Source organism: Enterobacter sp. PL_is511, assembly GCF_055816065.1.
The window spans coordinates 1-83,407 of the sequence record NZ_JBVPGP010000015.1; the positions used below are offsets into that span (position 1 = coordinate 1).

An 83,407-nucleotide genomic window follows, 5' to 3' on the forward strand; every position below is an offset into this window, starting at 1 on the left:
ATCAAATTAAGTAGTAAGCCGGTGCATAAATCCGGTGGTTACAAGCAGTCTTCGGTGGAGCGGTAGTTCAGTCGGTTAGAATACCTGCCTGTCACGCAGGGGGTCGCGGGTTCGAGTCCCGTCCGTTCCGCCACTTATTAAGACATTAAGCCTGCCTTATCGGCAGGCTTAATGGCAAAAACTTTAGGGGCGTAGCTCAGTTGGTAGAGCACCGGTCTCCAAAACCGGGTGTCGCGAGTTCGAGTCTCTCCGCCCCTGCCATATAGAATCCTTTGCTTCGGCAAAGGATTTTTTTTGCCTGAAACGCTGCAGAAAACGCTCTTCTTAATTTTTCAGCCAGCATTCCTGCTGGCTGATGTATCAATCCATTACATTGATTTTTAACAGATCTTTTATCTGTGATTGCTTATCACTGTTTTGCAGCCAAATCGCATACAGCGGCCTGGTAAGCGTGGTGGAATCCAGCACCGTATGCAGCCCCGCTTTAGTATCTGCCCAGCGCACAGGTAACCAGGTACAACCTCTCAGCAAGGGCAGCTGCTGACAGGCGATCTCTGCAGAGCTGGTCGTTAACTGCGGAACATCATCAGGTGCGATCAATCCCGTCTCATGCTGCTGGAAATCTGGCCCCCATTCCAGGCGCAAATAGGTCAGGTCTGCCTTCATCATTGAAGGTTCAGAGGCATAAAGCGCCAGTCCAAACTGACCCACAATCTGGCTGCTAAATTCGTCCATCTTGGGGGCTTCGGTTGTGATCAGAAGATCAAGCTGGCGCTCATGAAGTTGCTTAACCAGCGACTGCCGTTGCGCAATCCTGGCTTCGAATTGCAGGTGACTGTGTGAATGATAAAGCCGGGTAAGCCACTGACTTAGCATACATTCCCACAGGGAAGCGCTGGCCCCTATCGAGAACTCATTATGCCTCGACGTATGTGCCACCTCTTTGCGTGCCGCCTGCCAGGTATTCATGAGTGTTTCAGCGTACGGCAGCAGTTTCTCGCCGGCAGGCGTTAAGCGAATATTGTTACGATGGCGGGTAAAAAGATTCACACCCAGTTGATTTTCCAGCTGTCGAATACGAAAACTGACTGCTGACTGCGTCAGGTAAAGGGCTTCAGCTGCTCGCCCAAAGTGGCGTGTTCTGCTCACTTCAAGGAAAGTTTTAAGCAATTCCGTATCCACATCTTTCTCCGCAAAATTATTTGTCGTTATGATTTAAATGTTTTGTTTTACACTCTGTCAAGCGTAACTAATACTCCGCGCCATAAATAGCTCGGCCAAAGAATTAGGAGCGTGTAGGATGGCGGAAAGCTTTACGACGACTAATCGTTTTTTCGACAATAAACATTATCCGCGCGGGTTCTCTCGTCACGGCGATTTCACCATCAAAGAAGCTCAACTGCTTGAGCGCCATGGTTATGCCTTTAACGAGCTGGATCTGGGTAAGCGTGAACCTGCAACCGAAGACGAAAAACAGTTTGTTTCTGTTTGCCGTGGTGAGCGTGAGCCGCAGTCTGAAGCGGAACGTGTGTGGATCAAGTACATGGCGCGCATTAAGCGTCCAAAGCGCTTCCATACGCTGTCTGGCGGTAAGCCGCAGATGGAAGGTGCAGAAGACTACACCGAGTCTGATGACTAAGATGATAAGAAGGGGCTACGGCCCCTTTTTTATGCCAGCAACTTCTGCAGATGCAGCAGCAAACGATCGATAGCGCGATAGCTCAGCGCCTCCTGCAAATGTTTCCTCTCAATGTCAGTGCACCCCTCCACGTCAGCAATGGTTCTGGCGACTTTCAACAAACGCTGCCACGCACGTATGGATAGCCCGAACCGCGTCAACGTCTCCTCCAGCCATCCCGCATCCTCAATGTTAAGAGAACAAAACTGCCGGATCCCGGCATTATCCAGCCGCGCATTTAGCCTGTTCTGACGGGCGTACTGCCGCTTCTGGGCTGCAATCACCCGCTCGCGTACCTCTGCTGAGCTTTCACCCGTGATGCCCGTTTGCCTGAGCAGGCCCGGTGGAGGAAGCGGGATTTCGAGAGATAAATCGAAACGGTCGAGGAACGGGCCGGATAACTTACCGAGATAGCGCAATGTCTGCTCTGGCGTACAGCGGTTATGGTTGCCCTGGTAGTGGCCCGTCGGGCTGGGGTTCATCGCGGCGACCAGCTGAAACTGCGCGGGATAGCTTATTTTGGCCCGCGTGCGTGAGATATGTATCTCGCCGGATTCAATGGGCTCCCGCAGTGCATCCAGCACGCGGCGCTCAAACTCCGGCAATTCATCAAGAAACAGAATGCCATTGTGTGCCAGCGAGATCTCACCCGGCCCGGGGATAGACCCACCGCCGACCATTGCCGTCAGTGAGGCGCTATGATGCGGGGATCGAAAAGGGCGACGGCGCCACTGTTTTTGCAACGATGCAGAACTGATGAGGCTGTATATGGCGGCACTTTCCAGCGCTTCATGATTATTGAGCGGTGGAAGCAACCCACTCAATCTGCTCGCCAACATGGTTTTACCCGTACCCGGCGGACCAATTAACAGAAGATTGTGTCCCCCTGCAGCCGTAATCTCCAGCGCCCGTTTCCCTTGCTCCTGCCCCATAATCTCGCTGAGATCCTCTGGAGCATCCGCTATAACATCATTACACTCCTCCGGCTCGGACAGTTCATGCCGCCCTTCCAGCCATGCACAAACTTCCTGTAAATGCCCCGCGATGAGGCATCCTTTTTCCGCGATAAGACTCACTTCTGATGCGTTTTCATTGGCGACAATGATTTGCCGCCCTGCACGTATGGCTTCCAGCGCTCCCGATATCGCCCCGGGAACGCCTCTTAACGCGCCTGTAAGCGCGAGTTCGCCAACGAACTCATACGAGCCTAGCCGTGTCGTATTAAGCTGCTCAGAAGCCGCGAGAAGGGCAATTGCGATAGGTAAATCGTATCGTCCCCCCTCTTTAGGCAGATCGGCAGGAGCAAGGTTGATGGTGATCTTCTTCGCGGGGAAGGCATAACCGCTATTTATTATTGCGCTGCGGACGCGATCCCTGGCCTCTTTAACCGTCGTTTCAGGTAACCCGACAAGCGTGAGTCCGGGTAGCCCATTACTCAAATGAACCTCGACGGAAACAAGCGGTGCCTTTACCCCGAGAGCCGCACGCGTATAAACAACTGACAGTGACATTTGCACTACCTCCTGGTGTGACTATGTCAGTGCTCGTTATATTTGTTTAGCGCCATTTCGTGAATTTACGCCGCTTGTTCAGGGATTTTAATGGTGCATTACAACAATCTCATAATCGTGGAAACCTCCTCGCAGAACGTAAAAAATCCTGTTTTGACGGTTAGCGCCACAGTAAAAAAATGAAAAATATTCATTTTCTAATTTCCGTATATAAAACAACGCTTTTAAGAAATATGATTCGCGGACTAACCAAATCCGTCATAAATAAATCTTGTGTTTGATTTAAAAACTGTGATAACTCTTTAGGTATTCCTTCGAACAAGATGCAAAAAGAACTGAAAATGACAGCCCTTCTACGAGTGATTAGCCTGGTCGTGATTAGCGTGGTGGTGATTATTATCCCACCGTGCGGGGCTGCACTTGGACGAGGAAAGGCTTAGAAATCAAGCCTTAACGAACTAAGACCCCCGCACCGAAAGGTCCGGGGGTTTTTTTATGACTAAAAAACGCAAATGAGGAGCAGAGCATGACGACTAGCACAAAATTCTGTTTCTCCCGATTTATGACGGGGAACTAACTATGAATGGGGCACAGTGGGTAGTACATGCGTTGCGCGCGCAGGGAGTCGAGACAGTATTCGGTTATCCGGGTGGCGCAATTATGCCGATTTACGATGCACTGTATGACGGCGGCGTGGAACATCTCTTGTGCCGACACGAGCAGGGCGCAGCGATGGCAGCCATCGGCTATGCCCGCGCGACAGGTAAAACGGGCGTGTGTATGGCGACGTCAGGCCCGGGCGCAACTAACCTGATCACCGGCCTGGCTGACGCGCTGTTGGATTCCGTTCCCGTTGTCGCCATCACCGGGCAGGTGGCGTCTCCGTTCATCGGTACCGACGCTTTCCAGGAAGTCGACGTCCTCGGTTTATCGCTGGCCTGCACCAAACACAGCTTCCTCGTCCAGTCTCTGGAAGAGCTGCCGCGCGTAATGGCAGAAGCGTTCGAAGTGGCAAACTCAGGCCGTCCTGGTCCGGTTCTGGTCGATATCCCGAAAGATATCCAGGTGGCATTCGGCGATTTGGAACCGCACTTCTCAACCGTTGAAAGCGACAATGCGTTTCCGGATGCGGAAGTTGAAGAGGCTCGCCAGATGCTGGCGCAGGCGAAACAGCCGATGCTGTACGTCGGCGGTGGCGTCGGCATGGCGCAGGCCGTTCCAGCCCTGCGCGAATTTATCGCAACAACGCAGATGCCAGCGACCTGCACGCTGAAAGGTCTCGGTGCTGTCGACGCGGATTACCCATACTATCTGGGCATGCTGGGGATGCACGGCACCAAAGCGGCAAACCTGGCGGTGCAGGCGTGCGATCTGCTCATCGCCGTAGGTGCCCGTTTTGACGACCGCGTCACCGGCAAGCTGAATACCTTTGCGCCGAACGCCAAAGTGATCCATATGGATATCGACCCGGCGGAGATGAACAAGCTGCGTCAGGCGCACGTTGCCCTCCAGGGCGATCTCAACGCACTGTTACCGGCATTGCAGCAGCCGCTGGATATCAATGCATGGCGTCAGCACACCGCAGACATGCGCGCCGAGCACGCCTGGCGTTACGACCACCCCGGCGAGGCCATCTACGCGCCGCTGCTGTTGAAGCAGTTGTCCGACCGTAAACCGGCTGACAGCGTCGTCACCACCGACGTAGGCCAGCACCAGATGTGGTCCGCGCAGCACATGACCTACACCCGCCCGGAAAACTTCATCACCTCCAGCGGGTTAGGGACGATGGGCTTCGGTCTGCCAGCCGCCGTTGGCGCACAGGTTGCCCGCCCGAACGATACCGTTATCTGTATCTCCGGTGACGGCTCCTTCATGATGAACGTTCAGGAGCTCGGCACCGTTAAGCGCAAGCAGTTGCCGCTGAAAATCGTCTTGCTCGACAACCAGCGTTTAGGAATGGTTCGCCAGTGGCAACAGCTGTTCTTCCAGGAGCGCTACAGCGAAACGACGCTCACCGATAACCCCGATTTCCTCACCCTGGCCAGCGCCTTTGGCATCCCTGGTCAGCACATCACCCGTAAAGATCAGGTTGAAGCGGCGCTCGACACCATGCTGAACAGCGATGGGCCTTACCTGCTTCATGTCTCAATCGATGAACTCGAGAATGTCTGGCCGCTGGTACCGCCTGGTGCCAGTAACTCACAAATGATGGAGAAATTATCATGATGCAGCATCAGGTCGCCGTACAGGCTCGCTTCAACCCGGAAACCTTAGAACGCGTTTTGCGCGTGGTGCGTCATCGTGGTTTTCAGATTTGCTCTATGAATATGGAGACGGCCACTGATGCCCGGAATATCAGTATCGAATTAACCGTTGCCAGCCCGCGGTCGGTCGACTTACTGTTTAGTCAGTTATCAAAGCTGGTAGACGTTGCCCATGTTGCCATCTGCCAGAGCACAACCACATCACAACAAATCCGCGCTTAAGCGTGACAGGACGAAAAAATGACGACAAAAAAAGCTGATTACATTTGGTTCAACGGTGAGATGGTTCGCTGGGAGGACGCGAAGGTCCATGTGATGTCCCACGCGCTGCATTACGGTACCTCCGTGTTTGAAGGCATCCGCTGCTACGATTCTCACAAAGGGCCAGTGGTGTTCCGCCATCGCGAACACATGCAGCGTCTGCATGACTCAGCCAAAATTTATCGTTTCCCGGTTTCCCAGAGCGTTGATGAGCTGATGGAAGCCTGCCGCGACGTGATCCGTAAGAACAACCTGACCAGCGCCTATATTCGTCCGCTGGTCTTCGTGGGCGACGTCGGTATGGGCGTGAACCCCCCAGCTGGCTATACAACGGATGTGATCATTGCCGCGTTCCCATGGGGTGCCTACCTGGGGGCAGAAGCCCTGGAGCAGGGGATCGACGCAATGGTCTCTTCCTGGAACCGCGTTGCGCCAAACACCATCCCGACCGCCGCGAAAGCTGGCGGTAACTACCTCTCTTCACTGCTGGTCGGTAGCGAAGCGCGCCGTCACGGCTATCAGGAAGGTATCGCCCTGGACGTAAACGGCTACATCTCAGAAGGTGCGGGTGAAAACCTGTTTGAAGTGAAAGACGGCATCCTGTTCACGCCGCCGTTCACCTCGTCCGCGCTGCCGGGCATCACCCGTGATGCCATCATCAAGCTGGCGAAAGATCTGGGTATCGAAGTGCGCGAGCAGGTGCTGTCCCGCGAATCCCTGTATCTGGCCGATGAAGTCTTTATGTCCGGTACCGCGGCTGAAATCACGCCGGTGCGCAGCGTAGACGGTATCCAGGTGGGCGAAGGCCGCTGTGGCCCGGTCACCAAACGCATTCAGCAAGCGTTCTTTGGCCTCTTCACCGGCGAAACAGAAGATAAATACGGCTGGTTGGATCAGGTTAATCACTAAGTATAAATTTGGGACGGCACGCACCGTCCCATTACATAGTCAGACGGGAGTAAATAAAGCATGCCTAAGTATCGTTCAGCCACCACCACCCATGGCCGTAACATGGCGGGTGCCCGCGCACTGTGGCGCGCCACCGGAATGACCGACGCCGATTTCGGTAAGCCGATTATCGCCGTGGTGAACTCCTTCACCCAGTTCGTTCCGGGCCACGTGCACCTGCGCGATCTGGGTAAGCTGGTTGCCGAGCAAATCGAGGCCTCCGGCGGCGTGGCGAAAGAGTTCAACACCATTGCGGTGGATGACGGTATCGCGATGGGGCACGGGGGCATGCTCTATTCACTGCCGTCGCGCGAGCTGATCGCCGACTCGGTGGAGTACATGGTTAACGCCCACTGCGCCGATGCAATGGTCTGTATCTCCAACTGCGACAAAATCACCCCGGGGATGCTGATGGCCTCCCTGCGCCTGAATATTCCGGTGATCTTCGTCTCCGGTGGCCCAATGGAAGCGGGGAAAACCAAGCTCTCCGACAAAATCATCAAGCTCGACCTGGTTGATGCGATGATCCAGGGCGCGGACCCGAAAGTCTCTGACGAGCAGAGCGATCAGGTTGAGCGCTCCGCGTGCCCGACCTGCGGCTCCTGTTCCGGGATGTTCACGGCGAACTCCATGAACTGCCTGACCGAAGCGCTGGGTCTTTCTCAGCCGGGCAACGGCTCGCTGCTGGCGACCCACGCCGACCGTAAGCAGCTGTTCCTCAATGCCGGTAAACGTATCGTTGAGCTGACCAAACGCTACTACGAGCAGGACGACGCCAGCGCGCTGCCGCGCAGCATCGCCAGCAAAGCGGCGTTCGAGAACGCCATGACCCTGGATATCGCCATGGGCGGTTCCACCAACACCGTTCTGCACCTGCTGGCCGCCGCGCAGGAAGCTGAAATCGACTTCACCATGAGCGACATCGACAAGCTGTCCCGTAAAGTGCCGCAGCTGTGTAAGGTCGCGCCGAGTACGCAGAAGTACCACATGGAAGACGTGCACCGTGCCGGTGGCGTCATCGGTATCCTCGGCGAGCTGGATCGCGCCGGGCTGCTGAACCGAGACGTGAAAAACGTCCTCGGCCTGACGTTGCCGGAATCGCTGGACCAGTACGACGTGATGCTGACCAAAGACGACGCGGTGAAAAAAATGTTCCGCGCGGGTCCTGCCGGTATTCGCACCACCCAGGCATTCTCGCAGGACTGTCGCTGGGATACCCTGGACGATGACCGCGCCGAAGGCTGTATCCGCTCGCTGGAACACGCCTACAGCAAGGACGGCGGCCTGGCCGTGCTGTACGGTAACTTTGCGGAAAACGGCTGCATCGTGAAGACCGCTGGCGTGGACGACAGCATCCTGAAATTCACCGGCCCGGCGAAAGTGTACGAAAGCCAGGATGAAGCGGTAGACGCCATCCTCGGCGGCAAAGTGGTGGAAGGCGACGTGGTTGTCATCCGTTATGAAGGGCCGAAAGGCGGCCCGGGCATGCAGGAGATGCTCTACCCAACCACCTTCCTGAAATCGATGGGCCTCGGTAAAGCCTGCGCGCTGATCACCGACGGACGTTTCTCCGGCGGCACCTCCGGCCTCTCTATCGGTCACGTTTCGCCGGAAGCGGCAAGCGGCGGCAACATCGCCATCATCGAAGACGGCGACCTGATCGAAATCGACATTCCGAATCGCGGCATTCAGCTCAAGCTGAGCGACCAGGAAATTGCGGCCCGTCGTGAAGCGCAGGAAGCCCGCGGCGACAAAGCCTGGACGCCGAAAGACCGCCAGCGCGAAGTCTCCTTCGCCCTGCGCGCCTACGCGAGCCTTGCCACCAGTGCAGATAAAGGCGCGGTGCGCGATAAATCTAAACTTGGGGGCTAATGATGGCCGAGTCGCAACCCTTATCCGCCGCCCCCGAGGGGGCGGAATACCTCAGAGCGGTGCTGCGCGCGCCGGTCTATGAAGCCGTGCAGGTCACACCCCTGCAGAAAATGGAAAAACTCTCTTCGCGCCTCGACAACGTGATCCTGGTCAAGCGCGAAGACCGTCAGCCGGTGCACAGCTTCAAGCTGCGCGGCGCCTACGCGATGATGGCCGGGCTGACCGACGAGCAGAAAGCGCGCGGCGTGATTACCGCCTCAGCGGGCAACCACGCGCAGGGTGTAGCTTTCTCTTCGGCCCGTTTAGGTCTGAAAGCGCTGATCGTGATGCCGGTCGCTACCGCCGACATCAAAGTCGATGCGGTACGCGGTTTCGGCGGCGAAGTGCTGCTCCACGGCGCCAACTTTGACGAAGCGAAAGCCAAAGCGATCGAGCTGGCGCAGCAGCAGGGGTTCACCTGGGTGCCGCCGTTCGACCATCCGATGGTTATTGCCGGGCAGGGGACGCTGGCGCTTGAACTGCTGCAGCAGGATGCCCATCTCGATCGCGTGTTTGTGCCGGTCGGCGGCGGCGGCCTGGCCGCGGGCGTGGCGGTGCTGATCAAACAGCTGATGCCGCAGATCAAAGTCATCGCCGTTGAAGCGGAAGACTCTGCCTGCCTGAAAGCGGCGCTGGATGCGGGTCACCCGGTAGATCTGCCGCGCGTCGGGCTGTTTGCCGAGGGCGTGGCGGTGAAGCGCATTGGGGATGAAACCTTCCGCCTGTGCCAGGAATATCTCGACGATATCGTCACGGTGGATAGCGATGCCATCTGCGCGGCGATGAAAGATCTGTTCGAGGATGTGCGCGCGGTGGCGGAACCTTCCGGCGCGCTGGCGCTGGCGGGGATGAAAAAATACATCGCGCAGCACAACATTCGCGGCGAGCGGCTGGCGCACGTGCTGTCTGGTGCCAACGTGAACTTCCACGGTCTGCGCTACGTTTCCGAGCGCTGCGAGCTGGGCGAACAGCGTGAAGCGCTGCTGGCGGTGACCATCCCGGAAGAGAAGGGCAGCTTCCTGAAGTTCTGTCAGCTGCTGGGTGGTCGTTCGGTGACGGAGTTTAACTACCGTTTTGCCGATGCCAAAGACGCCTGTATTTTTGTCGGCGTGCGTCTGAGCCGTGGCGTGGAGGAGCGCAAAGAGATCCTCAACCTGCTGCATGAGGGCGGCTATAGCGTGGTCGATCTCTCTGACGACGAGATGGCGAAGCTGCACGTGCGCTACATGGTCGGCGGGCGTCCATCGAAGCCGCTCAGGGAACGTCTGTTCAGCTTCGAGTTCCCGGAATCGCCGGGCGCGCTGCTCAAGTTCCTTCACACGCTGGGCACGCACTGGAACATCTCTCTGTTCCACTACCGCAGCCACGGCACCGACTACGGGCGCGTGCTGGCGGCGTTTGAACTGGGCGAGCACGAGCCGGATTTCGAAACGCGGCTGAACGAGCTGGGCTATGAGTGTCACGACGAAACCCATAACCCGGCCTTCCGCTTCTTCCTCGCGGGCTAAGGGCTGGCCGGGCAAGCGCAGCGCCACCCGGCTTTAGTGGTTCGGCAATATCGTCCAGAACGCATCAATAAGCGGCTCATGCAGCCGCTTTTTTTGTGCGCACACGCCAAGCTCAAACGGCGTCTTCTCGTCGCTGCGCTCCAGAATCATTACGCGATTGCGCACCGGTTCCGGGCTATTTTCCAGCACCACTTCCGGCAGCAGCGCCACGCCGCAGCCCAGCGCCACCATCGACACCATCGCTTCATGGCCGCTGACCGTGGCGTAAATCGACGGGTTGCTGATTTTCTGACGGCGGAACCACAGCTCAATGCGGCGGCGCACAGGCCCCTGATCGGCCATGATAAACGGCACCGTGGACCAGTCCGGTTTTTCCACCGACACCTGATTACGCACCGGGCAGGGCAGCGCGGGGGCAATCAGCACCACCGCCAGATTCTCCAGCATTGAGAACGCTACCGCGCCCGGCAGGGTTTCCGGCTTCCCGGCAATGGCGAGATCCGCTTCGCCCGTCACCACTTTCTCCATTGCGTCGGAGGCGTCGCCGGTGGTGAGTTTAATTTCAACCGACGGATGCGCCGCGCGGAAGCGGTCGAGAATGGGCGGCAGATGGCTATAGGCGGCGGTCACGGAGCAGAAAATATGCAGCTCACCGGAAAGTGACGGCCCCTGCTGGTCAATCGAGTGACGCAGCTGCTGGTACTGCAACAGCGTCTGCTGGGCAAAAATGCGCAACTCTTCGCCCGCTTCCGTGAGGGTGACGGTGCGGTTGTCGCGCACGAACAGCGGCTGGCCGAGGTCTTCCTCAAGGCGCTGGATCTGGCGCGAAAGCGTGGAGGGGCTAACGTGCATCGCCCGGGCGCTGCGGCCAAAGTGACGGCTTTCCGCCAGGTGCAGGAACATTTTCAGATCGCGTAAATCCACTGATTCCACTCCCTCTTTTTATATTGCAAAAATTGCAACGTGACGTTGTGAATATATCAATTTCCGCAATAAATTTCCTGTTGTAATGTGGGTACATTCTCGCTGAAACGCGAACCGAACAATAAGACACACAACATCACGAGGTATCACCCATGGCTAACTACTTTAATACACTGAACTTGCGCCAGCAGCTGGCGCAGCTGGGCAAATGCCGCTTCATGGCGCGCGACGAATTTGCCGATGGCGCGAGCTACCTTCAGGGTAAAAAAGTGGTCATCGTCGGCTGTGGCGCACAGGGTCTGAACCAGGGCCTGAACATGCGTGACTCCGGTCTGGATATCTCCTACGCCCTGCGTAAAGAAGCGATTGCCGAGAAGCGTGCTTCCTGGCGTAAAGCGACCGAAAACGGCTTCAAAGTGGGTACCTACGAAGAGCTGATCCCGCAGGCGGATCTGGTGGTTAACCTGACCCCGGACAAACAGCACTCAGACGTTGTGCGTTCCGTACAGCCGCTGATGAAAGACGGTGCCGCGCTGGGTTACTCCCACGGCTTCAACATCGTTGAAGTGGGCGAGCAGATCCGTAAAGACATCACCGTAGTGATGGTGGCACCGAAGTGTCCGGGTACGGAAGTACGCGAAGAGTACAAACGTGGCTTCGGCGTGCCGACGCTTATCGCAGTTCACCCGGAAAACGATCCGAAAGGCGAAGGCATGGCGATTGCCAAAGCATGGGCAGCGGCGACCGGCGGCCACCGTGCGGGCGTTCTGGAATCGTCCTTCGTTGCCGAAGTGAAATCTGACTTGATGGGCGAGCAGACCATTCTGTGCGGCATGCTGCAGGCCGGTTCTCTGCTGTGCTTCGACAAGCTGGTGGAAGAAGGTACTGACCCGGCCTACGCTGAAAAACTGATTCAGTTCGGCTGGGAAACCATCACCGAAGCGCTGAAGCAGGGTGGTATTACGCTGATGATGGACCGTCTGTCCAACCCGGCAAAACTGCGTGCTTACGCGCTGTCTGAACAGCTGAAAACCATCATGGCGCCGTTGTTCCAGAAACACATGGACGACATCATCTCCGGTGAGTTCTCTTCCGGTATGATGGCGGACTGGGCGAACGACGATAAGAAACTGCTGACCTGGCGTGAAGAGACCGGTAAGACCGCGTTCGAAACCGCGCCGCAGTATGAAGGTAAAATCGGCGAGCAGGAGTACTTCGATAAAGGCGTCCTGATGATCGCGATGGTGAAAGCAGGCGTTGAGCTGGCGTTCGAAACCATGGTCGATTCCGGCATCATCGAAGAGTCTGCGTACTACGAATCACTGCACGAACTGCCGCTGATTGCGAACACCATCGCCCGTAAGCGTCTGTACGAAATGAACGTGGTGATCTCTGATACCGCAGAATACGGTAACTACCTGTTCTCTTACGCCTGCGTACCGCTGCTGAAAGAGTTTATGACCACTCTGCAGACGGGCGATCTGGGCAAAGCGATTGCGGAAGGTGCCGTGGATAACGCGCAACTGCGCGATGTGAACGAAGCGATTCGCAGCCATCAGATCGAGAAAGTGGGTCACAAACTGCGTGGCTACATGACCGATATGAAGCGTATCGCGGTAGCGGGCTAACAATCTTGTCGGGTGGCGCTTCGCTTACCCGACCTACAAAACCGTAAGATGTAGGCCGGGTAAGGCGCAGCCGCCACCCGGCTTTTTTATTTGCGATACAGCACTTTAATCACGTGGTAGCCGAACTGAGTGTGCAGCGGGCCGGTTGGCTCCAGCACCGGGCAGGAGAAGACCACTTTATCGAACGCCGGTACCATCTGACCCTGGCGGAATTCACCCAGATCGCCGCCGCGTTTGCCTGACGGACAGATAGAGTGCTTCTTCGCCAGTTTGCCGAAGTCGGCGCCGTTTTTGATCTGCTCCAGAAGATCCAGAGCCAGTTTCTCTTCTTTAACAAGAATATGCAGTGCTGCTGCTGTTTTTGCCATGATCGTGCCTTGAATGGGTTGAGATAAATCGGGGCGCAATATACCACGCGTCAGCGGCGATAAAGCACCTTAATGATATGGTAGCCAAATTTGGTTTTTACCGGGCCGTAGGGCTTCAGAAGCGGGCAGCTAAAGACCGCCTGATCGAACGGGCCGACCATTGCACCTTGTTGAAACTCCCCAAGATCACCGCCATTGCGCCCGGACGGGCATTTAGAGTAACGCTTCGCCAGATGATCAAAGCTGATGCCGCGCTCCAGCCTGGCCAGGATCTCCTGAGCCAGTTTCTCTTCTTTTACCAGAATATGCAGGGCTGCTGCGGTCTTTTTCATGGTTCTGCTCTATGGGTTAAACGCGATTTCTCCACTTTATCATTAGCCGGTAAATCTGCGCCCGGCTTTCTGCTACAATCCACACCCCGTTCGAAGATTGAGCAATACTCCCATGCGTTTAAACCCTGGACAACAACAAGCGGTCGAATTCGTTACTGGACCATGCCTGGTGCTGGCAGGGGCCGGTTCGGGTAAAACCCGCGTGATCACCAACAAAATCGCCCATCTGATCCACAACTGTGGGTATCAGGCGCGACACATTGCGGCGGTCACCTTTACCAATAAAGCGGCGCGCGAGATGAAAGAGCGTGTCGGTCAGACGCTGGGCCGTAAAGAGGCGCGCGGCCTGATGATCTCCACCTTCCACACGCTGGGGCTGGATATCATCAAACGCGAGTATGCGGCGCTGGGCATGAAGTCCAACTTCTCCCTCTTTGATGACACCGATCAGGTGGCGCTGCTCAAAGAGCTCACCGAGGGGCTGATCGAAGATGATAAAGTGCTGTTGCAGCAGCTGATCTCGACGATCTCGAACTGGAAAAACGATCTGATGACGCCGGCCCAGGCCGCGGCGATCGCCAAAGGCGAACGGGATCGCATCTTCGCCCACTGCTACGGTCTGTACGATGCACATATGAAAGCGTGCAACGTGCTGGACTTCGACGACCTGATCCTGCTGCCGACGCTGCTGCTGCAGCGTAATGAAGAGGTGCGCGAGCGCTGGCAGAACAAAATCCGTTACCTGCTGGTGGATGAGTATCAGGACACCAACACCAGCCAGTACGAGCTGGTGAAGCTGCTGGTGGGGCAGCGCGCGCGTTTTACCGTGGTAGGCGACGACGACCAGTCAATTTACTCCTGGCGCGGCGCGCGCCCGCAAAACCTGGTGCTGCTGAGCAAAGATTTCCCGGCGCTGCAGGTGATTAAGCTGGAACAGAACTATCGCTCCTCCGGGCGTATCCTGAAAGCAGCTAACATCCTGATTGCCAATAACCCGCACGTGTTTGAGAAGCGTCTCTTCTCCGAACTGGGTTACGGTACGGAGCTGAAAGTGCTCAGCGCCAACAATGAGGATCATGAAGCGGAGCGCGTGACGGGTGAACTCATCGCCCACCACTTCGTCAACAAAACCGAATATAAGGATTACGCGATCCTCTATCGCGGCAATCACCAGTCGCGCGTCTTTGAAAAGATGCTGATGCAGAACCGCATTCCGTACAAAATCTCGGGCGGCACGTCGTTCTTCTCACGACCAGAAATCAAAGATCTGCTGGCCTATCTACGCGTGCTCACTAACCCGGATGACGACAGCGCGTTTCTGCGCATCGTGAATACGCCAAAACGCGAGATTGGCCCGGCGACGCTGCAAAAGCTCGGCGAGTGGGCGATGACCCGCAACAAAAGTATGTTTACCGCCAGCTTCGACATGGGGCTGAGCCAGACGTTAACCGGACGCGGGTATGACTCGTTAACCCGCTTCACCCACTGGCTCGGCGAAGTGCAGCGTCTCGCGGAGCGCGAGCCGGTGGCGGCAGTGCGCGATCTCATTCACGGCATCGACTATGAGTCCTGGCTGTATGAAACCTCAGCCAGCCCGAAAGCGGCTGAGATGCGCATGAAAAACGTTAACCAGCTCTTCAGCTGGATGACCGAAATGCTGGAAGGCTCTGAAATCGACGAGCCGATGACGCTGACGCAGGTGGTCACTCGCTTTACCCTGCGCGACATGATGGAGCGCGGCGAGAGCGAAGAAGAGGCCGATCAGGTTCAGCTGATGACGCTGCATGCGTCAAAAGGTCTGGAGTTCCCGTATGTCTATCTGGTCGGTATGGAAGAGGGGTTGTTACCGCATCAGAGCAGCATTGATGAAGACAACGTCGACGAGGAACGCCGTCTGGCCTACGTGGGGATCACCCGCGCGCAGAAAGAGCTGACGTTCACGCTGTGTAAAGAGCGCCGTCAGTATGGCGAACTCGTCCGCCCTGAGCCGAGTCGTTTCCTTCTGGAGCTGCCGCAGGATGACGTGATCTGGGAACAGGAGCGCAAAGTGATTACCGCAGAAGAGCGGATGCACAAGGGGCAGGCTAACGTGGCAAACATCCGCGCCATGCTGGCAAAAGCCAAAGAGAAAGGATAATGATGAGTAGGCCGGGTAAGGCGAAGCCGCCACCCGGCAATGTTCAGCGTATTACTTCACTTCCAGCACCCAGTGCACATAGCTCTGCCACTGGCACTCCTGCTCGATCATCTCTGCCCCAAGCGGGTGACGATCAATCCAGTTCTCCGGTAACGTCAGCGAAAGCTTCTCGTCATCGGCCACCAGACTAATGGCTGGCAGCAAATCATCGCGGCGGCGGCAGGCAAACAGGATCGCCAGACGCAGCAGGCGGCACAGATGCTCGGCCACGCGCGGCGGTACGGCGTTTTGCTGATGCAAAGACGAGAGATCAACGGCATTGGTCTGGTTCAGCAGCAGCGTTGCCAGCAATTTTTTCTGCGCAGGTGTATAGCCCGGTAAATCCAGGTTGCGCACCAGATACGCTGCATGAGCCGGTGCCTGCTTAAAATCAATGCTCAGCCCCACTTCATGTAGCGCACAGGCGCTTAGCAATAAATCTCGGCTCAGAGGATCAAGATCCCAGACGTTAGCGACCTGATCGGCGAAGCGTGACGCCAGCTGCGATACGCGTCCTGCCTGATCGATATCAACCAGAAAACGACGCTGCACGTTGCGCAGGGTACGGCTGCGGATATCCTGATCGACCGACAGATGCAGCATCCCGTAGACCAGACCTTCGCGCAGCGCGCCGCCGGCCAGGGTCATACACTGGATGTTCAGCTCGGTGAAAATAGCGATAAGAATGGCCAGTCCGCTCGGGAAGACCAGCGCGCGCTCCAGCGTCAGGCCTTCAATTTCCAGCTCTTCCAGGCGTCCGCACTGAATGGCGCGTTGTTTCAGCTGCTGAAGTTTGGCAAGCGTAATCCGTTCGTCCATTCCCTGCGCCATCATGATTTCCTGCAGAGCCTGCACGGTACCCGAGGCACCCACGCAGACTTTCCAGCCGTGATAGCGCAGCTCGTCCATCACCGGGCGTAACACTTCGCGCGCGGCGTTCTCTGCCTCGTCGAAGTTCTCTTTCCCGAGATTACGATCGGTAAAGTAGCGCTCAAGCCAGGTCACGCAGCCCATCGACAGGCTGAACAGCGACGTTGCCTGCGCGCCGGTGCCGGTCACAAGCTCGGTACTGGCACCGCCGATATCCACTACCAGGCGACGATCGTCACCCCCCGTGGTGTGTGCAACACCCTGATAAATCAGGCGAGCTTCTTCTTCACCGCTGATAACCTGAACCGGACAACCGAGAATTTCCTGCGCTCTGGCAATAAAATCCACGGCGTTAACCGCCAGTCGGAGTGTCGCAGTGGCGACCACGGTGATTTGGGCATGCGGGATATCCTGCAGACGCTCGGCAAAGAGCCGCAGACACTGCCAGCCACGTTCCATGGCTTCAGGTGAGAGGTGATTGTCGCTGCTCAGGCCCGCCGCGAGGCGGACCTTGCGCTTAATGCGCGTCAGCGTTTGTATGCTTCCCGCCACCTCGCGCACAACCAGCATATGAAAACTATTCGAACCGAGATCAATTGCCGCATAAAGCGAGGTGGAGCTGAGCATATTTTTTAACCTGAACGACGACGATTACGCGGTGCGCCGCCTGAACGACGCGGACCATTGCCGGAGCGTGGGCGGGTTAGACGCTTAGGCGGCGGCAGTTCGCTTAACAGCGCTTCCGGATTGTATTTGCTCTGCGGAATAGAGTGACCGATATAAGTCTCAATGGCTGGAAGATTCAGCGCATACTCTTCACACGCAAGGCTAATCGAGTGACCGCTTGCGCCCGCACGACCGGTTCGACCGATACGGTGTACGTAGTCTTCGCAGTCGTCTGGCAGATCGTAGTTAAAGACGTGCGTCACGGCCGGAATGTGTAAACCACGTGCCGCCACGTCGGTTGCGACCAGAATATCGAGATCGCCACGGGTAAATTCTTCAAGAATGCGCAGGCGTTTTTTCTGCGCCACGTCGCCGGTCAGCAGGCCAACACGGTGACCGTCTGCAGCCAGATGGCCCCAGATGTCTTCACAACGGTGTTTGGTGTTCGCGAAGATAATGGCGCGATCGGGCCATTCTTCTTCGATCAGAGTTTGCAGCAGACGCATTTTCTCTTCATTGGAAGGATAGAAGAGCTCTTCTTTAATGCGGTGACCCGTTTTCTGCTCCGGTTCCACTTCCACGTATTCGGCGTTGTTCATCTGTTCGAACGCCAGTTCGCGCACACGGTAGGAGAGGGTTGCAGAGAACAGCATATTCAGGCGCTGATTGGCCGGAGGCATACGGCGGAACAGCCAGCGGATGTCTTTAATGAAGCCCAGATCGTACATGCGGTCAGCTTCATCGAGCACCACAACCTGGATTGCACCGAGGTTAATGTGGTTCTGTTTAGCGTAGTCGATAAGACGGCCGGTGGTACCGATCAGGATATCCACACCGCTTTCCAGCACTTTCAGCTGTTTATCGTAGCCGTCGCCGCCATAGGCCAGTCCAAGCTTAAGGCCGGTAGCCTGCGCCAGGGGTTCAGCGTCTGCATGGATCTGTACCGCCAGTTCTCGCGTCGGGGCCATAATTAGCGCGCGCGGCTGGTTAACTTTGCGGTCTGCAATCGCTGGGTGAGAAAGTAAATAATGAAACGTTGACGTTAAAAACGCCATCGTTTTGCCGGTACCGGTTTGCGCCTGCCCGGCAACATCGCGACCGGCCAGCGTCAGCGGCAGCGCGAGGGCCTGAATGGGCGTGCAGTTATGAAACCCTTTATTTTCAAGGGCTTCAATCACCTTCGGGTGCAGCGCGAAGTCGGAAAACTTCTGTTCTGTTAAATGTGTTTTGCTCATAGTGTGGTAGAATATCAGCTTACTATTGCTTTACGAAAGCGTATCCGGTGAAATAAAGTCAACCTTTAGTTGGTTAATGCGACATCAACACGTCGTTGGTGGAGACAAAACCAACGTACCAGGCTTATTCCTGTGGAGTTATATATGAGCGATAAAATTATTCACCTGACTGACGACAGTTTTGACACGGACGTACTTAAGGCTGACGGGCTGATCCTCGTCGATTTCTGGGCTGAATGGTGTGGTCCTTGCAAAATGATCGCCCCGATTCTGGATGAGATCGCCGACGAATATCAGGGCAAACTGACCGTTGCCAAGCTGAACATCGACCAGAACCCGGGCACCGCACCAAAATACGGTATCCGTGGCATTCCGACCCTGCTGCTGTTCAAAAACGGCGAAGTGGCGGCGACCAAAGTGGGCGCGCTGTCCAAAGGTCAACTGAAAGAGTTCCTGGACGCTAACCTGGCGTAAGGTTTCTCCGCTGTGCGTTCAGAGCTCCCGGCTAAATGATGTGGAACTCTGGACGCCCGGCTGAAGTCGTGCTAAGTTAGCTATGACTTCGTTTTAAACATATCTTGTTGTTTGAATCTTGTTTTACCCGATACTTCCCGTTGTTGACATGAACAGTGCGTGAAGTGGCTAAATTCCGGGCTTGTCACTCAATCCGTCTTGTCGTTTCAGTTCTGCGTTCTTTCCCTGTGACCAGACAGCGAACAGACATGAGTTGATGGCCGCTAAACAGGCATGGATGACCCTGCCATACCATTCACAACATTAAGTTCGAGAATCACCCCGAGTTTAAGAACCCACACCATTATGAATCTTACCGAATTAAAGAATACGCCGGTTTCTGAGCTGATCACTCTCGGCGAAAATATGGGGCTGGAAAACCAGGCTCGTATGCGCAAGCAGGACATCATTTTCGCCATCCTGAAGCAGCACGCTAAGAGTGGCGAAGATATCTTTGGCGACGGTGTGCTGGAGATATTGCAAGACGGATTTGGTTTCCTCCGCTCTGCAGACAGCTCCTACCTCGCCGGCCCTGACGACATCTACGTATCCCCCAGCCAAATCCGCCGTTTCAACCTCCGCACTGGTGACACCATTTCAGGTAAGATTCGTCCTCCTAAAGAGGGTGAACGCTACTTTGCGCTGTTGAAAGTCAATGAAGTTAACTTCGACAAACCAGAAAACTCGCGTAATAAGATCCTCTTTGAGAACTTAACGCCGCTGCACGCGAACTCTCGCCTGCGCATGGAGCGTGGTAACGGTTCTACCGAAGACTTAACCGCGCGTGTTCTGGATCTGGCATCACCAATTGGTCGTGGCCAGCGTGGTCTGATTGTGGCACCGCCGAAAGCGGGTAAAACCATGCTGCTGCAGAACATCGCGCAGAGCATCGCCTATAACCACCCAGACTGCGTGCTGATGGTGCTGCTGATTGACGAACGTCCGGAAGAAGTGACCGAGATGCAGCGTCTGGTTAAAGGTGAAGTGGTTGCTTCTACCTTCGACGAGCCAGCCTCTCGCCACGTTCAGGTTGCGGAAATGGTTATCGAGAAGGCGAAACGCCTGGTTGAGCACAAGAAAGACGTGATCATCCTGCTCGACTCCATCACCCGTCTGGCGCGTGCGTACAACACCGTCGTGCCAGCTTCCGGTAAAGTATTGACCGGTGGTGTGGATGCTAACGCCCTGCATCGTCCGAAACGCTTCTTCGGTGCCGCACGTAACGTGGAAGAGGGCGGCAGCCTGACCATCATCGCGACGGCGTTGATCGATACCGGTTCAAAAATGGACGAAGTGATTTACGAAGAATTTAAAGGTACAGGTAACATGGAACTGCACCTTTCTCGTAAAATCGCTGAAAAACGCGTCTTCCCGGCTATCGACTACAACCGTTCCGGTACCCGTAAAGAAGAGCTCCTCACCACGCAGGAAGAGCTGCAGAAAATGTGGATCCTGCGCAAAATCATCCATCCAATGGGTGAAATTGACGCGATGGAATTCCTCATTAACAAACTGGCGATGACCAAAACCAACGACGATTTCTTCGACATGATGAAACGCTCGTAACGCAAATAAAGCCAGCGAACGCCACGTTTTTACGTGGCGTTTTTCTTTTATGGCCTATACGCTAGTACCACCTACTCCCAATTTTGACCGGTCAGTGCGACAATAAGATAATTCGCACAGTAAAAACATTAATAGCTTGAATAATAAACAAATGGAACTGTAAGAGGTTTGCTTTATAACTTCAGGCTCAGCGCCTTGATGGTTATACTTGCTTGACTAACATTTGTTGAGAACATCCATTGTGAACCTACTTGATACGTTTACTGAACTAACCAGTATTTTCTTGTTTACCACCTGCTTTTTGTTTCTGGCACGTAAGGTGGCGAAATATCTGGGGTTAGTGGATAAACCCAACTTCCGTAAGCGTCATCAAGGTATGATCCCTTTGGTCGGGGGTATCTCTGTTTTCGCGGGGATCTGCTTCACATTCGCCATAGCGGATTACTATATTCCACATGCCAAGCTGTACCTGACCTGTGCGACTGTGCTTGTGGTGGTTGGCGCTCTTGACGACCGTTATGATATTAGCGTCAAAATCCGCGCCTTCGTTCAGGCTGCTGTGGCTATTGCTATGATGGTGTTCGCTAAGTTGCACTTGAGTAGCCTGGGCTATATTTTTGGCTCCTGGGAGATGGAACTCGGTCCGTTCGGTTATTTCCTGACACTTTTTGCCGTGTGGGTGGCGATTAACGCGTTCAACATGGTTGACGGTATTGATGGTTTGCTTGGAGGCCTGTCCTGCGTCTCATTTGCCGCAATTGGTTTCATTTTATGGTTCGATGGGCAATATAGCCTTGCTATGTGGTGTTTTGCCATGATTGCGGCCATCCTGCCTTATATCCTTTTAAATCTCGGCGCATTGGGCCGGCGCTATAAAGTATTCATGGGTGATGCGGGTAGTACGCTTATCGGCTTTACTATCATTTGGATCTTGCTGGAAACCACTCAGGGTGATGTACACCCCATTAGCCCGGTAACGGCATTATGGATTATCGCTATCCCGTTAATGGATATGGTTGCGATTATGTATCGCCGCCTGCGTAAAGGGATGAGTCCTTTCTCTGCTGATCGTCAGCACATTCATCATTTGATCATGCGAGCCGGATTCACTTCCCGGCAGGCATTTGTGCTTATTACGCTGGCGGCTGCTATTCTAGCGGGGATTGGCGTGACGGCGGAATATACACATTTTGTTCCTGAATGGGCTATGTTGGTATTGTTCTTGCTAGCTTTTTCTCTCTATGGCTACTGCATCAAGCGCGCATGGAAGGTAGCACGCTTCATTAAACGTATTAAGCGCAGGATGCGTCGTAGCAGTGGCAAACATACAACATTAACTAAGTAAAACCGGGACTATGATGACTCAACCGTTGGCGGGAGCGAAATCAGTGGTAACTGAGAATGAGCTGGATATTCGGGGTTTGTTTCGCGTGTTATGGGCAGGCAAACTTTGGATTGCGGGGATCGCGCTGGGGTTTGCACTGTTAGCGCTGGCCTATACATTCTTTGCAAAACAGGAGTGGAGCGCCACGGCAATCACGGACAAACCAACGGTTAACATGCTCGGGGGATACTATTCCCAGCAGCAATTCCTGCGAAATCTGGATATCAAAGCCAGTCTTGCAACGCCAGACCAGGCCTCCGTTATGGATGAAGCCTATAAAGAGTTTGTGATGCAGCTGGCTTCGTGGGATACCCGCCGCGATTTCTGGTCCCAGACGGATTACTACAAGCAGCGTCGGGTTGATAACACCAAAGCCGATGCCGCCCTGCTGGACGATCTGATTAACAATATCCAGTTTATGCCGGGCGATGCGCTGCGTAACGTGAATGACAGCGTCAAGCTGATTGCAGAAACTGCGCCGGATGCCAACAACCTGTTGCGTCAGTATGTTGCGTTTGCCAGCCAGCGTGCCGCAAGCCATCTTAACGAAGAGCTTAAAGGCGCCTGGGCGGCTCGTACCATCCAGATGAAAGCGCAGGTGAAACGTCAGGAAGAGGTGGCTAAAGCCATTTTCGCTCGTCGTGTACACAATATTGAGCAGGCGCTGAAAATTGCGGAGCAGCACAATATTTCCCGTACTGAGACGGACGTGCCGGCTGATGAGCTGCCTGATTCAGAGATGTTCCTCCTTGGCCGCCCTATGCTGCAGGCGCGTCTGGAAAACCTGAAGGCCGTTGGGCCTGATTTTGACCTCGATTACGATCAAAATCGCGCGATGCTTAACACGCTTAATGTCGGTCCATCCCTGGATCCGCGTTTTCAGACCTATCGTTATTTGCGAACGCCTGAAGAACCTGTAAAACGCGACAGTCCGCGCCGCGCATTCCTGATGATCATGTGGGGAATTGTGGGGGCACTCGTTGGTGCTGGCGTGGCGTTAACGCGTCGTCGTACAAACTAAGAACGCCGTCTACGATGAAGGCTGCGGCCTTCATCGTCTAATCGAAGAGAATCGATGTGAAAGTACTTACCGTATTTGGCACCAGGCCGGAGGCCATTAAGATGGCGCCTCTGGTTCATGCGCTGGCCAGCGATCCTGATATTGAAGCAAAAGTGTGCGTCACGGCCCAGCACCGGGAGATGCTCGACCAGGTCTTAACGCTCTTTTCCATCGTCCCGGATTACGACCTCAATATTATGAAACCGGGGCAAGGTTTGACGGAAATAACCTGCCGCATACTGCAAGATCTCAAGCCGATCCTGGAGTCATTTAAGCCTGACGTGGTGCTGGTACACGGTGATACCACCACTACCGTGGCGACAAGCCTGGCCGCGTTCTACCAGCGAATTCCCGTGGGACATGTTGAGGCGGGGCTGCGTACCGGCAATCTTTATTCACCGTGGCCGGAAGAGGCCAACCGCACGTTAACGGGCCATCTGGCGATGTACCACTTTGCGCCAACGGAAAATTCTCGTCAAAACCTGCTGCGTGAAAATATCGTCGATAATAAAATCTTTGTGACCGGCAATACGGTCATTGACGCGTTAATTTGGGTACGTGACCGCGTCCTGGCAAATAGCGATCTTCAGAAAGAGCTCGCAGCCCGCTATCCGTTCCTCCACAACGGCAAAAAAACCATTCTGGTCACTGGTCATCGACGCGAAAGCTTTGGCCGGGGTTTTGAGCAAATCTGCCATGCGCTGGCTGAAATCGCCGCGCAAAACGACGATGTGCAAATTGTTTATCCGGTCCATCTCAATCCTAACGTCAGCGAGCCGGTTAACCGGATCCTGGGCCATGTCGAAAATGTCCTTCTGATTGAACCTCAGGACTACATGCCGTTTGTCTGGCTGATGAACCATGCCTGGCTGATCCTCACCGATTCCGGCGGCATCCAGGAGGAAGCGCCATCCCTCGGCAAACCGGTACTGGTGATGCGTGAAACGACCGAACGTCCGGAAGCCGTCAAAGCCGGTACGGTGCGTCTGGTCGGCACCAACGCACAGCTGATCGTCGAAGAGGTCACGCGCCTGCTGCACGACGATGAAGCGTATCAGGCGATGAGCCGGGCCCATAATCCGTATGGCGACGGGCAGGCTTGTGGTCGTATTTTGCATGCACTTAAACACAATCGGGTATCGCTATGAGTTTTACTACCATCTCTGTCATTGGTCTTGGCTACATTGGCTTGCCCACCGCGGCGGCGTTTGCCTCTCGTCAAAAACAGGTTGTCGGTGTGGATATCAACGCACGCGCGGTGGAAACCATTAACCGTGGCGAAATTCATATTGTCGAGCCCGATCTTGACCGCGTGGTGAAAGAGGCTGTGGACGGAGGCTTCCTGCGTGCCAGCACGACCCCTGTGGAAGCAGATGCCTACCTGATTGCCGTTCCAACACCCTTTAAAGGTGACCACGAGCCCGACATGGCTTTTGTCGAGGCGGCGGCAAAATCCATCGCACCTGTGCTGAAGAAAGGGGCACTGGTGATCCTGGAATCGACCTCTCCGGTTGGTGCTACCGAGCAGATGGCACAGTGGCTGGCCGACGCGCGCCCTGATTTAAGCTTCCCGCAGCAGGTGGGGGAGCAGGCGGATATCAACATCGCCTACTGTCCGGAGCGCGTGCTGCCGGGCCAGGTCATGGTCGAACTGATTAAAAACGACCGCGTCATTGGCGGTATGACGCCCGTCTGTTCCGAACGTGCCAGCGCGCTGTACAAGATTTTCCTGGAAGGTGAGTGTGTGGTGACCAACTCCCGCACCGCCGAGATGTGCAAGCTGACGGAAAACAGCTTCCGCGACGTCAATATCGCTTTTGCGAACGAACTGTCGCTGATCTGCGCCGATCAGGGGATTAACGTCTGGGAGCTGATTAGCCTGGCGAATCGCCATCCGCGCGTCAACATTCTCCAGCCAGGCCCGGGAGTAGGCGGACACTGTATCGCCGTCGATCCGTGGTTTATCGTGGCGCAGAATCCGGCGCAGGCGCGTCTGATTCGCACCGCGCGTGAAGTGAACGACAGCAAGCCTCACTGGGTGCTCAATCAGGTTAAAGCGACGGTAGCGGATTGTCTGGCAGAGAGCGGCAAGCGCGCCAGCGAGCTGAAAATTGCCTGTTTTGGTCTGGCATTTAAACCCAATATTGACGATCTGCGTGAAAGCCCGGCGATGGAAATTGCCGAGATGATTGCCGAATGGCACAAGGGCGAAACGCTGGTGGTTGAGCCGAATATCCATGAATTACCGGCAAAACTGGCGGGACACTGCGCGCTGACGGCGCTGGACGACGCGCTGGCGGCGGCGGACGTGCTGGTGCTGCTGGTGGATCATAAAGAGTTTAAAGCGACGTCCGGCGATGCCGTTCGTCAGCAGTATATTGTGGATACCAAAGGTGTCTGGCGTTGAATAGCCTGAATGGGGTACTCGAGTCCCTGCAGTGGGAGAGTGCTTTTTTCGGCCTGCCGTCGGCCATCGTGCGTCTGCGCGATGACGCGCCGGTACTGGCTGAATCGGATTTTATCGCCTGGCAACGAGTGCAGGCGAAGATCCCGGCGGAGCGCGTCGATCTGCTTGACGCGCTCCAGCAGCACGGCTTTCAGCTGGTTGAAGGTGAGGTCGATCTTTCCATTACCCTCACCCGGCACGATGCGTCCGGCGCGGAAATTGCAACGGAACAGGATATCCCCGTGCTGCGTCGGATGGCGGCCCGGGCGTTTGCGCAGAGCCGCTTTCGTGCGCCCTGGTATGCACCTGACGATAGCGGGCGTTTCTATGCCCAGTGGATAGAGAATGCCGTCAAAGGCACCTTTGACCACGTCTGCCTGGTTTTCCGTGCAGGGGACGGTCAAATCCAGGGGTTCGTCTCGCTGCGTAAGCTCAACGAGCGCGAGGCGCGTATCGGCTTATTAGCCGGGCGCGGCATGGGTGAGAAACTCATGCAGGCGGCGCTGCACTGGGCGCAGCAGCAACAGCTTGTGACGCTGCGGGTCGCGACCCAACTGGGCAACACCGCCGCGCTTAAACGTTATATTGCGAGTGGTGCCAACATCGACGCCACCGCCTACTGGTTATACAGGTGACAAGATGATTCCATTTAACGCACCACCCGTCGTCGGAACTGAACTCGACTATATGCAGTCTGCCATGGGCAGCGGCAAACTCTGCGGTGACGGTGGTTTTACCCGTCGCTGTCAGCAGTGGATGGAACAGCGTTTTCGCAGCGCCAAAGTGCTGCTGACCCCGTCCTGTACGGCATCGCTGGAAATGGCGGCGCTGCTGCTGGATATCCAGCCCGGCGATGAAGTGATCATGCCGAGCTATACCTTCGTTTCCACCGCGAACGCGTTTGTTCTGCGCGGGGCGAAAATCGTCTTTGTGGATATCCGCCCGGATACCATGAACATTGATGAGACGCTGATTGAAGCGGCGATCACTGACAAAACGCGCGCGATCGTGCCGGTTCACTACGCGGGCGTGGCCTGTGAAATGGACACCATCATGGCCATCGCCAAAAAACATGATCTGTTTGTGGTGGAAGATGCCGCGCAGGGCGTGATGTCTACCTACAAGGGACGCGCGCTGGGTACCATCGGCCACATCGGCTGCTTTAGCTTCCACGAAACCAAAAACTACACGGCAGGCGGAGAAGGTGGCGCGACGCTGATTAACGACCGGGCGCTCGTGGAGCGTGCGGAAGTGATCCGCGAAAAAGGCACCAACCGCAGCCAGTTCTTCCGCGGGCAGGTGGACAAATACACCTGGCGCGATATTGGTTCAAGCTATCTGATGGCGGATCTGCAGGCGGCGTACCTGTGGGCGCAGCTGGAAGCGGCGGAACGTATCAACCTGCAGCGTCTCTCCCTGTGGCAAACCTATTACGATGCCCTTGAGCCTCTGGCCAAAGCCGGGCGTATTGAGCTGCCAACCATTCCGGCTGATTGCGTCCACAACGCGCACATGTTCTACATCAAGCTGCGCGATAACGACGACCGCAGCCAGCTCATTGCCTGGCTAAAAGAGGCCGAAATTATGGCGGTATTCCACTATATCCCGCTGCACTCCAGCCCGGCGGGCGAAACGTTTGGGGTGTTCGCGGGTGAAGACCGTTACACCACCAAAGAAAGTGAGCGTTTGCTTCGTCTGCCACTGTTCTACAACCTCGCGCCAGTTAACCAGCGTACGGTGATTAATACCCTTCTGAGTTATTTCGGCTGATATGTCTCTGGCAAAAGCATCGGTGTGGACCGCCGCGTCCACGCTTGTAAAAATTGGCGCCGGGCTGCTGGTCGTCAAGCTGCTGGCCGTCTCATTTGGCCCCTCTGGTGTGGGACTAGCGGGTAATTTCCGCCAGCTAGTCACCGTCCTTGGGGTGCTGGCCGGTGCCGGTATTTTTAACGGCGTGACCAAATACGTTGCGCAGTACCATGATGATGCGGCTCAGCTTCGCAGAGTCGTGGGCACCTCTTCGGCGATGGTCACGGGTTTTTCGACCCTGATGGCAATTATCTTTCTGCTGGCGGCGGCCCCTATCAGCCAGGGCTTGTTCGGGCACACCCATTACCAGGGGCTGGTGCGTCTGGTGGCGTTGGTTCAGATGGGCATTGCCTGGGCTAACCTGCTGCTGGCGCTGATGAAAGGGTTTCGTGATGCTGCTGGGAACGCGCTTGCCTTAATCCTGGGCAGCGTCATCGGCGTGATTGCCTACTATTTCTGCTATCGCCTGGGAGGCTATGAAGGCGCGCTGCTTGGGCTGGCGCTGGTCCCGGCTCTGGTTGTTGTGCCTGCGGCGCTTATGCTGATGCGTCGGGGCGTCATCCCGCTGAGCTACCTGAAACCGCAATGGGATAAAGTGCTTGCCAGTCAGCTGGGTAAATTTACCCTGATGGCGCTCATCACCTCCGTCACTCTGCCGGTGGCCTACGTGATGATGCGAAACCTGCTGGCGGCGCATTATAGCTGGGATGAAGTGGGGATCTGGCAGGGCGTAAGCAGCATTTCCGACGCCTACCTCCAGTTTATTACGGCTTCCTTTAGCGTTTATTTGTTGCCAACATTATCGCGTCTGACGTCCAGGCAGGATATTACCCGCGAGATTTTCCGATCGCTGCGCTTTGTGTTGCCGGCGGTTGCAGCTGCCAGCTTGACCGTCTGGTTATTGCGTGATGTCGCCATCTGGCTGCTGTTCTCGGCAAAGTTCACCGCCATGCGCGATCTGTTTGCCTGGCAACTGGTCGGCGATGTGCTGAAAGTGGGTGCTTACGTTTTCGGCTATCTGGTGATTGCAAAAGCGTCCCTGCGGCTGTATATCCTGGCGGAAATTAGCCAGTTTGCATTGCTGACAGCATTTTCACACTGGCTGATACCCGCGCACGGTGCGCTGGGGGCGGCTCAGGCCTACATGGCAACCTATATCGTTTATTTCGCCGCCTGTTGCGGCGTATTTTTATTGTGGCGTAAACGCGCATGACTGCACTGATTCACATCCTGGGATCGGATATCCCACACCATAACCAGACCGTTTTGCGGTTCTTCAACGACGAGCTGGCATCAGGTAATCCTGATGCGCGTGAGTTTATGGTTGCAGGTCAGGATAAGGGCCTGAGCGCAGCATTTCCGGCGCTCGCTATTCGCTTCTGGCCGGATAAGGCCTCGCTGGCGAAGGCGGTTGTTGCCAGAGCGAAAGCGGACCGCGAGCAACGTTTCTTTTTCCACGGGCAGTTTAATACAGGCCTGTGGCTGGCGCTTCTCAGCGGGGGGATTAAACCCTCCCAGTGCAGCTGGCATATCTGGGGAGCCGATCTCTACGAAGTCTCCCGCGGCTGGAAATTCCGTCTTTTCTATCCGCTGCGCCGCATGGCGCAGGGGCGCGTGGGCTGTGTGTTTGCCACCCGTGGCGATCTCAACTATTTTGCTAAACAGCACCCGAGCGTGCGCGGAGAACTCCTCTATTTCCCCACCCGCATGGATCCGGCGCTGAACGCCATGGCGAATGACACGGTGCGTGAAGGCAAGCTAACGATCCTGGTGGGGAATTCCGGCGATCGCAGTAACGAACACACCGCGGCGCTCAGGGCGGTGCATCAGCAGTTTGGCGACACGGTGAACGTGGTGGTGCCGATGGGCTATCCCGCCAACAACGACGCCTATATTGATGAGGTTCGTCAACAGGGACTTGCGCTGTTTAGCGCAGAAAATCTGCACATCCTTAGCGATAAGCTGGAATTTGATGAATATCTTGCGCTGCTGAGAAAATGCGATCTTGGCTATTTCATCTTTGCCCGACAGCAGGGAATCGGCACGCTGTGTCTGCTGATTCAGGCGGGGGTACCGTGCGTGCTCAACCGCGACAACCCGTTCTGGCAGGACATGGCCGAGCAGCATATTCCGGTGCTGTTTACCTCAGACACGCTGAATGTCGAGGTGGTACGGGAAGCTCAACGCCAGCTCACGCTGGTGGATAAAAATAGCATCGATTTTTTCAGCCCGAATTACCTCACGCCGTGGCACCGTGCGCTGCGTATCGCGTCAGGAGACAAAGCATGAGTCAGTTGCAATTCAGCGGGTTACTGGTTGTCTGGCTTCTGAGCACCCTGTTTATCGCCACGCTTACCTGGTTTGAATTCCGCCGGGTACGCTTCAACTTTAACGTATTCTTCTCGTTACTGTTTCTGCTGACCTTCTTTTTCGGCTTCCCGCTCACCAGCATTCTGGTCTTCCGTTTTGACGTGAGCGTCGCGCCGCCGGAAATCCTGCTCCAGGCGCTTCTGGCGGCGACCTGTTTCTATGCGGTCTACTACGTTACCTATAAAACGCGTCTGCGTTCAGCGCAGGCTACAGCCCCGCGTCGGGCGCTTTTTACCATGAATCGGGTGGAGACCCACCTGACGTGGGTGATGCTGATGACCATCGCCCTGGTCAGCGTCGGTATCTTCTTCATGCATAACGGCTTCCTGCTGTTTAAGCTCCACTCCTACAGCCAGATTTTTTCGGCCGAAGTCTCGGGCGTGGCGCTTAAGCGTTTCTTCTACTTCTTCATTCCGGCGATGCTGGTGATCTTTTTCCTGCGTCAGGACAGCAAAGCGTGGCTGTTCTTCCTGGTCAGCACCGTCGCGTTTGGCATCCTGACCTACATGATTGTGGGCGGTACGCGCGCGAACATTATTATCGCCTTCGCCATCTTCCTGTTTATCGGCATCATTCGCGGCTGGATCTCGCTGTGGATGCTGGTTGCGGCAGGGGTGTTTGGCATAGTGGGGATGTTCTGGCTCGCGCTGAAGCGTTACGGGATGAACGTGGCGGGAGATGAGGCGTTTTACACGTTCCTCTACCTGACGCGCGATACGTTCTCGCCGTGGGAAAACCTGGCATTGCTGCTGCAAAACTACGACAAGATTGATTTCCAGGGGCTGGCGCCAATTGTTCGCGACTTCTACGTCTTTATCCCTTCCTGGCTTTGGCCGGACCGGCCTGGTGTGGTGCTCAATACCGCGAACTATTTTACCTGGGAAGTGCTGAACAACCATTCCGGTCTGGCAATCTCGCCAACGCTGATTGGTTCCCTGGTGGTGATGGGCGGGGCGTGGTTCATTCTGCCCGGGGCGGTTGCCGTGGGGCTGATTATTAAGTGGTTCGACTGGCTTTACGTGCGGGGCAACGAAGAGACCAACCGCTATAAAGCCGCCATTTTGCACAGTTTCTGCTTTGGTGCCATTTTCAATATGATCGTGCTGGCGCGCGAAGGGTTGGATTCATTCGTGTCGCGCGTGGTGTTCTTCATGGTCGTTTTTGGCGTCTGCCTGTTACTGGCCAAACTGCTGTACTGGCTGTTTGACAGCGCAGGGCTTGTGCACAAGCGCGAGCGGCAGGGCAGCACAACGCTGTCGCAAGTCTGAGTAAGGATAGTAATGACTGATAAAATTTCTGCACCGCGCTATGCGCTACGTGGCCTGCAGCTTATTGGCTGGCGCGACATGCAGCACGCGCTGGACTTTCTGTTTGCCGACGGCCAGATGAAATCCGGTACGCTGGTGGCTATCAACGCGGAAAAAATGCTGGCGGTTGAGGATAACGCGGAAGTCAAAAGCCTGATTGAAGCGGCTGAATTTAAATATGCGGACGGGATCAGCGTGGTCCGCTCTATCCGTAAAAAGTATCCTGACGCTAATGTTTCCCGCGTGGCGGGGGCCGATCTCTGGGAGCAGCTTATGGCCCGCGCAGGTGCGCAGAACACGCCCGTGTTCCTGATTGGCGGTAAGCCGGAGATACTGGCCCAGACGGAGGAGAAACTGCGTCGTCAATGGAATGTTAATATCGTCGGCAGCCAGGATGGTTACTTCAAACCGGAAGATCGGCAGGCGCTGTTTGAGCGGGTTCGTGACAGCGGGGCGAAAATTGTCACCGTGGCGATGGGGTCCCCACGCCAGGAGATCCTGATGCGTGACTGCCGTCTGGTCTGTCCGGATGCCCTCTACATGGGCGTTGGCGGTACGTACGATGTCTTTACCGGCCACGTTAAGCGTGCGCCCAGGGTCTGGCAAAATCTGGGGCTGGAGTGGCTGTACCGTCTGCTATCGCAACCGACGCGCATTAAACGACAGATCCGTCTGCTTCGCTACCTCGCCTGGCATTACACCGGGAAAATGTAATCAAAATGTAGCGCGATATGCTATTCGCGCTGCAACTCGCCTGCAAAACTGCTGACAATCTGTGCAATGCATTCATTTTTTTAATGCATCGTTTGCCATTTGGCCGATTTTAAGAAACCATTCGCTCCGTATTTTAGTACCCCTAAAAAACAATACCCGGTCTTAAGCCGGGAAACAGCAAACACAATCGAGGATCTATGGCAGAGAAAAAACCGGAGCTACAGCGTGGGCTGGAAGCTCGTCATATTGAACTGATAGCGCTGGGCGGCACTATCGGCGTGGGCCTGTTTATGGGCTCCGCAAGTACGCTCAAATGGGCAGGCCCTTCCGTATTACTGGCGTATATTATCGCCGGGCTGTTTGTTTTCTTCATTATGCGTTCCATGGGCGAAATGCTCTTCCTGGAACCGGTAACCGGCTCGTTCGCCGTTTACGCGCATCGTTATATGAGCCCGTTCTTTGGCTACCTGACGGCCTGGTCATACTGGTTTATGTGGATGGCGGTTGGCATCTCAGAGATTACCGCGATAGGGGTCTACGTCCAGTTCTGGTTCCCGGACATGGTCCAGTGGATACCCGCGCTCATTGCCGTGGGGCTGGTGGCGCTGGCAAACCTGGCCGCCGTGCGCCTTTACGGTGAAATTGAGTTCTGGTTCGCAATGATCAAAGTCACCACGATTATCGTGATGATTGTCGTCGGCCTGGGCGTGATTTTCTTCGGCTTTGGCAACGGTGGACATGCTATCGGCTTTGGCAACCTGACCGAAAACGGCGGCTTCTTCGCTGGCGGCTGGAAGGGCTTCCTGACGGCGCTGTGTATCGTTGTGGCCTCGTATCAGGGCGTGGAGCTGATCGGCATTACCGCCGGTGAAGCGAAAAACCCGCAGGTCACGCTGCGTAGCGCGGTAGGCAAAGTGCTGTGGCGCATCCTGATTTTCTATGTGGGTGCAATCTTCGTTATCGTAACCATCTTCCCGTGGAACGAAATTGGCACGACCGGCAGCCCGTTTGTTTTAACCTTCGCCAAAATTGGTATCACGGCGGCGGCGGGTATCATCAACTTTGTGGTCCTGACGGCAGCGTTGTCAGGCTGTAACAGTGGGATGTACAGCTGCGGACGTATGCTCTATGCGCTCTCGAAGAACAACCAGTTGCCTGCGGCGATGAGTAAAGTCTCACGTGCCGGGGTGCCGGTGGCGGGGGTGGCGGTCTCCATTGCGATCCTGCTGATTGGCTCTTGCCTGAATTACATCATACCTAACCCGCAGCGCGTGTTCGTTTACGTCTACAGCGCCAGCGTACTGCCGGGCATGGTGCCGTGGTTTGTTATCCTCATCAGCCAGCTGCGCTTCCGTCATGCGCACAAAAAGGCGATTGAAAGCCATCCGTTCCGCTCAATTCTGTTCCCGTATGCGAACTATTTGACGATGGCGTTCCTGATTTGCGTATTAATCGGGATGTACTTTAATGAAGATACCCGCATGTCGCTGTTTGTCGGGGTGATCTTCCTGGCGGCTGTGACGGCCGCATATAAGCTTTTTGGCCTGGGTCGCCGTGCCACCACGCAGAAAGTGGAGGAATAAGCGGCAAAATGTGCAAACCATAACCAAACGCGCATTTTTTTCAAAAAAGCACTAGACAGCGGGGACGGAGGTACGTAATATCCAGCCCCGCAACGGCGCTAAGCGCCCGTAGCTCAGCTGGATAGAGCGCTGCCCTCCGGAGGCAGAGGTCTCAGGTTCGAATCCTGTCGGGCGCACCATTAACCCGGTGCTGGAGCTGCGGTGGTCTGAGAAGTAGTCAGTACCGCGTGAAAGAATACAGTGGTGGCTATAGCTCAGTTGGTAGAGCCCTGGATTGTGATTCCAGTTGTCGTGGGTTCGAATCCCATTAGCCACCCCATTATTTGAAAGAGTTGTGAATTGCGAAGGTGGCGGAATTGGTAGACGCGCTAGCTTCAGGTGTTAGTGTCCTTTGGATGTGGGGGTTCGAGTCCCCCCCCTCGCACCACGACTTTTTAAATGAATTGAACTAAAAATTCAAAAAGCAGTACATCGGCGAGTAGCGCAGCTTGGTAGCGCAACTGGTTTGGGACCAGTGGGTCGGAGGTTCGAATCCTCTCTCGCCGACCAATTTTGAACCCCGCTTCGGCGGGGTTTTTTGTTTTCTGCAATTCTTCATCCCTGTCGTCATTCCCCCACAACGTCCTTTTTCATTGTCGCAATCCAGCGACATATAACTCATTGAAAGTTAGGTAAATAACTGTTTATGGGTTTTGCTGTCTCCTCCTGGCGACATCTTCCCGCCTTTTCCCGATACGTTGTGGAGCTTAAGACGGCACTTAACAGCATAATTTCCTTTTATCTTAAAATGTTGCGTCATGTAAAAGTTCTGGGTGTCATGTTGGCACGTTACGTGCAATAATATGCGTGTAGATGCTCATTCCATCTCTTATGTTCGCCTTAGTGCCTCATAAACTCAGGAATGACGCAGAGCCATTTACGGTGCTTATCGTCCACTGACAGATGTCGCTTCGGCCTCATCAGACACCATGGACATAACGTTGAGTGAAGCACCAAATATGTTGTCTTACAGACCTGTTTTAACGCCTGCTTTTATAGCAGGCGTTTTTTTATGCCTTATTCCCGATACCTGCGCATGATCAGGGCGACCAACAGCAGGGCAACTGACGAGACCGTATAGAGCGCCAGCACTGAGCCAAGCCCAACAGCCACCATCGCTGCAATACCGGTGAAAAGAGAGGCGCTGAGCGTTTGCCAGCGCCAGGCTTTCCCACTGGCTGAAGCGGTTTGCGTGAGATGAAAACTACTGAGTACGCCAAACGTGCCCGCTGCGAAGAGAATATTCGAGGCCAGATGCGCGATAAAGATCATGCTCAGCGCACATGCCGTCCACCCGGACAAAAACGGCAGCACACCATAACCGGTCAGAAAGATACCGAGACAAACGATGATGCGCGGCGTGTGAGCGGCAAAGCGCGTCAGGCTCTCTTTTTTTATCAGCATGGGGCCGCAAAGTTGTCCCATGCTCCTTGCGAAAAGCAGCGGCAGAGCAAGCCCCGCCGCATCCTGAGGATGGATTTGCTGTGCCAGCGCCGGAAGCAGCGCCATGGCCGGTGAGCCGACGGCCGCCAGCGACGGCAGGATGAGCAGGCTGCGTTTCTGCCGAACGGTCAACGTCCGCCAGCGTAATGCCGCAGGGGCCTCCTCTTCCTCGGGGGGCGTGAGTGATGGCGCAGAAAACCGGCGTCCAGCCAGCCATAGCATGAGCAGTGACCCGAGAAAGCTGGCGGCATCAATGGCCAGCAGGGTAAACACGGAAGTCTTCTGGAACAGCACCACGCCCAGGCCGGTCCCTAACAATACCTGCGAGGCAAAAATCACATTTTCCAGACAGGTCGCAGCAGGCAGCTCTGCTTCACTGAGGCCGCGCTTGAAGAGCAACGTCAGCGCGGGCCAGCTCATCCCGCTGAGCAGCGCCTCGGTGGATTGTACGGCGAGTAATGCGGCAACGCTGTGATAACCCACACCAAGCAGGGGAAAGAGCAGGGCGAGCAGGCCCAGCCCTTCGGTCAGTATCAGCAGGGATATTGGAGAACAGCGTGAGCACAGCTTTTCGCCGATCGTACTGCCGATAAATCCCGGTACCGTAGCGAAAAGAAAAGCAAGGGTTAGCAGAGCAGGCGAGGCCGACCACGCTAACAGCAAGCCGAAGACCACAACCTGGGTTAAGCCATTCCCCAACGAAGAAAAGATAAAAGCACAGGCAAGCAGGCGCAGCCAGCGGTGGCCGCGCAGCGCTTCAATAAGCGTATATAAAAGCGAGTTCATGACGATTTCCTTTCAAAAACGATTTAATCCACGCTGCAGAATGTGCGCGTGTGTGAAAAAAAGTTAATGAAAAGACATCGTTACATTGGCGGGTTCGTTTGCGGATGCGGGTGTAAAGAATGTAGCAGGAGAAAGGCGATAAAAAAAGGAGGCCATCTGGCCTCCTGATTAATTACTGCTGCGTACCGTTATTTTGCAGCGTCAACAGCAACCCATCACGGCGCATGGCGGCCGCTTCTTCCGGCTTATGCTGCTTGTCCAGCGTATCGGCAAGCCATGCGTAGTCAAACGCGTCCGGACGCTGCTTGAGCGCTGCACGGAAGGCGAGGCTTGCCTCCTGCCATTCGCCGTGCTTCATCAACGACTGGCCGAGCGTGCTCCACAGCAGTGGACGATCGCCAACAGTTTTAATCTGCTGACGCAGCACTTTTTCGATTTGCTCAGGATTGTTGGTTTTCAGGCGCGGGATCACCATCACCAGACGATCGTCGTACTGGCGCTTCAGACCGTCGAGGAGGATCTCCTGAGCCGTGTCGTGATCGTCACATTCAATAAGATGTTCCGCCATCGCCACCTGCAGAGGAACCTGCTGACGCGTTTTCCGGCTCTGATTCTTCCACCACGTTTTCAGACCGTCGCTGCCCAGGTCAGCGCGCGCCTGATCCATCAGGCCTATCCACGCCAGACGCTGAAGCTCATCACGATGTTCATCGTCGCCCACCTCGGCCTTCGCCATGGAAGGAATGATGTCCAGCAGTGAGCCCCAGGCGCCGGTACGGATGTAGGCCTGCTCGGCAAGGCGCAGCACTTCCGGATGACGTGGTGCGACTTCCAGCAGGCGGTCGATGCCGTGGCGAGCCGCGTGATTCTCATTACGTGCCAGCTGCAGACGAACGCGCGTGATTTCCACCGGAATCGGGTCGCCGTGAGCCAGCTCAGCCGCCCGTTCCAGGTGCTGATTGGCGCGTGCTTCATCACCGCGCTGCTGCGCTGCTTCGGCCGCCAGCAGATAGTTCACCACCGGCTGTTCGGCGTGGTCGGCGTTTTTCGACATCAGCTTTTCAACCTGCTGATAATCACCCTCTGCGAGCTTAAGCAGCGCCTGCTCGGTCTGTTTACGGGCGCGGCGGCGCTTGCGGCCAACGAACCAGCCGCGCGTATGGGCACCGGTACGGAAAATACGGCGCAGGATCCACTCGATCGCAAGCAGCACCACCACGCCGAGGATCAGAATGATCGTCAAACCCGTTACGCTGGTTTCAATGTTGTAGTTATCGGTCTGGATCAGGACGTAACCCTGATGACCCGCAAGCATGGGGCCCAGCACGATCCCGGCGATCAGCAGGATGAAGAGTAAGAGGACTTTTAGCATCATTACTCTCCCTGCGGTGCGCTTTCAGGCGCAGGAGCCGGAGCAGGTGCTGCTCCGCTCGTCTGCTCTGCCGGTACGCCCGGCTGTGCCAGCAGATTACGCACGCGCGTTTGCATCAGCTTCTCCAGAATCGGCTGGCTGGCCAGCTTATCCGGCACGTTCATGGTGATGTTCTGCTGGCTCAGCTTATCAATGTCTTCGAGGAAGGCGGTGGTCGTCGCATCATCGGTGTTGTAGTAGGCGCGGACCCACGTTGAGACGTTATCCAGCGCCTGCTTATAGGTCTCTTCCTGATGACGCGGTACGGCCTGCGCCGCCACCAGCAGACGGGAACGAATGTTCTCGCGCAGATAGATGTCCTGGTTCGGGGCGAGCAGCGGTACGGCGGTTTCGTCGCGACGGCGGATAGTGATAAAGCTGTCCATAAAGTTCTGCCAGCTTTTCTGCAGGTTTATGCGCCATTCGCTCAGCGAGCTGGAAAGTTCGGTACCGTCGGAATCCATCGGGGAGTCGTCGTCGTTGTTATCCGCCAGCTGCAGGTTATCAATCTGATTCGAAAGCTGATTCACCTTGAGGATAATGCCGTCGTAGTCCACCTGTGTGACGGCGGAGAGGCTGGCGATGTCTTCGGTGATCGCGCGACGGGCGGTGATAAGGCTTGGATCGTTCATGTCTGCCAGGCTCGCATCGGCGCTTTTCAGCAGCGCCGCGGCAGTGGTGACGTCCTGATCGCTCCAGAGCTTACGTCCGGCGAGCTTCACCAGGAAGTCGGCCTGCGAGAGCAGCCAGGTTTTGGCATCGGTGCCGGAAATGGTGGCGACTTTCTGCTGTACTTCACCCAGCTGTTTGGTCAGCTCTTCCTGTTTGCTGTTCGCTTCGGCAAGCGCAGCGGCCTGCTGCTTAATCACGGCTTCCAGCTCGGTTTTCTGCGTCTCCTGCTCTTTTTGCAGGGCAGTGAGCTGATTCACCAGCGCATCGCTGGTGGACGTCTGGTTAGCGCCCTGTTGTTTCACCAGACCGTACAGGCCAACCCCTGCTGCCAGCGCGATGGCGATGGCAATCGCGCTCAGCGTGAGGCTCGTTTTGTTGCTGCCGTTTTTCTTCTCAGCGGTTTTCTCTGTCGTCTCTGGCTGTGGCGTCGTCTCCACAGTCTCCCTGGTCTCTTCAACCACGGCGGAGGATTTGTCGTGTTCCGTCATTATGGCTTCCCATTTGAGAGTTATTGTAATGCGCGCAGCAGCGCATCGTTGTCGGCGTTATCAGCGATCCGAATATCCTGCCAGCCCAGTTCCCGGGCCTGGTTCGCCAGACGCTCACTGACGACCAGAAGCCGACAGCGGAGTAACCAGTTTTCGCGATACCAAAGCGGTATCAGCGACCAAAGCTGTTGTAACATTTCACCGCTGGTGACCACCAGCGTATTAATGCCGCGCGCGTGCCAGCGCATCGCCTCTTCCGCGCCATCGTAGTGTTTTGCACAGCGCTGATAGCACTCAATGAACGTCACGTCTGCACCACGTTCACGCAGCGTTTCGCCCAACAGTTCGCGGCCACCATTACCGCGCAAAATGAGCGCATGCTTTCCGGCAACAGTTTGTAATTCAGGTAATTGTAGCAAGACTTCACTGATTTCCCGATCTAACGGGTAACGAACGTCCGCGCTGCTTACGGTATGCAGCGCCAGGGCCGTTGTGCGGCCAATCGCGAAATAGCGGGGGGCGGTTGGCCAGGTCAAACCCTGCTGTTGCAGCTGCGCGTGGGCAAATTCCACGGCATGTTGCGACAGCGCAAACAGCAGGTCGCCGTCCTGAAGGGTATCCATCTGGTCGGCGAGCGCAGAGAGCTCGCGACCGGGGGAGAATTCTATGAGCGGAAAACTCCAGGCCACCTGCCCCAGTGCGCGCAGACGGCTCACTAACTGCTCTCCTGCGGGAGAAGGGCGGGTGACGAGAATACTCATGCAGGGGGTTCTCCATTATAAACGTCAGCCAGAATCTCGCGGGCGCCGTTATCAAGTAGCTCTTCTGCCAGCGACACGCCAAGCTGCTCGGCATCTTGCGCTTTACCGCGACGTTCGCCGCGCACCATCTGCGAACCGTCCGGGGCGCCTACCAGCGCGCGCAGCCACAGTTCGCCATTCGTCAATTCAGCATAGCTGCCAATTGGAACCTGGCATCCCCCTTCGAGGCGGGTATTCATCGCACGCTCGGCTTTTACGCGGGTAGCGGTCTCGTCATGGTTCAGCGGGGCGAGCAGTTCACGGGTACGCGCATCGTCCAGACGACACTCGATGCCGACGGCACCCTGGCCCACGGCCGGCAGCGACAGCTCTGGCGGTAACGCCACGCGAATGCGCGACTCCAGCCCCAGACGCTTCAGGCCGGCAACGGCGAGGATAATGGCATCGTAATCGCCGTTATCCAGCTTGCCCAGGCGCGTGCCGACGTTACCGCGCAGCGAGCGAATGATCAGGTCAGGACGACGTTCCGCCAGCTGACACTGACGGCGTAAACTGGACGTGCCAACCACGCTACCTTCTGGCAGCGCGTCGAGGGAGTCATAGTGGTTAGAGACAAACGCATCGCGCGGATCTTCGCGCTCGCAGATAGTCACCAGCCCCAGCCCTTCCGGGAACTCGACGGGTACGTCTTTCATCGAATGTACGGCGATATCGGCGCGGTTCTCAAGCAATGCCAGTTCCAGTTCTTTGACAAACAGGCCTTTGCCGCCCACTTTCGCCAGGGGCGTATCGAGGATCACGTCACCGCGCGTGACCATCGGCACCAGCTCGACGCGCAATCCACTGTGGCAGGCCTCAAGGCGCTGCTTCACATAATGTGCCTGCCAGAGCGCGAGAGGGCTTTGGCGTGTGGCAATTCTCAAAACATTGTCTAACATGCTTGTTACCGTCATTATCAATCGCTAACCATCCTAACATTGTTGACTCTGGGATGGCAGTTTTACGGTTGATGAAGCGCGAGAGGGACAAGGCGGCGTATTCGCCAGCCATAGCCGTATTCAGGAATTTACACGTACAGAACGGTGCTACACTTGTATGTAGTGCATCTTTCTTTACGGTCAACCGGCAAGGTGTTAAATTGATCACGTTTTAGACCATTTTTTCGTCGGTACCACCAAAAATGATAAGGGCGAAAAAGGGTAACGGTTATCTTTTTGAAATACTGCGGGTCCGCTGTTACTCGTGTTTTGAATAGCTGCGACACCCGGAAACATCAGGCGATACGTCTTGTACCTCTATATTGAGACTCTGAAACAGAGACTGGATGCCATAAATCAACTGCGTGTGGATCGCGCGCTTGCTGCTATGGGCCCTGCTTTCCAGCAGGTATACAGTCTGCTGCCGACATTATTGCACTATCACCACCCGCTGATGCCTGGCTACCTTGATGGTAACGTTCCCCAGGGCATTTGCCTTTTCACGCCTGATGAAACCCAACAGCATTATTTGAACGAGCTGGAACTCTACCGCGGCATGCCGCCACAGGAGTCCCCGAAAGGTGAACTGCCGATTACCGGCGTTTACTCAATGGGGAGCACCTCATCGGTAGGGCAAAGCTGTTCTTCGGACCTGGACATCTGGGTCTGCCATCAGTCCTGGCTCGATAACGACGAGCGTCAGCTGCTGCAGCGTAAATGCAGCCTGCTGGAGAGCTGGGCGGCATCGCTCGGTGTGGAAGTGAGCTTCTTCCTGATTGATGAAAACCGTTTCCGCCATAACGAAAGCGGCAGTCTGGGTGGTGAGGACTGCGGCTCGACTCAGCACATCTTATTGCTGGATGAATTTTACCGTACTGCTGTGCGCCTGGCCGGGAAGCGTATTCTGTGGAATATGGTCCCGTGCGAAGAAGAAGAGCATTACGATGATTACGTCATGTCGCTTTACGCGCAGGGCGTACTGACGCCAAACGAATGGCTGGATCTCGGCGGCCTGAGCTCTCTGTCAGCAGAAGAGTATTTCGGCGCAAGCCTCTGGCAGCTCTATAAGAGTATCGACTCACCGTACAAAGCGGTGCTGAAAACGCTGCTGCTTGAAGCCTATTCCTGGGAATACCCTACGCCGCGCCTGCTGGCGAAAGATATCAAGCAGCGTTTGCATGACGGGGAAATCGTCTCCTTCGGGCTGGACGCCTACTGCATGATGCTGGAGCGCGTGACCGAATACCTGAAAGCCATTGATGACACCACGCGTCTTGACCTGGTGCGTCGATGTTTCTATCTCAAAGTCTGTGAGAAACTGAGCCGCGAGCGCGCCTGCGTGGGCTGGCGTCGTGAAGTGGTCAGTCAGTTAGTGAAAGAGTGGGGATGGGACGAAGCGCGTCTGTCCATGCTCGACAACCGGGCCAACTGGAAAATCGATCAGGTGCGCGAAGCGCACAACGAACTGCTCGATGCGATGATGCAAAGCTACCGTAACCTGATCCGCTTTGCGCGCCGTAACAACCTCAGCGTTTCCGCCAGCCCGCAGGACATCGGGGTATTGACCCGTAAGCTGTACGCCGCGTTTGAAGCGCTGCCGGGTAAAGTCACCCTGGTTAACCCGCAGATTTCGCCCGACCTGTCAGAACCAAACCTGACCTTTATCTACGTGCCGCCGGGCCGCGCGAACCGCACCGGGTGGTATCTGTACAACCGTGCGCCAAGCATGGATTCAATCATCAGCCATCAGCCGCTGGAATATAACCGCTATCTGAACAAGCTGGTGGCCTGGGCCTGGTTTAACGGCCTGCTGACCTCGCGTACGCGCCTGTTTATCAAAGGCAACGAGGTGGTCGATCTCGCTAAGCTACAGGAGATGGTCGCGGATGTGTCGCACCACTTCCCGCTGCGTCTGCCTGCCCCAACGCCGAAAGCGCTCTACAGCCCGTGCGAGATTCGCCATCTGGCGATCATCGTCAACCTGGAATACGACCCGACGGCGGCCTTCCGCAATCAGGTGGTCCATTTTGACTTCCGCAAGCTGGACGTCTTTAGCTTTGGTGAGCAGCAAAACTGTCTGGTCGGCAGCGTGGACCTGCTCTACCGCAACTCGTGGAACGAAGTGCGTACCCTGCACTTCAACGGCGAGCAGGCGATGATCGAGGCGCTGAAAACCATTCTCGGCAAGATGCACCAGGATGCCGCGCCGCCGGACAGCGTGGAAGTGTTCTGCTACAGCCAGCACCTGCGTGGGTTGATTCGTACCCGCGTGCAGCAGCTGGTTTCTGAGTGTATCGAACTGCGTCTCTCCAGTACCCGTCAGGAAACCGGGCGCTTTAAAGCGCTGCGCGTCTCCGGTCAGACCTGGGGTCTGTTCTTCGAGCGCCTGAACGTGTCGGTACAGAAGCTGGAAAACGCCATCGAATTCTACGGCGCGATTTCGCATAACAAGCTGCACGGTCTGTCGGTGCAGGTGGAAACCAACCACGTTAAGCTGCCGCAGGTGGTGGACGGCTTTGCCAGCGAAGGGATTATTCAGTTCTTCTTTGAAGAGTCGGGCGACGATGCCGGGTTCAATATCTACATTCTGGATGAGACCAACCGCGCCGAGGTGTATCACCATTGTGAAGGCAGTAAAGAGGAGCTGGTGCGCGACGTCAGCCGCTTCTACTCCTCTTCGCATGACCGCTTTACCTACGGCTCAAGCTTTATCAACTTTAACCTGCCGCAGTTCTACCAGATTGTGAACGTCGACGGTCGTACGCAGGTGATCCCGTTCCGTACCCAGGCCGTAACGCCTGCCGCGCCTGCCAATCAGGACACCGCGCCGCTGTTGCAGCAGTATTTTTCCTGAGTCTTTTCGCCGGGTAGCGTTAGCGCTTACCCGGCCTACGGTTCGAGCCGTTGTAGGCCCGGTAAGGCGTAGCCGCCACCGGGCGACAAAACTACCTGAAACTCACTGCCTCACCCGCCTGCGCGGTCGCCGCCTGTTCCAGCAGATCCCAGAACGTTATGCCGCTACGGTCGCAAACCCATTCCCCGTCTTTCAGATCGAAATGATAGCCGCCCTGTTTCGCGGCCAGCCAGACCTGGTGAAGCGGCTCCTGGCGGTTAATAATAATTTTGCTGCCATTTTCGAAGCTCAGGGTCAGAATACCGCCGTTAATTTCACAATCGATATCGCTGTCGCCGTCCCAGTCGTCAATACGCTCTTCGATGGTCATCCACAGGTTGTCGGCAAGGCGATGGAATTCACTGTCGTTCATGGTTTTGTTCCTGTTTTTCGTGATGCCGGCAGTATAACCCTAAATAATTCCCGTTGCAGGAAAGCGGCAAACTCTTGCTTTTGTGTCTTCTCCTGCGATGATAGAAACAGATTTGAACTTACGGGCAACTTTATAATGAAAAACGCTTTCCGAACGCTTGCCGTTCTCATCACGCTGTTTAGCCTGACTGGCTGCGGACTGAAGGGACCACTGTACTTCCCACCTGCGGATAAAACCGCACCGCCGCCGACGAAACCGGTTAACAGCGGCATTGAGTCTACCACGCCAAATACTAATGACCGTGGCGACAACGGTGGCCCGACTCAGGTTAATCTCTGACGACAACGTTCTGTACCCGCGCAATGGAGCAAATGATGCAGTTCTCTAAAATGCATGGCCTTGGCAACGATTTTATGGTCGTCGACGCGGTAACGCAGAATGTGTTTTTCTCCCCGGAACTGATCCGTCGCCTGGCGGATCGGCATCTGGGCGTGGGGTTCGATCAGCTGCTGGTGGTTGAGCCGCCGTACGATCCCGACCTCGATTTCCACTACCGTATTTTTAACGCGGACGGCAGCGAAGTTAACCAGTGCGGCAACGGCGCGCGCTGTTTCGCCCGCTTTGTGCGCCTGAAAGGGCTGACCAACAAGCGTGATATTCGCGTCAGCACGACCAATGGTCGCATGGTGCTCAGCGTCACCGATGATGAGCTGGTGCGCGTGAACATGGGCGAACCTAACTTCGAGCCCTCCGTCGTGCCGTTTCGCGCAAACAAAGCGGAAAAGACCTATATTATGCGGGCGGCCGAGCAGACAGTATTGTGCGGCGTCGTCTCAATGGGTAACCCGCACTGCGTGATTCAGGTTGATGATGTGCAAACCGCCGCGGTCGAAACGCTCGGCCCGGTGCTGGAAAGCCACGAACGTTTCCCGGAGCGCGCGAACATCGGTTTTATGCAGGTGGTGAAGCGCGAGCACATTCGCCTGCGGGTTTACGAGCGCGGCGCGGGTGAGACTCAGGCCTGCGGAAGCGGTGCCTGTGCGGCGGTGGCCGTGGGCATCTCCCAGGGGTTACTGGCAGAAGAGGTTCGCGTGGAATTACCGGGCGGTCGGCTTGATATCGCCTGGAAAGGACCGGGTCATCCACTGTATATGACTGGCCCGGCGGCACATGTCTATGACGGGTTTATCCATCTATGAAACAACCAGGGGAAGAACTGCAGGAAACAGTGACGGAACTGGACGACAGAGCTGTTGTTGATTATCTGCTGCGCAATCCTGAGTTTTTTATTCGCAATGCACGCGTTGTCGAAGAGATGCGCGTGCCGCATCCGGTTCGCGGGACCGTGTCGCTGGTGGAATGGCATATGGCGCGCGCGCGCAACCATATCAACCAGCTTGAAGAGAACATGACGCTGCTGATGGAGCAGGCCAGCACCAACGAAAGCCTGTTCTATCGTCTGCTGCATCTGCAGGCGCGTCTGGCGTCGGCGCACAGTCTTGACGAGTTCCTCAGCCGCTTCCACCGCTGGGCTCGGGAGCTGGGGCTAGCAGGCGCAACGATTCGCCTGTTCCCTGACCGCTGGCGCATTGGCGCGCCGTCGGGGTTTACTCATCTGGCACTGAGCCGTCAGGCGTTTGAACCGCTGCGCATTCAGCGTCTGGGCCATGAGCACCACTATCTGGGGCCGCTTAATGGACCTGAGCTGCTGGTGGTGTTGCCGGAGGCCAAAGCGATTGGCTCGGTGGCGATGTCGCTGATGGGGCGCGACGGCGATCTGGGGGTCATGTTATTTACCAGCCGCGACGCGCATCACTATGAGCAGGGGCAAGCCACGCACCTGCTGCAGGAGATCGCCCTGATGTTGCCTGAGCTGCTGGAGCGCTGGATTGAGCGCGTATGACGGACGGACTGCTCGCCACTGACGTTTCGCGCTTTCTGCGCTATCTGGGCGTGGAACGCCAGCTCAGCCCCATAACGCTGCTTAACTACCAGCGTCAGCTTGATGCCATCATGCAGATCGCCGACGAGATCGGCCTGAAAAGCTGGCAACAATGTGACGCTGCGACGGTACGCGGGTTCGTCGTGCGTAGCCGTAAAAAAAATCTCAGCCCGGCGAGCCTGGCGCTCAGGCTCTCAGCGCTGCGCAGTTTCTTCGACTGGCTGGTCAGTCAGGGTGGCTTAAAAGCCAACCCGGCAAAAGGGATCGCCACGCCGAAGGCGCCGCGCCATCTGCCTAAAAATATTGACGTTGACGACGTAAACCGCCTGCTGGATATCGACCTCAACGATCCGCTCGCCGTACGCGACCGCGCGATGCTGGAGGTGATGTACGGTGCCGGGCTGCGTCTGTCTGAACTCGTCAACCTTGACCTCAAGCATCTCGATCTGGAATCTGGCGAAGTGTGGGTAATGGGTAAGGGCAGCAAAGAGCGCCGCCTGCCGATTGGCCGCAATGCGGTCTCCTGGATTGAGCACTGGCTTGACCTGCGCGGGCTGTTTGGCTCCGACGAAGATGCGCTGTTCCTGTCGAAACTCGGCAAGCGGATCTCGGCGCGTAACGTGCAGAAGCGCTTTGCGGAGTGGGGCATTAAGCAGGGGCTGAACAGCCACGTTCACCCGCACAAGCTGCGCCACTCCTTTGCAACACATATGCTTGAGTCGAGCGGCGATCTGCGCGGCGTGCAGGAACTGCTTGGCCACGCAAATCTGTCGACCACTCAAATCTATACCCACTTAGACTTCCAGCACCTTGCCTCGGTGTATGACGCGGCGCATCCACGCGCCAAACGGGGGAAATAATGCGTTTTTACCGCCCACTCGGTCAGATCTCAGCCCTGACGTTTGACCTTGATGACACCCTTTATGACAACCGCGAGGTGATCCTGCGTACCGAGCAGGAGTCGCTGGCGTTTGTGCAGAACTACCATCCCGCGCTGAAAGCGATACAGAACAAGGATTTCCAGAAGCTGCGCCAGTCCCTGCGGGAGACCGAGCCGGACATTTACCACGACGTGACCGAATGGCGTCGTCGTGCGGTAGAGCAGGCGATGCTTAACGTGGGTCTGAGCGCACAGGATGCCGCTATTGGGGCGGAAGCAGCCATGGAAAACTTCGCCAAATGGCGCAGCCGTATCGACGTGCCGCAGGAAACCCACGACACGCTGGCGAAGCTTGCCGAAAAGTGGCCGCTGGTGGCCATCACCAACGGCAATGCCCAGCCGGAGCTGTTTGGCCTGAGTGATTATTTTGAGTTCGTGCTGCGTGCGGGTCCTCACGGGCGCGCGAAGCCGTTCAGTGACATGTACCATCTGGCGGCAGATAAGCTTAACCTGCCGCTGGGTGAGATCCTGCACGTGGGGGATGACCTGACCACGGACGTGGCCGGGGCTATTCGCTGTGGCATGCAGGCCTGCTGGATCAAGCCGGAAAACGCTGACCTGATGAATGCCTCCGATAGCCGTCTTCTGCCGCACGTGGAAATTTCGCGGTTGGCATCCCTCACGACGCTGATATAATCATCAATTGTTCTGTATAAATTAACAGGGTTTTGGCGAATGCTATTCGCCTGCCCGACATGACGTGACGGTGCCAATGGACGTTTCTTACCTGCTCGACAGCCTTAATGACAAACAGCGTGACGCGGTTGCCGCCTCGCGCACCAACCTGCTGGTGCTGGCTGGGGCGGGCAGTGGTAAGACGCGCGTGCTGGTTCACCGTATCGCCTGGCTGCAGAGCGTGGAAAACTGCTCACCGTACTCCATCATGGCGGTCACGTTCACCAACAAGGCGGCGGCGGAGATGCGACACCGCATCGCGCAGCTGATGGGCACCAGCCAGGGCGGCATGTGGGTCGGTACCTTCCACGGCCTGGCGCACCGCCTGCTGCGTGCGCACCACATGGACGCCAACCTGCCGCAGGATTTTCAGATCCTCGACAGCGAAGACCAGCTCCGTCTGCTGAAGCGCCTGATCAAGGCGATGAACCTCGACGAGAAGCAGTGGCCGCCGCGTCAGGCGATGTGGTACATCAACGGTCAGAAAGACGAGGGGCTGCGCCCGCACCACATTCAGAGCTTCGGCAACCCGGTTGAGCAGACCTGGCAGAACGTCTACAAGGCCTATCAGGAAGCGTGCGATCGCGCCGGCCTGGTGGATTTTGCCGAGCTGCTGCTGCGCGCCCACGAGCTGTGGCTCAACAAGCCGCACATCCTGCAGCACTACCGTGAACGCTTCACCAATATCCTGGTGGACGAATTCCAGGATACCAACAACATCCAGTACGCGTGGATCCGCCTGCTGGCCGGTGATACCGGCAAGGTAATGATCGTGGGCGATGATGACCAGTCGATCTACGGCTGGCGCGGGGCGCAGGTGGAGAACATCCAGCGCTTCCTCAACGATTTCCCCGGCGCGGAAACTATCCGTCTGGAGCAGAACTACCGCTCAACCAGCAACATTCTGAGCGCGGCCAACGCCCTGATTGAGAACAACAACGGGCGTCTGGGTAAAAAGCTGTGGACCGACGGCGTCGACGGCGAACCGATTTCGATTTACTGCGCGTTTAACGAACTCGACGAAGCGCGCTTCGTGGTCAACCGCATCAAAACCTGGCAGGACAACGGCGGCGCGCTGGAGCAGTGCGCCATTCTTTACCGCAGCAACGCCCAGTCGCGCGTGCTGGAAGAGGCGTTGCTGCAGGTGAGCATGCCCTACCGCATTTACGGCGGCATGCGCTTCTTCGAACGTCAGGAAATCAAAGATGCGCTCTCGTATCTGCGTCTGATTGCCAACCGTAACGACGACGCGGCGTTTGAACGCGTGGTGAACACACCAACCCGCGGGATTGGCGACCGTACGCTGGACGTGGTGCGTCAGGCCTCGCGCGACCGCCAGCTGACGCTGTGGCAGGCGTGCCGCGAGCTGCTGCAGGAAAAGGCCCTTGCCGGACGCGCGGCCAGCGCTCTACAGCGCTTCCTTGAGCTGATTGACGCCCTGGCGCAGGAAACCGCGGACATGCCGCTGCACGTGCAGACCGACCGGGTGATTAAAGACTCCGGTCTGCGCACCATGTACGAGCAGGAAAAAGGCGAGAAGGGCCAGACCCGTATTGAGAACTTAGAGGAACTGGTCACGGCAACGCGCCAGTTCAGCTACAACGAAGAAGACGAAGACCTGATGCCGCTGCAGGCGTTCCTCTCCCACGCCGCGCTGGAAGCGGGCGAAGGGCAGGCGGACACCTGGCAGGATGCGGTTCAGCTGATGACCCTGCACTCCGCCAAAGGCCTGGAGTTCCCGCAGGTATTTATCGTCGGGATGGAAGAGGGGATGTTCCCGAGCCAGATGTCGCTGGATGAAGGCGGTCGTCTGGAAGAGGAGCGTCGTCTGGCCTACGTGGGCGTGACGCGCGCGATGCAAAAGCTGACGCTGACCTACGCCGAAACCCGACGTCTGTACGGTAAAGAGGTCTATCACCGTCCGTCGCGCTTTATCGGCGAACTGCCGGAGGAGTGCGTGGAAGAGGTGCGTCTGCGGGCGAGCATCAGCCGTCCGGTCAGCCATCAGCGCATGGGTTCGCCGATTGCGGAAACCGACACCGGCTACAAGCTGGGCCAGCGCGTGCGCCATTCGAAGTTTGGCGAAGGTACCATTGTGAATCTGGAAGGCAGCGGCGAGCATAGCCGCCTGCAGGTGGCGTTCCAGGGGCAGGGGATCAAATGGCTGGTGGCGGCCTACGCGAAGCTGGAAACAGTCTAACATTCAGAAAAATATCATTATTTTGCAATAATCTGCTAGCCTTATACAGTGAAGGTCAATTAATGCCCTTCAGCGTTCCGTTGCGTGTTGACGCCACAGTTATAGCTGGCGTAACATGCGCGCACGATTACGCTAAGAGGACATTCGCCTTGGACACACCCAGTAGATACTGGCTCAATTCCCTGTCATCCAGGAACAACTCCTAAGGCTATCTCCTCTTGCTGATGGCCTTAGTGGTTGTCAGCGACTGCTCTATTCCCGTCGCGCTGAGTCAGGCTGTTTAATGGTCTGAAACCCAATTTGTTTCTGTGTGCCCACCGAACTGTCCGATATTTTTTGCATTGGGAGTCCCGGTCATGTTGAGCGCATTTCAACTCGAAAATAACCGACTGACTCGGCTTGAAGCCGAAGAGTCACAGCCCCTCATTGATGCCGTATGGGTGGATCTGGTCGAGCCGGACGACGATGAGCGCCTTCGCGTACAATCTGAGCTGGGGCAAAGCCTGGCAACCCGCCCGGAACTGGAAGACATCGAAGCATCCGCGCGTTTTTTTGAAGACGAAGACGGTCTGCATATTCACTCCTTCTTCTTCTTCGAAGATGCGGAAGACCACGCGGGTAACTCCACCGTGGCGTTTACCATTCGCGACGGCCGTCTGTTTACCCTGCGCGAGCGTGAGCTACCGGCATTCCGTCTCTACCGCATGCGCGCCCGCAGCCAGGCGATGGTAGACGGCAACGCGTACGAACTGCTGCTCGATCTGTTCGAGACCAAAATTGAACAGCTGGCGGACGAAATTGAAAACATCTACAGCGATCTGGAAAAGCTGAGCCGCGTGATCATGGAAGGCCATCAGGGCGACGAATATGACGAAGCGTTGTCCACGCTGGCAGAGCTGGAAGATATCGGCTGGAAGGTGCGCTTGTGTCTGATGGATACCCAGCGCGCGCTGAACTTCCTGGTGCGCAAGGCGCGTCTGCCGGGCGGTCAGCTGGAGCAGGCGCGTGAGATCTTACGAGATATCGAATCCTTGCTGCCTCACAACGAATCCCTGTTCCAGAAGGTCAACTTCCTGATGCAGGCGGCGATGGGCTTTATCAACATCGAGCAGAACCGCATCATCAAGATCTTCTCGGTGGTTTCCGTGGTGTTCCTGCCGCCGACGCTAGTGGCATCCAGCTACGGGATGAACTTCGAGTTTATGCCGGAGCTGAAGTGGAGCTTTGGTTACCCGGGGGCGATTATCTTTATGATCCTCGCGGGGCTGGCGCCGTATCTCTATTTCAAACGCCGGAACTGGCTGTAAAAATCTGGCGGGTGGCGCTGCGCTTACCCGCCCTACGATCGAATTCCCTCTCCCTGTGGGAGAGGGTTAGGGTGAGGGCAACATCACAGCCCTTTACGCATTCTGCGTTGGGTATAAATCGCATCCGCAACAAAGATCGCCAGCGCCACCCAGATAAAGGCGAACGTCACCATCTTATCCGCCCCCGGTACCTCTCCGTAAAAGACCACTGCCAGCAGGAACATCAGCGTCGGGCCAATGTACTGGAAGAAGCCCAGCGTGGAGAGACGCAGACGCGTCGCGGCACCGGTGAAGCACAGCAGAGGAATGGTGGTCACCACGCCCGCCGCCATCAGCATCAGGTTCAGTGACCACGGGTTGCTGCCCATATGGCTGGTGGCGCTGTCGGCGATGCCGAAAAGATAAATCGCCGCCACCGGCAGCAGCCACAGGGTTTCAAACAGCATCCCCGTCTGCGCTTCCACCGCAATCTTCTTGCGTACCAGGCCGTAGAAGGCAAAGCTGAACGCCAGACCGAGGGCGATAATCGGCAGCGAGCCGAAGGTCCAGAGCTGCACCAGTACGCCGCAGAAGGCCAGAAGGACCGCTAACCACTGCATCCGGCGGAAGCGTTCGCCGAGGAAAATCATCCCCAGCACGATGTTCACCAGCGGGTTAATGAAGTACCCCAGGCTCGCTTCGAGCATGTGATGGTTATTCACTGCCCAGATAAACAGCAGCCAGTTACCGCCAATCAGCACCGCTGAGAGCGCCAGCAGGAAGACCTTTTTAGGGGTTTTAAACAGCGTTTTGACGCCCGACCACTGACGGCTGAGGCTCATCAGCGCGATCATAAAGAAGAATGACCAGATAACGCGATGAGTCAGGATCTCGTCAGCCGGAACGTAGGCGATAAGCTTGAAATACGCCGGGGCGATACCCCAAATAAAATAAGCGGCAAGGGCGAGTAAAACGCCCTGCCGCGTCTGTTTAGCATCCATCGGGAAAATCCGTTACAAAAAAGTGAATTAATTTTACCCGATTTTGCCGCCTCAACCCACCATATAAGTGGCGGTTGCGCTGGCGATATACACCTGTTCTTCGTTGTGTAACTCAACGCGCGCCACGGCGACTTTATTCCCCGCGCGCAGCAGGCTGCTGGTACAGGTAAAGCGATTTCCGCGTCCCGGGCGAAGATAGTCGACGCGTAAGTCGATAGTACCCATGCGTGCCAGGCGCTGGCGAAGTTCGTCTTCGTTGATGGTGTCATGGCGGGTCAGCGTACTTCCCACGCAGACCAGACCTGCCGCCACGTCCAGCGCGGAGGCAATCACACCGCCGTGCAAAATACTTTGCGCCCAGTTACCCACCATCATCGGCTGGTTGTTGAAGCTCAGTTGGGCAAAGTCTTTCTCGTAACGCTCCAGCTCCAGTCCCAGCGCGCGGTTAAACGGCATATGGTAAACAAAAATCTCGCCCACGAGTTTTAACACTTCTTCGGCGGTAAGCATGGCTGACATGAGGCATCACATCCTTATTGTTAACGAAATGTTGATTTTATGCCGCGGCAACAAGGAATGCCACTTTCAGAAACGAGGATGCAGCAGTTGTCGCAGAAGTCTGTAGAATGTCCGCCACATAACTATTCAGGTAATTTTACTCTTTTGCAGGAGAACACCACCGATGCGGACGTATCTGGCCTGGTTACTGGCGGCGGTTGCGCTGCCCTTCACAGCATATGCGCAGGAAGCGACGATCAAAGAGGTGCATGATAAACCTGCCGTTCACGGTAGCATTATCGCGAACCTTCTTCAGGAACATGACAATCCGTTCACGCTCTATCCGTATGACACCAACTACGTGATTTACACCCAGACCAGCGATCTCAACAAAGAGGCGATAAGCTCCTATAACTGGTCTGATAATGCGCGTAAAGATGAGGTGAAGTTCCAGCTCAGCCTGGCATTCCCGTTCTGGCGCGGTATTCTGGGGCCGAACTCGGTGCTCGGGGCGTCTTACACGCAGAAATCCTGGTGGCAGCTCTCTAACAGCGGAGAGTCCTCACCGTTCCGTGAAACCAACTATGAGCCGCAGCTGTTCCTCGGCTTCGCAACGGATTATGAATTTGCCGGCTGGACGCTGCGCGATGTCGAAGTGGGCTTTAATCACGATTCAAACGGTCGCTCTGACCCTACCTCGCGCAGCTGGAACCGTGCCTATACGCGTCTGATGGCGCAGAACGGTAACTGGATGGTGGAAGTGAAGCCGTGGTATGTGGTGGGCGAAACCGATGACAACCCGGATATCACCAAATATATGGGCTATTACCAGCTCAAGGTCGGCTACCAGCTAGGTGATGCCGTGCTCAGCGCCAAAGGCCAGTACAACTGGAACACCGGCTACGGTGGTGCGGAAGTGGGCTTAAGCTACCCAATGACGAAGCATGTCCGCATCTATACTCAGGTGTACAGTGGTTACGGCGAGTCGCTTATCGATTACAACTTCAACCAGACCCGCATCGGCGTGGGCGTGATGCTGAACGATATTCTCTAGGCTGCTCGAATGTTTTTGCGTTAAACGTTGAAGTTTCTCTCTCAGGCGCTGAAAATAGCGCCTGTTTCATTTCAGGCATATGGGGTTAACGTGGCGCAGGCGGAAGTATTGAATCAGGAGTCGCTGGCTAAACAGGTTTTGCATGAAACCTTTGGCTACCAGCAGTTCCGCCCTGGCCAGGAAACCATCATTGAAACGGTGCTGGAAGGCCGTGACTGCCTGGTGGTGATGCCGACCGGCGGCGGTAAATCCCTCTGTTATCAGGTGCCCGCGCTGGTGCTTAACGGCCTGACGGTCGTGGTATCCCCGCTCATTTCGCTAATGAAAGACCAGGTTGACCAGCTGCTCGCCAACGGCGTCGCGGCCGCCTGTCTTAACTCCACGCAAACCCGGGAGCAGCAGCAAGAGGTGATGGCCGGGTGCCGCACCGGGCAGATTCGCCTGCTGTATATCGCCCCGGAACGCCTGATGCTGGATAACTTCCTCGATCATCTGGCGCACTGGAACCCGGTGCTGCTGGCGGTAGATGAAGCGCACTGTATCTCCCAGTGGGGACACGATTTCCGCCCGGAATACGCTGCCCTCGGCCAGCTGCGTCAGCGCTTCCCCGAGCTGCCGTTTATGGCGCTCACCGCCACGGCGGATGACACCACGCGGCTGGATATCGTTCGCCTGCTGGGGCTGAACGACCCGTATATTCAGGTCAGCAGCTTCGACCGCCCTAACATCCGCTATATGCTGATGGAAAAGTTCAAGCCGCTGGATCAGCTCCTGCGCTACGTCCAGGAGCAGCGCGGCAAGTCCGGCATCATCTACTGCAACAGCCGTGCGAAGGTGGAAGACACCGCCGCGCGTCTGCAAAACCGCGGCTTTAGCGCCGCCGCGTATCACGCCGGGTTAGAGAACCACATCCGCGCCGACGTGCAGGAGAAATTCCAGCGCGACGACCTGCAAATCGTGGTTGCGACGGTGGCGTTCGGGATGGGCATCAACAAGCCGAACGTGCGCTTTGTGGTGCACTTCGACATCCCGCGCAATATCGAATCCTACTATCAGGAAACCGGTCGTGCCGGACGTGACGGTCTGCCTGCGGAAGCGATGCTGTTTTACGATCCGGCCGATATGGCGTGGCTGCGCCGCTGTCTGGAAGAGAAACCGCAGGGACAGCTGCAGGATATTGAGCGCCACAAGCTCAACGCGATGGGCGCGTTTGCTGAAGCGCAAACCTGCCGCCGTCTGGTGCTGCTCAACTACTTTGGTGAAGGGCGCCAGGAGCCTTGCGGCAACTGCGATATCTGCCTGGATCCGCCGAAACAGTACGATGGTCTGATGGACGCGCGTAAGGCGCTCTCGACCATTTACCGTGTGAATCAACGCTTCGGGATGGGCTACGTGGTGGAAGTGCTGCGCGGTGCCAACAACCAGCGTATCCGCGACATGGGCCACGACAAGCTGCCGGTCTACGGGATCGGTAAAGACCAGAGCCACGAGCACTGGGTGAGCATCATTCGTCAGCTGATCCATCTCGGCTTTGCCACGCAAAACATTGCCCAGCACTCCGCGCTTCAGCTGACCGAAGCGGCGCGTCCGGTATTGCGCGGTGACGTTGAGCTCAAGCTCGCCGTGCCGCGCGTCATCGCCCTGAAGACACGCGTGATGCAGAAATCCTACGGCGGCAACTACGACCGCAAGCTGTTTGCCAAACTGCGCAAGCTGCGTAAGGCCATCGCCGATGAAGAGAACATCCCGCCTTACGTGGTGTTCAACGACGCGACGCTCATCGAGATGGCCGAGCAGATGCCGCTCAGCGCCAGCGAGATGCTCAGCGTCAACGGCGTGGGGACGCGCAAGCTGGAGCGCTTCGGTAAAGAGTTTATGGCGCTCATCCGCTCTCACGCGGATGGTGATGATGAGGAGTAGTCAGCCGGGCGAAAAAGTGCCAGGATGATGACTCACTGAATTATTTCCCCGCGAGTTAATTATGTTGATGCTATTTCTCACCGTGGCGTTAGTGCACATCGTTGCGCTAATGAGCCCGGGACCGGACTTTTTCTTCGTGTCGCAAACGGCCGTCAGTCGCTCCCGTAAAGAGGCGATGATGGGCGTGCTCGGTATCACCATGGGCGTTATGGTTTGGGCGGCCGTTGCGCTGCTCGGTCTGAACCTGATTCTGGCGAAGATGGCCTGGCTGCATAACATCATTATGGTCGGCGGCGGGCTGTACCTGTGCTGGATGGGCTACCAGATGCTGCGCGGGGCGCTGAAGAAAGAGCAGAAAAAACCGGAAGAGCCCAAGGTGGAGCTGGCAACGGGCGGCCGCAGCTTTGTAAAAGGGCTGCTGACCAATCTGGCAAACCCAAAAGCGATTATCTATTTCGGCTCGGTGTTCTCGCTGTTTGTCGGCGATAGCGTCGGTGCGGGCGCACGCTGGGGCATCTTCCTGCTGATCGTTGTTGAAACCTTTGCCTGGTTTACCATCGTGGCAAGCCTGTTCGCCTTACCGGCGATGCGCCGCGGCTACCAGCGTATCGCGAAGTGGATTGATGGCTTCGCCGGCGCGCTGTTCGCCGGCTTCGGCATTCATCTCATCATTTCTCGCTAAGCATGACGCGCTGACGCAAGCAGCGCGCCAACCAGCATAAACAGCGAGCCAAAGACTTTATTCAGGGCCTTCATCTGCTTGGGCCCTTTAATCCACGCCGCAATCCGCTGCGCCAGCGTCGCGTAACCAATCATCACGATGATATCGACGATAATGGTGGTCGCGCCCAGCACCACGTACTGCATGACCTGGGGCTGGTGCGGCACGATAAACTGCGGGAACAGGGCGGCGAGGAACACGATGCTCTTCGGGTTGGTCAGGTTGACGAACACCGCGCGCTTAAACAGATGACCGCGGTTTTGCGTCTGCGCGAGCGTGTTCAGGTTAATGGAGCCTGCCGCGCGCCACTGCTGGATGCCGAGCCAAATCAGATACGCCGCCCCGGCCCATTTCAGCACCTCAAAGGCCAGCACGGAGCGGGAGAACAGAGTCCCCAGACCAATCCCAACCAGCACGATATGAATGCCCAGCCCGGTCTGCAAACCGGCAATTGACGCCGCCGCACCGCGATAGCCGTGGTTGATGGAGGTGGTCATGGTGTTAATGGCGCCCGAGCCCGGTGAAAGGCTAAGGATGATGGATGTCAGCAGGTAAGCGAACCACCACTCGAAGGTCATTTGAAACTCCCGAATCGTCTGTTTTTATGCCACAATACGCTATTGTTGAGTCATTTTGTGACCGGTTACGAAAAAACGATATTCCTTGGCTTAGGTGAGTAGAAACCCGATGTTTCAGCAGAAAAAGGACTGGGAAACACGAGAAAACGCATTTGCTGCTTTCTCCATGGGGCCGCTGACCGATTTCTGGCGCCAGCGTGAGGAAGATGAGTTTACGGGCGTCGGTGATATACCGGTACGCTTTGTGCGTTTTCACGATAAGAAAAATGACCGGGTCATCGTGGTCTGCCCCGGGCGTATCGAGAGCTACATTAAATACGCCGAACTGGCCTATGACCTGTTCCATCTGGGCTTCGATGTGCTGATTATCGATCACCGCGGGCAGGGGCTTTCTGGCCGCCTGCTATCGGATACGCATCGCGGCCACGTGGATAACTTCAGCGATTACGTCGACGATCTCGCCGCGTTCTGGCAGCAGGAGGTCGAGCCCGGCCCCTGGCGAAAGCGCTATATTCTGGCGCACTCGATGGGCGGTGCGATTTCAACGCTGTTTTTACAGCGCCACGCTCACCAGTGCGACGCCATTGCGCTCACCGCGCCGATGTATGGCATCGTCATGCGTTTTCCTGACTGGATGGTACGTCATATTCTTGACTGGGCTGAGGGCCATCAGCGCATTCGGGAAGGCTATGCCATCGGGACGGGACGCTGGCGGGCACTGCCGTTTGCGATGAACGTGCTGACCCACAGTCGCCAGCGGTATCGTCGTAACCTGCGTTTTTATGCCGATGAGCCGCGCCTGCGCGTGGGTGGACCGACCTACCACTGGGTGCGGGAAGGTATCCTTGCCGGTGAGCAGGTTCTGGCGGGTGTCGGCAATGACGATACACCAACACTCCTGATTCAGGCGGAAGAAGAGCGTGTGGTGGATAACCGCATGCATGACCGCTATTGTGAACTGCGCGCGGCCGCCGGTCACCCTTGTGAAGGGGGAAAACCGCTGGTCATTAACGGCGCGTACCATGAGATCCTTTTTGAAAAGGACGCTATGCGCTCAGTCGCGCTCAACGCCATTGTTGAATTTTTCAACAGGCATAATTGATTATTGTTTTCCACCAGAGGTTGAAATCCCTATGTACCAGGTTGTTGCATCTGATTTAGATGGCACGCTGCTTTCCCCTGACCACACCCTGTCGCCTTACGCGAAAGAGACCCTAAAGCTGCTGACGGCACGGGGCGTGAACTTTGTGTTTGCCACCGGCCGCCACCACGTCGACGTGGGGCAGATCCGCGATAATCTTGAGATCAAATCGTACATGATCACCTCCAACGGTGCGCGCGTGCATGATACCGACGGCAACCTGATCTTCACCCACAACCTGGATCGCGATATTGCCGCCGATCTGTTTGGCGTGGTGCACAATAATCCGGCTATCGTCACCAACGTTTATCGTGACGACGACTGGTTCATGAACCGCCACCGCCCGGATGAAATGCGTTTCTTCAAAGAAGCGGTATTTAACTACTCCCTGTACGAGCCGGGCCTTCTTGAGCCGGAGGGGATCAGTAAGGTGTTCTTCACCTGCGACAGCCATGAAGAACTGCTCCCGCTGGAACAGGCGATCAACGCCCGTTGGGGCGATCGCGTTAATGTGAGCTTCTCAACGCTGACCTGTCTGGAAGTGATGGCGGGTGGTGTCTCCAAAGGCCACGCGCTGGAAGCCGTCGCGAAACGTCTGGGCTTCGAGCTGAAAGACTGTATCGCCTTTGGTGACGGCATGAACGATGCCGAAATGCTGTCGATGGCAGGCAAGGGCTGCATTATGGAGAATGCGCACCAGCGCCTGAAAGATTTGCACCCGGAGCTGGAAGTGATCGGCACCAACGCAGACAATGCGGTACCGAAATACCTGCGCAAACTGTTCCTTGAATAATCTTCATTTGGTTGTTTATTGCTCAGATGTCAACTAAAGAGTTCGCTACAATGCCTCTCCTTCTTTCTGAGAGACAAGCATTGTGGCGCTACTCATTATCACCACTATCCTGTGGGCCTTCTCCTTTAGCCTGATTGGCGAATACCTTGCCGGTTCGGTCGACAGCTACTTCTCGGTGCTGATGCGCGTGGGGCTGGCGGCGCTGGTGTTCCTGCCGTTTCTGCGTACGCGCGGGCAATCGCTGAAAACGATTGTGCTGTATATGCTGGTGGGGGCGATGCAGCTCGGCATCATGTACCTGTTTAGCTTCCGGGCTTATGTCTATCTGTCCGTCTCGGAATTCCTGCTCTTTACCGTGCTGACGCCGCTCTACATCACGCTGATATACGATCTGCTGAGTAAACGCCACCTGCGCTGGGGATACCTGCTTAGCGCGGCGCTGGCGGTGATTGGCGCGGCGATTATTCGCTACGACAAAGTCAGCGATCACTTCTGGACCGGACTGATGTTCGTCCAGCTCGCCAATATCAGTTTCGCCATCGGCATGGTGGGCTATAAGCGCCTGATGGAAACCCGCCCGATGCCGCAGCATAACGCGTTCGCCTGGTTTTATATGGGCGCCGCGATTGTCGCAGTGGCGGCGTGGTTTATGCTCGGTAACCCGCACAAGCTGCCGACCACCGCCGTGCAGTGGGGCGTGCTGATCTGGCTGGGCGTCGTGGCTTCCGGGTTGGGGTACTTCATGTGGAACTACGGCGCGACGCAGGTCGACGCCGGTACGCTGGGGATCATGAACAATGTGCATGTCCCGGCTGGGTTGTTGGTCAACCTCGCGATCTGGCAGCAACAGCCGCACTGGCCGAGCTTCCTTATTGGGGGAGCGGTGATCCTGGCTTCGCTGTGGGTCCATCGCCGCTGGGTCGCTCCGCGCTCCGCACAAACGGAAGATGGTCGCACGCGTGGTTCCGCGCTGAGCGAATAAACGCCTCCGTAATCGGCTGACGCTGCTCGCCATCGCGCACGGCGGCGTACAGTCGACTCCACAGTCCTTCACCCAGGGTTTTGGTCACCACCAGACCCTGGCGTTCAAAGCTCTCTACCACCCAGTGCGGCAGCGCCGCGATACCCATTCTGGCCGCCACCATCTGAATCAACAGCAGGGTGTTATCCACGCTTTTCAGCTGCGGACTGATGCCCGCGGGCTGCAGGAAGTGTCGCCAGATATCCAGACGACTGCGCTGAACCGGGTAAATCAGCAGCGTTTCCGTCGCCAGGTCTTCCGGCGTGATGCGCGTTTTCGCCGCCAGCGGATGATCCGGTGCCAGTACCAGGCGTACTTCATAATCAAACATCGGCGAATAGTGCAGGCCGCTGCGCGGCAGAATGTCGGACGTCATCACCAGATCCAGCTCGCCCTGCTGCAGCGACGGCTGCGGGTCGAACGTCACGCCGGATTTGAAGTCCATCTCCACCTGCGGCCACTTCTGGCGGAAGTTCTCAAGCGCGGGGGTCAGCCACTGAATACAGCTGTGGCACTCAATGGCGATACGCAGCGTGGTCTGCTGTGGTTCGTTACACGCCTGCAGCGCGCTGGCGATTTGCGGCAGGACCTGATTCGCCAGCTGCAACAGAATCTCACCTTGCGGCGTAAAGCGCAGGGGCTGGCTCTTACGCACAAAAAGACGGAAGCCGAGGCGTTGTTCCAGATCGCTGAACTGGTGAGAAAGGGCGGACTGGGTCTGGTGCAGCGTGGCAGCCGCAGCCGCGAGCGAGCCGCAGTTCCGCAACGCTTGTAGCGTTTTCAGGTGTTTTATCTCGATCATGAAAGTCCTTCACTTCGCCATGAACATATTGCGCTTGAGGAATATACAGTAACTGCCAATTATGGATGTGTAAACATCTGGACGGCTAAAATCCTTCGTCTTTTAAATTTATGGTGCGTTGGCTGCGTTTACCCACCCCGGTCACTTACTCATGTAAGCTCCCGGGGATGAGCAAACTTGCCGCCTTCCCTAAATTCAAAATCCAAAGGATTTACAATTAATTAGAGGAAGAAAACATGACAATCCGCAATCACACTCTCGGTTTCCCTCGCGTTGGCCTGCGCCGCGAACTGAAAAAAGCGCAAGAAAGCTACTGGGCGGGTAACAGCACCCGTGAAGAACTGCTGGCGGTGGGACGCGAGCTGCGCGCCCGTCACTGGGAGCAGCAGAAACAGGCGGGCATTGACCTGCTGCCGGTGGGCGATTTCGCCTGGTACGACCATGTTCTGACGACCAGCCTGCTGCTTGGCAACGTGCCGGCTCGTCATCAGAACAAAGATGGATCGGTAGATATCGATACCCTGTTCCGCATTGGCCGTGGCCGTGCGCCAACGGGTGAGCCAGCGGCAGCGGCGGAAATGACCAAGTGGTTCAACACCAACTATCACTATATGGTGCCGGAGTTCGTGAAAGGTCAGGAGTTCAGGCTGACCTGGACGCAGCTGCTGGATGAAGTGGACGAAGCGCTGGCGCTGGGTCATCAGGTGAAGCCCGTATTGCTGGGGCCAGTCACCTACCTGTGGCTGGGTAAAGTAAAAGGCGAACAGTTTGACCGCCTTAGCCTGCTGAAGGACATTCTGCCGGTCTACAAACAGGTGCTGATTGAGCTGGGCAAACGCGGCATTCAGTGGGTGCAAATCGACGAGCCGGCGCTGGTGCTCGAACTGCCCAAGGTTTGGCTCGATGCCTTCAAACCGGCGTATGACGCGCTGGCGGGGCAAGTGAAGCTGCTGCTGACCACCTATTTCGAAGGCGTTACGCCGAACCTGAACATCATTACCGCGTTGCCGGTTCAGGGCCTGCACGTTGACCTCGTACACGGTAAAGACGATGTGGCGGAGCTGCATAAGCGCCTGCCTGTGGACTGGCTGCTTTCCGCCGGGCTGATTAACGGTCGTAACGTCTGGCGCGCCGATCTCACCGGGAAATACACCCAGATTAAGGACATCGTCGGCAAACGTGAGCTGTGGGTGGCTTCGTCCTGTTCCCTGCTGCACAGCCCGATCGATCTGAGCGTGGAGACTCGCCTGGATGCCGAGGTGAAAAGCTGGTTTGCCTTCGCCCTGCAAAAATGTGAAGAGCTGACGCTGCTGCGCGATGCGCTGAACAGCGGCGACACGGCGGCGATCGCCGAATGGAGCGCACCGATCCAGGCGCGTCGTCACTCGGCGCGCGTGCACAACCCGGCGGTGGAAAAACGTCTGGCGGCCATCACCGCCCAGGACAGCCAGCGTCAGAGCTCGTATGAAGTCCGCGCTGAAGCGCAGCGTGCCCGCTTCAACCTGCCTGCGTGGCCGACCACCACCATCGGTTCCTTCCCACAAACCACCGAAATCCGTGGCCTGCGTCTGGATTTTAAAAAGGGCAATCTGGATGCGAATCACTACCGCACCGGTATCGCCGAACACATCAAGCAGGCGATTATCGAGCAGGAACGTCTGGGTCTGGACGTGCTGGTGCACGGTGAGGCCGAGCGTAACGACATGGTGGAATACTTCGGTGAGCATCTCGATGGCTTCGTGTTTACCCAAAACGGCTGGGTGCAGAGCTATGGCTCCCGCTGCGTGAAGCCACCGGTGGTTATCGGTGACGTCAGCCGCCCGGAAGCGATCACCGTGGAGTGGGCGAAATACGCGCAGTCCCTCACGGACAAGCCGGTGAAAGGCATGCTCACTGGTCCGGTGACCATTCTTTGCTGGTCCTTCCCGCGTGAAGACGTGACCCGTGAAACCATCGCCAAACAGATTGCCCTGGCACTGCGTGATGAAGTGGCGGATCTGGAAGCAGCAGGCATTGGCATTATTCAGATTGACGAACCGGCCCTGCGCGAAGGTCTGCCGCTGCGCCGCAGCGACTGGGATGCCTACCTGCAGTGGGGTGTGGAAGCGTTCCGCATCAACGCCGCGGTGGCGAAGGACGACACCCAGATCCACACCCACATGTGTTACTGCGAATTTAACGACATCATGGATTCGATTGCCGCGCTGGACGCCGACGTGATCACCATTGAGACGTCGCGCTCAGACATGGAGCTGCTGGAGTCGTTCGAAGAGTTCGAGTACCCGAACGAAATCGGGCCGGGCGTGTACGACATTCACTCCCCGAACGTGCCGAGCGTGGAGTGGATTGAAGCCCTGCTGAAAAAAGCTGCCCAGCGCATTCCGGCCGAGCGCCTGTGGGTGAATCCGGACTGCGGCCTGAAAACCCGCGGCTGGCCGGAGACGCGTGCGGCGCTGGCGAACATGGTGAAGGCAGCACAGAACTTGCGTCAGGCATAATTGTGACGCGCGATGGCCGGGTGCCAGCCCGGCCTTATCGTACTTAGCTCAGGTCTGCGCCGTTGCTGGCAATCACTTTTTGGTACCACCAGAAGGAGTCTTTTTTCAGCCGTTTCAACGTACCGTTGCCTTCATCGTCCTGATCGACATAGATAAAACCGTAGCGTTTGGACATCTGCGAGGTGCCCGCGCTGATGATGTCGATACAGCCCCACGTGGTGAACCCCATCACCTCCACGCCTTCATTAATCGCGGCCAGCGTTTGCGCGAAGTGCGCGCGGAAATAGTCGATTCGATAGCTATCGTGGATCCTGCCGTTTTCGACCACATCCTTCGCGCCCAGACCGTTTTCAACGATAAACAGCGGCTTTCGGTAACGGTCATACAGCTCCAGCAGCGAGATTTTTAACCCAAGCGGATCAATCTGCCATCCCCATTCGGACGCAGGCAGATACGGGTTTTTCACACCGAGAACGGTATTCCCGGGAATGCGTTCGGCGTCAGGCTGAGTGGATTCGGTCATCGACATGTAATAGCTGAAGGAGACGAAATCGACGGTATGCGCCTTTAAAATACGCCGATCGTCAGGGTGCATTTCAATATGGATATTTCGTCGTTCCAGATCGCGCAGGATCAGCGGCGGATAGTCGCCAAATACCTGCACGTCAGCATAAAAATAGTTTTCCAGGTTTTTCTTCAGCGTGGCTTCAACGTCTTCCGGACGGCAGCTGTGCGGATAGGTCGTCAGTTTGGTCAGCATACACCCGACCTGGCTGCCCGGAATTTTGGCGTGGCAGTCTCGGGTGACCAGTGCAGACGCGACAAACTGATGATGCAGACCCTGATAGATATCCTGTTTCGCGTTGCCCGGCGCGCTTTTCTCTTCGCGAATGCCCGCGGTCGTAAAGGGATGGCGGTGAATACTGTCTATTTCATTGAAGGTTAGCCAGTAATGCACCAGCTCTTTGTAGCGGTCGAAACAAACATTGCTGAAGCGAACGAAGGCATCGACCACATTACGATGCACCCAGCCGTTATATTTTTCGCTCAGCGCCAGCGGCATTTCGTAGTGGGAAAGGGTGACCAGCGGCTCGATGTTATGACGACGCAGCTCGCGGAACAGTTCTTCATAAAACTGCAGCCCGGCCTCGTTTGGCGCGGCGTCCTCTCCGGTCGGGAAAATACGCGACCAGGCAATGGATACGCGCAGCACCTTAAAACCCATCTCAGCAAACAGCGCGACGTCGTCTTTATAGTGGTGATAAAAATCGATGCCGCGGCGTTTCGGGTACAGCGCATCATTTTTACCTTCAAACGCGTCGCGGATATTCTCGTCCGTCAGGGCCATATGGCCGCTGTAATCTTTCACGGTGAGGTTGGGTTTCCAGGCGACAGCGTCAGCAACGGACGGCCCTTTGCCGTCCACGCTCCATGCGCCTTCGGCCTGGTTGGCGGCAATCGCGCCGCCCCATAAAAAACCGTGTGGAAACGCGAGGGAATAGTCCATAACACGTACTCCTTATGCGTCATGATGATGGGAAAGGCTTACCCTTTTTTACCACCGTACTGACGGAACCACGTAAGCATCCGCTGCCATCCATCTTTCGCCGATTCAGCGTGATAGCTCGGACGATAGTCGGCGTTAAACGCATGCCCGGCATCCGGGTAAACTACAATCTCCGCCTTCGCATTTGCCGCGCGGAGCGCATGGCGCATGGTTTCTACCGAATCCAGCGAAATACCGGTGTCCTGACCGCCGTAAAGCCCTAACACGGGGGCATTCAACTCGGTGGCGATATCAACCGGATGTTTCGGTGAATTCAGCGTTTTTTCACCCACCAGTTTGCCGTACCAGGCGACAGCGGCTTTGAGCTGCGGGTTATGCGCGGCATACAGCCAGCTAATGCGTCCGCCCCAGCAGAAACCGGTGACCAGCAGACGATGGGGATCGCCCCCGTTGCGCGCCGCCCAGCTGGCGACGTGATCGAGATCGGCCAGCACCTGCGCGTCCGGGACTTTGCTGACCAGGTTGCTGAGCAAGGTGGGAATATCGCTGTAGTCGTTCGGATCGCCCTGACGGAAGTAGAGCTCTGGCGCAACGGCCAGATACCCTTCCAGCGCCAGCCGGCGGCAGAGGTCGCGAATGTGTTCGTGAACACCAAATATCTCCTGAATCACAATCACGATGGGCAGCGGGCCGTCTGCCGATTTTGGTCGTGCGTGATAAGCAGGCATATTCTCCCCCTGCGAGGGAATAGAGGTCTCACCCGCCGTGATGGCGTCTTCAGACGTTGAGACGATGGTTGAGGCATGCGGGGCCGCAGCAGGTGCAAAACCGGTTTTTTCAGTCATGGCATTCTCCGTACCAATCAGTTAGCGCAAAGGTAAATATAGACACCAGGTTAACAACTCACAGTGCCTTAAACGGTCTATCTTTTGTGCAGCACCTGACGATATAACTTGTTAATGTGATGTAAATCACTTTTTGGTGGAAATTCAATGCAATCATTTTCATTCATGGTGAGATGTGTCACGAAATTATGCTTACTGCTTCTGTAAAGTACCGTTTTACTTCTTCTGACTAACCGACCCACAGAGGAGTCACCTATGTCTAAGTCTGATGTTTTTCATCTCGGCCTCACTAAAAACGATTTACAAGGGGCTACGCTCGCTATCGTCCCTGGCGATCCTGAGCGTGTGGAAAAGATCGCCGCGCTGATGGATAAGCCGGTCAAGCTGGCTGCCCATCGTGAGTTCACCACCTGGCGCGCAGAGCTGGATGGCAAAGCGGTGATCGTGTGCTCTACCGGTATCGGTGGTCCGTCTACGTCTATTGCTGTTGAAGAGCTGGCGCAGCTGGGCATTCGTACTTTCCTGCGTATCGGTACCACCGGCGCTATCCAGCCGCACATCAACGTCGGCGACGTGCTGGTCACGACCGCGTCCGTCCGTCTGGACGGTGCAAGCCTGCACTTTGCACCGATGGAATTCCCGGCAGTGGCGGATTTCGAGTGCACCACCGCGCTGGTTGAAGCCGCGAAATCCGTGGGCGCAACCACCCACGTGGGCGTAACCGCCTCTTCCGACACCTTCTACCCGGGCCAGGAGCGTTACGACACCTTCTCTGGCCGCGTGGTAAGCCGCTTCAAAGGCTCCATGGAAGAGTGGCAGTCAATGGGTGTGATGAACTACGAAATGGAATCCGCCACGCTGCTGACCATGTGCGCAAGCCAGGGTCTGCGTGCCGGTATGGTGGCGGGCGTTATCGTCAACCGTACCCAGCAGGAGATCCCGAACGCCGAAACCATGAAGCAGACCGAAAGCCATGCAGTGAAAATCGTGGTCGAAGCCGCGCGTCGCCTGATCTAGTCCCCTCCTTTCGAAATCAAAGGCCGGCACGTTCGGCCTTTATTTTTTGCGTAGCGCCTCGCAGGAAAACCCTTTCAAACTGGACGTTTATACAGCACAATCTTATTTTGTGCGGGTAATACGTTGATGCAGGGGGCATTGTGGATATCTCAATCCTGATTTATGCGGTGATTGCGCTGGTGGGCGTGGCGATAGGCTGGCTCATTTCCAGCTATCAGCATGCACAGCAGAAGGCCGAACAGCTGGCAGAGCGCGAAGAGATCGTCGCTGAATTAAGTGCGGCAAAGCAGCAGCTTGCCCTGAGTGACCACTGGCGCGACGAGTGCGAGCTGCTTAACAACGAGCTGCGCAATCTCCGTGATATCAACACCTCGCTGGAGGCCGATCTCCGCGAAGTGACCACCCGCCTTGAATCCACTCAGCTGCATGCGGAAGACAAAATCCGCCAGATGATCAACAGCGAGCAGCGCCTCAGCGAACAGTTTGAGAACCTCGCCAACCGTATTTTCGAGCACAGCAACCGTCGCGTTGATGAACAGAACCGCCAGAGCCTTAACAGCCTGCTGACGCCGCTGCGTGAACAGCTGGACGGTTTTCGTCGTCAGGTGCAGGACAGTTTTGGTCAGGAAGCCCGCGAGCGGCACACTCTGGCGCATGAGATTCGCAATCTCCAGCAGCTGAATGCCCAGATGGCGCAGGAAGCGGTCAACCTGACCCGCGCGCTCAAAGGGGATAACAAAACCCAGGGCAACTGGGGAGAAGTGGTGCTGACCCGCGTACTGGAAGCCTCCGGCCTGCGGGAAGGATATGAATACGAAACGCAGGTGAGTATCGAAAACGACGCCCGCTCGCGCATGCAGCCGGATGTGATTGTGCGGCTGCCGCAGGGTAAAGATGTGGTGATTGACGCCAAAATGACCCTGGTGGCGTATGAGCGTTACTTCAACGCGGAGGATGACTACACCCGCGAATCGGCGCTGCAGGAGCACATTGCCTCCGTGCGTAGCCACATTCGCCTGCTCGGCAGAAAAGACTATCAGCAGTTGCCGGGTCTCCGCTCGCTGGACTATGTCCTGATGTTTATTCCGGTAGAGCCCGCGTTTCTGCTGGCACTCGACAGGCAGCCTGAACTCATCACCGAAGCGCTCAAAAATAACATTATGCTGGTCAGCCCTACCACGTTGCTGGTGGCGTTACGTACCATTGCGAACCTGTGGCGCTATGAGCACCAGAGCCGCAACGCGCAGCAGATTGCCGATCGTGCCAGCAAGCTGTACGACAAAATGCGCCTCTTCGTGGACGACATGTCCTCAGTCGGGCAGAGCCTGGATCGTGCGCAGGATAACTACCGCCAGGCGATGAAAAAACTCACCTCGGGACGCGGCAATCTGCTGGCGCAGGCCGAATCATTCCGCAGCCTGGGGGTAGAGGTTAAACGCGAGATTAATCCGGAATTGGTGGAACAGGCCACCGCCCAGGACGACGAGTTTCGCCTGCGAGAAGGTGCGGACGAACAAAAGACAAACAGTGAAGACAATACGTTAGCGGTGGATTTATCACCAGACGAGACTCCAGCGCGTTTCTTTCGCGGTGGTTGAAACGTAGGGCAAACGCGCCCAATCTGTTACACTTCACGAACATTTTACTGATAAGCAGGCTCTGAGATGGCTGACGATTCACAAGACACAACGCACTTTGGCTTTCAGACTGTCGCCAAAGCGCAGAAAGCTGACATGGTGGCCCACGTATTTCATTCCGTGGCGGCGAAGTACGATGTAATGAATGACCTGATGTCGTTCGGCATTCATCGCTTGTGGAAGCGCTTCACCATTGACTGTAGCGGCGTGCGTCGCGGACAAACGGTGCTGGATTTAGCCGGCGGTACGGGCGATTTAACCGCGAAATTCTCTCGCCTGGTGGGTGAAACCGGTCGTGTTGTTCTTGCCGATATTAATGACTCCATGCTGAAAATGGGCCGCGAAAAGCTGCGTAACATCGGCGTGGTGGGGAACGTGGAATATGTTCAGGCAAACGCCGAAGCGCTGCCGTTCCCGGACAATACCTTTGACTGCATCACGATCTCCTTCGGTCTGCGTAACGTGACCGATAAAGAAAAGGCGCTGCGCTCCATGTACCGCGTGCTGAAACCGGGTGGACGCCTGCTGGTGCTCGAGTTCTCGAAACCGATCATTGAGCCGCTGAGCAAAGCCTACGACGCCTATTCCTTCCACGTGCTGCCGCGCATCGGTGAGCTGGTGGCGAATGATGCGGAAAGCTACCGCTATCTGGCGGAATCTATCCGTATGCACCCGGATCAGGACACCTTAAAAGCCATGATGCAGGATGCAGAATTTGAGAACGTTGAATATTTCAACCTGACGGCGGGTGTCGTCGCGCTGCATCGCGGTTACAAATTCTGAGTGGAGGTGTCCCGTGCCCTTTAAACCCTTAGTCTCTGCAGGCATCGAGAATGTACTGAATGCTTTTCTGTATCGCGCTCCGGCGCTGAAAGCTGCGCGTCAGCGGCTAAACGGGAAGGTATTGCGCATTGTTTTAAAAGAGTTATCGACGCCGCTTGTACTGGTCTTCAGCGAACGCCAGCTTGACGTACTGGGGGAGTGGGAAGGTGAAGCTGACTGCTCGGTCATCACGCACATGAGCGTGCTGCCAAAACTGCGCGATCGCCAGCAATTAACGGCGCTTATCCGCAGCGGTGAGCTGGAAGTAGAAGGCGACATTCAGGTCGTGCAGAACTTCGTTGCGCTCACCGATCTTGCGGAGTTCGACCCGGCAGAGCTGCTCGCGCCTTTTATCGGCGACATCGCCGCCGAAGGTATCGGGAAAGTCCTTCATGGTGGCGCCTCCTTTGCGCGTAAAAGCCTGCATCGTCAGCAACGCTATGCGGCGGAAGTGCTGACGGAGGAGTGGCGAATGGCACCCGGGCCATTGGAAGTGGCGTGGTTTGCGGAAGAGACCGCTGCTGTTGAACGTGCGGTTGATGCGTTAACCAAACGGCTGGAAAAACTGGAGGGCAAATGACGCCTGGTGAAATTCGGCGCCTCTATTTTATTATTCGCACCTTTTTGAGCTACGGGCTCGACGAGCTTATCCCCAAAATGCGTATCACGCTGCCGCTTCGTATCTGGCGGCGGATGCTGTTCTGGATGCCCAATCGCCATAAAGGTCAACCGCTGGGTGAGCGTCTGCGTCTCGCGCTGCAGGAGCTCGGTCCGGTTTGGATTAAATTTGGACAGATGCTGTCGACCCGTCGCGATCTCTTCCCGCCGCTTATTGCCGATGAGCTCGCGATGCTGCAGGACCGCGTCGCACCGTTTGACGGCGCGCGCGCGAAAAAGCAAATTGAAGAGGCGATGGGAAATGTACCCGTCGAGACCTGGTTTGACGATTTCGACATTCACCCACTGGCATCGGCCTCTATCGCGCAGGTGCATACCGCGCGTCTGAAAGAAAACGGCAAAGAAGTTGTTATTAAGGTCATTCGTCCGGACATCCTGCCCATCATCAAAGCAGACATGAAGCTGATTTATCGTCTGGCGCGCTGGGTACCACGCTTGCTGCCGGACGGGCGTCGCCTTCGTCCACTGGAAGTGGTGCGGGAATATGAAAAAACGCTGATTGATGAGCTTAACCTGCTGCGCGAATCGGCAAACGCCATTCAGCTGCGTCGCAACTTTGAAAACAGCCCGATGCTCTATGTTCCTGAAGTCTATTCTGACTACTGCAGCCAGAACATGATGGTAATGGAGCGTATCTACGGTATTCCGGTTTCGGATGTGGTGGCCCTTGAGAAGCAGGGAACGAACATGAAGCTGTTGGCCGAGCGTGGGGTACAGGTCTTCTTTACCCAGGTGTTCCGCGACAGCTTTTTCCATGCGGACATGCATCCGGGCAATATCTTCGTGAGCTACGAACACCCTGAGGATCCGAAGTACATCGGTATCGACTGCGGGATTGTGGGGTCGCTGAACAAGGAAGATAAACGGTATCTGGCTGAGAACTTCATCGCGTTCTTCAACCGCGACTACCGTAAGGTGGCCGAGCTGCACGTCGATTCAGGCTGGGTGCCGCCGGACACCAACGTCGAGGAGTTCGAGTTCGCGATCCGGACCGTTTGTGAACCGATTTTTGAAAAACCGCTGGCGGAAATCTCCTTCGGACACGTGCTGTTAAACCTGTTCAACACGGCTCGCCGCTTTAATATGGAAGTTCAGCCGCAGCTAGTTTTACTTCAGAAAACATTACTTTACGTTGAGGGTGTAGGCCGACAGCTCTATCCTCAGTTAGACTTGTGGAAGACCGCGAAACCTTTCCTTGAGTCCTGGATTAAGGATCAGGTTGGCATTCCGGCGCTGGTGCGCTCGCTGAAAGAGAAAGGCCCGTTCTGGATAGAAAAAATGCCGGAAATTCCTGAACTGGTTTATGACAGTTTGCGTCAGAGCAAGAACCTTCAGCACAGCATGGATAAAATCGCCCGCGAGCTTCAGTCCAGCCGGGTACGCCAGGGACAGTCACGCTATCTCTTTGGGATTGGCGCAACGCTGCTGCTGAGCGGTACGCTGCTGCTGATCAACCGTCCGGACTGGCAGATGATGCCCGCCTGGCTGATGGCCGCCGGGGTGGTTGTCTGGCTTGCCGGATGGCGAAAAACGCGCTGAGTTTGCGTCGCTATCGACGGGTCGCATACGTATAATGCGACCTGACTAATTAATCATCTATCCCTGAGGAACATGTATGGGTGGTATCAGTATCTGGCAATTGTTGATCATTGCCGTCATCGTCGTGCTGCTGTTTGGCACCAAAAAGCTCGGTTCTATTGGTTCCGACCTGGGCGCGTCTATCAAAGGCTTCAAGAAAGCGATGAGCGATGATGAGAGCAAGCAGGATAAAACCAGCCAGGACGCTGATTTTACTGCTAAGTCCATCGCCGATAAGCAGGAAGAAGCCAAAAAGGAAGACGCTAAACGCCACGATAAAGAGCAGGTGTAAGTCGTGTTCGACATTGGTTTTAGTGAGCTCCTGCTGGTCTTTGTGATTGGCCTGATTGTGCTGGGGCCGCAGCGTCTGCCGGTGGCGGTGAAGACCGTTGCGGGCTGGGTTCGTGCGCTGAGATCGCTGGCATCGACCGTTCAGAATGAGCTGGCGCAGGAGCTTAAGCTGCAGGAATTTCAGGAAAGCCTTAAAAAGGTCGAGAAGGCGAGCATGGATAACCTGACGCCGGAACTGAAAGCGTCAATGGATGAGCTGCGCGAAGCGGCGGAATCCATGAAGCGCTCCTACAGCGTTAACGATCCTGAAAAAGCGAGCGATGAAGCGAACACCATCCATAACCCGGTGGTGAAGGGCAGCGAGGAGCAGCGCGAGGGCGTAACGCCTGCCAGCGCAGAACATCAGGCTGCCGCGCCAGAACAGACGCCGCAGGAAACCGAAGTGAAAAAACAGGTGCAGCCGGAAGAGCCGGTGGCAAAAACGGCGGAAGTGAAGCCCGCTGCGTCCGTTTCCGAATCATCCCCCTCGTCGAGTGATAAAGCGTAAACATGGCAGTAGATGATACTCAACCGCTGATTGCGCACCTCATTGAGCTGCGTAAGCGCCTGTTAAACTGCATTATTGCGGTTTTACTCATATTCCTGTGCCTGGTCTATTTTGCCAACGATATCTATCAGGTTGTCTCTGCACCGCTGATCAAGCAGATGCCGCTGGGCGCAACGATGATTGCAACAGACGTTGCTTCTCCGTTCTTTACCCCTATCAAGCTGACCTTCTGGGTATCGTTGATTGCCTCAGCGCCGGTCATTCTTTACCAGGTGTGGGCGTTTGTGGCGCCAGCGCTGTATAAGCACGAACGTAAGCTGGTGATCCCGCTGCTGGTGTCTAGTTCGCTGCTGTTCTATATCGGCATGGCGTTTGCCTATTTCGTTGTCTTCCCGCTGGCCTTCGGCTTCCTGACGCATACCGCGCCGGAAGGGGTTCAGGTGTCGACGGATATCGCCAGCTACCTCAGCTTTGTGATGGCGCTGTTTATGGCGTTCGGCGTGGCATTCGAAGTGCCGGTGGCCATTGTGCTGCTTTGCTGGGTAGGGGTAACAACCCCGGATGACCTGCGTAAGAAGCGTCCGTATATCCTGGTGGGCGCCTTTGTGGTCGGCATGCTGCTGACACCGCCGGATGTGTTCTCGCAGACGCTGCTGGCCATACCGATGTACTGTCTGTTTGAGGTTGGCGTCTTCTTCTCGCGTTTCTACGTGGGTAAAGGACGTCGAGCGGATGACGAAGACGATACGTCCGACAAGACCACTGAAGAGTAAAACCAGCCGCCCGTCAGGGCGGTTGTTATATGGGGATTTGCATGTTTGATATCGGACTCAATCTGACCAGCTCGCAGTTTGCGAAAGATCGTGATGAGGTAGTTGCGCGTGCGTTTGCTGCCGGGGTGAAAGGGCTGCTGCTGACAGGCACCAACCTGCATGAGAGCGAGCAGGCGCAGCAGCTGGCGCAACGCTACGATCGCTGTTGGTCTACTGCTGGTGTACATCCTCACGACAGTAGCCAGTGGACCCCGGAAAGTGGCGACACCCTGTACAGGCTGGCGAAGACGCCAGAAGTGGTAGCGATCGGCGAATGCGGTCTCGATTTCAACCGTAACTTTTCCACGCCTGAAGAGCAGGAAAAAGCATTCACTGCCCAGCTTGCGCTGGCGGCAGAGCTTGGAATGCCCGTATTTATGCACTGCCGCGACGCGCATGAGCGTTTCCTGGCACTTCTGGATCCGTGGCTGGAGAAACTGCCCGGCGCGGTACTCCACTGCTTTACCGGTTCACGACAGGAAGCGCTGGATTGCCTGAAGCGAGGGCTTTATCTGGGTGTTACTGGCTGGGTTTGCGATGAGCGTCGCGGGCTCGAACTTCGGGAGCTGTTGCCAGCGATCCCGGCTGACCGGTTGCTCCTTGAAACCGATGCGCCCTATCTGCTACCGCGCGATATGAAACCCAAACCGGCATCGCGGCGAAATGAGCCCGCGTATCTGGGGCACATTGTTGAGAGTGTTGCGAAGTGGCGCGGAGAGGATCCGCACTGGCTTTCAGCGCAGACGGATAACAACGTGCGTAATCTGTTCGGAATAAACGTTTAAAGTTTGCGGAAGTCGGTGTTTTTAACGCTCTGCAGCACCTGCTTGTTCAGCAGATTGAGCAACAGCATAGAGCGCGCTTCCCCGTCCGGCTCGGCAAAAATCGCCTGCAGGCCTTCGAAAGCCCCTTCGGTAATCACGACGCTATCGCCCGTGTAAGGGGTTTCGGGGTCGGTGATCCCTTCAGGCTGTTGATAAATCGACAGCTGATGAATGACCGTCGACGGAACCGTTGCCGGGTGGGCGCCAAAACGAACGAAGTGGCTAACGCCACGCGTTGCGCTGATGGTGGTGGTGTGGATGACTTCCGGGTCGAACTCCACGAACAGGTAGTTCGGGAATAACGGCTCACTGACGGTTGTGCGCTTCCCGCGCTGCATTTTTTCAAGCGTGATCACGGGTGTCAGGCAATTTACAGACTGACGTTCAAGATGTTCCTGCGCGCGCTGAAGTTGCCCGCGTTTGCAATACAGTAAATACCAGGCCTGCATAATCACTCTTTCCCTTAGTTCGGGGCGCAAGCATATCAAAACCCTGGCGGGATCGCTAAGTTGATTATAATGGGCGAAAATGGGACAGAACGCATAACTTCACGCTAATTTAACAAAATTACAGCATCAAGCAGGCTTACGCCGTATAATGAAGCGCTTACAGAGAGGCCATGATTAACTGCATGAAATACCACGATCTCCGCGACTTCCTGACGCTGCTGGAAAAGCAGGGTGAACTCAAGCGTATTACACTTCCTGTTGATCCTTATCTGGAGATGACAGAAATTGCTGACCGCACCCTGCGTGCCGGTGGCCCCGCGTTACTGTTTGAAAATCCGAAAGGGTACTCCATGCCGGTGCTGTGCAACCTGTTTGGTACACCGCGTCGTGTTGCACTGGGGATGGGTCAGGAGGACGTCACGGCCCTGCGTGAAGTCGGTAAACTGCTGGCGTTTCTGAAAGAGCCGGAGCCACCGAAAGGCTTCCGCGATCTGTTCGACAAACTGCCGCAGTTTAAGCAGGTGCTGAACATGCCCACCAAACGCCTGCGCGGCGCGCCGTGCCAGCAGAAGGTGCTGGAAGGCGATGCGGTTGATCTGACCAAAATCCCTGTCATGCAGTGCTGGCCGGAAGATGCTGCGCCGCTGATCACCTGGGGGCTCACCGTTACGCGCGGCCCGCACAAAGAGCGGCAAAACCTCGGTATTTACCGCCAGCAGTTGATTGGCAAGAATAAACTCATCATGCGCTGGCTGTCGCATCGCGGCGGCGCGCTGGATTTCCAGGAGTGGTGCGCTGCGCATCCGGGGGAGCGTTTCCCGGTGTCCGTTGCGCTGGGCGCCGATCCGGCCACCATTCTCGGGGCCGTCACGCCCGTACCGGATACGCTCTCGGAGTATGCCTTTGCTGGCCTGCTGCGCGGAACGAAAACCGAAGTCGTGAAGTGTATCTCTAACGATCTTGAAGTCCCGGCCAGTGCAGAAATTGTGCTGGAAGGTTACATTGAGCAGGGGGAAATGGCGCCAGAAGGCCCTTACGGCGACCACACCGGCTATTACAACGAAGTGGATAACTTCCCGGTGTTTACCGTGACGCACATTACGCAGCGTGAAGATGCGATTTATCACTCCACGTATACCGGACGTCCACCGGATGAACCGGCGGTGCTGGGCGTGGCGCTGAATGAAGTGTTTGTGCCGATCCTGCAAAAGCAGTTCCCGGAAATAGTTGATTTTTATCTGCCGCCTGAAGGATGCTCGTATCGCATGGCGGTGGTCACGATGAAGAAGCAGTATCCTGGTCATGCTAAACGCGTGATGATGGGCGTATGGTCTTTCCTGCGCCAGTTTATGTATACCAAATTTGTTATTGTCTGCGATGATGACGTTAACGCCCGCGACTGGAATGACGTAATCTGGGCCATTACCACGCGAATGGACCCGGCGCGCGATACGGTGTTAGTCGAAAACACGCCGATTGATTATCTGGATTTTGCCTCGCCGGTTTCCGGTCTTGGCTCAAAGATGGGACTGGATGCCACAAATAAATGGCCTGGCGAAACCGACCGTGAATGGGGTCGCCCGATCAAAAAAGATCCTGCTGTGACCGCGCGCATTGACGCGATCTGGGACGAGCTGGCCATAATGAATAACGGTAAACCCTGAGCTGACCGTTAAGCCCTATAGACTTCCCGACAGAGAGAGCGAATGACAACCTTAAGCTGTAAAGTGACCTCGGTAGATGCCATCACCGACACCGTATATCGCGTCCGTTTAGTGCCAGAAGCGCCATTCTCTTTCCGCGCGGGTCAGTACCTGATGGTTGTGATGGATGAGCGTGATAAGCGTCCTTTCTCTATGGCCTCCACGCCGGCGGAGCAGGAATTTATTGAGCTTCATATCGGTGCGTCAGAGCTTAACCTGTATGCGATGGCCGTCATGGACCGCATTCTGAAAGAGCGCGAGATCGTAGTAGATATTCCGCACGGTGATGCGTGGCTACGCGATGACGAAGACCGTCCGCTGATCCTGATCGCTGGCGGTACGGGCTTCTCCTACGTGCGCTCCATTCTGTTGACCGCCCTGGCGCGTAACCCGGACCGGGACATTACCATTTACTGGGGTGGCCGCGAAGAGAAACATCTGTACGATCTGTCTGAACTGGAAGCGCTGAGCGTCACCCATCCTAACCTGCGCATTGAACCGGTGGTTGAGCAGCCGGAAGAGGGCTGGCGCGGGCGTAGCGGTACGGTGCTGACGGCGGTGCTGCAGGATCACGGTACGCTGGCTGGGCACGATATCTATATCGCTGGCCGTTTCGAGATGGCGAAAATCGCCCGCGATCTGTTCTGTAACGAACGTGATGCGCGTGAAGACCGCCTGTTTGGCGATGCGTTTGCCTTCATTTAAATAAAAAACCCGCCCCTGACAGGCGGGAAGAACGGCAACTAAACTCTCTCTCTTCGCCAGTGACGCCACTGGCGGCGAGGTACCTCTCGTAGGCCGGGAAAGCGCAGCGTATCCCGGCAAAAGCCCGATGGCGCGATGCTTATCGGGCCTACGTATTAGACCTACACTCTCTCAAACACCGTCGCGATACCCTGACCCAGCCCGATACACATCGTTGCCAGACCAAACTGGGCATCTTTGCGTTCCATCAGGTTGATCAGCGTCGTGCTGATGCGCGCCCCGGAGCAGCCCAGCGGGTGGCCGAGGGCGATCGCGCCGCCGTTGAGGTTAATCTTCTCGTCGATCTGCTCCATCAGCCCCAGATCTTTAATGCACGGCAGGATCTGCGCGGCGAAGGCTTCATTCATCTCAAACAGATCGATGTCGCTGGCGGTTAATCCCGCTTTTTTCAGCGCCAGCTTCGAGGCCGGAACCGGGCCGTAACCCATGATTGAAGGATCGCAGCCCACGACCGCCATCGAACGTACCCGAGCGCGAGGGGTTAAGCCCAGCTCGCGGGCGCGGCTTTCGCTCATCACCAGCATCGCGGCGGCACCGTCGGACAGCGCTGACGAGGTCCCTGCCGTGACCGTACCGGTGACCGGATCAAACGCCGGACGCAGCGTGGAAAGGGCTTCGACGGTGGTTTCCGGGCGGATGACTTCGTCGTAGCTGAACTGCTTCAGAACGCCGTCTGCGTCGTGACCGCCGGTCGGGATGATCTCATTCTTAAAGGCACCGGACTGTGTCGCCGCCCATGCGCGAGCGTGAGAGCGCGCGGCAAAGGCATCCTGCATTTCACGGCTGATGCCGTGCAGACGAGAGAGCATCTCGGCGGTCAGACCCATCATCCCCGCGGCTTTCGCCACGTTACGGCTCATGCCCGGGTGGAAATCGACCCCGTGGCTCATCGGCACGTGGCCCATGTGCTCAACGCCGCCCACCAGACAGGCCTGCGCATCACCGGTCATGATCATGCGCGCCGCGTCGTGCAGCGCCTGCATTGACGAACCGCACAGGCGGTTCACCGTGACGGCCGGAACCGAATGCGGGATCTCCGCCAGCAGCGACGCGTTACGGGCGATGTTGAAACCTTGCTCCAGGGTCTGCTGCACGCAGCCCCAGTAGATATCGTCCAGCGCAGCAGGATCCAGCGCCGGGTTACGCGCCAGCAGGCTACGCATCAGATGCGCGGAGAGGTCTTCCGCACGCACGTTACGGAATGCACCGCCTTTTGAACGGCCCATCGGGGTGCGAATCGCATCAACAATGACAACCTTTTCCATTGTGACTCCTTAAGCCGTTTTCAGCTCGCCAACCGGACGGGCTGGCTCAACTGCTGGATAGTAGGGTTCGTTATGGCGCGCTTTGTTACGCAGCCCTTCCGGCACCTCATAAAGCGGGCCGAGGTGCTGATACTGCTGAGCCATATCGAGATAGCGGGCGCTGCCGAGCGTGTCCAGCCAGCGGAACGCGCCGCCGTGGAACGGAGGGAAGCCCAGGCCGTATACCAGCGCCATATCGGCTTCTGCCGGGCTGGCGATGATGCCTTCTTCGAGGCAACGCACCACTTCGTTGATCATCGGAATCATCATGCGGGCGATGATCTCATCGTCGGTGAAGTCGCGTTTCGGCGGGCATACGTCGGCCAGCAGGCCATCCACCGCGGCGTCTTCTTCTTTCTTCGGTTTGCCCTTGCTGTCTTCTTTATAGCGCCAGAAGCCCAGACCGTTTTTCTGACCGAAGCGGTTAGCGTCGAACAGCGCGTCAATCGCGTCGCGATAATCTTTCTGCATACGCTGCGGGAAGCCTGCCGCCATTACCGCCTGGGCGTGGTGGGCGGTATCAATGCCGACCACGTCCAGCAGATACGCCGGGCCCATCGGCCAGCCGAACTGTTTTTCCATCACTTTGTCGATTTTGCGGAAGTCCGCGCCGTCGCGCAGCAGCTGGCTGAAACCGGCGAAGTAAGGGAACAGCACGCGGTTGACGAAGAAGCCCGGGCAGTCGTTAACGACGATCGGCGTTTTGCCCATCTTGCTTGCCCATGCCACCACTTTAGCGATGGTTTCGTCGGAGGTTTTTTCCCCACGGATCACTTCGACCAGCGGCATACGGTGTACCGGGTTGAAGAAGTGCATCCCGCAGAAGTTTTCCGGACGCTTCAGCACGCTCGCCAGTTCGCTGATTGGAATGGTGGAGGTGTTAGAGGCCAGCACGGTATCCGGGCGAACCTTGTCTTCCGTTTCCGCCAGCACCGCTTTTTTAACTTTCGGGTTCTCGACGACGGCTTCGACCACCACGTCGACACGGTCGAAACCGCTGTATTCCAGCACGGGCTGAATGGTGGAGATCACGCCTGCAAGCTTCAGCCCGTCAATTTTTCCGCGTTCCAGCTGTTTATTCAGCAGCTTGGCCGCTTCGGTCATGCCCAGCGTCAGGGATTTCTCGCTGATGTCTTTCATCACTACCGGCACGCCTTTCCAGGCCGACTGGTAAGCGATGCCGCCACCCATAATGCCCGCGCCGAGTACCGCCGCATGTTTTGGCGTCTCAACGTTTTTGGTCAGCTGTTTGGCTTTGCCTTTCACGAACTGATCGTTAAGGAAGATACCGACCAGCGCGCGGGCTTCATTGGTGTGCGCCAGCGGGACAAAGCTCTGATTTTCGAGCTTCAGCGCGTCATCGCGTCCGAGACGGGCAGCCGCTTCAATGGTTTTCACCGCCGTGATTGGCGCCGGGTAGTGTTTACCCGCCGTCTGCATCACCATGCCTTTGGCGATGGTGAAGCTCATGGTGGCTTCAATCTTGCTGAGTTTTAACGGTTCCAGCTTCGGCTGGCGTTTGGCTTTCCAGTCGAGATCGCCGTTAATCGCCTGACGCAGAATGGCGACAGCACCTTCAACCAGCTTCTCAGGTTTCACAACGCCGTCGACCAGACCGATTTTCTGTGCCTGTTCTGCGCCGACATCTTTACCCGCGGCAATGATCTCCAGCGCGCTGTCGGCACCCAGCATGCGCGGCATACGGACGGAGCCGCCAAAGCCCGGCATGATGCCCAGCTTGGTTTCCGGCAGGCCGATGCGCAGGTCCGGTGTCGCCAGGCGATAGTCTGTCGCCAGCACGCACTCGCAGCCGCCGCCCAGCGCATAGCCGTTAACGGCGGAAATGGTCGGGACAGGCAGATCTTCCAGACGATTAAAGACGCTGTTGGCAAAGTGCAGCCACTGGCTCAGCTGTTCTTCCGGGACCAGGAACAGCGAAAGGAACTCGGTGATATCGGCACCGACGATAAAGGCCGCTTTGTTCGAACGCAGCAGCAGCCCTTTTAATTCAGGTTGTTTTTCAAGAACATCCAGCGCCTGGCCAAGACTGGCCACCGTCGCGGTATCAAGCTTGTTCACTGAGCCGGGGGCATCGAACACCAGTTCGGCAATGCCATCTTCCAGCCAGTTGAGGTACAGGGTGTCGCCTTTGTAGAGCATGTCAGTCTCCTGAATCCAGCAATTGGATCTGGTCATACCAGATGAATCGGAGTGTGGGATTTATGTTAATAAAATGCAAATTACTCATTAAGAAAATGCTGCATTGATCACGGTCGGTGGAAATCACGCAGCCGGAGTGAGGTGTGCTAAGATGCGATGACTTGAGGTCAAAAAAACGAAAGGAAGAATGATGGACTCACTGGCTTCGCTTTATAAAAATCATATCGTTACCCTACAAGAACGTACCCGCGATGTACTGGCCCGCTTTAAGCTGGATGCGCTGCTGATCCACTCCGGCGAGCTGATGAATACCTTTCTGGATGACCACGCTTATCCGTTTAAGGTGAACCCGCAGTTTAAAGCCTGGGTACCGGTGACGCAGGTTCCAAATTGCTGGCTGCTGGTGGATGGCGTGAACAAACCGAAACTGTGGTTCTACCTGCCGGTCGATTACTGGCACAACGTAGAACCGCTGCCGACCTCTTTCTGGACGGAAGAGGTTGATGTGATTGCACTGCCGAAAGCGGACGGTATTGGCGGCCAGCTGCCTGCCGCACGTGGCAACATCGCCTATATTGGCCCTGTTCCGGAGCGTGCATTGGGCCTGGATATTGCGGCAGACAAACTCAACCCGAAAGGGGTGCTGGATTACCTCCACTATTACCGCGCATATAAAACCGACTATGAACTTTACTGCATGCGTGAAGCGCAAAAAACGGCGGTGAATGGTCACCGTGCCGCGCACGAAGCGTTCCAGTCGGGGATGAGCGAGTTCGACATCAATCAGGCCTATCTGACCGCGACAGGTCACCGTGATACCGACGTGCCGTACAGCAACATTGTCGCGCTCAACGAGCACGCGTCTGTGCTTCACTACACCAAACTGGATCACCAGGTTCCGTCGGAAATGCGCAGCTTCCTGCTGGACGCAGGGGCAGAGTATAACGGCTACGCGGCTGACCTGACCCGTACCTGGGCGGCGAATGCGGACACCGATTTCGCGCAGCTGATTAAAGACGTGAACGATGAACAGCTGGCGCTGATTGGCACCATGAAGGCGGGTACCAGCTATGTGGATTACCACATCCAGTTCCATCAGCGCATCGCAAAACTGCTGCGTAAGCATCAGATTGTGAAAGACATGAGCGAAGAGGCGTTGGTTGAGAACGATCTGACCGGGCCATTCATGCCGCACGGTATCGGCCATCCGCTGGGCCTGCAGGTTCACGACGTTGCGGGCTTTATGCAGGATGATACCGGTACACATCTGGCGGCACCGTCTAAATATCCTTACCTGCGCTGCACCCGTATTCTGGAGCCGCGTATGGTGCTGACGATTGAGCCGGGGATCTACTTTATCGAATCCCTGCTGGCGCCGTGGCGTGAAGGCCAGTTCAGCAAGCACTTCAACTGGGAAAAAATTGACGCGCTGAAGCCGTTTGGCGGTATTCGTATCGAAGATAACGTGGTGGTTCACGAAAACGGTATCGAGAATATGACGCGAGATCTGAAGCTGGCCTGATGGAAAGCTGGCTGATACCGGCTGAACCGGTCACCTTTGTTGAGGAAATCAAGAAAAGCCGCTTTATTACGCTGCTGGCGCATACCGATGGCGTAGAGGCGGCAAAAGCGTTTGTCGAGTCCGTCCGGGCTGAGCATCCTGACGCCCGTCACCACTGCGTGGCGTGGGTAGCAGGGCCGCCGGACGATTCGCAGCAGCTGGGGTTTTCCGATGACGGTGAACCGGCGGGCACGGCCGGTAAACCCATGCTCTCCCAGCTAATGGGCAGCGGCGTGGGCGAAATAACCGCCGTGGTGGTGCGCTACTACGGCGGCATTTTGTTAGGCACCGGTGGGCTGGTTAAAGCCTATGGTGGGGGCGTACAGCAGGCGCTTAATATGCTGGTCACTACCCGCAAAACGCCGCTTACCGAATATACTTTATTATGCGATTACGCCCAGCTATCGGGTATTGAAGCGCTGCTGCGGCAGTTTAACGGTGTCATCGCACACAGTGAATATCAGGCAATGGTGCAATTACGCGTGGCGCTTCCTCAGGCGGAACTGGCTGCTTTTTCAGCAAAACTGGCTGATTTTAGTCGTGGTTCGTTGCAATTGCTGCCGATTGAAGAATAATCCCCACCTCACTTTTGAATACCAAAGGAAGCGGCAGAGATGCATTTTCGTGCCATAACCCGAATCGTTGGACTGCTGGTCATACTCTTTTCCGGGACGATGATTCTCCCTGGACTGGTGGCGCTTATCTACCGGGACGGCGCGGGGCGGGCATTTACCCAGACCTTCTTTGTCGCGCTGGCGATTGGCTCGCTGCTGTGGTGGCCAAACCGTCGCCAGAAAGGTGAGCTGAAATCTCGCGAAGGCTTTTTGATTGTGGTCCTGTTCTGGACGGTGCTGGGGAGCGTTGGTTCGCTGCCCTTTATCTTCTCTGAACAGCCTAACCTGAGCATCACGGATGCCTTTTTTGAATCCTTCTCCGGTTTAACGACCACCGGGGCGACGACGCTGGTGGGGCTGGATTCACTTCCGCACGCCATTCTCTTTTATCGCCAGATGCTGCAGTGGTTCGGGGGGATGGGGATCATCGTCCTGGCGGTGGCCATTCTGCCTATTCTGGGCGTTGGTGGGATGCAGCTCTATCGCGCCGAAATGCCCGGACCGCTGAAAGATAACAAGATGCGCCCGCGTATTGCTGAGACGGCGAAAACTCTCTGGCTTATCTATGTCTTGCTGACGGTGGCCTGTGCGCTGGCGCTATGGTTTGCCGGGATGCCCGCTTTCGACGCCATCGGACACAGCTTCGCGACGATTGCTATCGGCGGGTTCTCCACCCACGATGCCAGCGTCGGCTACTTCGACAGCCCAACGATTAACACGATTATTGCCATTTTCCTGCTGATCTCTGGCTGTAACTACGGCCTGCACTTCTCTTTACTGAGCGGGCGCAGCCTGAAGGTGTACTGGCGTGACCCAGAGTTCCGCATGTTCATTGGCGTCCAGCTGACGCTGGTGATCATCTGTACACTGGTATTGTGGTTCCATGATGTCTATAACTCCGCGTTGACCACGCTAAACCAGGCCTTCTTCCAGGTAGTATCGATGGCGACGACCGCCGGGTTTACCACGGACAGCATCGCGCGCTGGCCGCTGTTCCTGCCGGTGCTTCTGCTCTGTTCCGCGTTTATCGGCGGCTGTGCGGGGTCGACGGGCGGTGGCCTGAAGGTGATCCGTATTCTGCTGCTGTTCAAGCAGGGCAACCGTGAGCTGAAACGCCTGGTCCACCCGAACGCGGTCTACAGCATCAAGCTGGGTAACCGCGCGCTGCCGGAACGTATCCTCGAAGCGGTGTGGGGGTTCTTCTCGGCGTATGCGCTGGTCTTTATCGTCAGCATGCTGGCGATTATCGCGACGGGAGTGGATGATTTCTCCGCCTTTGCTTCCGTTGTCGCAACATTGAACAACCTTGGGCCTGGCCTGGGGGTTGTGGCGGATAACTTTGCCAGTATGAACCCGGTCGCGAAATGGATCCTCATCGCCAATATGCTGTTTGGTCGTCTTGAGGTCTTTACGCTGCTGGTGCTGTTCACCCCTACATTCTGGCGCGAGTAAGGAGCCGTTGATGAAAACACTGATTCTTTTCTCTACGCGAGACGGGCAAACGCGTGAGATTGCCGCGTATCTGGCATCTGAATTAAAAGAGCTGGGGATTTACTCTGATGTGGTGAACCTGAACCGTGCTGAGCAGATAAGCTGGCAGGATTACGACCGCGTGGTAATTGGTGCATCTATTCGTTACGGGCATTTCCATCCGGCGCTGGATCGCTTTGTGAAAAAGCATACGGTGGTGCTCAACAAATTGCCCGGTGCGTTTTACTCGGTCAATCTGGTCGCGCGTAAACCCGAGAAGCGCATGCCGCAGACCAACAGCTACACGCGCAAGTTTTTACTCAACTCGCCGTGGCAGCCTGATCTGTGCGCCGTCTTTGCCGGCGCGCTGCGCTACCCTCGCTACCGCTGGTATGACCGCTTTATGATCCGTCTTATTATGAAGATGACGGGGGGCGAAACCGACACGCGTAAAGAAGTGGTTTATACCGACTGGTCGCAGGTAGCCAGTTTTGCGCGAGAAATCGCACATTTAACGGGCGATTCGCGACATAAATAAGCGTTAAGTTTGAAAAGTGAGCGAACGAAAAGTTTTTTATATTTTGTGCTTGTCACTTCAGAATAACTCCCTATAATGCGCCTCCACTGACACGGAACAACGGCACACATGCCGCCGGGTCAGCAGAGAATAGCGAAAATAAACGCTTGACTCTGAAGCGGGAAAGCGTAATATGCACACCCCGCGCCGCAGCGAAAAGCGAAGCGGCACTGCTCTTTAACAATTTATCAGACAATCTGTGTGGGCACTCAAAGTGACATGGATTCTTAATGTCTTCGGACAATAAATGAATACCAAGTCTCTGAGTGAACATACGTAATTCATTACGAAGTTTAATTCA

General features: G+C 56.3%; 76 protein-coding genes and 6 tRNA genes. 60 read left to right on the forward strand and 22 right to left on the reverse strand.

All coding sequences use genetic code 11. From position 1 onward, the window contains the following. Positions 1-56 precede the first annotated feature (56 nt). Positions 57-133: transfer RNA gene (locus AC0TN7_RS02790), tRNA-Asp, on the forward strand. 52 nt (positions 134-185) lie between these two features. Next, positions 186-261: transfer RNA gene (locus AC0TN7_RS02795), tRNA-Trp, on the forward strand. A gap of 99 nt (positions 262-360) precedes the next feature. Here AC0TN7_RS02795 and hdfR read toward each other — a convergent pair. Then, positions 361-1,182 carry an HTH-type transcriptional regulator HdfR gene (gene hdfR / locus AC0TN7_RS02800; protein ID WP_024907953.1) on the reverse strand — a complete coding sequence of 274 codons (822 nt, stop codon included), beginning with the start codon at positions 1,180-1,182 and terminating at the stop codon, positions 361-363. A 118-nt stretch (positions 1,183-1,300) separates the two neighbouring features. On the opposite strand from hdfR, the gene AC0TN7_RS02805 reads away from it, so the two are divergent. Then, positions 1,301-1,639 carry a MaoP family protein gene (locus AC0TN7_RS02805; RefSeq protein ID WP_008501577.1) on the forward strand — a complete coding sequence of 113 codons (339 nt, stop codon included), beginning with the start codon at positions 1,301-1,303 and terminating at the stop codon, positions 1,637-1,639. 29 nt (positions 1,640-1,668) lie between these two features. Here AC0TN7_RS02805 and AC0TN7_RS02810 read toward each other — a convergent pair whose 3' ends face one another. Further along, positions 1,669-3,189, reverse strand: coding sequence for a YifB family Mg chelatase-like AAA ATPase (locus AC0TN7_RS02810; protein WP_473701819.1), 1,521 nt, complete (start codon positions 3,187-3,189; stop codon positions 1,669-1,671). A gap of 341 nt (positions 3,190-3,530) precedes the next feature. On the opposite strand from AC0TN7_RS02810, the gene ilvL reads away from it, so the two are divergent. The 7 genes from ilvL (at position 3,531) to ilvA (ending at position 10,081) form a co-directional block, all read left to right on the forward strand. Then, positions 3,531-3,629 carry an ilv operon leader peptide gene (gene ilvL / locus AC0TN7_RS02815; RefSeq protein ID WP_001311244.1) on the forward strand — a complete coding sequence of 33 codons (99 nt, stop codon included), beginning with the start codon at positions 3,531-3,533 and terminating at the stop codon, positions 3,627-3,629. An 86-nt stretch (positions 3,630-3,715) separates the two neighbouring features. Then, positions 3,716-3,766 carry a peptide IlvX gene (ilvX, locus tag AC0TN7_RS02820; RefSeq protein WP_166792073.1) on the forward strand — a complete coding sequence of 17 codons (51 nt, stop codon included), beginning with the start codon at positions 3,716-3,718 and terminating at the stop codon, positions 3,764-3,766. Positions 3,767-3,768: 2 nt separating this feature from the next. Next, a complete protein-coding gene (gene ilvG / locus AC0TN7_RS02825) occupies positions 3,769-5,415 on the forward strand; it encodes an acetolactate synthase 2 catalytic subunit (RefSeq protein ID WP_061716304.1) in 1,647 nt (548 codons plus the stop codon). Then, on the forward strand, positions 5,412-5,675 hold the full coding sequence (gene ilvM / locus AC0TN7_RS02830; protein WP_024907956.1) for an acetolactate synthase 2 small subunit: 264 nt from the start codon (positions 5,412-5,414) through the stop codon (positions 5,673-5,675). The genes ilvG and ilvM overlap by 4 nt, the downstream gene beginning before the upstream one ends. An 18-nt stretch (positions 5,676-5,693) precedes the next feature. Next, positions 5,694-6,623: a branched-chain-amino-acid transaminase gene (gene ilvE, locus AC0TN7_RS02835; RefSeq protein WP_023309654.1), complete on the forward strand. Its 930-nt coding sequence runs from the start codon at positions 5,694-5,696 to the stop codon at positions 6,621-6,623. A gap of 60 nt (positions 6,624-6,683) precedes the next feature. Continuing rightward, complete coding sequence (gene ilvD, locus AC0TN7_RS02840) at positions 6,684-8,534, forward strand: dihydroxy-acid dehydratase (protein WP_045909248.1); 1,851 nt, start codon at positions 6,684-6,686, stop codon at positions 8,532-8,534. A 2-nt stretch (positions 8,535-8,536) separates the two neighbouring features. Beyond that, positions 8,537-10,081 (forward strand): threonine ammonia-lyase, biosynthetic, encoded by a 1,545-nt coding sequence (gene ilvA, locus AC0TN7_RS02845; RefSeq protein WP_024907958.1) that lies wholly within the window; start codon positions 8,537-8,539, stop codon positions 10,079-10,081. 33 nt (positions 10,082-10,114) lie between these two features. Here the strand turns inward: ilvA and ilvY are convergent, their stop codons facing one another. Then, positions 10,115-11,005 carry an HTH-type transcriptional activator IlvY gene (gene ilvY / locus AC0TN7_RS02850; RefSeq protein ID WP_023333829.1) on the reverse strand — a complete coding sequence of 297 codons (891 nt, stop codon included), beginning with the start codon at positions 11,003-11,005 and terminating at the stop codon, positions 10,115-10,117. Between the two features lie 152 nt (positions 11,006-11,157). Between ilvY and ilvC the strand changes: the two genes are divergently transcribed. Then, positions 11,158-12,633, forward strand: a complete 1,476-nt coding sequence (gene ilvC / locus AC0TN7_RS02855; protein ID WP_021242831.1) for a ketol-acid reductoisomerase — start codon at positions 11,158-11,160, stop codon at positions 12,631-12,633. A gap of 86 nt (positions 12,634-12,719) precedes the next feature. Here the strand turns inward: ilvC and ppiC (AC0TN7_RS02860) are convergent, their stop codons facing one another. Next, positions 12,720-13,001 carry a peptidylprolyl isomerase PpiC gene (gene ppiC / locus AC0TN7_RS02860; RefSeq protein WP_008501570.1) on the reverse strand — a complete coding sequence of 94 codons (282 nt, stop codon included), beginning with the start codon at positions 12,999-13,001 and terminating at the stop codon, positions 12,720-12,722. 50 nt (positions 13,002-13,051) lie between these two features. Beyond that, complete coding sequence (gene ppiC, locus AC0TN7_RS02865) at positions 13,052-13,333, reverse strand: peptidylprolyl isomerase PpiC (RefSeq protein WP_048989374.1); 282 nt, start codon at positions 13,331-13,333, stop codon at positions 13,052-13,054. Between the two features lie 112 nt (positions 13,334-13,445). On the opposite strand from ppiC (AC0TN7_RS02865), the gene rep reads away from it, so the two are divergent. Beyond that, the gene (gene rep, locus AC0TN7_RS02870; RefSeq protein ID WP_032646096.1) at positions 13,446-15,470 is read left to right on the forward strand and encodes a DNA helicase Rep; all 2,025 of its coding nucleotides are present in this window, start codon (positions 13,446-13,448) and stop codon (positions 15,468-15,470) included. A 51-nt stretch (positions 15,471-15,521) separates the two neighbouring features. Here rep and gppA read toward each other — a convergent pair whose 3' ends face one another. Next, a complete protein-coding gene (gppA, locus tag AC0TN7_RS02875) occupies positions 15,522-17,006 on the reverse strand; it encodes a guanosine-5'-triphosphate,3'-diphosphate diphosphatase (RefSeq protein WP_473701820.1) in 1,485 nt (494 codons plus the stop codon). Positions 17,007-17,011: 5 nt separating this feature from the next. Continuing rightward, positions 17,012-18,280 (reverse strand): ATP-dependent RNA helicase RhlB, encoded by a 1,269-nt coding sequence (gene rhlB, locus AC0TN7_RS02880; protein ID WP_021242834.1) that lies wholly within the window; start codon positions 18,278-18,280, stop codon positions 17,012-17,014. 144 nt (positions 18,281-18,424) lie between these two features. On the opposite strand from rhlB, the gene trxA reads away from it, so the two are divergent. The 17 genes from trxA (at position 18,425) to AC0TN7_RS02965 (ending at position 33,581) form a co-directional block, all read left to right on the forward strand. Beyond that, positions 18,425-18,754: a thioredoxin TrxA gene (gene trxA / locus AC0TN7_RS02885; RefSeq protein WP_006179218.1), complete on the forward strand. Its 330-nt coding sequence runs from the start codon at positions 18,425-18,427 to the stop codon at positions 18,752-18,754. 345 nt (positions 18,755-19,099) lie between these two features. Further along, the gene (gene rho, locus AC0TN7_RS02890; RefSeq protein ID WP_008501566.1) at positions 19,100-20,359 is read left to right on the forward strand and encodes a transcription termination factor Rho; all 1,260 of its coding nucleotides are present in this window, start codon (positions 19,100-19,102) and stop codon (positions 20,357-20,359) included. A gap of 241 nt (positions 20,360-20,600) precedes the next feature. Beyond that, positions 20,601-21,704, forward strand: a complete 1,104-nt coding sequence (wecA, locus tag AC0TN7_RS02895) for a UDP-N-acetylglucosamine--undecaprenyl-phosphate N-acetylglucosaminephosphotransferase (RefSeq protein WP_473701821.1) — start codon at positions 20,601-20,603, stop codon at positions 21,702-21,704. Positions 21,705-21,717: 13 nt separating this feature from the next. Beyond that, positions 21,718-22,764, forward strand: a complete 1,047-nt coding sequence (wzzE, locus tag AC0TN7_RS02900; RefSeq protein WP_032646093.1) for an ECA polysaccharide chain length modulation protein — start codon at positions 21,718-21,720, stop codon at positions 22,762-22,764. Positions 22,765-22,820: 56 nt separating this feature from the next. Next, positions 22,821-23,951, forward strand: a complete 1,131-nt coding sequence (gene wecB, locus AC0TN7_RS02905) for a non-hydrolyzing UDP-N-acetylglucosamine 2-epimerase (protein WP_267217774.1) — start codon at positions 22,821-22,823, stop codon at positions 23,949-23,951. Continuing rightward, a complete protein-coding gene (wecC, locus tag AC0TN7_RS02910) occupies positions 23,948-25,210 on the forward strand; it encodes a UDP-N-acetyl-D-mannosamine dehydrogenase (protein ID WP_148769917.1) in 1,263 nt (420 codons plus the stop codon). Before wecB ends, wecC begins: the two co-directional genes overlap by 4 nt. After that, a complete protein-coding gene (gene rffC, locus AC0TN7_RS02915; RefSeq protein WP_061716310.1) occupies positions 25,207-25,884 on the forward strand; it encodes a dTDP-4-amino-4,6-dideoxy-D-galactose acyltransferase in 678 nt (225 codons plus the stop codon). Before wecC ends, rffC begins: the two co-directional genes overlap by 4 nt. A 4-nt stretch (positions 25,885-25,888) precedes the next feature. Further along, the gene (rffA, locus tag AC0TN7_RS02920; protein WP_024907967.1) at positions 25,889-27,019 is read left to right on the forward strand and encodes a dTDP-4-amino-4,6-dideoxygalactose transaminase; all 1,131 of its coding nucleotides are present in this window, start codon (positions 25,889-25,891) and stop codon (positions 27,017-27,019) included. Position 27,020: 1 nt separating this feature from the next. Next, positions 27,021-28,271: a lipid III flippase WzxE gene (wzxE, locus tag AC0TN7_RS02925; RefSeq protein ID WP_148769915.1), complete on the forward strand. Its 1,251-nt coding sequence runs from the start codon at positions 27,021-27,023 to the stop codon at positions 28,269-28,271. Next, positions 28,268-29,347, forward strand: a complete 1,080-nt coding sequence (locus AC0TN7_RS02930) for a TDP-N-acetylfucosamine:lipid II N-acetylfucosaminyltransferase (protein ID WP_024907969.1) — start codon at positions 28,268-28,270, stop codon at positions 29,345-29,347. Before wzxE ends, AC0TN7_RS02930 begins: the two co-directional genes overlap by 4 nt. Beyond that, positions 29,344-30,696 carry an ECA oligosaccharide polymerase gene (wzyE, locus tag AC0TN7_RS02935; protein ID WP_048989608.1) on the forward strand — a complete coding sequence of 451 codons (1,353 nt, stop codon included), beginning with the start codon at positions 29,344-29,346 and terminating at the stop codon, positions 30,694-30,696. Before AC0TN7_RS02930 ends, wzyE begins: the two co-directional genes overlap by 4 nt. 12 nt (positions 30,697-30,708) lie before the next feature. Further along, positions 30,709-31,449 (forward strand): lipopolysaccharide N-acetylmannosaminouronosyltransferase, encoded by a 741-nt coding sequence (gene wecG, locus AC0TN7_RS02940; RefSeq protein ID WP_032646082.1) that lies wholly within the window; start codon positions 30,709-30,711, stop codon positions 31,447-31,449. A 197-nt stretch (positions 31,450-31,646) separates the two neighbouring features. Next, on the forward strand, positions 31,647-33,032 hold the full coding sequence (gene thrP / locus AC0TN7_RS02945; protein ID WP_024907972.1) for a bifunctional threonine/serine APC transporter ThrP: 1,386 nt from the start codon (positions 31,647-31,649) through the stop codon (positions 33,030-33,032). 102 nt (positions 33,033-33,134) lie between these two features. Further along, positions 33,135-33,211: transfer RNA gene (locus AC0TN7_RS02950), tRNA-Arg, on the forward strand. A 64-nt stretch (positions 33,212-33,275) separates the two neighbouring features. Then, positions 33,276-33,351: transfer RNA gene (locus AC0TN7_RS02955), tRNA-His, on the forward strand. Between the two features lie 22 nt (positions 33,352-33,373). Next, positions 33,374-33,459 (forward strand) — tRNA-Leu (locus tag AC0TN7_RS02960). A gap of 45 nt (positions 33,460-33,504) precedes the next feature. Continuing rightward, positions 33,505-33,581, forward strand: a tRNA-Pro gene (locus tag AC0TN7_RS02965). Between the two features lie 507 nt (positions 33,582-34,088). Here AC0TN7_RS02965 and AC0TN7_RS02970 read toward each other — a convergent pair. From AC0TN7_RS02970 to hemC, 5 genes are all read right to left on the reverse strand, one after another. Continuing rightward, complete coding sequence (locus tag AC0TN7_RS02970; protein ID WP_090420912.1) at positions 34,089-35,300, reverse strand: MFS transporter; 1,212 nt, start codon at positions 35,298-35,300, stop codon at positions 34,089-34,091. Between the two features lie 172 nt (positions 35,301-35,472). Beyond that, positions 35,473-36,672, reverse strand: coding sequence for a protoheme IX biogenesis protein HemY (gene hemY, locus AC0TN7_RS02975; RefSeq protein WP_061716313.1), 1,200 nt, complete (start codon positions 36,670-36,672; stop codon positions 35,473-35,475). A 2-nt stretch (positions 36,673-36,674) separates the two neighbouring features. After that, entirely contained in the window at positions 36,675-37,871 is a 1,197-nt protein-coding gene (gene hemX / locus AC0TN7_RS02980) for a uroporphyrinogen-III C-methyltransferase (RefSeq protein WP_048989626.1), read from the reverse strand. A 20-nt stretch (positions 37,872-37,891) separates the two neighbouring features. After that, complete coding sequence (gene hemD, locus AC0TN7_RS02985; RefSeq protein WP_463727438.1) at positions 37,892-38,632, reverse strand: uroporphyrinogen-III synthase; 741 nt, start codon at positions 38,630-38,632, stop codon at positions 37,892-37,894. Continuing rightward, on the reverse strand, positions 38,629-39,570 hold the full coding sequence (gene hemC / locus AC0TN7_RS02990) for a hydroxymethylbilane synthase (protein WP_139156921.1): 942 nt from the start codon (positions 39,568-39,570) through the stop codon (positions 38,629-38,631). Before hemC ends, hemD begins: the two co-directional genes overlap by 4 nt. A gap of 349 nt (positions 39,571-39,919) precedes the next feature. On the opposite strand from hemC, the gene cyaA reads away from it, so the two are divergent. Then, positions 39,920-42,463, forward strand: coding sequence for a class I adenylate cyclase (gene cyaA / locus AC0TN7_RS02995; RefSeq protein ID WP_023309629.1), 2,544 nt, complete (start codon positions 39,920-39,922; stop codon positions 42,461-42,463). A 91-nt stretch (positions 42,464-42,554) separates the two neighbouring features. Here cyaA and cyaY read toward each other — a convergent pair whose 3' ends face one another. Then, entirely contained in the window at positions 42,555-42,875 is a 321-nt protein-coding gene (gene cyaY, locus AC0TN7_RS03000; protein WP_157189867.1) for an iron donor protein CyaY, read from the reverse strand. A gap of 135 nt (positions 42,876-43,010) precedes the next feature. Between cyaY and lptM the strand changes: the two genes are divergently transcribed. The 8 genes from lptM (at position 43,011) to corA (ending at position 49,939) form a co-directional block, all read left to right on the forward strand. Further along, complete coding sequence (gene lptM, locus AC0TN7_RS03005) at positions 43,011-43,214, forward strand: LPS translocon maturation chaperone LptM (protein WP_024907980.1); 204 nt, start codon at positions 43,011-43,013, stop codon at positions 43,212-43,214. A 35-nt stretch (positions 43,215-43,249) separates the two neighbouring features. Next, the gene (dapF, locus tag AC0TN7_RS03010) at positions 43,250-44,074 is read left to right on the forward strand and encodes a diaminopimelate epimerase (protein WP_463727439.1); all 825 of its coding nucleotides are present in this window, start codon (positions 43,250-43,252) and stop codon (positions 44,072-44,074) included. After that, positions 44,071-44,778 carry a DUF484 domain-containing protein gene (locus AC0TN7_RS03015; RefSeq protein WP_048989630.1) on the forward strand — a complete coding sequence of 236 codons (708 nt, stop codon included), beginning with the start codon at positions 44,071-44,073 and terminating at the stop codon, positions 44,776-44,778. The genes dapF and AC0TN7_RS03015 overlap by 4 nt, the downstream gene beginning before the upstream one ends. After that, positions 44,775-45,677 carry a tyrosine recombinase XerC gene (gene xerC, locus AC0TN7_RS03020; protein ID WP_024907983.1) on the forward strand — a complete coding sequence of 301 codons (903 nt, stop codon included), beginning with the start codon at positions 44,775-44,777 and terminating at the stop codon, positions 45,675-45,677. The genes AC0TN7_RS03015 and xerC overlap by 4 nt, the downstream gene beginning before the upstream one ends. Beyond that, positions 45,677-46,393, forward strand: coding sequence for a 5-amino-6-(5-phospho-D-ribitylamino)uracil phosphatase YigB (gene yigB, locus AC0TN7_RS03025; RefSeq protein ID WP_157189866.1), 717 nt, complete (start codon positions 45,677-45,679; stop codon positions 46,391-46,393). The genes xerC and yigB overlap by 1 nt, the downstream gene beginning before the upstream one ends. 76 nt (positions 46,394-46,469) lie before the next feature. Continuing rightward, positions 46,470-48,632 carry a DNA helicase II gene (gene uvrD, locus AC0TN7_RS03030; protein WP_032646073.1) on the forward strand — a complete coding sequence of 721 codons (2,163 nt, stop codon included), beginning with the start codon at positions 46,470-46,472 and terminating at the stop codon, positions 48,630-48,632. A 149-nt stretch (positions 48,633-48,781) separates the two neighbouring features. Then, positions 48,782-48,838, forward strand: coding sequence for a YsgD/CorL family protein (ysgD, locus tag AC0TN7_RS03035; protein WP_212743980.1), 57 nt, complete (start codon positions 48,782-48,784; stop codon positions 48,836-48,838). 150 nt (positions 48,839-48,988) lie between these two features. After that, on the forward strand, positions 48,989-49,939 hold the full coding sequence (gene corA / locus AC0TN7_RS03040) for a magnesium/cobalt transporter CorA (RefSeq protein WP_008501540.1): 951 nt from the start codon (positions 48,989-48,991) through the stop codon (positions 49,937-49,939). Between the two features lie 83 nt (positions 49,940-50,022). Here the strand turns inward: corA and rarD are convergent, their stop codons facing one another. Both rarD and yigI read right to left on the reverse strand, forming a co-directional pair. Continuing rightward, positions 50,023-50,919 (reverse strand): EamA family transporter RarD, encoded by an 897-nt coding sequence (gene rarD, locus AC0TN7_RS03045; protein WP_032646072.1) that lies wholly within the window; start codon positions 50,917-50,919, stop codon positions 50,023-50,025. A gap of 51 nt (positions 50,920-50,970) precedes the next feature. Continuing rightward, positions 50,971-51,438, reverse strand: coding sequence for an acyl-CoA thioesterase YigI (yigI, locus tag AC0TN7_RS03050; RefSeq protein ID WP_008501538.1), 468 nt, complete (start codon positions 51,436-51,438; stop codon positions 50,971-50,973). 163 nt (positions 51,439-51,601) lie between these two features. Between yigI and pldA the strand changes: the two genes are divergently transcribed. From pldA to rhtC, 3 genes are all read left to right on the forward strand, one after another. Further along, positions 51,602-52,471, forward strand: a complete 870-nt coding sequence (gene pldA, locus AC0TN7_RS03055; RefSeq protein ID WP_024907987.1) for a phospholipase A — start codon at positions 51,602-51,604, stop codon at positions 52,469-52,471. 90 nt (positions 52,472-52,561) lie between these two features. After that, positions 52,562-54,391: an ATP-dependent DNA helicase RecQ gene (recQ, locus tag AC0TN7_RS03060; RefSeq protein WP_473701822.1), complete on the forward strand. Its 1,830-nt coding sequence runs from the start codon at positions 52,562-52,564 to the stop codon at positions 54,389-54,391. A gap of 61 nt (positions 54,392-54,452) precedes the next feature. Further along, positions 54,453-55,073 carry a threonine export protein RhtC gene (gene rhtC / locus AC0TN7_RS03065; RefSeq protein WP_024907989.1) on the forward strand — a complete coding sequence of 207 codons (621 nt, stop codon included), beginning with the start codon at positions 54,453-54,455 and terminating at the stop codon, positions 55,071-55,073. Here the strand turns inward: rhtC and rhtB are convergent. Further along, a complete protein-coding gene (rhtB, locus tag AC0TN7_RS03070; protein ID WP_008501533.1) occupies positions 55,070-55,690 on the reverse strand; it encodes a homoserine/homoserine lactone efflux protein in 621 nt (206 codons plus the stop codon). The two genes, rhtC and rhtB, sit on opposite strands and share 4 nt — an antisense overlap. Before the next feature lie 109 nt (positions 55,691-55,799). On the opposite strand from rhtB, the gene pldB reads away from it, so the two are divergent. The 3 genes from pldB to AC0TN7_RS03085 all read left to right on the forward strand — a co-directional run bounded on the left by pldB (position 55,800) and on the right by AC0TN7_RS03085 (position 58,606). After that, on the forward strand, positions 55,800-56,792 hold the full coding sequence (gene pldB / locus AC0TN7_RS03075; RefSeq protein ID WP_024907990.1) for a lysophospholipase L2: 993 nt from the start codon (positions 55,800-55,802) through the stop codon (positions 56,790-56,792). A gap of 31 nt (positions 56,793-56,823) precedes the next feature. Next, complete coding sequence (gene yigL, locus AC0TN7_RS03080; protein WP_024907991.1) at positions 56,824-57,624, forward strand: sugar/pyridoxal phosphate phosphatase YigL; 801 nt, start codon at positions 56,824-56,826, stop codon at positions 57,622-57,624. 82 nt (positions 57,625-57,706) lie between these two features. Continuing rightward, positions 57,707-58,606 carry a carboxylate/amino acid/amine transporter gene (locus tag AC0TN7_RS03085; RefSeq protein WP_024907992.1) on the forward strand — a complete coding sequence of 300 codons (900 nt, stop codon included), beginning with the start codon at positions 57,707-57,709 and terminating at the stop codon, positions 58,604-58,606. On the opposite strand, the gene metR is transcribed toward AC0TN7_RS03085, so the two are convergent. Then, a complete protein-coding gene (gene metR, locus AC0TN7_RS03090; protein WP_024907993.1) occupies positions 58,494-59,447 on the reverse strand; it encodes an HTH-type transcriptional regulator MetR in 954 nt (317 codons plus the stop codon). The genes AC0TN7_RS03085 and metR overlap by 113 nt on opposite strands. 236 nt (positions 59,448-59,683) lie before the next feature. Here metR and metE point away from each other — a divergent pair, with 236 nt between their 5' ends. Next, positions 59,684-61,945: a 5-methyltetrahydropteroyltriglutamate--homocysteine S-methyltransferase gene (gene metE, locus AC0TN7_RS03095; RefSeq protein ID WP_473701823.1), complete on the forward strand. Its 2,262-nt coding sequence runs from the start codon at positions 59,684-59,686 to the stop codon at positions 61,943-61,945. A gap of 43 nt (positions 61,946-61,988) precedes the next feature. Here the strand turns inward: metE and AC0TN7_RS03100 are convergent, their stop codons facing one another. Both AC0TN7_RS03100 and AC0TN7_RS03105 read right to left on the reverse strand, forming a co-directional pair. Beyond that, a complete protein-coding gene (locus AC0TN7_RS03100) occupies positions 61,989-63,452 on the reverse strand; it encodes a glycoside hydrolase family 1 protein (protein ID WP_473701824.1) in 1,464 nt (487 codons plus the stop codon). A gap of 38 nt (positions 63,453-63,490) precedes the next feature. Next, positions 63,491-64,297, reverse strand: a complete 807-nt coding sequence (locus tag AC0TN7_RS03105) for a dienelactone hydrolase family protein (protein WP_024907996.1) — start codon at positions 64,295-64,297, stop codon at positions 63,491-63,493. Between the two features lie 255 nt (positions 64,298-64,552). Here AC0TN7_RS03105 and udp point away from each other — a divergent pair, with 255 nt between their 5' ends. From udp to tatD, 9 genes are all read left to right on the forward strand, one after another. Continuing rightward, the gene (gene udp, locus AC0TN7_RS03110) at positions 64,553-65,314 is read left to right on the forward strand and encodes a uridine phosphorylase (RefSeq protein ID WP_003860792.1); all 762 of its coding nucleotides are present in this window, start codon (positions 64,553-64,555) and stop codon (positions 65,312-65,314) included. A 140-nt stretch (positions 65,315-65,454) separates the two neighbouring features. Further along, the gene (rmuC, locus tag AC0TN7_RS03115) at positions 65,455-66,912 is read left to right on the forward strand and encodes a DNA recombination protein RmuC (RefSeq protein WP_473701825.1); all 1,458 of its coding nucleotides are present in this window, start codon (positions 65,455-65,457) and stop codon (positions 66,910-66,912) included. Between the two features lie 66 nt (positions 66,913-66,978). Beyond that, positions 66,979-67,734, forward strand: a complete 756-nt coding sequence (gene ubiE / locus AC0TN7_RS03120) for a bifunctional demethylmenaquinone methyltransferase/2-methoxy-6-polyprenyl-1,4-benzoquinol methylase UbiE (RefSeq protein ID WP_023309612.1) — start codon at positions 66,979-66,981, stop codon at positions 67,732-67,734. A 13-nt stretch (positions 67,735-67,747) separates the two neighbouring features. Continuing rightward, positions 67,748-68,353, forward strand: coding sequence for a ubiquinone biosynthesis protein UbiJ (gene ubiJ, locus AC0TN7_RS03125; RefSeq protein WP_061716323.1), 606 nt, complete (start codon positions 67,748-67,750; stop codon positions 68,351-68,353). Further along, positions 68,350-69,990, forward strand: coding sequence for a ubiquinone biosynthesis regulatory protein kinase UbiB (ubiB, locus tag AC0TN7_RS03130; protein ID WP_024907999.1), 1,641 nt, complete (start codon positions 68,350-68,352; stop codon positions 69,988-69,990). Before ubiJ ends, ubiB begins: the two co-directional genes overlap by 4 nt. Positions 69,991-70,066: 76 nt before the next feature. Next, positions 70,067-70,321: a Sec-independent protein translocase subunit TatA gene (gene tatA, locus AC0TN7_RS03135; RefSeq protein WP_024908000.1), complete on the forward strand. Its 255-nt coding sequence runs from the start codon at positions 70,067-70,069 to the stop codon at positions 70,319-70,321. A gap of 3 nt (positions 70,322-70,324) precedes the next feature. Further along, complete coding sequence (gene tatB, locus AC0TN7_RS03140; RefSeq protein ID WP_024908001.1) at positions 70,325-70,867, forward strand: Sec-independent protein translocase protein TatB; 543 nt, start codon at positions 70,325-70,327, stop codon at positions 70,865-70,867. Between the two features lie 2 nt (positions 70,868-70,869). Continuing rightward, the gene (gene tatC / locus AC0TN7_RS03145) at positions 70,870-71,640 is read left to right on the forward strand and encodes a Sec-independent protein translocase subunit TatC (protein ID WP_032646063.1); all 771 of its coding nucleotides are present in this window, start codon (positions 70,870-70,872) and stop codon (positions 71,638-71,640) included. A gap of 41 nt (positions 71,641-71,681) precedes the next feature. Further along, complete coding sequence (tatD, locus tag AC0TN7_RS03150; protein ID WP_267215807.1) at positions 71,682-72,464, forward strand: 3'-5' ssDNA/RNA exonuclease TatD; 783 nt, start codon at positions 71,682-71,684, stop codon at positions 72,462-72,464. Here tatD and rfaH read toward each other — a convergent pair. Beyond that, the gene (gene rfaH, locus AC0TN7_RS03155) at positions 72,461-72,952 is read right to left on the reverse strand and encodes a transcription/translation regulatory transformer protein RfaH (protein ID WP_023309605.1); all 492 of its coding nucleotides are present in this window, start codon (positions 72,950-72,952) and stop codon (positions 72,461-72,463) included. The two genes, tatD and rfaH, sit on opposite strands and share 4 nt — an antisense overlap. Positions 72,953-73,125: 173 nt before the next feature. On the opposite strand from rfaH, the gene ubiD reads away from it, so the two are divergent. Further along, the gene (gene ubiD, locus AC0TN7_RS03160; RefSeq protein WP_196243980.1) at positions 73,126-74,616 is read left to right on the forward strand and encodes a 4-hydroxy-3-polyprenylbenzoate decarboxylase; all 1,491 of its coding nucleotides are present in this window, start codon (positions 73,126-73,128) and stop codon (positions 74,614-74,616) included. A gap of 42 nt (positions 74,617-74,658) precedes the next feature. Continuing rightward, entirely contained in the window at positions 74,659-75,360 is a 702-nt protein-coding gene (gene fre / locus AC0TN7_RS03165; protein WP_008501516.1) for an NAD(P)H-flavin reductase, read from the forward strand. A gap of 161 nt (positions 75,361-75,521) precedes the next feature. Here fre and fadA read toward each other — a convergent pair whose 3' ends face one another. Next, positions 75,522-76,685: an acetyl-CoA C-acyltransferase FadA gene (gene fadA / locus AC0TN7_RS03170; RefSeq protein ID WP_008501515.1), complete on the reverse strand. Its 1,164-nt coding sequence runs from the start codon at positions 76,683-76,685 to the stop codon at positions 75,522-75,524. 9 nt (positions 76,686-76,694) lie between these two features. Further along, the gene (fadB, locus tag AC0TN7_RS03175; RefSeq protein ID WP_473701826.1) at positions 76,695-78,884 is read right to left on the reverse strand and encodes a fatty acid oxidation complex subunit alpha FadB; all 2,190 of its coding nucleotides are present in this window, start codon (positions 78,882-78,884) and stop codon (positions 76,695-76,697) included. Between the two features lie 190 nt (positions 78,885-79,074). Between fadB and pepQ the strand changes: the two genes are divergently transcribed. From pepQ to hemG, 4 genes are read left to right on the forward strand one after another with little or no spacing between them, the layout of a single operon-like run. Continuing rightward, positions 79,075-80,406, forward strand: coding sequence for a Xaa-Pro dipeptidase (pepQ, locus tag AC0TN7_RS03180; protein WP_473701827.1), 1,332 nt, complete (start codon positions 79,075-79,077; stop codon positions 80,404-80,406). Continuing rightward, entirely contained in the window at positions 80,406-81,020 is a 615-nt protein-coding gene (locus AC0TN7_RS03185) for an IMPACT family protein (RefSeq protein ID WP_024908007.1), read from the forward strand. The genes pepQ and AC0TN7_RS03185 overlap by 1 nt, the downstream gene beginning before the upstream one ends. Positions 81,021-81,059: 39 nt before the next feature. After that, entirely contained in the window at positions 81,060-82,511 is a 1,452-nt protein-coding gene (trkH, locus tag AC0TN7_RS03190) for a Trk system potassium transporter TrkH (RefSeq protein ID WP_023309600.1), read from the forward strand. Positions 82,512-82,521: 10 nt separating this feature from the next. Further along, positions 82,522-83,067 carry a menaquinone-dependent protoporphyrinogen IX dehydrogenase gene (hemG, locus tag AC0TN7_RS03195; protein ID WP_473701828.1) on the forward strand — a complete coding sequence of 182 codons (546 nt, stop codon included), beginning with the start codon at positions 82,522-82,524 and terminating at the stop codon, positions 83,065-83,067. Positions 83,068-83,407 lie beyond the last annotated feature (340 nt).

Excerpts from the sequence above, each read along its gene's own strand:
- AC0TN7_RS02805 (WP_008501577.1), top strand. The coding sequence starts at position 1,301 with ATGGCGGAAAGCTTTACGACGACTAATCGTTTTTTCGACAATAAACAT.
- AC0TN7_RS02810 (WP_473701819.1), bottom strand. The coding sequence starts at position 3,189 with ATGTCACTGTCAGTTGTTTATACGCGTGCGGCTCTCGGGGTAAAGGCA.
- ilvL (WP_001311244.1), top strand. The coding sequence starts at position 3,531 with ATGACAGCCCTTCTACGAGTGATTAGCCTGGTCGTGATTAGCGTGGTG.
- ilvG (WP_061716304.1), top strand. The coding sequence starts at position 3,769 with ATGAATGGGGCACAGTGGGTAGTACATGCGTTGCGCGCGCAGGGAGTC.
- ilvM (WP_024907956.1), top strand. The coding sequence starts at position 5,412 with ATGATGCAGCATCAGGTCGCCGTACAGGCTCGCTTCAACCCGGAAACC.
- ilvE (WP_023309654.1), top strand. The coding sequence starts at position 5,694 with ATGACGACAAAAAAAGCTGATTACATTTGGTTCAACGGTGAGATGGTT.
- ilvD (WP_045909248.1), top strand. The coding sequence starts at position 6,684 with ATGCCTAAGTATCGTTCAGCCACCACCACCCATGGCCGTAACATGGCG.
- ilvA (WP_024907958.1), top strand. The coding sequence starts at position 8,537 with ATGGCCGAGTCGCAACCCTTATCCGCCGCCCCCGAGGGGGCGGAATAC.
- ilvC (WP_021242831.1), top strand. The coding sequence starts at position 11,158 with ATGGCTAACTACTTTAATACACTGAACTTGCGCCAGCAGCTGGCGCAG.
- ppiC (WP_008501570.1), bottom strand. The coding sequence starts at position 13,001 with ATGGCAAAAACAGCAGCAGCACTGCATATTCTTGTTAAAGAAGAGAAA.
- ppiC (WP_048989374.1), bottom strand. The coding sequence starts at position 13,333 with ATGAAAAAGACCGCAGCAGCCCTGCATATTCTGGTAAAAGAAGAGAAA.
- rep (WP_032646096.1), top strand. The coding sequence starts at position 13,446 with ATGCGTTTAAACCCTGGACAACAACAAGCGGTCGAATTCGTTACTGGA.
- gppA (WP_473701820.1), bottom strand. The coding sequence starts at position 17,006 with ATGCTCAGCTCCACCTCGCTTTATGCGGCAATTGATCTCGGTTCGAAT.
- rhlB (WP_021242834.1), bottom strand. The coding sequence starts at position 18,280 with ATGAGCAAAACACATTTAACAGAACAGAAGTTTTCCGACTTCGCGCTG.
- trxA (WP_006179218.1), top strand. The coding sequence starts at position 18,425 with ATGAGCGATAAAATTATTCACCTGACTGACGACAGTTTTGACACGGAC.
- rho (WP_008501566.1), top strand. The coding sequence starts at position 19,100 with ATGAATCTTACCGAATTAAAGAATACGCCGGTTTCTGAGCTGATCACT.
- wzzE (WP_032646093.1), top strand. The coding sequence starts at position 21,718 with ATGACTCAACCGTTGGCGGGAGCGAAATCAGTGGTAACTGAGAATGAG.
- wecC (WP_148769917.1), top strand. The coding sequence starts at position 23,948 with ATGAGTTTTACTACCATCTCTGTCATTGGTCTTGGCTACATTGGCTTG.
- rffA (WP_024907967.1), top strand. The coding sequence starts at position 25,889 with ATGATTCCATTTAACGCACCACCCGTCGTCGGAACTGAACTCGACTAT.
- wzxE (WP_148769915.1), top strand. The coding sequence starts at position 27,021 with ATGTCTCTGGCAAAAGCATCGGTGTGGACCGCCGCGTCCACGCTTGTA.
- AC0TN7_RS02930 (WP_024907969.1), top strand. The coding sequence starts at position 28,268 with ATGACTGCACTGATTCACATCCTGGGATCGGATATCCCACACCATAAC.
- wzyE (WP_048989608.1), top strand. The coding sequence starts at position 29,344 with ATGAGTCAGTTGCAATTCAGCGGGTTACTGGTTGTCTGGCTTCTGAGC.
- wecG (WP_032646082.1), top strand. The coding sequence starts at position 30,709 with ATGACTGATAAAATTTCTGCACCGCGCTATGCGCTACGTGGCCTGCAG.
- thrP (WP_024907972.1), top strand. The coding sequence starts at position 31,647 with ATGGCAGAGAAAAAACCGGAGCTACAGCGTGGGCTGGAAGCTCGTCAT.
- AC0TN7_RS02970 (WP_090420912.1), bottom strand. The coding sequence starts at position 35,300 with ATGAACTCGCTTTTATATACGCTTATTGAAGCGCTGCGCGGCCACCGC.
- hemY (WP_061716313.1), bottom strand. The coding sequence starts at position 36,672 with ATGCTAAAAGTCCTCTTACTCTTCATCCTGCTGATCGCCGGGATCGTG.
- hemX (WP_048989626.1), bottom strand. The coding sequence starts at position 37,871 with ATGACGGAACACGACAAATCCTCCGCCGTGGTTGAAGAGACCAGGGAG.
- hemD (WP_463727438.1), bottom strand. The coding sequence starts at position 38,632 with ATGAGTATTCTCGTCACCCGCCCTTCTCCCGCAGGAGAGCAGTTAGTG.
- hemC (WP_139156921.1), bottom strand. The coding sequence starts at position 39,570 with ATGTTAGACAATGTTTTGAGAATTGCCACACGCCAAAGCCCTCTCGCG.
- cyaY (WP_157189867.1), bottom strand. The coding sequence starts at position 42,875 with ATGAACGACAGTGAATTCCATCGCCTTGCCGACAACCTGTGGATGACC.
- lptM (WP_024907980.1), top strand. The coding sequence starts at position 43,011 with ATGAAAAACGCTTTCCGAACGCTTGCCGTTCTCATCACGCTGTTTAGC.
- dapF (WP_463727439.1), top strand. The coding sequence starts at position 43,250 with ATGCAGTTCTCTAAAATGCATGGCCTTGGCAACGATTTTATGGTCGTC.
- AC0TN7_RS03015 (WP_048989630.1), top strand. The coding sequence starts at position 44,071 with ATGAAACAACCAGGGGAAGAACTGCAGGAAACAGTGACGGAACTGGAC.
- xerC (WP_024907983.1), top strand. The coding sequence starts at position 44,775 with ATGACGGACGGACTGCTCGCCACTGACGTTTCGCGCTTTCTGCGCTAT.
- yigB (WP_157189866.1), top strand. The coding sequence starts at position 45,677 with ATGCGTTTTTACCGCCCACTCGGTCAGATCTCAGCCCTGACGTTTGAC.
- uvrD (WP_032646073.1), top strand. The coding sequence starts at position 46,470 with ATGGACGTTTCTTACCTGCTCGACAGCCTTAATGACAAACAGCGTGAC.
- corA (WP_008501540.1), top strand. The coding sequence starts at position 48,989 with ATGTTGAGCGCATTTCAACTCGAAAATAACCGACTGACTCGGCTTGAA.
- rarD (WP_032646072.1), bottom strand. The coding sequence starts at position 50,919 with ATGGATGCTAAACAGACGCGGCAGGGCGTTTTACTCGCCCTTGCCGCT.
- yigI (WP_008501538.1), bottom strand. The coding sequence starts at position 51,438 with ATGTCAGCCATGCTTACCGCCGAAGAAGTGTTAAAACTCGTGGGCGAG.
- pldA (WP_024907987.1), top strand. The coding sequence starts at position 51,602 with ATGCGGACGTATCTGGCCTGGTTACTGGCGGCGGTTGCGCTGCCCTTC.
- rhtC (WP_024907989.1), top strand. The coding sequence starts at position 54,453 with ATGTTGATGCTATTTCTCACCGTGGCGTTAGTGCACATCGTTGCGCTA.
- rhtB (WP_008501533.1), bottom strand. The coding sequence starts at position 55,690 with ATGACCTTCGAGTGGTGGTTCGCTTACCTGCTGACATCCATCATCCTT.
- pldB (WP_024907990.1), top strand. The coding sequence starts at position 55,800 with ATGTTTCAGCAGAAAAAGGACTGGGAAACACGAGAAAACGCATTTGCT.
- yigL (WP_024907991.1), top strand. The coding sequence starts at position 56,824 with ATGTACCAGGTTGTTGCATCTGATTTAGATGGCACGCTGCTTTCCCCT.
- metR (WP_024907993.1), bottom strand. The coding sequence starts at position 59,447 with ATGATCGAGATAAAACACCTGAAAACGCTACAAGCGTTGCGGAACTGC.
- metE (WP_473701823.1), top strand. The coding sequence starts at position 59,684 with ATGACAATCCGCAATCACACTCTCGGTTTCCCTCGCGTTGGCCTGCGC.
- AC0TN7_RS03100 (WP_473701824.1), bottom strand. The coding sequence starts at position 63,452 with ATGGACTATTCCCTCGCGTTTCCACACGGTTTTTTATGGGGCGGCGCG.
- AC0TN7_RS03105 (WP_024907996.1), bottom strand. The coding sequence starts at position 64,297 with ATGACTGAAAAAACCGGTTTTGCACCTGCTGCGGCCCCGCATGCCTCA.
- udp (WP_003860792.1), top strand. The coding sequence starts at position 64,553 with ATGTCTAAGTCTGATGTTTTTCATCTCGGCCTCACTAAAAACGATTTA.
- ubiE (WP_023309612.1), top strand. The coding sequence starts at position 66,979 with ATGGCTGACGATTCACAAGACACAACGCACTTTGGCTTTCAGACTGTC.
- ubiB (WP_024907999.1), top strand. The coding sequence starts at position 68,350 with ATGACGCCTGGTGAAATTCGGCGCCTCTATTTTATTATTCGCACCTTT.
- tatA (WP_024908000.1), top strand. The coding sequence starts at position 70,067 with ATGGGTGGTATCAGTATCTGGCAATTGTTGATCATTGCCGTCATCGTC.
- tatC (WP_032646063.1), top strand. The coding sequence starts at position 70,870 with ATGGCAGTAGATGATACTCAACCGCTGATTGCGCACCTCATTGAGCTG.
- tatD (WP_267215807.1), top strand. The coding sequence starts at position 71,682 with ATGTTTGATATCGGACTCAATCTGACCAGCTCGCAGTTTGCGAAAGAT.
- rfaH (WP_023309605.1), bottom strand. The coding sequence starts at position 72,952 with ATGCAGGCCTGGTATTTACTGTATTGCAAACGCGGGCAACTTCAGCGC.
- fre (WP_008501516.1), top strand. The coding sequence starts at position 74,659 with ATGACAACCTTAAGCTGTAAAGTGACCTCGGTAGATGCCATCACCGAC.
- fadA (WP_008501515.1), bottom strand. The coding sequence starts at position 76,685 with ATGGAAAAGGTTGTCATTGTTGATGCGATTCGCACCCCGATGGGCCGT.
- fadB (WP_473701826.1), bottom strand. The coding sequence starts at position 78,884 with ATGCTCTACAAAGGCGACACCCTGTACCTCAACTGGCTGGAAGATGGC.
- pepQ (WP_473701827.1), top strand. The coding sequence starts at position 79,075 with ATGGACTCACTGGCTTCGCTTTATAAAAATCATATCGTTACCCTACAA.
- AC0TN7_RS03185 (WP_024908007.1), top strand. The coding sequence starts at position 80,406 with ATGGAAAGCTGGCTGATACCGGCTGAACCGGTCACCTTTGTTGAGGAA.
- trkH (WP_023309600.1), top strand. The coding sequence starts at position 81,060 with ATGCATTTTCGTGCCATAACCCGAATCGTTGGACTGCTGGTCATACTC.
- hemG (WP_473701828.1), top strand. The coding sequence starts at position 82,522 with ATGAAAACACTGATTCTTTTCTCTACGCGAGACGGGCAAACGCGTGAG.